A 115343-nucleotide genomic window follows, 5' to 3' on the forward strand; every position below is an offset into this window, starting at 1 on the left:
CGCGATCACCTTCACGCACTTCTTTGTCGTAACTGTCGGTGAGCTGCAAACTGCTGACGCCGTTGGTTTCTGTCGAAGTAACCAAACCCGTCGCAACTTGCGTGACCTCTAAACCGATAACTTCTTGGGTCTTTGGCTCAACATATAGCTCTCCTTCACGGTAGATACCATAACGCTGACCGACGATCAGTGGCACACCTTTGGCATATACTTTATCGCCACTGGCGGTAATTAAATTGCCTTTTTTAGAGGCCAATATATAAGGGGTGGTATTAAAATCTTGTGGATTAACGATGACTGTCTTATCTAACCAGTGTTGAATAGCAGACCACGGAAGTGGTGGAATACTGTTGGCTGTTGAAGTGACTGAGACTGTGCTAGATACCACGTTACCCGTTAACTGCTTTTCAACTCCAGCACAACCTTCGCCAGTATCAACACCAATTAAGGTTTTACCTTGAATCACACATAAGATAAGGATGTCGTTAGGATAAATAAGATTGGGGTTTTTGATTTGCTTATTGGTTGCCCAGATTTCTTTCCAGCGCCACGGACTGTCTAAATAACGTCCTGATATGTCCCACAACGTATCGCCTTTTTTGACGATATAGCGATTGGGCGCATCCGCTTTGATGGCTGGTGGTGGATTGTTAGCGTGGGCAGTACTCATTAGCATTGCACTACTAAATGTCGTGATTAACAGTGCTTTTGCTATCGTTTTTAAGCTCATCTTCATTGTTATATCCACAATATGTACCGCTGTTGTCGCCACAATTAGTACCATTGAGATCTATTACTTAACCTTAATCTTTGACTGTCATTAAAATAGTGACAAGCAATGAGGGTCGTAAAAGGACTTAATCGTACGATTATCATGACGCTTATAGGGCAGCTGTTCAGTGTAATTGGCTGGTATGATTACTAAAAAAGCGTCTAGCAAAATGATGAGTCGCCGACGCTGTTTCTAATATTACAATTATATCTACCATAACACAATCATAAACACTTTATTACAATGGCGTAACTTTTATATGAATATTATTTCTATAGTTCGTCATTGAAATTTGTAGAGTTCCTCATGAAAATAAGCATTAAAATCAACTCTGATTTATGCTGGATTTGGTATCACATGCTGACGAATTTGCTCAGCGACTAATTCGGCATCATTATCAAGCACCACCACATGCTGCGGTAACGCTTCTAAGCCTTCGGTATGGGCTGGGCGTGCGATTTCTATCGGTCCAATAGCTTCGATGATCGTATCGGCAAATTTCACTGGCAGTGCGGTTTCGGCACAAACAATCACCTCACCTTCGCGCTGTAGCTCTTTGGCAACCTTGATACCATCAGCGGTATGCGGATCAACCAACTCTCCATGCTGCTCATACAGCGCTTTAATGGTTTGTAAGCGGTCACTATGGGTCGATTTACCCGCAGCAAAACCGTAGCGAGTGTTGACCGCCTCCATTAGGTCAGACAAATCAAAGCCTTGACCAGATTTCACCCCTTCAAATAACTCATGAACGCGGGCGCTGTCTTTATCTAATAAGAGATAAACAAAACGCTCAAAGTTAGAGGCTTTAGAGATATCCATCGATGGGCTTGAAGTGATATAAGTTTTATCAGTCGGACGCGGCTGATAAGCACCTTGATTAAAGAAGTCGTTAAGCACGTCGTTTTCGTTGGTTGCGACGATTAGACGATCAACTGGCAGCCCCATTTCACGTGCAATGTGACCGGCACAAATATTACCAAAGTTGCCTGATGGCACGCTAAAACTGACTTTTTCATCGTTGCTTGTAGTGACCGCAAAATAGGCTTTAAAGTAATAAACAATCTGCGCTAGGATACGACCCCAGTTAATAGAATTAACCGTACCTAAATTATAAGCCGCTTTAAACTCAGCATTGCTGTAGGGCTTTGACGATGGGCAATCATCAAACATGCCGTCGATGGCAATATTATGGATGTTTTTATCAGTCAAACTATACATTTGCGCACGCTGGAATTCACTCATTTTGCCATGCGGTGACAGCATAAAGACTTCGATATTTTCTTTACCACGCAAAGCATATTCTGCCGCACTACCTGTATCCCCACTGGTGGCACCAATGATGGTAATACGCGCGTCTTTTCTTTTAAGCACATATTCGAAAGCATTACCCAAAAACTGCATGGCAACATCTTTAAACGCTAACGTCGGACCGTTTGATAATCCTAGAATATATAAATTGTCTTCAAGCTTACGGACAGGAACAATCTCATCAGAGCCAAATACCTCAGCGGTATAAGTGCGCTTAATAATGTCTTGCAAATCAGCCACAGGAATATCAGTCGCAAAGCGCTGCATAATCGCCATCGCCAGCTGTGGATAGCTTAGCGTGCGCCACTCAGTAAGCGTCGCACTATCAATATTCGGATAGTGCTCAGGCAACATCAAACCACCGTCTGGGGCAAGACCCATTAATAACACATCACTAAAATCCATCGGCGCTGTCTGACCACGGGTACTGATATATTTCATTAGATTGTCCTGTCTATAATGAGATTATTAGTTAAAACGGTTTATTCAGCAGTTTTTTGCAGCAAGGCATAATAAAAGCCATCGCCGCTCTCGCTATCTATTGGTAAGCACTGACGACCGATTGCTTGTTCGATACCCCAATTGCAATCGTCGCTAAATTCAACGGCTACTACATTATTATAGTGAGTCATGAAATCTTGCATCTGCTCGACGTTCTCTTGCTTTAGGATAGAGCAAGTGACATACAACAGATAACCGCCAACTTTAAGTTGTGGCCATAGATTGTGCAAGATATCCGCTTGTAAGAGTGCCGTTTGCTCAACGTCTTCTTCGGTACGCAAGATACTGATATCAGGATGACGACGAATCACGCCAGTCGCTGTACAAGGTGAATCTAATAATATAGCGTCAAATACGAGTTTGCTCTTTTCTTACCAGCGCCTTGCCATGTCGTTGCGTCAGCACAGACAATATTAAGCTCAATATTTTTCTCAGCTTGCTGCAAGTCGTGCTGACTTAGGTTTAAGCGCTGTAAATTAGTATGAATACGCTCGATACGTGGCGCCTCATTATCTATCGCAGTAATCTTAACTTTCGAAATCACAGGCGACGTTTCAGCATCGTCTTGTTTCACGTGAAACAACGAAGACTTGAGCTGATTAATTCTAACCAATGAGCAAGCTTACCACCCGGCGCTGCACAAGCATCTAAAATGCGGATCTCGTTGTTATTGGTGTCTATATCGCCGTCTGCATCGTCGTTTTTAACACTCAGCTTATTAATTAAAGCGTTATGAATAAGCGGCGCGGCAAGCTGAGCATGCATATCTTGTACACTAGCCGCACCTTCAGCGAATTGCGGTAAGGCATTGACTGCGGTACTTTGATGTAATCTTAACCCTTTGGTTAATATGCCATTAGATGCGGCTGCATCCGAGCTGGCTAAAAAAACCACTTGTTAGCTCAACCAGATCTGCTTCAACTTCAAATTCCACCAATGCTTGCTGATAGTCCTCTATCGAAGTCACCGCTGTATTCACGCGCAAAAACATTGGTGCAGGTTGACGTAAACCCTGCATCAGGTCGTCATACTGCTCACTCCAGTCTTGCTTAAGCTGATAGGCAAGCCAATTCGGTAAGCTGTTTTTTATCACACTTCTTACGGAATTTACTTGGGTTCTTAGCAACTTTACGCAAAATGGCGTTGATTAAACCCGTCGCATGCGCAAACTCAATTTCTTTTGCTGCTTCAACCGTTTCATGAATCGCCGCATGGTCAGCCACTTGCAAATAGAGTAGCTGCGTTAGACCTACTTGGTCGTACGTACTTCTTTTTCATCAATAGAGTTATCAGCCAGACTATCGAGTAGACGCTCAAGGGCGTACCATTGGCGCAACGTCGTCAACAATAGCGCATGAGCAAAACCTTTATCCCCGTCATGCAAACTGTTTAGTAGCGGATCAAGGACGCTTGCAAGCGACTGACCATTTTGAATCGCCAGTAAAGTGCGAATGACGCGGACGCGGACGCTACCATTCATGATAAGGTTGCTTGACGGTTTGTTAGCTTTTTTCTTGGTGCAGTGCTTCTCATTAAATTGAATTTCCTTGACGCCTAATAGTTAGCGTCTGATAAAAGTTGGATTGTTTGGTATTAAATGACGAATATAAAAAATAAGGTTAAGCGGTATTAAACTGATTTAGAAGCAATTATTTTGAGTCTGCTGTGAACTGATCACCATCATTCAATTGGTTACCATGGCAGATTTGCTCGGCTGTCATTGGTTTACCACCAGCAAACTGTAATTGGGTGATAGCTAAAGTGCTGGCTTGCGGTTTTTCGAGACCATTATCAATATTACTGTCATGACCACAAGCTACCAATATCGCTTTGCGTCCAACACTGATGACCGTACCAGCAGGCTGATTGGTTTGCTGCGACGGATTCACAGGTAAGCTGGCTAAAATCTTGACACGTTGCCCTGCCAAAAAAGTATAAGCACCTGGCCATGGCGTCAAACCGCGAATTTGTCGTTCGATAATAGTCGCTGATTGTGTCCAGTCGATTTCACCTTCAGTTTTGACGAGTTTTTCAGCGTAATTGGCTTGACTGTCATCTTGAGCGATTGCTTGTGCTTGATAATGTGGCAAGTCCTTTAGCACGGTAATAATAGCCGTTGCACCAAGCTCAGCCATTTTATCATGGAGGCTGGCAGCCGTATCATCAGCCTTAATAGGTGCGCTGACTTTATAAAGCATGTCGCCAGTATCAAGCCCTTTATCCATCTGCATAATGGTAATGCCCGTCTCGCTATCACCCGCCAATAATGCACGGTGAATAGGTGCTGCACCGCGCCAGCGTGGTAATAAGGACGCATGAATATTGAGGCAACCATAAGTCGGTGTGGTCAATACACCAATCGGCAATATCAAGCCATAAGCCGCGACAATCATCACATCTGGCTGATAACTACGCAGAGTCTCACGTGCGATCAACCCTTCACTACTAGATTTTTTAAAGGTGAGAGGCTGCTCAACTGCAATATCATGCGCCAATGCGACTTGCTTTACTGCAGAGGCTGATAATTTTTGACCCCGTCCTGCCTTGCGATCAGGTTGCGTATACACAGCGACGATGTCTATATTCAACGCTTCTTGCTGGCTGATAAGAGCCTCAAGACTAACGGCGGCAAACTCAGGAGTGCCAGCAAACGCAACTCTTAAGCGCTTACTAGATGAGCAATCTTTCGTCGTAGATGGCATGGATAAATCGAAGGCAGAAGCAATTATAGTCATAAACAGGCATTATATAGGGTTGGTTGACTCATTATAGGTGAGTTTGCGATGTTGTGCCATGGTTGTAATAACGGTAATCGAGCGTTACCAATGATACGGTTTGTCTTTATAATAGAAAGCAAGCAGGGCGCTCTTATTGATGAGTTTATTTACAAAACAATGCGTGATTGAGCGATATTCCACTGCCATTCACCATTTTTTTCTAGATAATAGCTGTAAAACCGTAAAAGTTAAAACGACTTGAATAAACCAACTACTGTGCCAAACTGATTACTTACTCACTATGTTTCTTGTGTCGATATAGGACCACGCTTTCATGCAACAGTTTCAGTCCTTACAGCGCTTACTCATATTTTATGCACTGACCTTGCTGGTCATGTTGTCTATCTATTTTTTGCGCTGTTTCACGAGATGAAAAACAAAGTGAACAGCAAAGTATCGATACTTTTCATACATTGCAGTATGAAGTTACTGAACGTGATGATCTTCTAAACCCTGACATTAAAAGGATTTTAGAAAAACCCGTATTTGGAGACATAAGCTATCAGCTGGTTTTTGATGCCCTCTGGGCAGACTTATATCCATCGCCATACTCAGCCCAATGAGCGTACTTTTGCTAACGTTACGTTTCCTATCATTAGCTCATCCCCTTCTAATAATGGCAGTCATAGTGCTTACACGCTCAATAATCGCAACTTAACCGGCACCATTAAACTCAAAAGTGGTCATCATTTATATTATATTGCGCCATAAACCGCTTATCATTGACTGGATATCATATCGCTACTGGTTGCCATTGATGGCAGCGATCATGCTGTTTATTATCGCTTTGCTGTATATGCTCAATCGTCGCACCAATTGGGAACAGCTACTGATTTATACGGACAATCTAAGTAGCCACGCAAAAGAAGCCTATAGTCCGCCGCCTTTTTTGCAAAAAAAATCTACGCCTGAGTTTCTGCGTTTAGGCCATGCGCTGAGCCGTGTCAGCTACCAGCTGCATAATGACTATCGCCGCATTAAAACTTTAACACACCGTCTTGAAAGTTTGGTTGATCAATCCCCTTTACCGATGCTGATGATCATGCGTCATGGTCAAATCAGCTTTTTCAATAAACGCTTTGAACAAATATTCATGTCTTTACCGCAAAGCGATAGCAACTATGAACTGACGGATTTTATCGCGGGTAAAGATGAATCCACGCAACGATTGCTGCAAACGTTATCCAACCTACGCGTCACTCGTACCTTAACAGTCTATGGGTTAGAAAATGAACAGGCTTACCAATTGCACGTTACGCCATGGTTTGGTGAACATGGTCAGGTTCACGGCTTTACCGTACTGCTGAATAATGTTAATGAATTTGCCAGTCAAATAGGGCAATTACAGCAACAAAATCAACGGCTACAACGCCAAATTGATGAGTTTAATACAATTAAATCGACGATGGGTCATGATTTGCGCCTTCCATTAGAAGCAATGATTGACACGCTAGAACCGATTGATCCTGAGACATTGACTGCTGCGCAGAATGACATTTTAATATCTTTAATTAAAAGCAGTCAGAGTATGCTAACGACACTTAATGATGTGCTAGACATCGAGGAGATAGCGGTAAGAAAAACCCGCCTAAGCATTGAGCCTGTTGATATTTATAGACTGGGGCAACAAGTCAGTCAGTCATTTATAGAAAGGATAAGGCAGCAAGGACTTGAGCTGCTGTATTTTTTTACACCTGACAGTCCGCGTTGTATTGATACAGACCATCAGCGCCTACAGCAAATCTTGTACGACTTATTAGATAATGCAGTGAAATTTACCACTTCTGGCTATGTATCTCTGACCATCGAAACGGTCAGTAATGCAGAGCTATTAGCAACAAAAAACCGAAGCTTAGTAAATCTTAATAAAGACCTTACACTGATTAAAAGTAGTCAAATCAATAAAGACAATCCCAATCATGCCTCACACGACTGGATTCGTTTTAGTATAAAAGACAGCGGTATGGGCATCGATATAGCGAAGCAACATCAACTGTTGGTTCAGCTTAATAAAAGCAACAACCAAAACACCCATCGAAACGTTAATTACATTCAAAAGAATACGACTGGGCAAGGCCTAGGGTTAAATAACGTCAATAGTTTTGCGCGATTATTGGGTGGTTTTATTGAAATAAAAAGCACGATGACTGAAGGCAGCAGTCTGAATCTTTATCTGCCTTGCAGACGTCCAAACTATCAGCCTATTTATCATCATAGTCAGCATTTGACTCATATCCATCTAATAGCAGTGATTAAACAACCACTACGTGCCAAACATCTGCGCGATTTTTGTGCATATTTATCGATGTCAGCTACTATCTATACCTCTATAGATAAATTAGATCTACAACAATTAAACGAAAAACTGGCGCAAGACGAGCAAAGGCTCGCCCCTATCTTGCTATTAGATTACGAATATTATGAAACCCTGTCTATTGCTTCCGCTAATCAGGCGATAGGGAATGATGATAGACAAAAGCATTAAATACCCTACTCGATAATCCGTCGCTACCAAAGATACTACTCAGTATGAAACCTGAGCGCCGTATTCCCTCTATATTATTAGATAAATATGAAGGATTCTTGAGCAAACCATTAGATGCGACTTTATTGCTCTCTGAATTACTGCGCTTAACCTTACCAGCGAGACAGAAGCTGGTTCAAGCCATAGAGATAAAAGAAGAGAATAAGCAGCTAGCAAACGAAGCAGATAAAGCTGCCAACGAGAATGTATTGCCACTTATCTTGGTAGTAGAAGACAGTCCAACCAATCAGAAAATAACGTGCAAGATATTGAGTAAACTTGGTTATCGTAGTGTAGTCGCAGAAGATGGTCAGCAAGCGTTAGATATGCTACAACAACAGCGTCAAGATATCTCACTCATTTTGATGGACTGTCGCATGCCTGTCATGGATGGGCTACAGGCTACCCAAGCGATTCGTGCGCAAGGCGATAAAATTGCGATTGTGGCGCTGACTGCAAACAACACCAAAGAAGATCGCGACGCTTGTATAGAAGTAGGAATGGATGAATTTTTAGCCAAACCGATCAATAAAAAGAGCTAGAGTCGGTTTTACAGAGCTTCATAAAATCATGACAATCTGTAAAACCTACTTTTTAGGTTTAAGTTTTTACTTCATAAATAAGCTACTTCATAAATAAGCTACTTCATAAATAAGCTACTTCATGAACCAATTATTTCATAAAACCATTATCTGCTAAAAATGCTTCTGTAATTTGGCTTTGCGGACTTGGCGTATTCATACCACTGGTTTGCGACTTATTTAACAAACGTTCTAAATAGCGCGCGACGATATCCACTTCGATATTGACTTTATTTCCAACCAGCCAATGCTTAGCGATATTGGTCACTTGTGCGGTATGTGGAATGATATTTAAAGAGACAATATTGTCTCGTACAAGGTTGGTCGTCAGACTAATACCATCAACCGTGATGGAGCCTTTGGTCGCTGTATAGTGCGCCAGCTCTTGTGGTATCTCAATTTCGATATAGATAGAGCGCGCATCTTGTTGCAACTTACTGACCACGCCGACGCCATCGACGTGACCCGCGACGATATGACCACCAAAACGCGTGGTTGGTAGCATCGCTTTCTCTAAATTCACTGTATGACCAGCTTTTAAAGTTTCTAATGCGGTACGAGCGATAGTTTCACGTGAGACATCGACCGAGTAATGATTACTCCCTAGGTCTACGACGGTTAAGCAGATACCATTGGAGGCAATAGAATCTCCTAGCTTCACATCACTAAAATCCAAACCATCAGACTCTATCGTCAAACGTATATCACCGCCCGTAGGCTGCATGACTTAACCTTTCCAACACTCTCTATAATTCCAGTAACATATCGACCTCATTTCATTATGATATTGTCTTTATAGACAACATATCTTGATCTATTAAGATTGTGGCAGCATTGTCTAAGCCAGTTTTTTATGGCAACTTGGGCTTAATTGAGCTATGATGGGAGAGATTGTGGATAAGTACTGATAAATCAATCATAATGTATTAAAAACCCGCATTTCCGTTAAGTATCCACAGAAAACAAGATATGACTAACATCAATAAAGCTTAGTAAATAAAACCTAAGTACTAATTATATTGAATTAATATCAATTTTTTTATAAAAGACCTAGTTTTCTGTTTCATGTGAAACAAAGTTATGCACAGTTTCATGTGGAACCTTGCACAACACTGGCTGTTTATCCAAATTGAGCAATTATTTAGCACAAACTGTGGATAATCTGTTTATAAATAACCAGTTATAGCGGTAATAAAGTTAGTTTAAGGTCAGGACTTAATGTTTCATGGCTATAAATATTAAAACGCAACTGCTGAGCTAGAGACAATGGGTTAAAATCAACCATCGGTCTGGCTTGCGCGCCCAACAAACAAGGCGCCTGATAAACAATCAACTCATCTACCAATTGTTGGCTTAAGAAACTACCAGCAACACTAGCCCCTGCCTCTACCAACACGTCATAACACTGATGATCACGGACTAATTTTTTTAGTAATTCAGTCAAGTTATCTTCGCGCCAATAAATCGTATCCGGTCGACGGCATAATTGATAGTCAGACTGTAAGCTGTGTTCTAAGCGCTGCCGCCTATCGAGTACGACAACCTTAGGAGCAGGAACTTGTTCAGGTGGCACAGCTAATTGGTTGGAACGTACATTAAGCTGTGGATTATCCGCGATAACCGTCTCACTACCGGTAATAATCGCGCCACTTTGTGCACGTAGCTTCTGCACATCTTCGCGGGCAGCCGCTGAGGTAATCCATTTTGACTCGCCAGATGCCATCGCGGTACGACCGTCAAGGCTAGTGGCAATTTTAAGTCGTACATAAGGCATCTGGGTGCGCATTGCCTTTAAAAATCCACGATTTAAAGCTTCTGCTTGCTCGGTTAATATACCGACTGTCACTTGAATCCCAGCCTGCTCTAACAGTTTTACACCGCGTCCTGCCACTTGCGGATTGGGATCGAGCCCTGCGATTACGACACGTTTCACACCAGCACTAATAAGACCCAAAGCACAAGGTGGCGTACGCCCCGTATGACTACAAGGCTCTAAAGTCACATAGGCAGTTGCACCTAAAGCCCTCGCACCCGCTTCTTTTAGCGCAAATACTTCTGCATGAGGCTGACCAGCTTTCGGATGAAACCCTTGACCGACGATCGCTTCTGCTTGCACGATGACACAGCCTACCGCTGGATTAGGTCTGGTGGTATATAAACCCTGTTTGGCTTGTTCGATCGCAAGCATCATAAAGTAGCGGTCTTGCGCATTCTGAGTATGGTTTGAGACTGGCATAAAAGTAGACTTCATTAGATTACAGAAAATTCTATCTAAGAAAAAAATTGAACTAAAGAGTAAATAGGTAAGATTCGATTGTATTCATCAATTTACTTATCATTTGGACGAATATTTGCAATCTCTTGATGAAAAGCATCAATATCTTGAAAGTCGCGGTAAACACTAGCAAAGCGCACATAAGCAACATCATCTAACGTTTTAAGCTCACTCATGATGATCTCACCCAACACCTTGCTACTGATTTCGCGCTCACCCATCTGTCTGACACGCTTCTCAATACGACTGATCATCGCTTCTTGTTCATCAATGGTGATAGGGCGCTTTTGCAATGGTAATAAAATAGAGCGGCGCAGTTTTTCGTTATCATAAGGCTCAATTTTACCGCTTGACTTGATGATTCTTGGCATCACTACTTCTACCATCTCAAAAGTAGTGAAACGCTCTTGGCAGCTATTGCATGAGCGGCGACGACGGACTTGCGCACCTTCTGCTGCCAGACGCGAATCAATAACTTTAGTTTCTGACGCGTTACAATATGGGCAGTGCATAGCGTTTCCTTATTTTAATATTAAGCGCAAGAGTCACAAGTCACAAGTCACAAGTCACAAGTCACAAGTCACAAGTCACAAGTCACAAGTCACAAGTCACAAGTCACAAGTCACAAGTCACAAGTCACTACTTATAAGACCAAATTTTCTGAGAATTGACGAGTTGTATCAAGCAATTCAAAAAAATCGGCTGGTTATTTTCCAATACAGAAACTACCAAAGATTTTGCCCAACAAGTCATCCGCACTAAACGCTCCCGTAATCTCACCCAAACTGTTCTGAGCCTGACGTAAGCTTTCGGCGACTAATTCACCTGCTTGAAACACCGTTAACTGCTCGTGCGCCTCTGCTAAAGAGTCGGCTGTGCGTCTAAGTGCATCTATATGACGTGTGCGAGCAATTAGGCTGTTTTGGTGAAAACCGACCTTAGCACATAAGGCTTCGACCAGATTATCGATACCAGCACCTGTTTCACATGAAACATTAATTTGTTCATAACCACGTTCTTTTATTGCGATTTGCGAGACAGAGGGTATTTGACTGCTACTATCATCTAGTAAGTCACTTAACAAATCACTCTTATTAGCAATAATCAATAAGCGTTTGGCCTCTGGTAACTCACCAAATAATTGTTCTGCAAGCTGTAGCGGCGTACTTTCTTCTTCAAGATCACGAGTCACATCGTAGACCATCAGCAGCATATCAGCTTGGGTAATGGCTGTACGCGCACGTTCAATTCCAATACGCTCTACCGTGTCTTCTGTGTCACGCAGACCCGCCGTATCGGTAAGATGAAGTGTCAAACCGTTGAGCACCACGGTCTCTTGCAGCGTATCACGAGTCGTACCTGCAACGTCAGTAACGATAGCGCGCTCTTGCCCTGCCAGACGATTCAGCAAGCTTGATTTACCCGCATTTGGTCTACCTGCTAAGACCACATGAATACCATCACGTAGGAGCTGACCCTGCTTGGCGGTCGCCAATACTTGCTGTATCTTGTCTTGCGTTTGCTCCAGTTTACTTTGTATGACGCCGTCTGATAAAAAATCCACGTCTTCTTCGTCAGGGAAATCAATCGCCGCTTCAACATGCAAGCGAAGATGAATAAGCTGCTCTAATAGCTGATTAATCTTCTTTGAAAACTCACCACTTAGCGAGCGAATGGCACTACTCGCAGCGGCAGCACTGGTCGCATCAATGGCATCAGCGATAGCCTCTGCTTGTACCAAATCCAATTTATCATTATCAAAAGCACGATAAGAGAATTCCCCAGCACCCGCTTGTTTTGCGCCCAGCTCAAATACCCTTGCTAGCAGTTGGTTTTGTAGAATCATGCCGCCATGCCCTTGCAGCTCAATCACATCTTCCCCTGTGAACGAATGCGGGCCTTTAAAGTACAGCACTAACCCTTCATCAATTACTGTACCATCAGCCTGATAAAAACGACAAAAACTGGCCATACGTGGCGTAAAAGCAGACTTACCCGTTAGTGTACAGGCAATGTCATAAGCACGCGCACCCGACAGACGTATAACACCAACGCCACCTCTTCCAAGCGGTGTGGCAATAGCCGCAATCGTGGCCAAGCCAGATGCTTTAGGTGGTTCAGATGCTTTAGGTACGTTTGACGCCATCTCTAGGGAATCCACAATTACTCTCAATAGCTAAAAACTCCATTATAGACGGCTGGACACAGACTGACAAAGCAAACTTTAAATAGCCATGCTTTGCGCTTATTTTATTTCAGATCAGTGAGCGATAATAGAAATGTCACACATAAAAAAACCACCGCCGTAGCGATGGTCTTTTATCAATTGATGAGCTACTTAGTCCAATACTTTAACAGTACGACGCTTTTGCTCTTCTTCGACTTTTTTATTGACATATATGATTGCTGAGTCATACTAAACAAGTTGTTGACTGTCCAGTATAGTACGAGACCCGCTGGGAAAAACAGCATGAAAGCAGTAAAAATGATTGGTAAGAACTTCATCACTTTCGCTTGCATCGGATCAGCTGGCTGCGGGTTTAGCTGCTGCTGTACAAACATCGAGGCACCCATCAGCAATGGTAAAATAAACCAAGGATCCATCGCCGATAAATCCTGAATCCATAAAATCCAAGGCGCATGACGCAGCTCAACACTTTCAACCAATACCCAATATAGCGCTAAGAAGATAGGCATTTGCATCAAAATAGGCAAACAACCTGCCATTGGATTGACTTTTTCTTCTTTATAAATAGCCATCATTTCTTGCGACATCTTCATTCGATCGTCGCCATGCTCTTCTTTAAGTGCGGCTAATCTTGGTGCAATCGCACGCATCTTCGCCATTGAATAGTAACTCTTATTCGAGAACCACATCAGAGCAATTTTGACTAAAATCGTCAATACAATGATTGACCAACCCCAGTTACCTATGACTTTATGAATACCGTCCAAGATGGCAAATAAAATTTTCGATATTGGCCATAACAACCCATAATCAACCGTTTTATTAAGGCCTACTGCCACATCTTTTAGCTCAGATTGTACTTTAGGACCAGCGTATAACGTGGCATCTAATGTCACTTGTTTATTTGGCGCGACATTGACAGGTTGACTGTTGAAACCGATGAAGTAATCATCGCCTGTTTCACGGCTAAAGAAAGTAGCGGTAAAGTTTTCAGGTATCCATGCTGATACAAAATAATGCTGCACAACACCAACCCAACCTTTATCGCTACTAACAGCTAGCTCACCATCATTAAAGTCTTTAAATTTGAGCTTATTGTATGGATCATCAGGAGTACCCCAAGCACCGCCTAAATAAGTCGCCATACTAAGCGCACCTTTATCAGACATACCTGGATCTTTACTGTCATCACGTTTCAACTGGGCAAATAGCTGACCTTGCCACGGTTGTGTAGAAGCATTTGTATTTGATAGCTAATATCAATCGGATATTTATTTTCAGTAAAGGTAAATGTCTTAGTAACGGTCAAGCCATCTTTTTTATAAGTAAGCGGTACTGACAGCGTCTGTTGCCCTGCTTCCATGACGTAATTATTAGCAGTATGGCTGTATTTGGCACGACCTTCTGCAGTATCAATACCGTTAGGACCAATAAGACCAGACTGAGCCACATACACGCGATTACTATTATTCTCTAGCAATACGAAAGGCTTATCGCTATCGAGCGTTGCGTCATACTGCTTAAGAGCAGCATAAACAATATCGCCGCCTTCTGGATTGATCTTTATATCATAGCGATCGGTAGTGACCGTGATTAATCCCGTGTCTTTAGCAGGCGTTGCCGTCACAGCATCATTAGCGACTGTATTGTTATCAACAGGCAATGTCTGTACCGGAATATCACCTGCGGCACCAGTTGTCGAAGGGATGTCAGCACCTACTGAAGCAGTGGTTTCTGACACCGCATCTACAGCTGGCGCATCGGCATAATCATCTCGCCATGCCAAAATCAGCAGATAAGCGGTGATTAACATCGCAATGATGATCATCACCCGAAATATCTTTTGCATAAACCTTTCCTAGATTAAAAAATTAGGGAATGAAAAATTAGGGCATGTGTCATGACCGTACAATTATCATCGTATGTGACAACAGTATTGCCAGTCATTTACATAAAATGTGCATCATTTTACTAAAAATCTGCCTTAAATGATACCAAGAGTGTGGATAACTTGTGGGTAACTAAATAGATATCCACAACTTCGCAGTCTATGATGAACGTTACGTTATTTTCATCATATGGTTTAAGCGAGACACATAGCTTTTATTATCTCTAAAAACATATAAACCTTGAACTTTGACACTAGTAGCTAGTTCGCTAAAAGGTACATATTGATAATGATAAGAAGATAACGGTAGCGGCACAAAATCAATGCCGTGTCCACCCAAAGGATGACAACTGCCGATACGTTTTAATAATAACCAACTGCCTGCTCGGACACCATGCCATGCCAAAGCTTGTTTACCATAATTCGAGCACGTAGGGTAATAGCGGCAACGAGCAGGTAATAGTGGACTTATTAATTTTGATAAAAAATAATAAAATAATAAATACTCTTATAAAGGAAATTATTTAAATTAACCAATAAAAAATTCATTTTATTTTTTTCTATTTTCTTAATAATATTAATTATTTGATTTTTTAATTCTTTATTATCTATATCTTTTATAGATTTTTTAACAATAAAAACAATATCTTTATTTTCTAAAGAATGAGCCTTTATACGAAAATGCTCACGTATTTGACGCTTGATTAAATTTCGCGCGACAGCTGTAGGAACTTTACGCTTGGTAATAGCCATGCCGACTCGTGGCTTACCATGATCATTGGTACGCACAAATGCCATTAGATGGCTCTGATGAAGCTTACGCTCAGGTGCATCAAAAACCTCACGGAAGGCTGCAGGCGCGAGCAAACGCTGCTCTTTGGTGAAGCGAGCATTAGCTGCCGCTGAAACAGTATTGGACATAGCACAACCTAGTATAAGAGCGAATAACGGTAGCGGAAATAATAGCGCAGAAATAACAACAAAGTACAGAGACAAAAAAAGCGCCGATGTGGGCGCTTTTAATATATGGCTAAGTGTCAGTTGTGGTGATTGACTATCGCAATCTATAAATAATAGAAACACAACAAGCACTATAAGCCATGCTTATCGCAATCTACTGATTATACAGTAAGACGATGACGTCCTTTAGCGCGGCGACGAGCTAAGACCTGACGGCCCTTTTTAGTTGCCATACGAGCACGGAAACCGTGAGTACGTTTACGCTTGATCACGCTTGGTTGGAATGTACGTTTCATAACTCACCTATCAAAATAATGGACTAAATTCGTAATAACGGAGGATTATACCACCGCATAGAATCTGGGTCAATGAACTAATTTAATCTATGTCGATGCAGACAGATATTTTGACAGAGGAAATATCATTTTAAATGATTCATCGTGTGTAAAGTTCATATTCATAACTAAAAAATAACGACTCAGTTAATTAATTCAGTGATGGATTCCTAAAAGTTATCCACAGTTTTGTCGAACTCTATAATAATTAACTATTAATATATATAAGTATTGTTGTTATTGGTAGCTCGATTATCTGTGGCTAAGTAAGTTTTCCTTTTTATTATCAATATATTGTACTATGGGTAAACCTGTGGATAACCTGTGGGCTAAATATGGATAACTCACCTTTCAAAGTTATGCACAAAAGTATCCACAGCCTTATCCCCAAAAAACAAGGTTTTATCCACAGGGTATTTGTGTTAGATTAGCCCCTACTTAATATATGGCTTCGTATAGTTTATCAACGTAACTCCCAATATGGTTTCCAACGGAAATAATTGCGGAGAATATTAAGGGCTACGCAACAGATCACACTGCTAAAACACAAATATTATTTCAAATTATAGGGTTAGTATTTTTCATGATAGACACAGCAAATATTTGGGATAAATGTCTAAATGACCTACGATATAACGTCAAAGACAACGTATTTACTATGTGGTTGAGACCATTGTCAGCTCATCAAGAGGCGCAAACGCTGACTATACTTGCTCCTAATGATTATTTTGTGACTTACATCAAAAAAACCACTTGCAAGAGATACAGCAGCTGGTTGCTAAGCACAGTCAGGGAAGTATCGAAGAGGTGGTTGTGCGTGTTGATAACGCTGGCCGCGATAATGAAGACAATCGTCAATTGCAATCAGGGTCTTTGTTTGAAGAAGATAAACCCTCCCCTACCCCTGCAGATCATAAGTTTGAAACCATTCATCATAAAAATGCAAAAGCAGATATTGATGCTAATATGCGTCATGCAGAATTGGTTGATTCTGCTGATGCTAAGTCGTTGAGTTATCTAAACCCTGACTTTACTTTTGAAACTTTTGTCACTGGCAAGTCTAACAATTTGGCTTATAAAGCCTGTTATGAGCTTGGTAAGCGCCAATCAAAAAATCGACACAATCCTTTATTTATATACGGACCTTCTGGTTTGGGAAAAACGCATTTAATGCATTCTGTAGCACATCGATATTTAAAAATAATCAAAGTTTTTATTATTTCACTTCTGAAAAATTTATTAATCAATTGGTTTATTCATTAAGAAATAATAAAATAGAAGATTTTAAAAAGAAAATTAAAAAAGTGGATTTATTGATTGTAGATGATATTCATGTATTGGCAGGAAAAACCAAAAGTAGTAATGAGTTTTTGACATTATTTGCAGATTTTACCAGTGGTGATAAACAACTGATTTTGGCTTCAGATCGTCATCCTTCGCAAATGACCGAATTCGATGAACGTTTCAGATCGCGATTTTCTTGGGGGCTCACTGTAGCAGTTGATCCGCCTGAGATTGATACTCGTGTGCAAATTTTGCAAAAAAAAGCAGCTTCATATGGTATGACACTGCCTAAAGAATGCGCATTATTCATCGCTCAAAACGTGGTTTCAAATGTTAGGCGTTTAGAAGGTGCTCTAAATCAAGTCTTTGCCAATGCTAACTTGACGGGTGCACAGATTACTCTTGAAATGGTGCAATATGCGCTAAAAGACATCGTCGCGATGCGTGTGCAAGCTGTGAATATGGATAATATTCGCAAAGTGGTTGCTGAGTATTATGATGTGACCATCAAAGAAATGATGGGTCGTAAACGCACGCGCAGTATTGCCAGACCGCGTCAAATAGCGATGGCATTATCGCGTGAGTTGACTGGTGATAGCTTTCCTGAGATTGGTCAATCATTCGGTGGTCGCGATCATACAACGGTGATGCATGCTTGCGATAAAGTTAATGAGCTACGAGCAGCCGATCCTGCTTTTGATAAGGATTACAAAACACTGGCATTGATGCTGCAAGCGGGTTAGCAGGTCGCGGTATCACTATGTTTTAGTGGATTGATATGGTTTATAATATTAAAAATACGAGTAGACAGACAGCGAATGGATTATAGTCAATAGACAGGGTATGATTAAGCCATTATTGTTAAGTTTTATAATAAAAATCATTTAAATAAGAGTAACCAAGCATGCAATTATCGATTAATCGAGAGTCGTTACTAAAAGCCATTAATTTGATCGCCAAGGCTGCTGATAAACGGCACAATATGGTTATTTTGGGCAATATCAAGCTACAGCTATCCGAATCAATGCTTATTTTGACGGCTTCTGATTTAGAAGTAGTAGAGCTGACATCGACGTTGAAATTGCCTGCTGGTGCTTGTATTGAAGCTGGTACCACAACTTTACCTGCAACAAAATTAAAAGACATCTGTAAATCATTGCCTGCACAAGCTCAAATTAATTTGGCTACTCAAGAAAATGAACGCTGCTTATTAACCAGTGGTAAGAGTCGCTTCACCTTAGGGACATTACCTAGCGAAGATTATCCGAGTTTGGGTAATCCCGAAAATATCACGCCATTGACCATCAGTCGCAATCGTCTTATCGATTTGATTCATAAAACGCAGTTTGCAATGGCGATTCAAGATGTTCGCTATTATCTCACTGGTATGTTGTTTGATGTGTCGCAACAGCAACTGACGACGGTTGCAACCGATGGGCACAGATTGGCTTTGGCGCGCAGCGTTATCGATGTCAGTGCTGATTTAAGTATGCAGGCTATTTTGCCCCGTAAAGCTGTCATTGAACTTGAGCGCTTGGCCTCTGAGTTAGGAAAAATGCTTGGTGAGCAAGACAATCAAGTCACCTTGAGCTTCGGTCGTGAGTTTTTGCAAGTGAGCTTACCCTTTGGTGACGTTGATAGTGCAGGACAGGTTAATCAAAACCTGATGGTTACTTTCACTGCGCGTCTGATTGATGGAAAATTCCCTGATTATCGCCGAGTGATGCCAAGTAATACGGATAAACTGGCTTTATTCAATCAAGAAAAAATGACGGACGTACTGCGCCGTGTCGCGATTTTAAGTAATGAAAAATCTCGCGGTGTGGTGTTTAATTTTGCCAGCGATGGGATGGTAGAAGTTCGTGCTAATAATGCAGAGCAAGATGAAGCGGTGGAGATGATACAGGCGAAGTATCAAGGTGAGCCGATGGAGCTGTCTTTTAATGCGGCTTATTTACAAGATGTGCTTGGCGTTATTCAAGGTGACTTGCAAATGCACATGAGCCAATCGAATGCTTCAGTGTTGGTTAACCAGCTGAATGATGAGTTCCATCAGTATGTCATTATGCCAATGCGTATATAGTTTCTGTATGTTTTCAATAGGCTTAATAGCAGGGACTAAAGACACTCAGTTTGCACTAAAAAATTAAGGTAAGCTGAGTGTCTTTGATTAAAATCCAGTATTTTAAATTCAATATTTATTAAACTTTTGCCTATTATTATAGGTAGCGTCAATAGGTGGCTGTCGGCATTATGATTGAACGTCTACAAATATCGAACCTACGCAACCTGACGCACGTCAATCTACATGCAACAGATTGCAACGTCATTATCGGTGCCAATGGCAGTGGAAAAACCTCATTACTTGAAGCCATATTTCTGCTGTCAAGAGGAAAAAGCTTTCGTCATCACCAGCCAAAACGCTATATCCAGCACCATCAAAATACAGCGACTGTATACGCTAGACTCAATGATAGTAGTACCTTAGCTATCCAAAAGCAAGCTGACGCGACCACAATTCTACGTCTGAATCAAACCACTGTCTATAACCAAAGCATCTTAACTGAGCAGCTACCAACGCTACTAATAGATCCATCGACGATGGATATGTTAGAGCAGGGTAGTGCTAGTCGTCGCCAGCTGCTAGATTGGCTAGTGTTCACATGAAACAAGGTTTTCATCCGCAATGGCTCGCCTATCAGCGTCTATTAAAACAGCGCAATAGTTTACTAAAAAAGACAAGTCATTTGACCCAAGTGCAGCTCGCTGAACTAAAATCGTGGGACAAAGGACTTAGTAATCATGCGGAACTGATTCATCATTATCGTGAACGGATATTCGCAGAATGGCAGCCTTATTTTGCTGAAAGTATCGCGCAGTTATTGCCCGCTTATGCGGATCAATTGAGCCTTAGCTATAATGCTGGTTACGATACGAATGTTGCGCTGGATATACAGCTTAACGAGCGCTTAGAACAGGATTTGCAACTGGGATATACTCGTATCGGTAATCACCGTGCTGATGTTCATGTGCATTGGCGTTCTAATGACTCGGCAGCGTCAAATAACAATTTCTCAGATACAATGCATGAAGCGGACACTAACCTCAAAGTAGCTGTGATAAAAGAGCAGGCAGCCAATGTGTTGTCGCGTGGTGAAAAAAAGCTATTAATCACAGCACTGCGTTTATCGCAACTGCCATTACTGCTAAATACTCAAAAGACTAATGATCTATCAAATGATCTATCAAATGATCTATCAAATGATCTATCAAATGATCTATCAAATGATCTATCAAATGATCTATCAAATGATCTATCAAATGATCTATCAAATGATCTATCAAATGATCTATCAAATGATCTATCAAATGATCTATCAAATGATCTATCAAATGATCTATCAAATGATAGCGCTCATGCTCAGGTGACACCAGTGGTATTACTAGATGATATTACTGCAGAGCTTGATGATAGGGCGATAGATATTCTATTGTCGACGTTAGCGCAGCTGCCATGTCAGGTATTTATGACCAGCTTAACCGATGATATTTTGCCTTTAATGCATCAATATTGGTCAAAACCCAGTACGTTTCATGTGAAACAAGGTCAAATCTTTAGTCCTTAATTATCTCCTTTCTCCACGGGCTTTCATATCGATACTTATCTACCTGTCATTTCGCAATGATATAGGCTATCTTTGCGAGCTGGTTTTATAGGCATAAAACGCTCAGTAAACAGTGACTTAGAGGCAAAAAAATGCTAAAATAGGGCTTTATTTTGTCCTGTTCTCAGCAAGTTGTTTGATGACGTTATATAGGTGTTTTCCAATGCCTGTAAATTTCTAAGTATTTGATAAATAGATGTTTTATTTGCTCTCTCGGTTTTTATAATGTTTAAAAAAAGAAGCCGATGTTAGAGAAAAAAAGCGCGGACTTGAAACTCTTTTTAAGTCGCTATCAACACTCAAGAATTTTTAGCTAATCGTGTTTTAGCTGGTAATGCTTATCAAAGGTTTTGACTATAAAAATTAAGTCTAAAATAACGTTATGAGGCGTCATCGTAGTGGTGCGCTAATAACAAACGGCTGATTATGGCTAGATTAAGGAATGCACATGAGTGATTCATTACCTACCGACCACGAGCAACTGACGTCAGACAGCATTGCTGAAACTACGGCACCAGCGGTGGTTCCTGAAAGTTTACCTTCTGATTATAGCTCCAAAGATATTCGTGTATTGCGCGGGTTAGAAGCGGTACGCGTACGCCCTGGTATGTACATCGGTGATACGGATGATGGTACAGGCTTACATCATATGGTCTTTGAGGTGGTGGATAACTCTATCGATGAGGCACTCGCGGGTCATTGTGATCAAATCGATATCATTATCCACGAAGACGAATCTGTGAGCGTCATGGATAATGGTCGCGGCGTGCCTGTCGATATCCATCCAGAAGAGGGTGTATCTGCCGCGCAGGTCATTATGACTGTCTTGCATGCAGGCGGTAAGTTCGATGATAACAGCTATAAAGTATCAGGCGGCTTACAGTGGTGTTGGTGTCTCGGTCGTTAACGCCCTATCGAAAAAGCTTGAAATGAATATTTGGCGTGAAGGCTATCACTATCATCAAACCTATACCGATGGGGTGCCTGATGCGGACATTCAGCAAATGGAGCCAACCGACAAAACTGGTACGCAAATTCGCTTTTATCCAAGTAGCGATGTGTTTACTGGCACCATCTTTGAGTACGATATTTTAGCGAAGCGTTTGCGTGAGCTATCATTTTTGAACTCGGGCGTACGCATTGTTTTAACGGATGAGCGTATTGATAAGCGTCATGAGTTTGAACACAAAGGCGGCTTGTCAGAATTTGTCAGCTATATCAATGCTGGTAAAGATGGCATCAATGAAGTCTTTCATTTTGTGAGTGAGCAAGATGATGGTATCAGTGTCGAAGTGGCGTTACAGTGGACAGATACTTATAACGAAAAAGTATTTTGTTTCACCAACAATATTCCCCAAAGGGATGGTGGTACGCATCTATCTGGCTTTCGTTCAGCGTTGACGCGTTGTTTGAATACCTATATGGATCGCGAGAATCTCTTTAAAAAAGAGAAGGTCGTTGCTACTGGTGATGATGCGCGTGAAGGTCTAACCGCTATCGTATCTGTTAAAGTTCCAGATCCTAAGTTTTCGAGTCAAACCAAAGATAAACTGGTATCAAGTGAAGTGAAATCTGCTGTCGAATCAGCAATGCATGATAAGTTTAATGATTATCTGCAAGAGAATCCAAGCGCTGGTAAGGCTATTGCTGGCAAAATAATTGATGCCGCTCGTGCTCGTGATGCCGCTCGTAAAGCGCGTGAAATGACGCGTCGCAAGACCACGTTAGATATCGCTGGTTTGCCTGGTAAGTTAGCAGATTGCCAAGAAAAAGATCCAGCATTGTCAGAACTGTACATTGTGGAGGGTGACTCTGCAGGTGGTTCAGCAAAACAAGGTCGTAGCCGAAAAACCCAAGCGATTTTGCCATTGAAAGGTAAAATCCTAAACGTAGAGCGCGCACGCTTTGACAAAATGCTGTCTTCTGCTGAGGTTGGTAACTTGATTACTGCGCTTGGTTGCGGCATTGGTCCAGATGAATATAATCCGGATAAAGTACGTTATCATAAAATTATCATCATGACCGATGCGGACGTTGATGGATCGCATATTCGTACCCTGTTGCTGACTTTCTTCTTCCGTCAAACGCCTGAGTTGATTGAGCGTGGTTATATTTATATCGCCCAACCACCGCTTTATAAAGTGAAAAAAGGTCGTCAAGAGTTATACCTAAAAGACGACGAAGCACTCAAAGCGTATTTATTATCATCAACGATTGACAATACTAAGTTGCATATCAGTGCGGATGCTCCTGCTATTACGGGGCAAGCGCTAGAGACGCTACTGAATGATTATAACCAAACGCAGCTTATCAAAGCCCGTTTGCAGATTCGTTTCCCAGCGGTGTTATTGGATGCGCTGACGCATACGAAGCTTAGCACTGATATGACTTATGATTTGCCTGCGATGCAAGCTTGGCAAGAGGCGATGCAAGCTCAGCTTGAGCACTTCGGTAGTGACTTGAGTCCGGAGATTGAACTGGTCAATATCCATGCGCCGCAGCCTAAAAATATGGATGCTGCTGCTGCTGATTTATTGGGTATGAAGCCTGTCATTGAAGTTGAAGGCGCGGAAAATGTTGACGCTGAAGCTCCAGTAGCAAAAGCACAGTGGCTACCGCGTATTACGGTGTATGTGCACCAGTTAGCTCATCATTATCTGCTAGATGCTAGCTTTATCAATTCCGGCGAGTACAGCAAGTTGCTGCGTTTGTCTGCTGAATGGAATACCTTGCTTGCAGAAGATGCCTTTATCCGCCGTGAAGCAACGACTGGTACGACCAAAGATATCCCTGTACGCGACTTTGATTACCTCTGGCAGCAGATGATGCTTGATGCGCGTCGTGGTCTAGCAATTCAGCGCTATAAAGGGCTGGGTGAAATGAACGCAGATCAGCTCTGGGATACCACGATGGATCCTGAAAACCGTCGTATGTTACGTGTGACGATTGAAGACGCGATTGCGGCGGATCATATGTTTACCTGCTTGATGGGTGATCATGTTGAACCGCGTCGTATCTTTATCGAAGAGAATGCGTTAACAGTCTCTAACCTAGATATTTAAATAGCATAATATTGTGACTCACTAAAAAACCACCGCTTTGGCAGTCAAGGCGGTGGTTTTTTAATGTTAGAATTGTTTCACGTGAAACTTGGTTTACGAATTGCTTTAGATAATGGATATAGAAATGATCGAAGTTTTTTTACTTGCGATAGCCTTGGCGATGGATGCATTTGCGGTCGCGATTGGGTTAGGGGCTAAGTCGCAAAAGCACTCATCTGCTTATGTGCTGCGTTTAGCGGTTTATGCAGCACTGTATTTTGGTATTGCGCAGGGTGTGTGATGCCGCTGATAGGTTATCTATTGGGTGCAGTATTGCTAGGCTGGTTGGCGACTGCTGCACCGTGGATTGGTGGTGGGATTCTTATTATGCTTGGCGCTAAGATGTTATATGAAGCGTTTAATGGTGAGGTTGAAGCGGTATTAGCAGACAGTTTTGACGTCAACATACAAGAAAAAATCAATCATCGTATGATGTTTACATTGGCTATCGCTACCAGTATTGATGCGATGGCAGCAGGCTTTACTTTGAATTTACTAGCAGTTAATGCGTGGCTAGCGTGCTTCATTATCGCTATTATCACCGCTGGATTTGGCTTTTGCGGTAGCTATTTAGGTAAGTCTTCTGGAACTTGGCTCGAGGATAAAGCTGAGATACTGGGTGGATTAGTACTGATAGCCATTGGCATAAAGGTGATGTTTATCCGTTAATAAGCATCATTATTTGAATTGATTCTCTACAATAAAAAGCACCCCTTTGATGATCAAAGGGGTGCTTTTTTAATAAAGACTTTGTTTCACGTGAAACAATAACTATTTTATATTAACTACTATTTACTCTTCGTCAGTATCAAAACGCCATGCGAGTATACGCGTGCTTTTTTGACCTTGGCTCATCTCAATGATGCGCATTTGGGCAACACCAAGTTGTTTTAATAGCAATTGCATAGGCTTCACGTTTTCTGATTTTGAGACTAAACTTGTGAACCAGCCAACATGCTCAGCGAAATCTTGACTCTCTTTTGCCATCTTGGTTAAAAAGGCAATCTCGCCACCCTCAGACCATAGCTCTTTATGCTGACCACCAAAGTTTAAATTCTGCGCGGCATTGCCAGACTTGGTTGAGCTGCGGCTGATTTGTGCGTTCTCATTCTTACCGCGATGTCGTTGCAAATTATGCTGCTTACGGCTATTGGCTTCCATCGCTTCTTCTAATGAGGCATGAAACGGCGGGTTGCAAACCACCACATCAAAGTAATCTTGGCGACCGATGATATTTTTAAAAATAAATTTAGGTTCGGTCTGTAGTTTGACTTTAACCGCACTTTTTAGCTTTGGATTGGTTTCACAAATCAGCGCGGCGGTATTGACCGAAATAGGATCAATGTCTGAGGCGGTAAATCGCCAACCGTAGCTTTGACTACCAATAATCGGATAAATCGCGCTGGCACCGGTGCCAATATCAAGGGCGTGGATTTCTTTGCCAGTCGGTGGCGTATTTTCTTTATTAACATGCGTCGTTTGCGCGAGTAAATCGGCAATATAATGAATATAATCGGCACGTCCCGGAATCGGTGGACAGAGATAACCTTCCGGAATATCCCAAAACTTCACACCATAATAATTTGCTAGTAGTGCCTGATTAAGGACGCGCACGGCGGCACTGTCTGAGAAGTTAATCGTCGACTCGCCTTTGGGATTGGTAATGGTGTGCTTAGCAAGCTCAGGCAAAGCGCGAGTCAATACTTCAAAGTCATAACGACCTTGGTGCGGATTGCGCGGATGTAGCTGCCCTAATTTTTTGGCAGTTTCAGGCGATCTGTTTCGTTGATTGTTGGCGGTCGGGCGACGGTTCATAGGCTTACTGGTCATAGTATCGGGCTTTGATGTTTGAATATAATGCACCATTTTAGCAGATTTCACGAGTCACTAGCGTCTTATCGACTACGTAAAATCAGATTTAATCCCAATATTATCATCGCTGTACCCAATACGCGGTCGATCCAATGTTCAAAACGCTGAAAGCGACGATGAATGGCAGGAATAGACAGTAACATCACCACGGTACTAAACCATGCCATCTGCAAGACCATCATCCATACGCCATAAATAGCCAATTGCCACAGCGGTATATCGGGTGATAAAACGAGGGTAAATATCGCGACGAAATAGACGGGCGCTTTGGGATTAAACACATTGCAAAAAAATCCACGGCGTAGAATGGAAGCGGTTGAGTCTGTATCAGTAGGCGGTTTTTTATTAGAAATGGCTTTATCAGAAAGCCCGGTATGATTGGTAGAAGTCGTTTGCTCAATAAGCATATCTTGTGAAACGTGAACACCTGAATCTATTAGCTCTACTGGATTTGCTAATTCTGATGTTTTTTTCGGTTTGGCTTGAATACCTTGCCATCCTAAATAAATAAGGTAACTGCCACCTAACCATTTAATAGCGGTCAGTAATGGCTGCGAATGAGCAATCACCGTCGCCAGTCCTAGGACCGAATAAGTGATGTGTATCGCAAGACCCAAAGTAATACCAAGACTACAAATCAAACCTGTGCGTCGCCCTTTTGCCAAAGTTTGCTGCGAGACCAAAACAAAATCAGGACCCGGAGAGGCGGCAGCGAGTAGATGGACGCTGGTGATAAGCAAAAAACCGTGCCAAAATTCCATAAAATGCTCTGAGTCATGTCTTGAGTTGGATAATAGTTGCACTTATCGTAAATGAGGTCAACTGATATTGACACCAGCTATTGAGGCTCATGCTAAAACGATGCTTGCGTTGCACCGAACGTATGTCTATATTGAAAGTAAGTTACATAATTTTAGCGGTATTAATTCGCCATGTGACAAACCATAAAACGATCGCTCTAATAAGGATAAAAATATGACTACGGAAAGTAATAATAGTAATTCTACTAGCAATGACACTCGCATTACCTATGACTTCCAAGATTACATCTGCCTAATCGGACTCAATCGTGCCGATAAACGCAATGCCTTGATAGCCATATGATTAAGCAATGTCTGACGCACTCACTAATTATGAAAAACGATGCCAATCTTCGCTGTGCGCTGATATTCGCTCACGGTGAGCACTTCACGCAGGTCTTGATTTGATGGAGCTACAAGATAAATGGGATAAAGGCGCATTTGAGTTTGCCGACGAAATCGATCCGTGGGGAATCGGTGGCAAATTACGCAGTAAGCCAGTCGTCGTGGCAGTACAAGGCACCTGCTTTACCGCTGGGATTGAGTTGATGTTAAATAGCGATGTCGTTATCGCAAGTGACAACTGCAACTTTGCGCAAATGGAAGTGCAGCGCGGCATCATGCCCTTTGGTGGCGCGACTGTACGCTTTGTAGCAGCAGCTGGCTGGCAAAAAGCCATGCCGTATCTATTAACAGGTAAAAACTTTGACGCGCAAACGGCTGATAGACTGAATTTGGTCAGCGAAGTGGTGGCAAATGGAGAAGAAGAGCGCGCGCTGACTATCGCTAAAGAGATTTGCAACGCTGCACCGCATGGCGTGCAAGGATTACTATCCTCAGCGCAAGATGCCAGCCTTAATGGCGCAAAAGTGGCATTAGCTAATATTCATGGTTATCTGCCACATTTGTTTCATTCAGAAGATGCAAAAGAGGGTGCGATGGCGATGGTTGAGAGACGTGAGGCTGAGTTTGTGGGGCGTTAGACTTAATCAATATTGGACTATTTTCATTACAAATGTTGATAGTAAATACTTATTCTGACATTATTATTTTGCCCTTTTATTTAAGAGATTAAATGTGAAAGTTATAAAAAAGTTGAAACTAAAGAACTTTAAAAGGTTCGAGGATTTTGAAGTTGATTTTACGCCAAATATAAATCTAATAATTGGGGATAATGAGGCTGGGAAAAGTACGATACTAACGGCATTAGAGCTTGTGATAAGTGGAAGTGCTGCTCGTGTCGAAAGTATAGGGCTAGAAAATATTTTCTCAATGTCAGTAATTAAAAACTTTCTTTCAAGTAGTAAAGAAATTGATAAATTACCTACTATTCATGTAGAAATATATTTAGAAGAGCAAAATGATCCTAACCTTTATGGTAACTATAATCTAGATAAAAAATAGCGATGGGCTTCAATTAATCTGTAAACCAAATGAAAGTCTACTAGGAGATTAGTTCTATACTAAGCCAGTCCGGTGATAATTTTCCATTTGAGCTTTACGATATTAACTTTAGTACTTTCGCAGGAATTGCATTTTCTGGTTATAGTAAATACTTTAGATATATAGCTATTGATAGCACACAGATTAATAATGAGTATGCTATAGTTAGTCTTTTATAAATAAGATACAATACTTTTAAAATAAGCGACACGGCAGAAGAACATGACCTATTCAGCAGACTTTCGAGCGCAAGTGATCAAAAGTGTCCAAAACAAAGACATGAGTATTCGTCAAGCTTGTATTTTCTATAATGTTAGCAAAACAGCACTACAGCGTTGGTTAAAAAACCCAAGTATTAAGAAAACTCGGGATAAGCCACCCAGTAAAAACCGAATGAGGCTCTTCTCAAAGACGTCGCTCAACATCCAGATGATTATATGTACGAGCGAGCACAGCGTCTAGGCTGCAGTAAATCGGGTATTGAGATTGCCTTGAAGCGCCTTGGTATCAGTCAAAAAAAAGACCTTAGAACATCCAAAAGTGTGTCCAATAAAAAGAGCGATATATCAGAGTAAGCTTGATAGCTTTAAGCAGCAAGGCTATCCCATTATGTATATGGACGAAAGTGGCTTTGAGGCCGAAACTATTCGCCCTTATGGCTATGCACCAATTGGCAAACCTTGTATTGATCGCTACAACTGGCAAGCAAAAAAGCGTACTAACGTCATCGGTGCTCTGTATGAAAAAATGCTGTTTGCGCTTGATTACTTTGAGAAAAATATTAATAGCAGCATATTCTACCAATGGTGCAAACAAACACTAATCCCAAGCCTTAAGACTAAATGCGTTATAGTTATGGATAATGCTAGATTTCATAAAAGCAAACGTATTCAAAAGCTACTAAACAGGCACGGGCATCGTATTCTTTGGCTGCCGCCGTACAGCCCTGATCTAAACCCTATCGAGAAAAAGTGGGCACAGGCTAAGTTTCTACGCCAAGGGTGGATGGAGAATAATTTACCAAAACTGTTTCAGGATATGGGCTGTATCTCTTTTATTATAGACTGACTATACTAGAAGGTACATATCAAATCTTACGAATCACTATTAAGCCCAGTTGATCGAAGCATCCTAGCTAACGAGTATAGGCAGCAAAAATTAGTTTTAAGGATAATAGCTTACACAGAGTTAACAATAATTTAAGTGACTATGAGTTTTCAATACGTTCAAACCCACGCTCAAACCTTGATACTGACTTAACTATTGTTGAAGGAGATATACCCATTGAACACAAAGGTAAAGGAAAGCAGTGCTTTGTCAAAACAGAGTTTGCTTTAAGTCAACCTCAAGGAAAATCAGTAAACACAATTTTATTGGAAGAGCCAGAGAACCATTTGAGCCACATTAGTATGAAAAAGCTTATCAATCGGATATCTGCCTCTTCAGTAGACCAGATTTTTATTGCAACTCATAGTAGTCTGGTAAGCACGCGTCTAGATCTAAGGAAGTCTATCTTATTAAATAGTAATAGTAGATATCCTGTAACCTTGAAAGATATACCAGAAGATACTGCTAAGTTCTTTATGAAAGCACCAAACAATAATATTTTGGAATTTATTTTATCTAAAAAAGTAATTCTTGTAGAAGGTGATGCTGAGTTTATATTATTAGAAGCTTTCTATAAGAAGTGTAGCCAATCTACACCAGATGTTGACGATGTACATATCTTATCGGTAGGAGGCACAAGTTTTAAAAGGTACTTAGATTTAGCTGAGAAATTAGGTATTAAAACTGCTGTCATTAGGGATAATGATGGAGACTATAATAAGCACTGTCTACAGAGATACCGTGATTATTTATCTAGTGATATAGAAGTGTTTTATGACTCTGATAATAAAAATGAAACCTTTGAAATATGTCTTTATAACATAAACAAAAAACTTTGCGATCAAATATTTTCTTCTCCTAAAAGAACGCTACCTATTTTGGATTATATGCTCAAAAATAAAGCAGATAGTGCTTTCAAGTTACTTGATGAAAGAGCAGATGAAATCAATATTCCAGTTTATAGTCAGTTCAAAACAAAATTGTTATGGTTAGGACAAACATCATAAAACAACTTGGATAAGTCGTTTTCCAACCAGCCTTGGCGTAGAAACTTTACTTGTGCCCATTTCTTTCAATAGGGTTCAAATCAGGGCTGTACGGTGGCAGCCATAATACGATGACCATGCCTGTTCAGTAGCTTTTGAATACGCTTACTCTTATGAAATCTGCATATCCATCACAATCACGCATTTGGTTTTAAGACTTGGGATTAGGGTTTGTTTGCACCATTCGTAGAATATGCTGCTGTTAATGTTGTGCTTAAAGTAATCTAGTGCAAACAGCATCTTGTTATACAGAGCGCCGATAACGTTGGTTCGCTTTTTACCTTGCCAGTTGTAGCTATCGATACAAGGCTTACCAATCGGTGCATAACCATGAGAGCGAATGGTCTCAGACTCAAAGCCACTTTCATCCATATAAACGATGGGATAGCCTTGCTGCCTAAAGCTATTAAGCTTACTCTGATATATCGCTCTTTTGATCGGACAGGCTTTTGGGTGTTCTAAGGTCTTTTTTTTGACTGATGCCTAGGCGCTTTAGGGCATGATAAATGCCTGTTTTACTACAGTTTAAGCGACGAGCTCGCTCATACTGGTAATCATCGGGATACTCTTTGACATCATTAAGTAGCACGTCATCTGGTATTTTATAGGGCTTGGTTTGCCTGGTTGTTTTACTATGAACACGCCGCTTCCAGTTCTGTATGGTGGTTGGGCTCAGATTATAAAACTCAGCCGCCTCGGCAAAGGTCATACCCTCGTCTAAGCTTTTTAGTACCTGTTTGCGAAAATCTAGTGAGTAAGTCATGGTCTTTATAATAACAATTGGGTTTGATAATTAGTTTATAACACTTTTAGGTGGAATTGACTATATATAGAGAAGGCGATACAATGGATAAGAGGGTAGTTCTTGCAGTCGCAGGTTCTGGTAAAACAACATCGATTATCAACGATCTTCAAACTGATAGTAGAGCCTTAATCATAACTTATACTATCAATAATGTTGAAAATATAAAGAAGAGGATTATAAGGAAGTTTGGGTTAATTCCAAACGGAATAAAGGTATATGGATACTTCTCTTTTCTTTATACATTTTGCTATAAACCTATACTTCATGTTGAATTGAATTCTAAAGGGTTGATATGGCAAAAACCTCCACTTAGAACTAAGATGACTAATAGAAATCATTATTTTACGAGAAACGATTACATCTATGCTAATAGACTTGCGAAATTAATCATTAATCGGTCGTTAGCTGAAACAATAAATAGAGTAGAGAAGTACTTCGACTATTTATATGTTGATGAAATTCAAGATTTTGGAGGTAATGATTTCAACTTTTTAGTTGAGTTAGGGGCAGCTAAGTTGAATCAACTACTTGTTGGTGATTTTTATCAACACACTTTTGACACAAGTAGAGATGGTAATACAAATGCAAAGCTCCACGAAGATTACGTTAAATATATAACAAGATTAAGCAAATCTGGACATACAATCGACAGGTCAACCTTATCTGCTAGCCATCGTTGTAGTCCAACTGTATGCTTATTCATAAGTGATAAACTAAAGATAAGTATAAATTCGCACCGTAGTGATTCAACTATAATAGAGTTTGTTAGCTGTGAAAAAGATGCTTTAAGATTATTCAAGGATGATGAAATAGTGAAATTATTTTATCAATCAAGTAATAAATATAAGTGTTATGGCGATAATTGGGGTGCTGTTAAAGGACTAGATGATTTTTCAGATGTTTGTGTGGTTTTGAATAATATCACTTTAAAGCATTATATTGAAAATACTCTTCATGAGTTACCTTCAAAAACTATTAATAAACTTTATGTAGCTTGTAGTAGAGCAAGAAACAAACTATATTTTGTGCCTGAAAAAAATATTAGAAAATTTAAAGGTTGCTCTCTATCTGTTTACAGGTGTTTTTGATAAGCTCTACTATTAAATCAAATATACTTAATCGATACTCTGAAGGCGCGGTTTAGCCCTGACAGTATCGGCTATCCTGCTTGAATAGGCGTGTTGCGAAGGCTAGGTTTTGGGGTAGTCTCGAGACCAAACCTAGCCACAGAAAATCATAGATTTTCTCTTGCGTCAGGGCGAAGCAGTACTTCGCTTGATCCATCCTCACACCTAGATAAGCAGATAATAGCGGATGGCAGGATGATCGGCTTCAGCTTCATAGTAGCTCTGATAACCACGCAATCTAATACAGCACTTCAAAATACTACCAAGCAAACCAAACATACCAACCAAAAAAACCTCGCAATCGCGAGGTTTTTTGTTTTATTTAGTATGACTGACTACAACAGCATCAGTGTTGACCACGCAACTATAATTATTTAGCTTTTTGGTAGTAGTCAACCATCATAGTGCCTAATGTGCCGTTGTCATCGATAGTGACTATTCTAACCGTACCAGACTGTGATGCGGTACTAGATTGCACTTGTCCAGCCTTACCTAAGACGACTTGGTTGTTTTTGGTCGCTTTTGCCTCGTTACCGATAGCGATGCTATTCATGCCGCCAGCCATAGATTTATTGCCTAGTGCTACCGAGTTTGCACCTTGTGCGGCTGCCGCTTCACCCACTGCCGTAGAGCGTACGCCACTAGCATCGGCTATATGACCAAAGGCTTGCGCGCGTTCGGCAGTGGCTTTTGATTGCCAACCGATAGACGTTGAGCCTAAACCTGCGGCATTGGCTTCCCCGCCAACAGCCGTTGCGGAGTTTAGACCTGCATTGGCTTTATTGCCGACAGCGACCGTATCGTTAGTACCACCAGCGATTGCCGCTTCGCCGACTGCGGTAGAGCGAACACCGCTAGCATTGGCTAGATGACCAAAGGCTTGCGCGCGTTCGGCAGTGGCTTTTGATTGCCAACCGATAGAGGTTGAGCCTAAACCTGCAGCGTTGGCTTGACCGCCGACAGCGGTTGCTGAGTTCAGACCAGCATTGGCCATATTACCGATAGCAACCGTGTCGTTAGTGCCGCTAGACATAGCACTATTGCCTAAAGTAATGGCAGTACTATTCGTAGTGGTTTGGGTATTTGAAACTTGAGAGTCAGCACCTGTTGCCATAGCAGTGCATGCAGAAGTTGCGACAATGGCGAGAGTAAGGGAACTGATTTTGAGTGCTAATTTTGATAGGGAATCCATTTTCATCATGCTAAATCCTTTTAGACAAGCCATCTTGGCTTAGTAGGGGGGTTGGGTAAAAGCTGATAGATCACAATCTTTGCAATATGAACATACTCTGGCATAAATAACTTGATCATATGTAGAGTCCGCAATATTAATGTCACACTAATTTTTAACCATTATTCAAATAATGATAGCATTATATTTTCAAAGGTCATTTAAGCCGACGAATGAACAGTTATAATAAAACTACCGTAAAGGAGAGCATCGGTGCAGTATAACTTTGATGAGATAATAGACAGACGTGATACGGGGTCGTTTAAATGGCATTATAGCGATGACACGATTCCGCTATGGGTCGCAGATATGGACTTTAAGACTGCCCAGCCTATTTTAGCGGCGATTGAGCAAGTAACGCAGCATGGCATATTGGGTTACACCGTGCCGACCGAGCCGTTGTATCAAGCGATTATCGACTGGCATGGCAGTCGTTATGACTTGTGGCTGGAGCAGCAGGATATCCTGTTTTCTCCGGGTGTCGTGCCAAGTTTGGTGCTGATGATGAAGGTGTTTACCGAGGCAGGGGATGCGGTACTCATTAATGATCCGATTTATACGCCTTTTATGACCAAGGTTTTGGACAATAATCGTAAGCTTGTGACTTCTGCATTACAGGAGAATGAGGGGCGATACTATCTGGATTTAGCTGATATAGAAGATAAAATTATCGAGCATAAAGTTAAGCTATATTTGTTGTGTAATCCGCATAATCCGGGCGGACGTGTATGGATAGCGGATGAGCTTGAAGCGCTGCTTTTAATCTGCAAAAAGCACGATGTGGCGATTGTGAGTGATGAGATTCATCAAGATTTAACTTTGAGTGGTCACACCTTTATTCCCTTTTTAACTCTAGCAACAGGCTATGAGCACAAAGTAGTCAGCCTAACCTCGATGACCAAAACCTTTAATATTGCCGGTATCAAAGGCTCTATGATTTTTGCTAAAGACAGTGCATTACTCAGTAAAATGAACCAGCAGCAGCGCTTGAGTGACGAGCATGAGCTAAATTTATTTGCTTATACGGCTATGCGTCGTGCTTATGAAGAAGGTGGTGAGTGGTTGGCGCAGGCGCTGACTTATATTGAAGCCAATATTGAATTAACCATTAGCTTTTTAGAAGAGCATTTACCTAAAATTAAGGTGATGCGTCCAGAAGCTTCGTATTTGATTTGGCTAGATTGCTCGGCATATGCGCAAGACGATCAAATGCTTTATGACACACTAAGAGCCGCTAAGGTTGAGCTGAGTGCAGGTATCAAATATGGTAATGAAGGGCATCTTAAAATGCGCCTTAATGTAGCGTGCCCTAAAGCGCTGCTTATAGAAGGGCTAACTCGTATGCATACTGCATTAAATAGCGATGCTTTTAAACAGTAATATCATTTAGCAGGATAACCAGTAATGTCCTGAATACTTTGATATAAGGGTTTTAGACGCTCATACATTTTGAGATAAACCTCATTATAAAGACGTTTGTAGAGCTGGACGTTGGCGTCAATGGGCATAAATTCATCACCCAAATGGGTCATCGCCTGAGTTGCGGTTAAATGGTCGGAATAAACGCCGAGCCCCACTGCACAGTTGATGGCAGCACCTAAGCCTGAGGCTTCATAAGTGCGGTCGATAAGCGGGCATGTCAAAGATATCTGCCGTCAGCTGCATGGCTGAGTCACTTTGAGAGCCGCCACCAGACACACGCAAGTGTTTGATGGGTTTGCCTGTACGCTTCTCAATGGTATCAAAACCAAGTTTTAGCTCATAGGCAAGCCCTTCTAGGATAGCGCGATAAACATGCGCTCGCGTGTGTACATCACCAAATCCAATGAGCGCGCCTTTGCCCTCAAGTCCCGGATGACGAACACCGGGTGACCAGTATGGCTGCATCATTAATCCCATACAGCCTGCTGGAATGTCTTTCACCGCTTGATCGAGGAGTTTTTCGGTATCAATGCCTTGCGTCTTTGCCAGCTGTTCTTCATAGTGGGCAAACTGCTCCTTAAACCAGCTGACCATCCAAAAGCCGCGATAGATCATATACTCATGATTATAGTAATTCGGCGCAGCGGCAGTGTAGGCGGGCATGTGCTTAAGGATTTCGACGTAATTGCTCGACGTGGTATTAATCGTCGCAGTAGTGCCAAAGCTTAGACAGGCGGTTTCTGCAGCGAGACCTGCAGAGCCTAATGCTTCACAAGCCTTATCACTGGCGGCAGCAATCATCGGCGTGCCCTCTAAAATCCCCGTGGCTTTGGCTGCTTTTGTACTAATAGAACCGAGTGGCTGTCCCGGCGGCACAATCTTGGGCATTTGGTCGGGTCGACAGCTAAACAATCGCCATTTGAGATCTTTAGCTTTTAGCCAAGCTTGGGCTTTGTTCATATGGCAGGTAGCCTAAAGCATGACCGGCGGAGTCGATAAGCTCACCTGTGAGCTGATAGGTGAGATAGGCGGACAAATTGACATAATGAGCGGTTTTTGCCCACATTTCTGGTTCATGATGAGCAAGCCAATTACAGCGGGCTTTTTGCTGTGCCTCTTGTACCAGCTCGCCCATACCGATGACTTTGGTGAGTGGATTGAGCAAGCCTATGTCATTGGTTTCGCCGCGACGCAAATCCATCCACACAATGGCTGGGCGTAGCGGTTGTTTATCCTTGTCCAAACATATCATGGTATAGCGCTGGGTGGCGAGACTGACACCAGCGATTTGCTCAGGAGTAATAGCGCAGGTTTGCCAGAGTTGCTGACAAGCTTCGCTTAATTTTTGCCAATAATAATCGGCATGTTGCTCGGCAAAATTTGGCTGCGTTGAAAAATACGGCTCGATAATGACGCGGGCTTTGGCAATCTCGCTACCGAATTGATCAAAGATCAGCGCCCTGACGCTTTGGGTGCCATTGTCGATAGCTAAGAAATAGATAGGGGCATCAAAGTGATTGGTCATAGTCATCCTTAACTATGTAGTGATAAGCAGTAATAAAAATAAGCTTTAAGCTGCTGGTAGGTGATAATAGCGTTGCCATAATTGGGTATAGCGTTCAACTTCTTGCTGCCATTTTTGCTCATCCCAGCCGAGCTCTTGCTGACATATTTGTTTGAGCCTATCGCTAATTAATGGCGTCATTGCGCCATGTGGCAGTATCAATCCTAGGCGCGTACGGCGTAATAATAAATCGTCTAAATGAATAACTTGCTCACAGCAGGCCGCAAAGCGAATTTCTGCCCAAATGGTATTGCTATCAGTCACATAAGTTAAATCATCGTCATGAGCTAATTCTAATAAGGTATCAAGCTTTAGACCGTAAAACCCTTGTAAACGCTGTTGTAGAGGTTTTGGTAGTGTTTTGAATTTTGGATTAGTCGGAGTTTGATTACTAAAGACTTGGTCGCTATATACGACATTATCTTCGGTAGTAGACTCGTCAAGTTCGAGCACCTTTTGACAAACTTTCAGTACATCAAGGGCGATTAGGCGAAAGGTGGTTAATTTGCCGCCACTGACGGTCACTAAATTATTATCCAACCAAACGCTATGGTCGCGTTTTTCTTTACTCGGGCTGACACGCTTACCATCACCGCCATCAGAAATCAGTGGACGCACGCCTGCCCATGAGCTGATGACATCCTTGCGGCTAATGTCTACATTATCAAAGAGATTATTGGTCGCTGCCAATAGGTAATCCACCTCTTCATTAGTGATACCGACTTCGTTATCGTCTAATGGCGGATGATCCAAATCGGTGGTACCAAGGACGGTACGGTTTTCCCATGGAAAGACAAAGACGGCTCTTTTGTCGATAGGGTGCAAAAAGGTATAGGCTTGCTGCAACGGTAGGCGCTCTTGGCTGACCACCAGATGGCTACCACGCGACGGGCGAATTTGTTTATGAAAGCTTTGTTCTGTTTGTTTGCTTGCCTGCATTCTTAGAGTATCCGCCCAAGCACCCGTAGCACTAACTACCACTTTGGCATGAATATCGTAAGTATGATTGCTATCATTAGAAGCAGTGTCTTTTAAAGTTGCGCCAACTACTAAGCCTTGCTCATTAGTAATCAATGATTCGGCTTTAAGGTAGTTAATCGCCTGCGCACCATCATGGATGGCTTCATCAAGTACGCGCATCACAAGGCGTGAGTCATCGGTCACTGCATCACTAAACTGACTGGCGCCCAAAAATTTTTCTTGCTTGATGTGCGGATTAAGCTGTAAAAAAGCGTCTTTTTTAAAGTATTTAGAGTAGCGCTTGCCCGCGAGCCCATCGTAGACACGTAGCAAGGTATTGAATATCCATGGCGGTGGAAACTTGCCTTTATAATGTGGCATGACGTAATGCATCTCGTTGACCAGACCTTTTGCTTCACTGAGCATGCGCTCACGTTCACGCACGCTAAGCAAAGTGGTTTTATAGTCACCTGAGGCAATATAGCGCAGCCCGCCATGTACCATTTTACTAGAGCGGCTGGACGTGCCCCACGCAAAGTCTTTTTGCTCGATTAATAAAACTGCTAAGCCGCGCCGTGCTGCTTCGCGAGCAATACCTGCACCAGTAATGCCGCCACCGATGATGAGTATATCCCACGGTACTACTTGAGACGAGCGACGAGATAAAGGCGCTAATGCTTGCTGGCGTTGCTGATATTGATCATGCTGATTGGCTTGGTTCATAAATGATCCGTCGTAATTTGGACTCAGGTTAATCAGTGACTCAATGTTCCTAAGTCTTCTGATCGGGCTGTAACTGGCTTCTAATCTTCGATTAAAACGCCTGGATTCATACGCTGCTCAGGATCTAAGCTTTTGAGCATATCAGCAGTTACTTGGATACCTAGCTCACCCTTTTCAGCTGATAAGTAAGGTGCGTGATCACGGCCGACGCCATGCTGATGCGATATCGTCGCTGTGCCATTGGCCAAACTTGAACTGGCGGCATGTTTGATTTTTTGCCAGCGGCTTAAGGTACTAGCGTGGTCTTGTGCTGCTCTAAAGAAGTAGGTGGTATAAAGACTGGCACCTTGTTTATAGACATGAGAGATATGAGTAAAGACCATCACTTTTTCGCCTTCATCGCTCAAAGCGTTTTTCACCGCTTCTTGCATCTGCTGCATCTGCTCGTCGATATGATTCCAGTTGGTTGCGGTCTCAAAGGTATCGACCATGATGCCTTTTTCCCATAAGGTGCCACGCAAATAAGGAAATTTAAAGCGTCCATGCGCCCAGACACTGCCCATGATATCGGTTATTTTGCCCGTGACACTGCCTTGCTGTTTTAATAGCTTATTAAACTGCGTCAGTGCCAATTTATTTTGTGCTTTATCCCCTGAGACGCCATAAGTGAGCATGACTTTTTTTGAGCTGAGTCCGCGCGCTTAGATAAGTGCTAATGGCTAAAAATTGACTAGGGGTTGTACCCAGATGCAAGTGCGCGTCAGTCTCGACAGCATTACTTAGACGCAACATCGATAGGCGAACATTTTTTTGCACGGCTTGTCTAAGCACTTCTTTACCCGCTTCCCAGTTAGGCAGAAATGCCACTTTAAATAGCTCTTCTTCTGGTTGCGACTGCACCCGCATTTTGACTTCAGTAAAAATACCAGTGCGACCTTCAGTGCCCATCATCATCTCGCGCAGATCAGGCCCTGCTGCTGACGCTGGAATATCCGCAATATTGAGCACGCCTTGTGGCGTCACCAACGTACCACCAGCAAACAACTGCTCGATACGCCCGTAGCCTAAAGACTGCTGACCACTAGAGCGTGCAGCAATCCAGCCGCCAAGGGTCGATAGCTCCCAAGACTGAGGATAATGTCCCAAACGATAGCCGTGTGCGTCTAATTGCGCTTCGACCGCTGGACCTTGTGTGCCTGCGCCAAAGGTAGCAATTTGGCTCTCACTGTCTAAGTTAATCAGCTGATCCATTTTGCTCATGGCGATGGTCAATATGGGGCGCGAACCCTTTTGCGGATTGATATGACCCGCTACTGAAGTGCCGCCGCCAAAAGGAATGACGATAAGGTCGTGCTCGCTCGCTAGCTTTAATAAGGTTTCGACATCAGCGGTCGATTCAGGAAAAGCGACCCCATCAGGAAAGGCTTCAAAGTCGCCACCATGCATGGCTATCCAGTCTGGAAAGCTTTGACCACGGGCGTGTCTAAGTCTCACTTCGTTATCGACAGATACGGTATCAAACTCAGTCATAGCAACAGGCAAGCGCGATTTGGGCACGGTTTTAAGTACTTGCTGTAAGCTCACTGATGATAGTTTTCTGGTTTTACCAATGTACGATTTGATCAGTTTCGCCCCATGTGCTGAGACTTTTTTATTAATATTGATATTGCCCCAGCCATTCCAGCGCGTTTGCTCGATTGGGGTATTTGCCGTATGACCTTTTAAGGCGGCGTCTATACTGGTGTTATTGGTATTTTGGTTATCAGAATTGACTGAAGTAGCTTTAGACTGGGCAGATTTAGGGCGTTTTCGGATAAGGGCTTTGATTTTGCTCATAGGGACATACCTGTCAATTTATTATGATTATCTGTGACTATAATAAGTAACTGTTTTCTGTACATTAGTCAACAACGATTGGTGTGCTGTTCCGACTTGCTAATTCTTTATTCCCCACCAAAACCATCAGTCTATGCGCTAAGTAGTGCCAAATAACACCAATAAACCCTAATATATAAAAGTACCAATGCGGTGAGACTAAGCTTGAGAAGATTTCAGATGAAGTCCATGTGTTGCCGAATAGTACAGGTTAATCATAGTCGACACTGATACAAGCTTCTCTGTAGAATGCTATATAAAAAAGCATAATAGCTGCTTTACGAGACCAATAAACCGCTTTTTGATTTTGCTCATTTCTATAACGCCTTGTTATGATTTCTTATGGATGGAGGAAATAAATGAAATCCTTATAAAAATGAAATAAAGTTCGAGAATATACTGGTCTAATGAGATAGTATATGTCAGTTGGTAGATTAGCGTATTTTTATAACCAATAGACTGCTCAAACTTGTTAAAATAGCGCACCAATTTATTTATTGATGGACACTACGTTATGACAACTGCTGCCAACGTTCCTACTATTAAAGAAGATCGCATCTTAATTCTCGATTTTGGCTCACAGTACAGCCAGCTTATCGCCCGCCGTGTCCGTGATTCAGGCGTATTCTGTGAGATGTTCCCTTATGATATCGACACTCAGCGCATTACCGATTTTGGCGCAAAAGGCGTTATCTTATCTGGCGGTCCTGAGAGCGTGCACGCAGATGACAGCCCACGCATCAATGATGCCGTATTTGATCTAGGCGTACCCGTATTGGGTATCTGCTACGGTATGCAAGCGATGGCAGAGCGCTTCGGTGGTAAAGTTCATGCCAGTGATATCCATGAATTTGGCGCAGCAACCATCAATATCGATGGCAAATCAACGCTGACTGATGGTATCGAAGACGCAGCAGCGAAGCTAAATGTGTGGATGAGTCATGGCGATAAAGTGGTCGATGCCCCACAAGGCTTCGATATCGTCGCTAGTACGCCAAGCTGCCCGATTGCGATTATGGCTGATGATTCGCGCTATTATTATGGTTTGCAGTTCCATCCTGAAGTCACGCATACCGCACAAGGTTCTGCATTACTAGGACGTTTTGTCCATGAAATCTGTGGCTGCGCTGGTAGCTGGACGCCTGACAACATCATCGATATGCGTATCGAACAACTCAAAAAGCAAATCGGTGATAAGCAAGTATTGCTCGGTCTTTCAGGTGGTGTAGATAGCTCAGTCGTCGCAGCATTATTGCATAAAGCGATTGGCGATCAGCTAACGTGTGTTTGTTGATACTGGTCTTTTGCGTCTGCACGAAGGCGACCAAGTGATGCAAATCTTTGCTGAAAACATGGGTGTAAAAGTGATTCGTGTTGATGCTGAAGAGTTATTTTTAACCGCATTGGCTGGCGAGTCTGATCCAGAAGCCAAGCGCAAAATCATCGGTAAAACCTTTATCGATGTATTCGCTAATAGTGCCCGTGAAGTCAGTGAGCAAAGCGATGGTAAAGTCATCGAATTCTTAGCGCAAGGCACGATTTACCCAGACGTTATCGAATCAGCGAAGTCGCATCAAGGTAAAGCGCACGTGATTAAGAGCCATCATAACGTTGGCGGTTTGCCAGATGATTTGGCATTTGAATTGGTTGAGCCGTTACGTGATTTGTTTAAAGATGAAGTCCGTAAATTGGGCATTACCCTTGGTTTACCAGCGAAGATGATTAACCGTCATCCGTTCCCAGGACCGGGCCTGGGCGTGCGTATCCTTGGTGAAGTTACCAAAGAATTCGCTGATATTCTGCGTGCTGCTGATGCTATATTTATGGAAGAGTTAGAAAAATCAGGCTGGTATGAAAAGACCGCGCAAGCGTTTGCGGTATTCCAACCGATTAAATCGGTCGCGTGGTCGGTGATGGTCGCCGCTATGCGTGGGTGATTGCGTTACGTGCGGTTGAGACCGTAGACTTTATGACGGCCCGCTTTGCGCATCTGCCATATGATTTGATTGAGACGGTATCGAATCGTATAATGAATGAAATCGCTGAAGTCTCGCGTGTGACTTATGATGTGTCGAGCAAGCCGCCTGCGACGATTGAGTGGGAATAAACCGTTTAAGTATTCTAAACGGTAACGGTGTTAACCTAGCTAGATGTACAAACCGTACTATCTGCGCTCGGTTGCCTTGTTACCATTTTAGACTACGTAAACTTATCTAAATAGCTTTTCAACTCATCTTTTATGAATTGATATACGACTGATCAAGAATTAGATTAGTTCAATATAGCGATAAAAAAGCACTCAACTTGGTTGGGTGTTTTTTTGGTTAAAAAAAACAGGCAACTAAGAATCCTCTAATTTTTCATTGAACATTTGTCTTTATTATCTATAATATAGCCAACTTTAATTGGCTATTATTTATTAAAGTCGAGATAAGCCTATCAATCGTTCAGTATTTAGTAAAATTAAGGGATAAGATGTTTTGTAATAACTGTAATCAAGAAAATTCAAGCGAGGCAGGATTTTGTTCAAAATGTGGGCATCAGTTCTCTGACGTTCAAGCACAAACACCGCCACCATTAACGCCAGTTAATATTTCTAAAGATGCGCAAATCCCGCAAAACCATTCAGCTTCCAGTTCTGAAAATGCCGATGCTTTATTGGCAGCTTTCGTTGGTAAAAATTATGATGATTTCTACCGTAATAAATGGTTTAAAGATAGTGAGCCACGCCTAGAAGTTAATAACGATGGTTCGAGCATTCACAGTTTTAATATTGCTGGACTGCTCTTGGGAACATCTTGGTTATGCTATCGTAAAATGTACTAGTCGCTTTTTTATTGTACTTGGCATTAATGCAGTTGATTTAGTCTTAATGCATCTGCTCGGTATGGAGGCGTATAGCTCTATAGGTCAAACCAGCTTTTTTTCGCATGGGCAGTACTGACAGGACTTTTAGGTAATTATTTTTACTTTAGTCACAGCGTCAAAAATATAAAAAAAGTCATGAGTAATACAGCTGACCCAGCGACGGTCGAACAGGAGTTAGCGGCAAAGGGTGGTACGTCATGGGTTGGCGCCATCGTGGGTAGCATATTATCAGTATTGCTATCTATGGGTATGTCCTATTTGTTTGCGCCTGAGTGGTATTGGTTGGTGTAGTACGTCTAATAAAATAAGGTTAATCTAAGGAGGCGAGACAAAAGTGATGGAACCATTAAAACAACATATGATTTGGAACTAACGGATAAGGATTATGGGCAAGGTTGGGCTTTTGGTCGCCCAGTCGGCATCACCACGGCTCAATGGCCGCGAAGCAGGATTAACGGTCTACCGATGGCGCACTTATGGACGATATTAGTGCCTGAAGCGTATCGCATAAAAGGGAAAGATCTCGTGGCAATATCGCTTTTTCAAGCGGATGATCATGTTGAAGATAGGGTAGACGGTGTTGAAGATATGATTGCTAATCTCACTGAGGTAAATGATACAGACGCTGAGAATTTTTGGGCGTCACTGAGTCGCTATGCTAACCATCGTCACCCTCAAGAAATCTATCTTGAAGATATGATTGGTGGTGGCTGGACATTGATTTGGCTAACCAAGGAGGAGTTTGAAGAGGAAGCGACAGCATTGCCTAGTAAAGAAGATGGTATATATCCAGACTATGAAATTGAAGCGTGGAGTAGCACTTGCTTTGTCAAAGATGAACCCGCTCAGTTTATTAAGCACGTTGTCCGAATAGATGATCCTAACATTGGCAAGATGCTCGATGAGTGGGCAGATGAAGATGATGTGAACGCTTATATTCCGATGTTCTCTGAAAAAGGTGAGATGTTAAAGCTTGATAGGTTTCATGCAAAAAGTCATTTTGGTGGTACGGCCAATCCCATTCAAGCGATACCAGAATTTAGCCCTTTTTATATTGAGTTTGAAGAAACGCTTGGCGATGCCAATATGGGCGGTGGCAATGGACAAATTGATTTGCTGAATAATGAGTTTGATTGGGCGTGTGGTTAACTGTTGATAACGTAAAAGTGACTTATGATGTGTCCAGCAAGCCGCCTGCGACGATTGAGTGGGAATAAACCTCTACTTAGTCTTTAGCTGAAAACAAAAAAACACTCAACTGAGTTGGGTGTCTTTTTGTCAATAAAATTATATTAAGGTAATGGTATTTCTAATTGGCTTTTAGAGTCCAAGTATATCCTTGTAGCTTCAAGTAGGTCGCTCTGATACTTAGCACGTTTTAAAACATCTCTAGAAGGGTAAGTTATACTATTGATTATATTAAAACTCTCTTGAAAGTATCGTTCGTATTCTTTATTAGAACAAGTTAAGACTTTTAGTATCTTTTCACAATACTTACTCATACCTTTAGAGTTTGGCTGAATATTTTTTACTTCTCCATGAACTAGGTGTTTGAAGATAAAGAGTACATGCCAACGCAACGCTGAATGTGTGTTTGCATCTAGCTTTTTGCTATTGATTAAAGAGTTTAATTTATAATGAGTTAAAGCGGCAACATAATAAGAGATCTCTTGATCTGTCTCTTTAAATAAGTTTTCTCCTTGAATCTCAAATATTTTGGCAACGTAGCGTGCTGAGTTATGAGGTTGATCAAGGAACATTGCGTTGTAAGCTCGACATAAAAGCTTTATGTCGAATATTCTAGATTGTTGATGATTATATTGTTTATATTCATTTTCTCTTCGCTCAAAATATATCCTGTTATCGCTACTTTGTGCATCATTTTGAATGATAAAAAAACTTTGTATTTGTTTGGTTTTTTCTTTAAGTGAAAAGAAGGATTCTTTAGGTATCTCGGTTTGACTGTTTGTAGCAGAAATGATTTCAGTAATATATTCTTCATCTGTAGATTCTATACATTTGACAACTATATTAGTATCTTCATTCAAATGTTCATAGTTGTAAAATAGAGTGTTACTAGTCTGACATCCATTTATAATTTGATAGTTTTTTAAATGTATCTCTTTTGAGTTAGGTGTTAAGGTTAATTCAGGAGTAACGATAGTAATTCCATTATTTAGAACAGAAAATATTTTCTTCTTGTTGGAATCTTCTAAAGTGGTTCTTATTTTATTATTGACAGGAGTTTCACCTATAGTGCATTAAGTATAAAAATGTTATAAGATAAACATCTCAACAGATATACTCAATTATCATGACTTACTCACTAGATTATCGCAAACAAGTTCTTAAAAGCTTAGCAGATGGCATGACCTTTGCCGAGGCAGCCTCTTTTTATGACATTAGTCCAACCACTATTCAAAAGTGGAAGAAACGGCTGCATAGTAAGAGCACTCGCAATGTTACGCCATCAAAAATACCGGATGATGCACTACGCAAAGACGTTGAGCGTTACCCTGATGACTATCACTATGAGAGAGCAAGACGGTTCAACTGTACTGCCCCAGCCATTTGTGAGGCTTTAAAACGCCTAGGCATCAGTCAAAAAAAAACCTTAGAGCATCCAAAAGCATGTCCAATAAAAAGAGCGGCGTATCAGAGTAAGCTTGATAACTTTAAACAGCAAGGTTATCCCATTGTGTATATGGACGAAAGCGGTTTTGAAAGCCAGACCATTCGTCCTCATGGTTATGCACCGATAGGCAAACCCTGTATCGACAGCTACAACTGGCAAGGTAAAAAGCGAACCAACGTCATTGGGGCTCTATATGAAAAGATGCTATTTGCACTGGATTACTTTGAACACAACATTAACAGCGGCATATTCTACGATTGGTGCAAACACACCCTAATCCCAAGCCTTAAAACCAAATGCGTGATTGTCATGGATAACGCTCGGTTTCATAAAAGTAGACGTATCCAAAAATTACTGAACAGGCATGGTCATCGTATCCTATGGCTGCCGCCGTACAGCCCAGACTTGAACCCTATTGAGAAAAAATGGGCTCAAGTGAAGTTTCTACGCCAAGGGTGGATGGAAAATGACTTATCCAAATTATTTTATGATGTTTGTCCTAGACATAACACTTTTGTTTTGAACTGACTATAGAAAAGCTCGTATATTCTCTTCAAAAACTTCGTTTTTGATGTTTCCATTTTCATCTCTTAAAAGTTTATCTACAAATTCTCTAGCATTAATAAGTGCAATATATGACTGAGGTATATTAGGCATTTCGGGAATACCAAAGTACTCTTGAAGATGTAGTTTAGCTTCATTGGTAGAATTAATACTATTCCAAATCTTAATTAATTCATTTCTACCTAAAGGTTCAATCAGTATATTTCTGAATATACCTAGATTATTAACGTCTCTATCAATTATCTGAAAAGAAGCAACTATTTCTCTTTCTCTACTATATACACCACTTGTACAGTAATACATCTCTATATCAGGGAGTTTATTTGCAACCTTATTAAGGTTGTCTAGTATTACATTTAATATTTTTAAAGCTTCTAGGTTAACTTCTCCATTAGGTAGCTTTGGATCTAGCGAAAGGAAGTCTTTAATACCTGATCCAAAGTTTGCTATTTCATCTTTTACAAATCTCTCGCCACTTTTTGATTGAGTAATAATAAGCTTCGTATTTAATCCAGTTTTATGTGTATCGAAAGCCTGAAGAGCATCGTCCTCTGATAATATAAGTTCACCGTCTATTATGAAAGCTAAGCCATCAATGGAGGCATCGTCTTCTTTTGTTGTAACATTGAAAGGATTAAATCTTCCAAGAAAAGACTTCGATACAACACAGTAATTACAGTAAATCTCAAATAAGGTACTTTCATTTTCATCTATCTCGAATTGTTTAGCTATTTCCTCTGTGTTTTTTTAAAATAACGTGCATAGACTTAACCTTAAATTGAAAGGGTTTTATTATCACTAATTATATACATTGATGATATTTAATTATACTGTCATATAGTGCATTAAGTATAAAAATGTTATAAGATAAAACATCTCAACAGATATACTCAATTATCATGACTTACTCACTAGATTATCGCAAACAAGTTCTTAAAAGCTTAGCAGATGGCATGACCTTTGCCGAGGCAGCCTCTTTTTATGACATTAGTCCAACCACTATTCAAAAGTGGAAGAAACGGCTGCATAGTAAGAGCACTCGCAATGTTACGCCATCAAAAATACCGGATGATGCACTACGCAAAGACGTTGAGCGTTACCCTGATGACTATCACTATGAGCAGACAAGACGGTTCAACTGTACTGCCCCAGCCATTTGTGAGGCTTTAAAACGCCTAGGCATCAGTCAAAAAAAGACCTTAGAGCATCCAAAAGCATGTCCAATAAAAAGAGCGGCGTATCAGAGTAAGCTTGATAACTTTAAACAGCAAGGTTATCCCATTGTGTATATGGACGAAAGCGGTTTTGAAAGCCAGACCATTCGTCCTCATGGTTATGCACCGATAGGCAAACCCTGTATCGACAGCTACAACTGGCAAGGTAAAAAGCGAACCAACGTCATTGGGGCTCTATATGAAAAGATGCTATTTGCACTGGATTACTTTGAACACAACATTAACAGCGGCATATTCTACGATTGGTGCAAACACACCCTAATCCCAAGCCTTAAAACCAAATGCGTGATTGTCATGGATAACGCTCGGTTTCATAAAAGTAGACGTATCCAAAAATTACTGAACAGGCATGGTCATCGTATCCTATGGCTGCCGCCGTACAGCCCAGACTTGAACCCTATTGAGAAAAAATGGGCTCAAGTGAAGTTTCTACGCCAAGGGTGGATGGAAAATGACTTATCCAAATTATTTTATGATGTTTGTCCTAGACATAACACTTTTGTTTTGAACTGACTATAGCAAACAAATATCGTATTTTTTTACGAAGGCTTACTATATCATTTATTTAAAAAAAAGCAGCACCCCAAAAGAGTGCTGCCATTATCTAAAAACCTATCTTCTAACCAAAACCCTATCCCTTCACATTCACCACATAACGCCCAACCACCTTGCTCGACATAAAGCGATCTAAGTATTCTGGCGTTTGCTCAAGCGTAATCTCTTCGCCATAGCTCTCTAGATTAGGCAGTTTCATATCAGTGGCGACACGCTGCCAAATGGCTTCTTTATCAGCCAGTGGAATATACACCGAGTCGATACCCAATAAAGACACCGCGCGGGTGATAAAAGGTATCACTGACATCGAAAACTCAGCGCCGCTTGCTAAACCACAACTGGTCACCGCACCGCCAGATTTGGTTTGCTTTAGCAGGTTGGGTAAGTAGTCGCCGCCAATAGTATCAATGGCATTTGCCCACAGCTCACGACCGATAGGCTTATTACCGATTTCATTGATGGTATTGCGATGACGCACTTCGCTCGCGCCCAATGCTTTCAAATGCTCGCTTTGCTCTGGCTTACCTGAGAAAGCAATCACCTCATAACCCAGCTGACTCAAAATAGCGATACTGATCGTACCGACGCCGCCTGTTGCACCAGTTACCGCGACTGGACCATCACTGGGTTTTGCACCCATTTTTTCTAGTTTTTGGATACTGAGTGCTGCGGTTAAGCCGCCCGTACCGTAAGTCATTGCTTCTTTTAACGTCAGCGTTTTTGGGCAGGGCAATGCCCAATCGGCAGGGATAGAGATCATTTGACCCAGACCGCCATCCGTATCCATGCCCAAATCATAGCCAAATACCAATACTTCTTGCCCCGCGGTAAACGTACCTGATTTGTCACTGACCACGACGCCTGCCGCATCAATACCAGGGGTATGCGGATATTGTTTGGTAATTCTTTTATTGCCCGATGCCGACATGGCATCTTTGAAATTTAACGAGGAATAATGCACTTCTATCAATAAGTCGTTTTCTGGCAAGTCGCTGATGTTGCGTTCTTGAATACTTTTGCTAAAGCTGCCGTCGGTATTTTCTTCGACGACTAAGGCTCTAAAGGTTTTATTATTAGACATCATATTATTCCTAATGAGGTTATTTGGTGTGTGTTTTTACTTGCACGTACATCATTTGCAACTACATCGATGTATGTAAGACAGTCATTTATGCTTTTAACAACACCTTACCATTCTTACTTGCCTGCAATTTACCATCGACGGCCTTGACGATATCTGCCAAATCAAACGTCGCTTCAACGGGCAGTTTTAAATTGCCATTGTTAGCACGTTCGATCAGCTCATCAATCAAGCGCTGTTTGTTTTCAACGCTCATTTCTTGACTGATTTTACTGCCCCAAAAGCCTTTAATCGTTGCTTGTTTAAAAATAATATGGGTTGGATCTAGTACCATTGGTTTGCCTGACATGATGCCAAACGATGCCAATGTGCCACCATGACCCAGTAACGCCAGCAGATCATTACTCGACTCACCACCGATAGAATCAACCGCGGCACTGATTTTCTCATCACCAAGGATGGCTTTTACTTGATTTTTCCAATCGTCATCTGAGGTGTTGATATTATGCTTGATACCCAGTGCTTCTAATTCCTTGATAGCATCGTCACTTCTCACGACATTAATGGTGTTAATACCACGCGCGGCGGCTAGCATGGCGAGCGATTTTCCGACCGCGCCATTGGCAGCATTATGGATCACCCACTGACCGCTTTTTAGTGCTAAAAACTCAATCAGCATCAGCGCGCTGAGTGGCATCGCAATGAGCTGCGCCGCCATTTCGTCCTCTAAGCTATCAGGCATGACAAATACCATGTCTTTTGAGGCGACAAAATACTCTGCCCATGTCGCTTGTACGCTCGCCGCTGCCACGCGCTGACCCACTTTTAAGTCTTTGACATCCTGACCGACGGCATCGATAATGCCGACCGCTTCGCTACCACCAACCGCTGGCAGCTCAGGTTTAAAGCCATATTGACCGCGAATGGTTAATAAATCATGGTTGTGGATAGAGGCGAGTACCATTTTGACTCGGACTTCATTGGCTTTTGGTTCAGGAATAGGTGTGTCACCTAAACTGAGAACGTCAGATGGTTTACCGAAGGTACTATAAGTTGCGCTACGCATAATCATTGCCTTTATTTATTTTTAGGTTGTGAGCAACAGTAACAAGTTTGTCTCAGTACCCTCAATGTTACTTTAGTTAAGGAATGTTATGTATTGCTCGTATCGCGTGTAGTAAAGCATGAGAAGTAATGCATGATAAGTAACGAATAAGTAGTCGCACCATTAACGTCTACTAAGAGGCTTTATCCTCTTGGCTTAAGTCGCCGACGATGACTGTGAAATCACCGTCTACCATCTCTGTGAGTAATGGCTCGCCTTTGTCATTGACGCGAAACAGACCATATTCAGCCGCTTCAAACGCCTCAGCATGACCTTCTTGAAAGAAAAACGCATTGGTCGCCAATTGCACACTGCCGTTACGGATGCGGTAATAAATGGGCAGCTCACTTTTAGTTAACTCTTCACGACTATTACTATCAGCTAAGCGGACAAAATGTCCTACATTATTACCATCGATTTTCACAATGACATAACCGTCGCTTGGCTCATAAATACGAAAATCTGTATCAAACTCGTCTAATTCTACATCTAGTTCTGAGCCTAATTCGTCTTGTGTTGAATGAGGGTGCTTTGAGCGCATGGCATCAAAAATATCGCGCTCCAGTGCATAGCTTAACGCCATATAATCGCCTTGCATAAAACCGCGTGGATCGACAGGTGCCAGCGCTAATAATACTGTTTTGCCAGTGGTGAGATGGGTTTCGTATTTGATGATATTCATCGTCATTACGACCAATATCAGTGCTAACCCAAGTAAGGCAACAGTGATGGTAACGGCTCGTTTTTTTAGCCAATGCGTGGATGGTGACGTGTCATCAATCAAGCGCTTAGTCAAAATTTTATTTTTCATGAGTGGCGCTCCTGATGTTCGTTGGCGCTCATTGTCAAATCAGTATCGTCGATAAGGGAGTGAGCGAAATAGCGTTTAATCAATAGCCAACGCCCCATCAGCATGGTCAGTCCGACGATTAGCATTGAGAGAGATTTGATTAGCAACGAAGTATCGAGCTGATAGTAATACCAAAATACATAGCTGACCAAGGCGGTGACGCCCAAACCTAATAGCACTCGTTGGCTATTGGCGATCGCAATGACGATGATAAGGCTGGTCGCGAGCAGTCCTGAGACGTAAATCGATATTATCCCAAGCAATACAATCGCACCACCAATGAAGAGTCCCGCTGCCGATAGTAATTTAACGTCGTAACGTTTTAGAATCAGATAAGCGGCATAAAGGCTGGCAAGTGTAAGCAGTACTTGCGCCAAATAGTAATTGTAGCGAAAAGTGTCGCCATAATAAGTAGCAAGGCTATGACTATGTTCAGCGGCGATAAAGTACACAGAAACGCACAACAGCATCAGCGCGCTGGCGTAACCAAGGGCTTTAATAATATCAAAAGCATCCGCGCGCCATTTACTAGGTATACGCTGCAATAGAGAATAGCGTGATAAGTTGCTGCCAGTCGTAATCAGCGCCAGTAATCCCAAGCTAACCTCAGGCAGATGATAATAGTTAAGCAGATAAACCGTCAAACCTAGCGTCATTATGCTGCCCAATAGGCGATAGATACGGTTGGGCATAATGACCGTCATAACGGCTTGCACGATTAAAAAAAGCCAAACATCTATAGGATGTGACAAATTATTATCAAATAAAGCAAAGGCAATGTAGGCTTGCCCAGCCGAGCTAATAGCCAAGGCAAGGCTACTGGTAAAGGTGTTATCACGGCTTTGCTTGTTTCTAAATAGGGCAAAACCCGCCGCGCTGAGCACTATACCCGTGATTAACAAGGCAATGACACTGTCAAAGCCATTGGTACTAAACAATAATAAAGACAGAAAGGCGATTAGAAACAGACTCGCTACAATACCGCTAAGACCAAAAAGTATTTGTATAAACCAAGGAGTATCGTTTTGAGAGTGATTATTCGCTATCGTTGCCTTAACACTTGTCTCACCAGTACGGGCATCAATCACATTGCCATCAATCAATCCAAGCTGTTGCAGCTGTAAAAGGACCTTGTCCGAGTGTTGATTATTCATATCATTACTCATAATTACCTCCTTTGACGACAGCACTTGGGAGGTTGTTTTTGCTGTTTAAACGTGCCGCATGACGCAGCCAAACAACCGCCGCTGAACTCATGCCAATCAATAATAGGGCTAAGATGAGAAAACCACCCATATCAAAATTGTCTAAAAACAACTTACCCGCCCAAAACATCACCACGATAATGACAGACCACATAAATAGGTCAGCATTAATAGATTGATGCGATACCAATAAAATCGCCAAACTATAAATCCGCACCAGCTCATCCATAGCAGCAAAGTGATTAGCATCATTACAATATTGGCGTCATCAAAGACACAAAGAATGGCAAGGTAGGTAATAAAATAGCTGCTGAGTAAACCGACGACATAAGCGCTCCAATCCAGCTCGGACTTAAATCGGCTGCGTGTGACTGATGGTGGTTGACGGTCGATAAACACGAGCCACAAGTTTAGCGCCACAAAATTAACCGCAGCACACACCTACTTGCAAGACACCTTCATAGAAGTAATTGATAAAGGCAAAGTCCATAACGCCGAAATATAAGATGAGACCAGTATTGATTAGCTCCAACCACAGCAGCCATAGCGCAGGGAAGCGGGCGATAATTACCCACGGAACAATTAATACGGCCCAACCGAAAAATAGCTGCCACGTATCAGCACCCGTTTGATAAACCTGCCCGAACAGCGCCAACAAGCTACCCGTAATCACGCTGGCAATGAGCAATAATAATTGGCGGATAAGCTGAAACCGTCGCCTAAAAGACAGTGCAACGTACAAGGCAATAGTGACAAATAACGCCCCTTCGACCAAAGCGAACTTGCCCATTTTGTCCATATTTATCCAGTTATAGGCAAAAAAAACACCAGCGATAATACCAGCGCTATCGCCCCGATAATCAGCATGGCTTTATCAAAAAAGACCAGCCATGAGCGTTTGTTAGGATAGACTTGCAAATGAATCGCTGCATCGTTGGCATGCGTCAATGGCAGTATGCCTTGCTTGAGTAAATGCTCGATAGTACGCCGTGGTTGGCTCATAGCGTCCTCTAAATAAAAAGATAATGTTGCTTATCTTAGCTTTTTTGTGAGAGGCAGGTGTACTAAAGTTTATAGTTTTTTACTCAATAAAACTCAATAAAACTCAATACGACTGAGCAAATGCTCTTGGATGAGATATGCGCAAATATAAGCGCTCGGCCACGCGACTATACAATCAAAGTTTCATCAAAAGATCAGCGTTATTAGCTTTATAAAAAGGAATTAATAGTGATATTGATAGGTATTTATTCTAAATTTAGTGATTTTTATCATGATCTTACTCAGCTATTACAAAAATAAGTAATTGCAAAAATGAAAAAGTTGCACGATTCTGAATAGCGAATAGGTCTAGTTTTGAGTGTCGAAAATACCACACTATTATTCATCAGCATAGGCTTAAAAATTCTATCAAATGATTAGTTATTAACAATAGTCTTATAAATAAAATTCATCATATCTACTAGGGTTTTATTGCTTGATAGCATTGATTTCATTCACTTGACAGTGATAATTAGTGATTTAGAAACTGAAATTTGTAGTAATAAGACAGGCTTCGAATGAGCGGTAGCATATTGCTGATGAAAGGTAATAAGTAGCTATAAAAATTACTAAAGTAATAGTAATCTCATCTGGTTTTTGGTCGTCGAAACTGCTTTGACGGCAACCTTATTTTGCTTGTTAGTATCGGCGAGGAATTAAAACTTATTGACATTTATATCGTTTTTAATTACTAATAGTTGTCTACAATATGACCAATAGTTAGTTAAAGTATTGTTAATAAACATAGTCAATATACGGATATATTAACTCGAATCACTACTATTTAGTTGATCCGCCCAGCCACTGACCAGCAAGGATAGCTATTATATGATGCGCACTCCTAATCACTTTTTGTCCTCTATATTTTTGCCTACCTCTCTTGCGCTCGCCATGTCTATAACTGGCTGTAGTAGCGATAAGTCTGGCACTGACAGCCAAGCAGCTGCCGTTGATCCTAATGTACTGGCTGATACTCAAGCGCTCGTCGTCAATAATGGTACTGAACCTGAATCACTTGATCCACACAAAGTATCGGGTGTACCAGAATCTACCCTTGGCCGCCAGATGTTAGAAGGTTTAACCAATACGGATACCGAAGGTAAGACCATTCCAGCAATGGCAACCAGTTGGGAAAGCGAAGACAATAAAGTATGGACCTTTAAGCTGCGCGATGCTAAATGGTCAAATGATGATCCAGTAACGGCAGAAGATTTTGTCTACAGTATGCGCGCGCTTGGTCGATCCAAATACTGCGTCGCCGTATTCAAGCTATTTGGTCGATGCCAAAGTAGTCAGCGCTGATCAAATCGTTGATGGTAAGGCAAGCATTGAAACCCTTGGCGTAAAGGCTATCGATGATAAAACTTTGCAAATTACGTTATCAGAGCCAGTCCCTTATTTTCCAGATATGTTGATTCATAATTCAGTCAAGCCCGTTCATAAAAAGACAGTTGAAGCCTTTGGTGATAAGTGGACAGCTCCTGAGAACATCGTGGTTAACGGTCCTTACAAGCCTACCCAGTGGCAAATTAACGACAAAATCGTTTTAACGCGCAACGCTTCTTATTATGACGATGCCAATACGACTATCGATACCGTCACTTTCCTGCCGATTCCTTCTAGTACGACTGACGTCGCACGTTATCAGGCGGGTGAAATCGATGTGACCTACAATGAGATTCCAACCGAGCAGTTCGCTTCGCTTAAAGAGCAAGTAGGCGATCAGCTAACCGTATCTCCTTATCTTTGTACTTATTATTACGAGTTTAATACGGTCAAGCCACCGTTCAACGATCCCAAAGTACGCCGCGCTTTAGCCTTAGCTTTGGACCGCGACACCATTGCAGATAAAGTTATCGGTCAAGGACAGACGGCCGCTTATCAGTTGACACCACCTGCCACCAATGGCGATATTGCAAATAGTCCAGAATGGTCGACTTGGGATCAAGAAAAGCGGGTTACTGAGGCCAAAAAACTGCTCACTGAAGCAGGCTATAGCGATAGCAATCCGCTGACTTTTGAGCTGCTATACAACACCAATGACAATCATAAAAAGACTGCGGTCGCGGCTACTTCACTATGGAAGCAAGCGCTCGGCTTCGTCGATGTGACTTTGACCAATAAAGAATGGAAAACCTATTTGGATACCCGCCGTAATGGTAATTATCAAATCGCGCGTGCTGGCTGGTGTGGTGATTATAACGAAGCGTCAGCTTTCTTAAATATTGCCAAATCTGATAATAGTGGCAACTACGGTAAATACAATAATGCTAACTTTGACAGTTTAATGGCGCAAACGCTGAAAGCTGGCGTTAACCCTGAGCAGCGTGCCAACCTATACAAGCAAGCTGAAGCTCAGCTCGATCAAGATATGGGTTTACTTAACATTTATCATTACGTCAGCCCGCGTCTAGTAAAACCTTATGTCATTGGGTTTCCAACTAAGGATATATTAGACAATTGGCAGGTAAAAAATCTCTCAATTGCTAAGCACTAATCGTTTGACTGATCGCTGAATAACTATCGATTGAATGTCTGAGGGCGGTAAAAGCAGCTGGTTTCATTTATCGCTCTTATTAAATAACGCTGATAGCGTCATTAGTTTCATTTTTCACAGCCACTCTTATTAGGCGTGTTAGATGAAACTTTTGTTATTTATAAACGACGATTATCGATCGTTTATTTAAAACCAAGTCATTGAAGATTGCTAGTTGAACGATAACTGGGCGTTAGGTTTGTGCTAGTTATCTCATTTTAATTTAGCTGAAAAATAAGCATCATTATAAAAGGCATTATGCTAAAACTGATTTTTCGGCGTATCTTAGAAGCCATTCCGACCTTATTCGTATTGATCACGGTCTCCTTTTGATGCGTTTGGCGCCAGGCAGTCCGTTTACGGGTGAGCGTAGCTTGCCACCTGCGGTACTGGCAAATATCGAGGCCAAATACAATCTCAACGATCCTATGTGGCTACAGTATGTTAATTATCTAAAGCAGCTAGCGGTAGGCGACTTTGGACCGTCTTTTAAGTATAAAGATTATACGGTTAACGAGCTGTTGTCGCAGTCGTTTCCTGTCTCTATGGAGTTGGGTCTATACGCTTTTATATTGGCATTGGTCTTAGGACTTATCTTCGGTGTTATCGCAGCCCTTAAGCAAAACTCATGGACTACGTACTGATGGCCTTTGCTATGACAGGCGTTGTGATTCCAAGCTTCGTTAAAGCGCCATTATTAGTGCTGATCTTTGCCATTATTTTGCAATGGCTACCAGCTGGTGGCGGAATGACGGGGCACTCAAAAACCTTGTATTACCAGTCGCCGCTTTAGCGCTCGCTTATGTTGCGAGTATTGCTCGTATCATGCGCGGCTCGATGATCGAGGTGATGAATAGCCAGTATATCCGAACGGCTAAGGCGAAAGGTTTGCCGATGCGCCAAATAATGATGAGGCATGCGCTGAGACCCGCACTACTACCCGTTATCTCTTATTTGGGCCCAGCCTTTGTCGGTATTATTACAGGCTCTATTGTGATTGAGACTATCTTTGGTTTACCTGGTATTGGACAGTTATTCATTAACGGCGCACTCAATCGTGATTATGGGGTAGTGCTTAGTTTGACCATTTTAGTCGGGGTATTGACCATTGCCTTTAATGCTATCGTCGATATTTTATACGCGGTAATTGATCCAAAAATTCAGTATTAAGACGACCATTTAAGCGCATTATCATTCCAATACGGTTTGATGGGTATCATTCATTATTATTATGCTAAATAGATTATTAAAAGGACGACTATGAGCCTTACCGCAGACCAGACAACTGACCTAGCAGAAATAGGGGCTCAGGAAATCAAAGGCCGCAGCCTTTTGCAAGATGCTAAGCGCCGTTTTTATCGCAACAAGGCCGCCGTAGCCAGTCTTTTTATCTTGCTACTCGTGGCAGCTTTCGTCATCTTTGTACCGATGTTAGCACCTTTTGGTTATGCCGAAACCGACTGGAACTTTATGCAGTCCGCGCCAGCCATCGATAATAAGCACTACTTCGGTACTGATTCACTCGGTCGTGATTTGTTAGTGCGAACCGCAGTAGGTGGTCGTATCTCCTTGATGGTAGGCGTCGCCGGCGCTACGGTTGCAGTGATTTTCGGTACGATATACGGTGCAACGTCAGGCTATCTTGGTGGCAAAGTCGATACTGTTATGATGCGTGTATTAGAGATTTTAAGCGCCTTCCCCTTTATGTTTTTTGTGATTTTATTAGTCACTATCTTTGGTCGTAACCTTATCTTAATCTTTGTGGCGATTGGACTGGTATCGTGGCTGGATGTTGCGCGTATCGTTCGCGGGCAAACGCTAAGCCTGAAGAGTAAAGAGTTTATCGAAGCTGCGCACGTAGGCGGCGTATCAGGCTTTAATATTATCTTACGCCACATCGTGCCCAATGTACTCGGGGTGGTGGTGGTTTACGCCTCTTTATTAGTGCCAACGATGATTTTGTTTGAGTCATTTTTAAGCTTTTTGGGACTTGGTGTTCAAGAGCCGATGACCAGTTGGGGGGCGCTGTTGCAAGAAGGCTCAAAAACCATGCAGGTAGCACCTTGGCAGATTTTGATTCCCTCAGCTTTTTTGGTCATTACTTTATTTTGCTTTAACTTTATTGGCGACGGTCTGCGTGATGCGTTTGACCCTAAAGATCGCTAAGAGGGTGACATCATGAAAAACCAAAGTATGAAGGATAAAAGCATGGAAGGTAAAAGTATGGAAGATAAAAACATAACAACTCAAAAGATTCATAACGCCGCCAACGCGCCTAGTGCTACTGAGAAAATAGAGTCTACTACCTTTAAGATGGGTACTGGTTCAGCGCTCGATAAGCCAGCTAATGCAGAAAATACCTTGTTAGCAGTCAAAGATTTATCGGTACAGTTCACGACCGAAGAGGGTCTAGTAACGGCGGTTAATGGCTTAAATTTTAACCTACATGAAGGCGAAACCTTAGGTATCGTTGGTGAGTCCGGTTCAGGTAAGTCGCAGACAGCGTTTGCTATTATGGGGTTATTGGCAAATAACGGTTATGCCAAAGGTTCGGTACGCTTTGAGGGTAATGAGCTACTAGGATTGTCACAAAAAGCACTAAATAAAATTCGTGCCGAGCAGATCGCGATGATCTTCCAAGATCCGATGACCTCATTAAATCCTTATATGAAGATAGGCGACCAGCTCGCTGAAGTATTGATTTTACATAAAGGCATGAGTAAAAAAGACGCTTGGGCCGAATCCATACGAATGCTAGACGCGGTTAAGATTCCAGAAGCCAAGAACCGTATTGGCATGTATCCGCATGAGTTCTCAGGTGGTATGCGTCAGGGTCATGATAGCGATGGCATTATTATGTCGCCCTAAGTTGTTGATTGCTGATGAGCCAACCACCGCGCTCGACGTGACTGTTCAGGCACAGATTATGGTTCTATTAAACGAGCTAAAACGCGACTTTGGCACCACCATTATTATGATTACCCATGATTTGGGGGTTGTGGCGGGTATCTGTGATCGAGTACTGGTGATGTATGCTGGGCGTACCATGGCGTATGGAGAGACTGAAGAGATTTTTTATGCCCCAAGTCATCCATATACTATCGGGCTACTAAAAGCGATTCCGCGTTTAGATAACGATATGGGCAAGCTTGAAACCATTCCAGGTAGTCCACCAAATTTATTAGATTTGCCTGCAGGCTGTTTTTATGAGCGCTGTTCTCATGCTATGGAGATCTGCCGTGATACACCGCCACCGCTGGAATTTCTACCGAACGAGCGTCAACGCGCTTGTCACTGGCACTCTGAAACACCCGTTGATCACTCACTAGATAGCTCAGCAGATATCGATGCCAATAATCAATCAGGGATGGAGGGCTAGCTCATGATGATAAAGAATTTAGATAGCGCCAAAAGCAATAATCCAGCACCGTTATTGCAAGTAAAGGACATTCATACCACTTTTAATATCAAACAAAAAGGCACTTACTTTTGGCAGAAGCCTGTCACTCTAAAAGCAGTTAATGGGGTATCGTTTGAGCTATTTGCTGGTGAGACTTTAGGGGTGGTAGGCGAATCAGGCTGCGGTAAATCAACACTGCTCGTACTATTATCGGGTTGATACAAGCTGACTCTGGCAGTATCAGTTTTGTGATGAAGAGATGGTGGGTGCGTCCAAAAGATCATGAGATTAAAGCGAAAAGACATTCAAATGATCTTCCAAGATCCGCTGGCGTCACTTAACCCGCGCATGACGGTAGGGGATATTATCGCCGAGCCTCTTCGCACTTATTATCCTGAAATGAAGAAGCCTAAGGTGCAAAACGAGGTACGCGCCATCATGAAAAAGGTGGGGCTACTGTCCAATCAAATTAACCGATATCCGCATGAGTTTTCAGGAGGTCAGTGCCAGCGAATAGGCATTGCTCGAGCACTGATATTAAAGCCCAAAATTATTATCTGTGATGAGCCAGTCTCCGCCCTTGATGTCTCGATTCAGGCGCAGGTCATTAATTTATTGCAAGATGTGCAAGAAGAGATGGGGTTAGCGCTTATTTTCATTGCCCATGATCTTTCTGTGATTAAGCACATTGCTGATCGAGTCTTGGTCATGTATTTAGGCAACGCCGCCGAACTGGGTTTGAACAAAGCCGTATACGGCAATCCGACTCATCCCTATACCAAAGCACTGATGTCTGCTGTACCGCTACCTGACCCTATTGCTGAACGTAACAAGGTCATTCAGTTATTAGAGGGTGATTTACCCAGTCCAATCAATCCGCCGTCAGGTTGCGTTTTTCGCACCCGTTGCCCACTAGCTGATGAGGAATGCGCACAGATTAAGCCCGTGTTAGAAGGCACTATAAATCACCGAGTGGCTTGTTTAAAGAATAAGGTCGAGGTGGCTTAAAAGTGGTTTTTGGTTTATGGATATTGACTGTATTAAAAGCAGGCGTACTTATTCAAATGCTCTTAATACAATCTAATACTTTTACTCATTGGTTTTAAACGTCAGCAGTTAGCATCAATCAATCAGTTTCACCGATATCAATAGCCATTTCATTAAGTAATATTAATTAATGTTGTTAGCTGACCACAATGATGGCTTGGGGATGGCTTTATTACGGGAGTAATTAGGAAGGTCATTAAAGTCTCTTATCCAGATCCAGTTACTTATTATAAGATGACTCAACGTCCCTAATATTCAATCAAAAAATACCCTTTTATCTTCACATAAATGCCTTCAGCAAGGCTGTGCATACGACCACAGATTTCTTAATTCATAGCGGCATGATGATTTACCATCAGTACACAGCAATGCTTCATCATGGCATTCTCATACTTTAACTTCTAGCTGGTTCAATAAAACTCAATACGACTGAGCAAATGCTCTTGGATGAGATAGGCGCAAATATAAGCGCTCGGCCACGCGACTATAAAGGCATATTTCCATGAGTGAAACAGCGTGATAAAGAACCCATCGACGAATCCTACATTGATCAGCAGCAATGCAGTTGAGATAATCGTGGACATTAGCGTGCCATTAAAAAGGTGAAATAAGCCGGTAGTACTTGCGCCGTGTGCGTATTCTAATGGTAGGGAATTTTGCCATAGTGTGGGGTGTCCTACATGGTGATGGTGGCGTTTGATGAACGATGAACGATGGGCGTAGCGTCATGTGTCGTCATTACTAACCATGATATCGTATGTTGTTGAGTGGATAAAATCGTTATATCAATGGGTGGATTCGTTATATTTTAATGACTGTTGTCTCATGCATCAAAATAAAAATCCTGAAAAATAAAAAACTAAAGATGATTAATTTTGCTACGATAAAATCGATTACAACCCACGAATAAGGCAATAAAATGACCGTGCACAAGCAGCGAACATTGGGCATCATCGGTGGTATGAGTTGGGAGAGTAGCGAAAGCTATTATCGGCTGATAAATGAGGGTGTCAAGGATAAGCTGGGTGGCTTACATTCAGCAGATTTATTCATACATAGCGTGGACTTTGCGTTGATTAATAAGCACCAAGAGCAAGATGAATGGGCAGCGCTGGGTGTAATCATGGCCAGCAGTGCTCAGCGTTTGCAAGCCGCTGGCGTACAAGGGCTCATGATTGCCTCTAATACGATGCATAAATTACTCGATGATGTGCAAGCCGCGACGCATTTACCCGTTATTCATATCGCTGATGCCACTATTGCCGCCATCAAAAAACAGAATCTGTCTAAAATTGCCTTACTAGGCACTCAGTTTACGATGACGGAAGATTTTTATAGGCAGCGTTTGGTGGATGCAGGGCTTCAAGTGTTGATACCAGAGAGTGATGCACGAGCAGAGGTACATCGAATTATCAAAAAAGAGCTGTGCGTCGGTCAATTTAAAGACAGCTCGCGCCAGTATTATCAGCAGGTGATCAAAGATTTAGCAGATCAAGGCGCAGAGGGCGTCATCTTAGGCTGTACAGAAATTGGACTGCTTATTAAACAAGCAGACAGCCCAATTCCCGTATTTGATACCACTTTGATTCATGCAGCGGCAGCGGTGGATTTTTTTAGAGTAGCGCGGACTGATAAAAGTATTTAAGCCTATAACGTTTTGACCAAGCGTTCTAGTAACTCAATCGTACGCTCTTGTCTAACCAAAGCGACGCCTTGTCCTGCCCATAAAGACTGATACTCCGGGTCAAGATTATTGGTCGCATGACCACGCAAAAATTTGGTCATCGCATTTAATTGTGGATAGGGCGGTAGCTCATGCGCACTTTCAAATTGAGCAAAATCACGCAAATAATCATTTAATAAACCACGAGCTTGTTTACCTGAAAACAGTCTCGTTAAGCGTGTCTCAGTACTGCGCTTATCTTCACTGGCATTGAGTAGCGCTTGCTTATAAATATCATTAATGCCGCATTTATCTGTGGTCAAAAAAGCCGTTCCGATTTGCGCCAGCTCAGCGCCAGCCGTTTGTACTGCTTTGATGTCTTGACCAGTCATAATACCGCCGGCTGCGATTAACGGAATATCGGTAAACGCGCGCGTTTGACTAATCAGCGTCAATAATCCCAATGGATCGTTTTCACTTTGCGTGAGCCAGCCACCGCGATGTCCACCTGCTTCCGCCCCTTGTACACAGACCGCATCTGCCCCAATATCGCTCCATGCTTTGGCTTCTAATGGATGATTTGCCGTCCCGATGACTCGCGTGCCGACACTTTGCAAACGCTGAACTTGCTCGGCGCTGATAATACCAAAGGTAAAACTGGCGACAGGCACAGGATTGTCATAGAGCACTTGCAACTGCTCAGCAAAGCTTTGTGCAGGACGATCGGGGAGCGTAAATTCTATATTCTGCTCTTGGTAATAATTACTCAACCAAGTAGGTACGGTATCAAAGGCGCTCGACTCCTGCTCAGACAATACCATTAGATTAATCATAAAAGGGCGATCGGTGAGCGATTTAATGGCGTCAATATGGCTATGCAAAACCTCTGGCGGCGTCATGCCCGATCCCAATGAACCCAGTCCACCAAAGTTACTCACTATCGCCGCCAGCTCAGGTGTGGTTGCGCCTGCCATGGGTGCTTGAACGATGGGGTGGGTCAGATTAAGGATATTTAGTAAGGTCATGACGGGCGTCCTTTTTATGTTATTAGGTGTTTTATCTCACTTACTTTAACAGAACAGGATAAAGAGCGTGTTGGATAGTGTTTATTTAGTTGCTGAATATGGGGATGGATTTTGACTACAATTTCGTAGTTAAAATATTTGACTATGATTCTGTAGCTAAGTATTATAACTACAAATTCGTAGTCAAAATAGGATTAGAGATGAGCACAGGAAACATAGTGACAGGCGATAATTATTTTCCAAGACCTGCTGATGAAAAAAAACTATGGAGACATTTGTCAGATGGTGCTCATGTTTTATTGCTTGCACCTAGACGAGTAGGAAAATCTTCATTGATTACTCATATTAAAGACCAACCTAAATCAGGTTATGCAGTTATATATGTTTTGTGCAAGCTTGTGATAATGAGCAGAGCTTTTATCAAAAAATGCTACGTGAAATCTATCGTTCCGACCATATTAAAAAATCCGAAAAGATAAAGAGTAAGCTCTCAGAGTGGGCAAAAGGTATTAATTTTAGCTTGTCAGTTAGTCCAACGAACATCGAAGCTGGGTTAGGTAAAGAAAAGGGTGAGACCAAAATTTACTCATGAAATGATTCGAGATGTACTGTATGAGAGCCTGAAATTGAGTGAAGAGACCATCATTATTGCAATTGATGAATTCCCTGATGTACTGGAGAAAATATCTGATGAACATGGTAAAAGAGGTGTAGAGCAGTTTTTATCGGGTATTCGCGCACTGTGTCAAGACCCTGAATTCAACGAAAAAGTTCAGTTTATCTTAACAGGCTCGATAGGGTTAGATACATTAGCAGAAAAATTGGCAGTTACCGACTTAATTAATATGTTGGTGAATATGAGTGTTCGCCCTTTTAAACGATCGAGCAGTAGAATTTATAGACTTTTACATTAATAAGCACTGTTCAGAAGTTATTCTAGATATAGAGACTAAGCAAGCAATCATCGATGAAGTAGGTTGGAATATGCCCTACTATTTAGGGCTAGTATGTGAGCAGCTTATTGAAATATTTGATGAAGAAGAACGTCAAATCGAGCATAGCGATGTAAAGGTAGCTATCAACAGTTTGTTTAGTCCAGCAATGAAAACCGTCTTTTCTCATTGGCGTGATAGATTAAACCGTCTAGAAAAAATTGAGCGTTCTTATGCCCAACAAGTTCTAGACTTGGTAAGCCAAGTAAATAACAGTGTGGTTTATGGCGAGTTATTTAACCTATCACAGCAGGCTGACTTTAAAGACCAAGTGGATAGTAGGTATGTCATTAACTGCCTGCTACACGATGGTTACCTCTATCAACCTGATGATAGTACCTATCAATTTACCTCTCCTCTCCTAAAACGCTGGTGGATTCGTTATGGAAATAATCAAAGTCATTCAGTCTTGCTTTATAACACGCAAAATATAGATGCCCAGCTGTTAAAAGCAGGTTTTAGCATACGTAAAAAAGAGTATCAGCGAATTTGGAAAGATATTCAAAAGGGTCAATGGCGAAGCCTGAGACACATTATCTTATCCAAGGTGTGCGCGGTGCTGGCAAGACCACTTTTATCACGCCTAGCAAATGAAGTGGGTGAAGATGAAGAGTTAAATAGCTGGTTAATTCCTATTCTACTCAATGAAGAAGAGTATGGCATCTTGTCACTATTCACTTTTTGGTTACGTATTACTGAAAAGCTTGCAGAGCAAAGTGCTGATATATACACGGAACTATTTGAGCAAGTCTCAAGTTTAGATGACAGTGCCGAAATTGCTTGGGAATTGATACAAAGCCATTTGGTTAAAAATAAGCAAAAATAATCGTCTTCGTTGATAATTTAGGAGAGTTATTTAAAGATTTTGATGATATTGAACATGCACAGCTTCGTGAAGTACTGAGTTTACATCCACACATTCGTCTAATTGGTGGTTCCAGTCAGTTGCTTGAAGCACATTTTGACGGTGCAGCGCCCTTTTATCAATTCTTTAAATTGGTTAATTTAAAACCAATCAGTGAAGACGAAATGCACGAGTTGTTACGCTCTCTGGCGAAACAAACTGGTGAAGAAGCAGTGAAAACGATTGAAGAAATCATTACTGAGCATCCTGAACGTATAGAAGCAGTCAGGCGCTTAACGGATGGTGTACCGCGTACCATTGTTTTGCTATTTCAAATTATTATGGAGGGAGCGAAAGAGAGTAGCTATGCTTATTTAGAGGAAACTATAGATAAGACTACACCTTTATATAAGCATCGAATGGATGATTTGTCGCGTCAGCAAAAGGCGATTGTCCATACCATAGCGATGAACTGGGATGCGATGAGTACCAAAGAGATCGCGGAGCAAACACGTCTTCCAAGCAAAACCGTATCTGCGCAATTAGTGAAGCTACAACAGCAATGGATAGTGGATAAAATTGAGACAAGTACCAAAAATCACCTTTATATTATTAAAGAGCGATTCTTTAATATTTGGTATTTGATGCGTTATGGTAATCAGACGGATAAGCGTCGGGTATTATGGCTTACAAGGTTTCTGGAGAGCTGGTGTGATGAAAGAGAGTTATCGGAAAGGTTTGTAAACGCGGCTTTTAATATTGAAAATAATCAAATTAATGTATCTGATGTATATTTCAATGCACTTCTGGCTTCAAAAAAATTGATAGTGAAATTAAAAAATCGATTGTAGATAGTATGAAATTTGAAGCTAAAGCAGGAATAATAGATTATCAAGATAGTGAGTATAAGAATATAGAATTACCATTGAGAGAGTTTATTAATAAATATGAAATAGAAAGTGCTTATCAGTTACTCGAAGATAGTTTTAACAAGCTAACCATAAGAGATTACCTATTTAATCTACATACATTATTTTTAGCAAATCCAGAAAAATTCATCCCAGAATTTTATGGCTTAAAGCTTTTCAAAAAAACTAACTTTGCTCCACTTGAAGCTTCATATCTATTATCTATTGTGTTCAATAACAATTTCTATGAATATAAGAAAGTCTTTTATACAATATTATCAGAAGTTATAAAGAACGTAGATATTGAATTGGGTCGAATAGCAATTGTGCATTCTTATTGCATATATTCTTTATGGAATAATGATTTCGAAAGTTTTAAATCATTTTATGAGGAAATGAAGAAAGTTGACTTTTTAGAAGAGCTTTCAAAAATAGACAATGAAGACATGTTCTATATGTTTTTTGAAAATATAATTATTATGTTGCTCTCACAAGGACAAATTGAAATATGTTTTAACATGGTTACAGAATCTGAGTTTAAAGAAGAATTAAAACCCTTTTATTACGCCACAGTTTCATTTTTCAAAGACGAACGCCAACAAGAATATTTACGTATGGGTTCAGAACTAAAGGGAACAGTAGATGAAATACTACAAAAGGTCGAAGAGTATCGAGTTAAGTACGCTTAGATAAAATAAAGGTTATAACTTAGTTTAGGGCGTGTCTTCAATTCACTCGATAGTCCTCTAAATGGGCTAAAAATGGCTAAATCTTGCCAAACATCGTCAAATAGCTGATTAATCCCGATATTATCTGCGCTATTTTCCTTGTTTGACGGCAATTTATCTCATTTTTATCACCATTTTTGGAATGAAGACACGCCCTAGTATACTAAGTTATGACCTCTTAGGTTCAATTACTCAACTGCAATTTAATTCAACTGCAACGACCCTTTTGCATTCATCAACAGCTCAACCACATCATCACCGCTAATCACTTCAAAGCGCTTGTCGATAGCGGATTCTTCGACGCCATTGTGTTTCATACACGCGCCGCAGACCAATACTTGACCGCCTTTTTCGATAAAGGCTTCTAGCAATTCGCCCGCAGGTTCAAATGGCGCGCCAATATTGACGTTATCTAAAGCGTTGGGCAATGCCAAATGTACCGCATCCACCATTAATATTACTGAGGCAGAATGACCTTTTTTGAGTGCCACGCCAGCCATAGTAAATGCTAAGGTGATTTTGCTTGGATTTGATTCACTATTATCAAATAACGTACCGACATAATCCGTGGTGTTAGCCATATTATTCTCCTTATAAGACTGTTTTAATTAGATAGTATTTAGTTGAGCTGAGTATGATGCTCACTACTATCCTAACATTTAATATATATATTTATATAATGTATTGTTAGGAAATAGTAGTTATAAGGTTAACTGATTGTGAATAGGTGTTTGTGACTTATGAATAAAGCTGAATAATAAATGCTAACTTTGCGGTGGCCACGGACGATCAGCATCACTGACGATCCATTCTGCCACATAGCCACTCGGTGATAACTGCCAATCTGCTTGCCCCAATGAGGCTAGTACACGTGCTGTTTCTATCACTTTACCTTTTTCAGTTACGCCCGTCCGCAGTAGAGCAGAGGAGCAAGGTTTGCCCTTTACCCACATCGACTGCTCGATATATATCCAACGCTCATCGAAGCCGACGATATGCGTTTTCATGGTGACTTTATCAAAGGCGCGAATACGTTTGCGATATTGGATGGTACTGCCAGCGACGACCAAACCCCAACGCTGCTTGAGCAGTTGACGTCCAAGTCCGCTACGCACCGCGAAGTCAGTACGACCCATATCAAAAAGGGTAAGTACGCGACCATTATTCATCTCTAAGAAATTATCAATATCTGTCAGACGACAGCGAAAGCTAATCTCACTCGTATCTTTAAACGTTAAGGTATTGCCTTTTTTGACTTGTAGCGCGGCGTGGGCGATGGTGCTGGCATAACGGATAAATGGATACATAGTGCAATCTCAAAAGAGTAAAAGGTAAAGTGAGTATTCTTATTTTAGGGCTTATTAGATGCTACACCGATATGATTAAAATAAGCACTGACAGTTTCAGGTATCCAGTTGATATCAAATCTTGATTTTTTATAAAGATGAGGTGACTTGTCTTTATCAGAGCGATAACGAATAAAACCCACATGCCGCCATGCTCAGTGTCTAAGATAGTGACACTGTTAGACACATCGTTTGGCGTGGCGGTAAAACCAAGGAAAGGGTCGTCTTTGGCACTAATAAGTAACAATGGCTTCGTTACTTTTATCAAATAAGGCAGGGCTGATGAGGCTTGATAGTAGTGGTTATTAGAGCGGTAGCCATGACGCGGCGCGGTAAAGATATCGTCAAAGTCACTGATGCGATTGACCGCTTTGATCGAGTCAATCTCCTCTTTGCTGATGTCATTGGCTAAGGCTTTTTTGATAATGGGGTTGAGCAAATAAGGGGTGTAAATTCGATGGCTCAAAAAGCTGTGCATACTAAGCGCCGCCGATGACATATCGACGGGAGCGGAGATGACCACAGCGCCTTGGCAGATTGCTTTATCACCATATTCGCCCATGTATTTCGCCAACGCGTTACCACCCAGTGACACCCCAACTGCATAAATATTGGCGTACTGTTGACTTAAATTTTGCAGTGCATGATGCACCTCATCGGTATCACCCGCATTATAAAAAACTCGGCCATTAGCAGGAATGCCGCCACAACTGCGGAAGTGCGCCACCACAAAGTGCCAGCCCTGAGCGTGCATCTGATGCGCCAAAGCACGTGCATAATGGCTGTCGCTGCTGCCTTCCATACCGTGGAATAGCACGATTAATGGCGTTTGTTCACGCTCGCTATTTTCTAAGGTTTCGATAGAATGCGCATCATAAAAGTCATAAGCAATATCACTTTCATCCAACGAGTCTTTTTCGACCACACGGCGATAAGTGGGAGCTTTAGGGGCAAAAAACTTAGGCAAGATGCTTTGTAGATGTGGATTGGTCAGCCAAAAGGGCGGTTTAAAAGGCTCTGGAGAGAAGGGTTGGCTCGGTTTTGAAGTTGGCGAATTTGAGGTTGGCATAAAGTTGTCTTATTTAATGGGCGTTAAAATCATCTTTAACAATCAGTGCCTTATCATACCCATGCCAGTTATCAAAACCAATAAGATTTAGTGAATGCTCAGTGAACGCATGGTTACTCATTTGTTTTTTCGATTCATCTAATACTCGTCCATCCATCGCTAGACGTTCTTTTAAATGGTCGATATCTGCCTCAGCAATCGTCACGGTCAATGTCACTTGTTTACTATAAGCGACATCATCGATACTGCCATTTAAACTGTCGACCACATAGCGGCATTGTGCTTCGGTCGCAAACTCTGCCAATATCTGCACTTGTACCATTGGCACATAAGGGCTTAAATCCATCTCATCGACGACCGCTTGCGCTGCGCCTGCATAAGCACGGGTTAGACCGCCTGCGCCCAGTTTAATACCACCAAAATAACGCACCACGATAATAATGACGTTACCGATCGCTTTATGCTGCAACACATTTAATATAGGTCGCCCTGCCGTACCATTCGGTTCACCATCATCATCAAAGCCTGCACTGGTGGTGTTATTGGGATCACCAATGATATACGCCCAGCAGTGGTGGCGAGCATCAGCATACTGTTGACGCAGTTGTTCCACGTGAAACAATGCCTGCTCACGTGAAGTCACAGGATAAGCGTAAGCAATAAACTCGGATTTTTTAATTTCTAAGCGCGCAGTGACAGCACGTTTTAGCGTTTGATAGCTCATATTTCAGGTCTAGGTTGGATATGGTAAACTTGTCTGACTTTCACTGTCGTCCACATTGGGTGCAGTGTTCATTTAATTTTTTATTATAGTACCACTTCTGACCCATGAAGATAGCGAACAAGCTCAGTGCGAGTGCTGGTGTCGTTAGCTGCTACGGTAAAGTAGGTATCATCAAACGAATGGTAGGCAATATATGCGTCTAGATAAATTTTTGAGTAAAGCCACTGAGCTATCGCGTAAAGAATCCAAAAAAATTCTGCACGCTGGTGAAGTGACGGTAAACGATCAGGTCATCAAAGACCCAGGCGTCCACGTCGATGTGGTCAATGACGATGTGATTTGGGCAGGCGAGCCATTATCGGTCGCTGCGGGCAGTCGTTATATTCTATTACATAAGCCTGAAGGCTTTGAATGTACGCTGAAAGTAAAAGAGCATCCAATTGTCACTGAACTGATTGCAGTGCCAGAGCTTGGTAGCTTGCGCATTGCAGGGCGTCTCGATGTTGATACGACCGGCGCATTATTGATGAGTGATGATGGTAAATGGTTGCACCGTGTCACCAGCCCTAAGCATGAACATGCCAAAATTTATGAGCTGACTTTAGCAGATGCGATGGATGAAGCGGCGCAAGCCAATGCCGTCAAAGAAGTCGCTGAAGGCATCCTTTTAGAAGGCGACCACGAAGAAACAAAACCTGCGGTTCTAGAATTCATTGACGAGACCCATGCACGTTTGACCCTTGAGCAAGGTAAATATCATCAGGTAAAACGGATGATGGGTTACTTTGGTAATAGAGTGGTTGAGCTGCATCGCGCTAGTGTCGGTCATATTACTTTGGAAGGGTTAGAGAAAGGCGACAGTCGCTTTTTAACACCTGAAGAAGTCGCTAAGTTCTAAGTTTTTCATCTTGAAATGAACTCGCAAGCACTTCTTTACAATCAGCAGCCACTTCACGTGTGCTGCTTTTTTTGACCGTAGTGTTTGACCATGGTTTTTAACTATCGGTTTTACCCTGTTATGTCTCGCGTGCACACTGTGTTGCCTATCTCTTAAAGCTCAGTAGCAGTTTTGCAAAATTGAGCCGTTAAACCTTTGCAAAAGTATTCCTTGTGCTAAAGTCTGCCTATCTTTTTTTAATCTATTTTTTTACATAATATCGTTATCTTTATTAAAAGTAGCTATTGTTAGAAACGAGCATTATTAGAAGCGGCTATTCTTAAGATTGAGTGTTGTTAAAATTAAAGGTTGTTAAAAATCGTTGTTACTGAAACGCGCTGTTATTAAAAGCTGTTTTTGTTAAAACCAGATAGGACTGTCTCTGTGAAATCATCTCTATTAAAATCTGCCAGTTTAATTGGCGCCATGTTATTGGCAACCACCGCTTGTGCCCAGTCTAGTGATACTATGGCTACTAATCAAAAAACGAGCCAGAGTACTCAAAATACAAAAGCCGCTGGCACCGTTAGTAAGTCTGTTGACAGTCGCTTGCGCCAATTGCTCACTCAGGCAGGGATCAAAACACAAATCAGCTCTATTGTGCCGTCCAACTTGCCCAATATGTATCAAGTCAATTTGGCGGGGCAGTTGCCTTTGCATATCACTGAAGATGGCAAATATGTCATTCAAGGCGAGCTACAAAAGAATCCAAGCAAGCGTGTGGTCACCAAGACGCCAGCGCGTAGCACCAGTGCGCAGGCAGGCAAACCTGTCAGTGCGAGTGTCAAAGCTGATATATTGGCAAATATGGATGCGCTGAAAAATATGAGTGCCAAAACGCCGTTCTTTTATACCGCAGTGCCAGGTGTGATTTGGGGTGCGACATTGGAAGGCGTGCCTTTTTTACTATCGGATGATGCACAATATATTACTGATGGCGAGATATCTGTCATCGAAAACGGTCAATTCATCGGACTCGATGAGCAGTTTGAAAAGCGTAAAAATCAGTCTGTGTTTGCGACTTTAGATGAAAGCCAGCTGATTAATTATCCAGCGACAGGCCCTGAGAGAGCGGTTATTTATGTGGCAAATGATGTCAATTGTCCTTATTGCCGCCGCTTGCATCAACAGCTACCGATGCTTAATGCCAAAGGTGTGACGGTCAAAACCATTGGTTATCCGATATACGAGCAGTCCCCTGAGCAAATGCGTGGCATTTGGTGTCAAAGTGATGAGGACAGCCGCCGTAAAGCTTTTGATAAAGCAATGTTGCAGGGTGAGATGACACCAGCACCAGCAAGTTGTACAGCCGATCATGTGACGCCCAATCGTGAAAAAGCAGCAGGGCTTGCGGTGATGGCAACGCCTGCTATCTACCGTGAAGATGGCGTGCTGTTTCAAGCGAGCTTTGAGAGTCCTGAGTTTTTAGAATTTTTGGGTGTGCAGTAGCTCACACAGATGTTTAATCTCGCATAGATGTTTAATAAAGTTATGAATAAAAAATGTATTAAGAGATGACATTCCTTAATATTAATAAAAAACCGCCACATAAGTAATCTATGTGGCGGTTTTTTTTACCTATAACCGTTAAGGATATCAAGTCTATTGTGGCAACACGATATCAACGATTTTCCAATCAATTAAGCCGTTACGCTGCATCTCGATGGTGAGCGGATAACCTTTTACCTGACCGCTAATAGTGAAGCAATTAATACCGCAATAGCTTAATTTGGGCTTGTCACTGTCAGACCCTTGCGCTACCTGTTGCTCCAGTTCAGCGGCTTGTTTCTCCATGATTTGCTGCATTTGGCTTTTGACCACTGCATCCACATCACCGCGCTGGATGATAAGATTTTGAATCAAATTTTTGAGATCGACTTGATTACTAGCGATTGCCCATGCGGCGGCCAGCTCTTTGGTTGCGGTATTGGCCTGACCTTGGGTATTGATGACTTTTTCGATATTTTGCGGTGTTATAGCACCATCTACCGCCTGCGTGATAAAGCTATTGGCGGCTTGGGTTAATGCTTCGCCGCCCAGCTCAGCGACCAATGGATAATTGCTCATAGTCGCCGTAAACTGACTGGTGAGTTGGTTTTGGATACTAGGTCGCACTTGCTCATAGTCGATCGCTGCGGCGATGGTCGCGCCGTCTTTGGCATCGTAGGCATTTTTAAGCTGATAAGCGCTGTAATAGGGCGATCCTGCATAGACAGCGACGGCAATGACGATTAATAAAATAATCAGCTTCTTCATAAAAATCAAACCCTTATCGCAAAAAAAAACGTAATGATAGGCAGATTTAATACTGGTGAGTATAAATCTAAAACCCCAAAAATATAGTGATAAATATTAGCATGGCTGAGCCTTTTTAAGGTATGAAAACCTTTGTTCATTCCTTAATAAAACCTTTTTGTATGGCCAAGCGCACTATAGTGGATACTTTCCCTGTCTAAGCGCTTGATAAATCACCATAGCATCTCCATAAATAGCGCAAACTTTTAATAATTGATTTGGCTAAGCAGCATCCCGCCGTATTCGCTTGTAAGATTCATAGCAGTATCACCTCTTTTCTCTCACTATTTATGATGTTTCATGTGAAACCTTTGAGTGCCATAGTGAGTCGTATTAAGGTGGTGGTTGGCTAGAACTACTGAATCGACTGTCCGGTGGACTGTAAAGACGATAGGAGAGCCCATGAGTAAGCGTGATTTTTATGAAGTATTAGGTGTGAGCAAGACCGCTGAAAGCAAAGAAATTAAGCGAGCTTACCGCAAGCTGGCTATGAAATATCACCCTGACCGTAACTCTGATGATCCAGATGCTGAGGATAAATTCAAAGAAGCATCGATGGCTTACGAAGTACTAAGCAGCGAAGAGAAGCGCTCTGCTTACGATCGCATGGGTCATTCAGCCTTCGAAACATGGCGGGCGGCGGTGGCTTTGGCGGTGCAGGTGGTGGCAACTTCCAAGATATCTTCGGTGATATCTTCGGCAACTTCGGCGATATCTTCGGTCAGCAGCGTGGCGGCGGCGGTGGACGTTCGCGCCGTGGTTCTGATTTGCGTTACGTCATTGAGCTGACGCTAGAAGAAGCGGTACGTGGCTGTAAAAAAGAAATCAGTTTCACTGCGCCTGCGCCTTGCGACACGTGCGATGGTAAAGGGGCAAAAAATGCCTCTGATATCGTAACTTGTCAGACCTGTCATGGACAAGGTCAAGTACGTATGCAGCAAGGATTTTTTGCCGTGCAGCAGGCCTGCCCACATTGTGGCGGCACTGGTAAGCAAATCAAAAACCCATGCTCTGACTGTCATGGTAATGGCGTTAAAGACAAATCACGTACGCTAGAAGTGTCTATCCCAGCTGGTGTTGATGATGGTGATCGCGTCCGTCTAGCAGGCGAAGGCGAAGCGGGCGGCGCGGGCGTCCAAAACGGCGACTTATACGTTGAAGTACGCGTAAAACCGCACAATGTCTTTACGCGTCAAGGGGCTGATCTCTATATGGACGTACCTGTGAGCATTACCGATGCAGCACTGGGTAAAGAGGTCGAAATTCCAACCTTAGATGGTAAAGTAAAAATCAAGGTTGCAGAAGGCACGCAAAGTGGTAAGTTGCTACGTGTACGCGGCAAAGGCGTGACGCCAGTACGCACCACCATGAAAGGTGATTTGATTTGCCGTGTGGTTATCGAAACCCCAGTGAACTTAACTCGCGAGCAAAAAGACCTGTTGCGCCAGTTCCAAGATACGCTCGACGGTGATAGCAAGCATCAGCAGTCGCCACATAAGAAGTCATTCTTTAAAAAGATTGGCGACTTATTTGATTAACTGAGTTGTTTTAATCACCCGTTTGATTAAATGACTAGATACAAAACCCCCAGTGTTTCACATGAAACACTGGGGGTTTTTATTGATGCTATAAAAAACCATTCAGGTGGTGATATTTGCTAAACTTAGCATCATAACATTTAAAACCTTTCTTATTAATATAGAGCTTTTAGGGTAAACATATGAGCCAACAGATAACAGCGCAAGAAAATAAAAAAACAAGCCATCAAAGTCGGGGTGATTGGTGCTGGTGGTCGTATGGGGCGTATGCTAATAGAGGCAGTACAAGACAACTCGCAAACGATATTAAATGCCGCGATAGAACGTCAAGGTTCAAGCCTTGTCGGCGCGGATGCTGGCGAAGTCGCCGCTATCGGTCGCTTAGAAGTGCAAATTGTCGGTGATTTAAAAGTTGTCATTAATGACATCGATGTACTAATTGATTTTAGCTTGCCTGATGCCACTGAACAAAATATGCAGATTTGCGCGGCAAACAATGTCGCGATGGTTATTGGGACGACAGGATTCAATGAGCAGCAAGAGCAAGTATTGGCAAAGGCTAGCGAGAAAATTGCGATTGTCTATGCTGGTAACTATTCAACAGGCGTTAATCTGTCATTAAAGTTGCTCAGCATGGCAGCGAAGACATTTGGCGAGGATGCCGATGTAGAAGTCATTGAAGCACATCATAAGCATAAAATCGATGCGCCATCAGGCACAGCATATATGATGGCAGAAGCCGTTGCAGAAGCTCGTGGACAGAACCTAAAAGATGTCGCTGTTTATGGCCGCGAAGGACAAACGGGCGAACGCAAAGCAGGTACTATTGGTATTCATGCTATTCGCGGTGGTGAAATCATTGGCGATCATACCGTGATGTTTATTGCCGATGGTGAGGTGGTTGAAATTACCCATCGTGCCCGCGCGCGTATGACTTTTGCCGCGGGTGCTGTACGTGCCGCGACTTGGGTTATCAAACAAGAGGTCGGGCAATATAATATGCAGGACGTGTTGGGTTTGAATGACTAGTTTTTGAGCAAGTAAGGTTTGAGTGATTAATGTTTCTTGCTTGCTGTTTGGTGGCTGCTGAGGACGGCTTATTGATAAAGCGAAATGATTATTAGGAGTTAGACATGAATAAGTTTAGCAAGAATCTAATAGTGGGTTTTAGTCGCACTGTGGCTGTTGTCAGGGGTGCCAGAAGCATCAAAGCTGCCAACATCGTCACGACACTCAAATCTAGAAAAAGTACGCTTTACGCTAGCCAAATAGCATTTGCCCTCAATTTGACGGTAGTGCCAATAGTCGCACAAGCAGCTACTTTTCAAACCTACGTCATTCATACCTATGGTGGTGATGCATTATTACCTGCTGTTCGTCAGCAACTGAATAATAGTCGTGACGGCGGTACGGTTACTACCTATCAAGACAAGTTAGTGTTGCATACGACAGCCGCTAACTATCAGGCGGTACAGCAGTTATTGACTCAGATTGACGGTCAGCCACAGGCATTGACGGTCGCTGTGCGTGTTGGCAACAATAGCAGCGTCCAAGGTAATATTCAGCAAGGGCAGGTCATTATTAGCAATCATGGTATTCAAGGGTCAGGGATTATTCATCAGAGCAATAGCCAACAGCAAACAAATAATTTATACCAAGTACAAACCTTGTCAGGTAGTGCCGCCAGCATCAGTACAGGGACGCTTTATGCGCTGAATCAAACCTACGATGTAAATAGTTATACAAATTATAAAAGTCCCTCAGTACAGATTGTCATTCAGCAGCAAGTATTGCTACCAACGACGCAAGGCATCACGGTTAAGCCAAGATTATTACCGACTGGTCAAGTCGAAGTAACCTTGTCACAAGTTGAAGAAAAACTCGCACGCTCCTATTCAACTTCTCAGAAAAATAGTAATCATGCCATTCAAGGTCAACGGCTAGACACGACCATTATTATCCCACGTGGTCAATGGGTAACTATCGGACAAATCTCTCAAAGTAGCCAAAATCAACGCGCAAGTTATGGTAGCAATCGTGCCATTGATAGCACTAAAAACACACCAATTTGGATAATGGTGCAGTAGCCTTGCATCGATTACTATTATCTTTGATAAAAAAAGCGCGATACTGTAATGAGCAGTATCGCGCTTTTTATCGACAATAATTATTGCAGATTAGTCAACGTAGATCACTTCTAATGGTGGAAAACCATTGAACTCAATAGATGAATACGAGTTAGTATACGCACCCGTGGTCAACCAAAGATTTTATCACCAATCTCCAGCTTATGGCAATTGATGCCCGCTTCTTCATACATGATATCGGTCGAATCACAAGTAGGACCTGCCAGTACCACAGTGCCTTTGCTGGTTGACGTTTCCATCTTAGGCGTATAGACCGGATACTTGATGGCTTCACCCAAAGTCTCGATTAAGCCTTGGAATAAGCCCACATCGGTATACACCCAACGCGTTAAATCCGTGTGCGACTTACGCGAGATAAGCACCACATCACTGACCAATACACCTGAGCCGCCAACCAATGAACGACCTGGCTCAAGGATAATCTCAGGCATGTCCTCTTCACTATAGTCGTCTGTCAAATAACGAGTAATCTCTTCAGCGTAGACTTTTATAGGGTTCACTTCACTGATATAGTTGGCTGGAAAACCGCCACCCAAATTGATCATTTGTAGCTTAATATCTTCTTCGTTTTTCATCCAGTCAAACATGTATTTGACCTTGGCTAGTGCATCATCCCAAGCGGCAACGTCTTTTTGCTGACTACCGACGTGGAATGAGATGCCATAAGGTACTAGGCCCAAGTCACGAGCTTGAATCAACAGCTCAATCGCCATATTGGGATGACAACCAAACTTACGAGACAATGGCCATTCAGCGGTCTCTGACCCTTGTACTAAGATACGCACAAAGATTTTTGAACCAGGGGCGTGCTTGGCAATATTTTTTAGATCCGCTTCTGAGTCGGTCGCATACAAGTCAATACCTTTTTCAAAGGCATATTTGACGTGCTCCGCTTTTTTAATGGTATTGCCATAAGAGATACGCGATGGCTCAACGCCGCAGTCTAGTACGCGATCAAGCTCATAGATGGAGGCACAATCAAAGTTCGAACCAAGATCAGCAAGCAGGTTAATCACTTCAACAGCAGGACTGGCTTTCATTGCATAATGGATTTTTGCATTGGGAAAAACCCAACCATTTCATGATATTTGGTTTTGATACGGCTAAGGTCCACGACCAAAAATGGCGTCTCGCGACCTTCAGCAGCTTGAGTGAATTTCTGCCAGCCGGCAGGGTCAAAATATTGGTCAATTTTGATCATGGTCATGGTAGGGAACCTTTAATAAAGACAGTAGGTGTTAAAGAGTAAATGCTCGCATCACGTCATTGTCATCTCACATTAGTGTCATCACGCATCTAACAGGTAATGAAACCTTGCGTCCATGCTGATTAAATGACGTAAAAATAGCTTAGATAATGAATGGACTAAGAATGGCTGGGCTGCGGCTGTTTATCCGCCATTTGTTCGCCTTGTTTTTCGCGTATTTTAACGATTTTACGCACTTTATCGCGAGCACGAGTTTGCTTGAGACGTGATAAATAATCGACGAATATGACCCCATTTAAATGATCCATTTCATGTTGGATGCATACCGCGAGTAAGCCTTCGACTTCTTCATCGATTTTTTGACCATTCTCATCTAAGGCTTCAATACGCACTTTATTCGGGCGCTCAACACTGTCATAGACTTCAGGTACGGACAAACAACCTTCTTCATAGGGCTGTTTCTCTTCTACCAATGGTGTCACCTTTGGGTTGATAAAAACTCTAGGGCTATTTTTATCTTCGGACAGATCCATGACGATGAGCTGAATATGGCGATCCACTTGGCTTGCCGCCAAACCGATACCTTGTGCCTCATACATCGTCTCAATCATATCAGCGATTAAGGTTTTGATTTCAGCAGTCACTTCCTTAACAGGCGTAGCAATAGTACGCAGGCGCGGGTCTGGGTAATTTAAAATAGGGAGTAAAGCCATAACGCTCACCTCAATGATAGGGATAAAATAGGGTTGATATTATAGGATAAATGGGGACAAAAGTAATGCTTATCAATACTTTCGCACAATTATTGCTTTTTATCATCGTAAAAAATCAAGGAGGTCGCTTTTTTATAGGCATAAAAAAGCCCTGCAATTCGCAAGGCTTTTTGATTTATATAAGCTAGATTAGATGTAATCTGACTTGCATAAGTAGAGCTGCTTTTTAGTAAATTGAGTTTAGTAAATCAAATCACTTCTGAGTCATTAAAGTCACTTGGGGCAGCTAAAACATCTGAGCAAAAGTGCAAAGTTATACGCCACGTTTGCTCATAATCATCTCGTAGATAAAACAGGATGATCGCACCTATTACTGAGAATATCAAACCAGTAAATCCGCCATCAGCATTGATACCGATAAGACTAGCTAAGAAGCCACCTAATAAAGCACCGACGATACCCAATACAATGGTCATTATCCAGCCCATCGGGTCGCTACCTGGCTTGATAGCTCGTGCCAATAAACCTGCAACCAGACCTACAATAATCATCCAAATAAAGCTCATATTATTCTCCTAATTTTATCATTTATAATAGTTAATCAATTTTGATAAGCTCATTGTAAGCACTGTATAGACGTAAAGGTAAGCGCGAAATGTTACCAGTGTATGAGCTATGTGAGGAAAATCGTAGATTTGCTAATATGCAGGTAGAATAGGTAAATGAAAGGTTACAAAGGTAGTGAAGTCGAAAACGCCATTTATATATTAAGGCATTTTTGGATATCGACGCTCCCTAATACTGATACGTTCTATAGTAAACGCAAGTAATCAGAAAAAGTTGATCATAAAAAAACGTTGCTCATTTATAATAAGCAACGCTCTTATTTGACACCAGAACTAGACCAGCTAGATTATTTGTTGCGTAGCTTTATTAAGTGGCTTTACTACGTAGCGCAGTTAATAAGCGTTGATGAATACCTTCAAAACCGCCATTCGACATAATCACAATGGCGTCACCCGCTTTTGCGTGCGTGTCGATATGCTCGATGATAGCATCGATACTAGAGAGCACCTGTTGGTTGCCCATGTTAGGATTTGCGCTATTGGCATTTTCAATGACTTCTTTTAGACCCCACTCCAGTCCTGTCGGCTCATACCATAAGGTATGATCGGCGAGAGCAGCAGACTCAGCCAAGCTGTCTTGATGAATGCCCATTTTCATGGTGTTACTACGTGGTTCAATAATCGCCCAAATGCGTCTGTCCGCCAGTTTCTTCTTGGCACCATCTAAGGTCGTAGTAATGGCCGTAGGGTGATGAGCAAAATCATCAAAGACTAAGATATCATTGACATCGCCAATCAGCTCCATCCGACGTTTAATGCCCGCGAATGCTGATAACGCCGCGCACGCAGTTTTGACACTGACGCCGATGTTATAAGCCGCTGCGGCAGCAACCAAGGCATTATTCACATTATGCATGCCGCTCATCGACCAATCGATGACTCCCGTGGCTTCTTCATCAGCAATATCAGCCGCAAAACTAACCGCAAATTGACCACCATCTTCGCTGATAAGTTCAGCTTGCCAATCACTACTATCTTTTACATGCTTATCTTTTGCATGGGTATTATCTGTTGCATAGGTATTATGTGCCGCTGAATTCAATACTGCTGTCCGCCAAACGGGTGTCCAAACCCCTTTCGCTAACGTCTCCTCTAAGCTGGCAGTCGCTGTGGGCATAATGATTTTGCCCGTGCTTGGAATCATGCGCACCATATGATGGAATTGGGTCTGAATAGCTTCAAGATCCGCAAAAATATCCGCATGATCAAATTCTAGATTGTTTAAAATAGCCGTACGCGGACGGTAATGAACGAACTTTGAACGCTTATCAAAAAATGCAGAATCGTATTCATCCGCTTCGATAACGAAATAGCCAGTATTTACCGAATCGTCATTATCAATTTTGTCAGCACCCAAATAACTGCTGTGAGCGAAGACGTGCTGTAAATGCTCATCAGTGGTATCAACCAGTGGCACACCGCCGATTAAAAACCCAGTATCGATACCCGCATAGTGCAATATCCAAGCGAGCATAGTCGTCGTCGTGGTTTTACCGTGAGTACCGGCAACGGCTATCACATGACGCGATTGTAATACCTGCTCAGATAAAAACTGTGGTCCTGAGGTATAGCGTAGACCTGTGTCCAGCATATATTCGATGACATCCATACCGCGCTTCATGGCATTACCAACGACGACTAAATCTGGTGCTGGTTGTAAATGCTCTACCAGATAGCCTTGCTCAATGGTCACGCCCGCGTTTTCCAGTTGGGTGGACATCGGCGGATAAACGTTGGCATCTGAGCCCGTGACCGTATGTCCAAGCTCGCGTGCCAGCAATGCCAGTGAGCCCATAAAAGTACCACAAATACCAAGAATATGAATATGCATAGACGTTCCGTACGAGCTTAAATTAAAAGAATAAAAATGGAGCATTATCCCAAAAGTTACCGATATTAACTATGGTGTATTCTAGGATACGCTCAACCTAATGATCATCAGTCTTGGCTATAATTAAAATATTATAAATGGTGACGGCGTTAACCGTGCTTCATGTACCAAACGTACTATTGACGCCCGCTTGCCTTATCTCTACTTTATATTGCTTCGACCCTATATTCTGTCACAAAAACAGCATAGGATCGCCAAATAGCAGCGTCGAAAACAAGCACTTATTGTAAAGTAAACACCGCATGATGACCAATAAAAAACGCCTAACAAGTAGGCGTTATTAAAAGGATAGTTTTGCTCATTGAGCATCACTATATTCAGAGCACTTAAAATTTAGAGCCTCTAAATGTTTATGCCGCTATTTTATTATTTGCGCGACAGGGTATAGTCATTATTAGGTTTTTTATGTTCATCCATTAAAACAAGATGATTGTCTTGAATATGATACGCTTCAATGTTTTTGTCTTCATAGACAATCGTAATCATATCGTTGTCTTGACGATAAACACCAGGTTCAAACAGGGGTGCATTCGGCATTTCCGGATTGTTATCTATACTGGTTTTTAGCACTGAACCATCAGCGAACAAATTCAATGTAATATCAGTGCTATCACAAGATTTACAGGGTACCATGCCACCATAATCGCCCATTAACGTGGCTTGTAACGTGCCATTACGCGGCTCTGAGCGTGTCAGCGATTGATGGGGATGTGCACCGTTACTCGATTGGGCAGCCGCAATCAGCGATTGTCCTTCTGACACTTTATCTAGCTCACTACCCGCATTTAATAGATTGGTCTCTGACAAGTTCTCTGCGCTAGCTTGTGCGCTGTTCTCTTCTACATGATCGATAGGGGCGACCTTAGTCGTCATACCTTTATCGCCGCTAGACGAGGTACTATCACAGCCGATGAGCAGCACACAGAGGGGCAGCGCTAGCAAACAACGACCACCGCGTTTGAGGATAGTTAGCGTGTTAGAACAAATAGGCAAAAATATATCATGGTCACACCAAAAAACAGTTTTTTAATAGTCATTCCAAATGATTATCGACACTATCGACAACTCAATACGTTGTCAAAAAGGAAAGATAATAGGAAGTATAAATGTTTAAATTAGAGTAGAAGACTACGAGACTACAAGTGCCATCTGAGGCTAGGCGGCGAGAAGAAGCTATCGGTAGCCTATCGCCAATCAGTCAACAGTGATGGATATTTAAAACGCTATTTTACCCATCAAAAAGTAAATAAACTGTGTCAAGATATCAAAGGTTAAAGATATCTCTGTGGCCTTTTTGTTATGATAGGTTTAGCCATGAGCTAAGAATAATGGTTTAACGTTGATAGATATGACGAACGAAAATTATCGGAGATATTTAATAGTGGCTCGTAAACGAACAGATGTTTAGTAATAAATATATCTGTTCGTTTGGAAGAATGGATCTAGCAAAAACGAAGGATATAGCAAAAAGCAACGTAGGGGCTAATTCGCCATCAAGCAAGGCGGCTAGGGGCAACAGGTCGTAAAATACGCCATAATATCAACCCGTGTACCACCAATAGCAGACTAAACAGAATCAAAGATTGTTCAGGAATGCTCAGTCCCATAAATGTCCACTCAACAGAAGCACATTCGCCAGAGCCCGCAAAAACTTCTTTAAATACTTGCAAAATCGGTAGCGTATCTAACCAATAATCCAGCCCCGGACCACAAGAAGGTACTTGATCGGCAGGCAGATGCTGTAGCCAAACATGTCGTCCAGCCACGGCGGTCGCCCAACCGATACCTGCTAAGCTACCAAGCCACAATACCAGTCTAACTGCCTTAGATTTAGGGTTGAATAATGCCGCTATCAAAGCAAAACTGCCCATGATTATGAGGCCAATACGCTGAAAAATACACAGTGGGCAAGGCGAAAACCCCATATAGCGCTGTAAAAAAAACAGCGCAAAACTCATACCTATTACGGCTATTATCACCAAAAATATTTGCAAATTGCGGTAAGTGGTCAGCTTTAGCATCGGGCAGTTACTCTTATAAAGTAGTCATCTATACACGTTAAGTGGCGGTCAGAATTTAGTACTCAAAGCTTAGCAATCAAAGCTCAGCAATCAAAACTTAGCGATATTGCTGTAAAAATTCCATAAAATCTTCAGTTTCGGCTTTTTCAATCTCAGCCTGCTGTAATATCGATTTTCTGCTAACACTTCATATTTGGCTTGGGTGTTTGGACTAAGCGTTTGCTGTAATAAAGACTCACGATGCTGCTGCGCCAAGGTAAAGCCAAGCTGCCATAAGCTGCCTAAACGCTGACTATCAGAGTTTACTTGTGCTGAAATGGTTGATTCAGAGTGCCCTGCTTTGCCTTGCATTAACGCGACTGCTGCACGGTAATCGTTGCCGCCATAATGCGCATCAAGTAGCGCGGCAAGTGGTTGCATACGTTCTAAATGCACCAGCATCCAGCTCTCAAGCAGTTGCTCTTCGCCGTTGTTTATAATGTGTAAGCCTTCGCGGCGACCTTCGTTTACCACGCGCTCAAGATTGATGGCTAAGGTCTCTTCTTCCTCAGGTAATAGATCAGGTGAGTCGCTCAGCAGACAGTACAGCGCCATGACCTCTAAGAAACAAGCGCTAGACAGACGAATACCGACATCGCTATAAGGATCTAGATCGATTGCACGGAACTCAACATAGGCGATACCGCGGCGCTCTAATGCTTCGGTCGGTGTCTCGCCGCTCATCGCGATTTGTTTAGGACGAATAGGGCTATAGTATTCATTTTCTATTTGTAAAATATGATTGTTGATTTGGATAGGGTTGCCATCGGCATCATCTAAGCCAAGCTTGGCAAAGCTTTCGTGCGGAGTCTGAATCGCACGGCGCAGTCCATCGACATACTCTGGCAGATAGTTATAACGAATATCGAGCTGTTCTTGCACACTATTGGTATAACCGAGCTTGCCCATACGTAGGCTGGTGGCAGCAGGCTTATAATAAGTTGAGTCGTTTAGCAGTTCTAAATCATGCTCACGACCAGCTAAGAAACAAGGACAAACGCTAGGGCTAGCACCCAGTAAATACAATACCAAACTGGTCAGACGCTTAAAGTTACGGATGAGCCCTAAGTACTTTTCGTTTTTAAATTCTGTCAGGGTTTGCGCTTGTGCAGCAGGTATTTCAGCTTGCCAAACTTCAAATAACCCGTCGCCAAAAGACAAGTTATAATGCAAACCTGCAATCGTTTGCATGCGGCGACCATAGCGAATACCAAGCCCGCTACGGTATAGCGTCTTGAGCTTACCCGTATTAGAGCTGCCATAATCAGCCAGTGGGATGTCTTCATCATTCGATGACAGCATACAAGGCATAGACAGCGGCCACATCAGCTCACCTTCAGGCATGGCTTGATAGACCAATACATGCAACTGACGCAGCATGTTTAGCGTCTCTTTTGGTGAGGTTTTGGGGTCAGTAATTAGCTCAAGTAGGCTTTCTGAATAATCAGTTGTGATAAACGGATGGGTGAGCTTTGAGCCAAGTTTGGCTGGATGCGGCGTCTGAGCCAAGTAGCCATCGGGTCTTACGCGCAGCCCTTCTTTTTCGATACCGCGGAGCATGCCCGTTAAATGCTTGCTATCAAACCAATTAGGAATGTCAAAATTCACAAAGCTACTCGCAAAATTACTCATAATAGTCATCTATTGTTATTTATTATGGCGGCTCAAAACACGACTGGCGTTTGACCATAATGAAGGTAAATATTGGATTAAGAATGCCGTCAGTTTAGCTCAAAGCTGCCCTGAAAACCACGGACAATTACAAATACGATAAGCTTTACAGGCGCTCATTCCTCTTGATTTTAATAGGTATTTCAATAAAAAATTTTATGCACAGCGCGTTACTGTTTTCTAAAAAACGCATAAAACAAGAAGCATCTACCTACGAGATAGATGCTTCAAAAGTACGACGTTAAGCGGTTTATGATAGCGTTGACTAACGAGGAAGGTATCTTGATCAAAAGTCATGCGTCTCGCCAACTTAAATAGAGAAGGATGAGCCACAGCCACACGTGGTGGTAGCATTTGGATTGGTGACGATAAAGCGTGCGCCCTCTAACCCTTCAGTATAGTCAACGGTAGAGCCTTGTAAATACTGATAGCTTAGTGAATCGACGACCAAGGTTACATCGTCATTGTCAAAATTGGCATCGTCTTCATTCAGCTCATTGGCGAAGTTAAAGCCGTAAGAAAAACCTGAGCAGCCGCCGCCCGTCACATAGACACGCAACATCAGATCGCTGTCGCCTTCTTCTTCACGCAGACGTCGCACCTTTTGTGCAGCGCTATCGGTTAAGCTTAAAACAGTTGGGTCTACTGGCTGGCTGGCGCTTGGATTAAATTGGTTGGCTGATTCGTTCATATCTACCTCAGTTGCTAGGATCAAATGCGGTCGTCCAGTTAGGGTTTGCAATGAAATAGTTGCAAATAAAGATACGCACGGCGTTTGATTCAATTGGGTGCTGTTATTATGGCGCTGCTATTGGTATGACTAATGGCGCATTATAAATATGATATCTGTGTCATTACAACGATTTGGTTGATAACGGGCACTTATCTCATCGCAGTATATCATAATGGGGGTATTGATTCGTTTGTCAAGAGTGACGCTACTGGCTGAAGGTGGCTGATTGATACTAGCGGTTATTATCCCCATAAACTCATGCTAAGAGAAAGACTTTTTGTGCGAATAAACACTTGGTTTTGAAATAGTTATTTAATCGTTTGCCTATGGGGCAAGCGTTTGAAATAATAGCCGCCAGTTAACATGCCAGATGTGTTTTTTTATTGCCTTATATTTTATATTACTGTTGAGTTGAAGAGATTATATGATCGAATTTAAAGACGTTGGTGTTCGCCGTGATGGTCGTGAGTTGTTTGCAGGGGCAAGCTTCCAGCTACATCCGGGCCACAAAGTTGGCTTGACGGGCAACAACGGCACCGGCAAATCTACCTTATTTGCCTTATTGTTGACGCGAATGGGCAGAGGAGATACCGAGGTCACGCTTGATAGAGGTGAAGTCAGTATTCCTGATAGCTGGCATGTGGCACACATGGCTCAGGAAGTCGGCGCTACAACGCAGTCTGCGATTGATTATGTATTGAGCGGTGATGAGCAGTGGTATGAGATTAATGCTTCTTTGAATGATTTGAGTAGCGTCAGTGATGAGCAGATCGGGGTATTGCATCAGCAGTTTGATGAAATTGATGGCTATCGTACGCCGACTAAAGCGGCCCAAATTATGGCAGGTCTTGGTTTTAATACCAGCCAGCATGAATTACCCGTAGAAGGGTTTTCGGGTGGTTGGCGCATGCGTCTAAACCTTGCCAAAACTTTGATGAGCCGTGCGGACTTAATGTTACTCGATGAGCCGACCAACCATTTGGACTTGGATGCGATCCTTTGGCTTGAGACATGGATCAATGCTTTTATGGGTCTCGTGATCGTCATCTCGCATGACCAAGCATTCTTGGATGCGACTGTTGGTCATATTCTTCATGTAGAACAACAAAAAATCACGCTTTATACGGGTAACTATCAGCAATTTATTCGCACCCGTCATGAGCGTATGGCGCAGCAGCAGCAAGCCTTTGAGAAGCAAGAAGCGACCAAAGCACATTTGGATGACTTTATTCGTCGTTTCCGTGCTAAAGCCAGTAAAGCTAAGCAAGCACAAAGCCGTATCAAGCAGCTTGAGCGCATGGCTGAGCTGTCACCGATGATGGCGGACAACCCGTTCTCTTTCCGCTTTTATGAGCCAGCAAATATGAGCTCACCACTGATTGAGCTGACCAAAGCGGATATTGGCTATAGCGATACGCCACTTCTATATAATGCCAATGTACAAGTAACGCCGGATACGCGTCTTGGCTTGCTAGGTATGAATGGCGCTGGTAAGTCGACCTTAATTAAAGCCTTAGTCGGCGAGCTTGGCGTATTAACAGGGACGTATCGTGTTTCGGATACCTTAAAATTAGGCTATTTTAACCAGCATCAAATGGATATCTTGGATGCCAAGGCCACGCCTATAGAGATGTTGCGTCGTCTAGCCGGTAAAACCTCTGATGCGATGTTACGCTCGTTTTTAGGTAGCTTTGACTTCCGCGGTGAGCGTATCGATACTCCGAGTGAGCTATTCTCTGGGGGCGAGCGTGCGCGTTTGACGCTGGCATTGATTGTTTGGCAACGTCCGAACGTTCTGGTACTCGATGAGCCGACCAACCATTTAGATTTACAAATGCGCCAAGCGCTGACCATCGCCTTGCAAGGATTTGAGGGGGCAGTGGTACTGGTTTCGCATGATCGTGAGTTGATTGCCAACGTCTGTGATGAGCTGTTTTTGGTACATGATGGTCAAATCGAGGAGTTCGATGGTGACATCAGCGACTACGGTAAGTGGCTGGCAGAAAAGCGTAAGCAAGAGAACTCATCAGATAAAAGTACCAGTAAGAAGAAAGTAAAAAAGAGAGTAAGAAATTTGTTTCACGTGAAACAGATAATGGTCAAGTGAGTAATAAAGCACCTGATCATTCATCAGAAAGTAAAGCGACGACGCCTACGCTTAGTAAAGATGCTCAGCGCAAATTGGCGGCTGAACAACGCAAACTCACCGCGCCTATTCGCCGTGAGATAGAAGAGATAGAAAAGGCATTGGCTAAAATTGATGGACAGCTCGTGACACTTGAAGAAAAACTGGCTGATACGGATTTGTACGAAGAAGGTCGCAAGTCTGATTTGCTGTTATTACTTAATGAGCAAACGGCATTGCAGCAGCAGCACAGTGACAATGAAGAAAAACTATTGCTTTTGATGACGACATTAGAAGAAATGGAAGCGGGTTTTGAGTAGAGAGCTGTTCGTTATAGCAAATAGTAGGTTTTGATTGTTTTTTAAGCTATTTTCACTTGATAAAGACAGTCACAAAAAAGGGAGAGCGCTGGCTCTCCCTTTTTTATTACGTTATTCCTTACGGTATTTACCATCACCATAAGACAGTATTTCCATTGTGGTCGTACATAACTGACAGTTTATTTGACCAGCAGCGGCTTTCGATAAATCCAAAATACGACCCCGAATGAAAGGGCCTCTATCGGTAATTTTTACGATTACACTCTGCTTTGTCTTCTTGTTGGTCACTTGTACCTTCGTACCAAACGGCAACGTGCGATGCGCAGCGGTCAAAGAGTTCATGTTGAAGATACTACCACTAGCAGTGCGTTTACCGTGGAACTGACTACCGTAATAACTGGTGTTTCCAGCAAAAACGGTGGTACTCAGCAATAGTGATAATGTGATAACCAAAGACTTGATTAAATAAGACATTTAATACCTTTAAGCAATTTATAAAATAGACAGATACACTTGCCTATGTTATTCATACTCCCTATGAGTACAAACAGTATATTCATTTTACAACACATACTTTGTCATATTCTTACGGTTCTGTAAAAGAACTACCAAGGTCAAAACGCTCATTTAGGCACGCTAGCTAGTGAATATCAGTGATCTGTATGTAATTGTTTTAAATAATGATTTACATTGTTAATGGTGTTTTTGGCTTGACTCTCTATTTTTTCATTAGGGCGAGTGTTAAATTGATATGACGTCTGTGGCTATCAAAGAATAGTAATGCCAGAATCATAGAGAAACACATGACTACCGTGGCACAAGTGAATAACAATGTATTAGGGCGTGTTGAACATTCACAAATGGGCACTGCTGATAGCTAAAATTGTTCCAGCCAAGGCGCAAGTCGAAGATAATGTTAATACCTTAGCTAGAATTGCAACGTAGTATGGGGCAATTTTAGTATCAGCCCCGATATTAACAGAAGGGGACAGGACTCTTTTTTGCCGCTTCATTGTTAAAAATATACGCTTAGAATGACTAAACTTACTATTTTTAACGTCGAATCGCCTGAAAAATAGTCCCTGTCAGTGCCATGATCGAATGTTCAACACGCCCCAAGTGCTTCAAACAACTTAAACACTGCTGTTGTTCGGCACTATTACTGGTAATATTTGTATAACGGTATTGAATTTTTATATTACTATCATTATTAGATAGACTATCGTTAACACCTGTTATGTCGCAGTTGAATAAATTTCCGTACCATATCGTTTAAAATGGGCATACCAGTATCATTAACATGCTTTTATGTTGAGGACAAAAACATGGCAGAGAAAAATTACTATGACATTTTAGGGGTCAAAAAAGACGCGTCAGCTGCAGATATTAAAAAAGATATCGTAAGCTTGTCCGTCAATATCACCCTGATGTGAGCGATGATCCAGATGCAGACAATAAGATTGCTGAGATTAATAATGCTTACGAAACCATTAGAGATAAAGAAAAGCGTGCCGAATATGACGCCATGCTAGACAATCCCTTTGCTGGTCAAAGTGGTGGTTTTGGTGGTCAATCTGCAAGTGGCGGGCAAGGCGGCTATCGCTGGGAAGATATCAAAGATCAGTTTGGTGAAGGCGAAGCTTATGGCGATGGTGGCTTCCGCTTCGATGACATCTTTTCGGCATTTGGTCGTGGTGCACGTGGTTCAGCTGGTGGACAATCACAGCGTGGTGGTTTTGGCTCGCAAGATAGCAAAGGTCAAGATCAACATGCAGAGATTACGGTTGATTTGGCGTCCGTTTATAATGGCGACGACTACAGCATTAAGTTGAATGTCCCTATTCGTCAACCGAATGGCAGTGTCGAGTATGACAACAAAACGCTGAAAATTAAAATCCCTAAAGGCATCACTGATGGCAAGCAAATTCGCTTAGCAGGGCAAGGTGCCGCTGGTATTGGTGGCGGAAAAAATGGCGATTTTTTTAAAAGTAAAAATCCGTCATGCAGACAATATCCGTATCGAAGGCGCTGATGTTTATCAAACCGTCAATATAACGCCATGGGAAGCGGCGTTGGGTGAAAAAATCAACGTCAGTACGCCAGCTGGTACGCTTGCTGTGACTGTGCCTAAGAACAGCAAGTCTGGTAGCAATTTACGCCTAAAAGGTAAAGGTATCCCTGCTAAGCAAGCGGGTGATTTGTATCTAACCTTAAACATCGTGAACCCTGATATCAGCACTGAGGCTGCGACCCAAGCTTATGAGCAATTAAAACAAGCCTTTGCCGACATCAATATTAGTCGTTAATGGCCGCCAAAAATTACTCACATTGAAACACTGTAATAGAGATGAAGACCATACGATAACGATGAAATAAAGAGCAAACGAGGATAATAGCTATGAAACACTCGCCTGAATTTACCGACATTATCATGAGCTTGGATGAGCTGGTATCTGCCTGTGGCCAAGAGCGCCAATGGGTCATCGAATTGATTGAAGAGGACATCATCGAATATGATGTGCCGGAACGTGAGCAGTTCACTGGTTATCAGCTGACGACAGTGCGCCGTGCCTCGCGCCTTAGCCGCGACTTTGAAGCCAGTGTTCCTGCGATTGGCTTGATACTTGAGTTATTGGATGAGCTCGAACAATTACGCCAATTTAAACGCCAATTAGACATGCAGACACCAGTGATTGAAATTGAAATCGATCCTTTAAAATAACTTATTTCCCCTTTATTCAGTACATAAAAAATCAGTACAAAAAAAGGGTCTCTAAAATGAGACCCTTTTTTTGCAAATAATATATTTAGCGTTTAACGCGCATATTTTGGATCAGCTGCTGCGTGTGTAAACAGTACATCCGTTGAAGAGTTCAACGCCGTTTCGGCAGAATCCTGTATCACACCAATGATAAAGCCAATCGCAACCACTTGCATGGCGATATCGTTTGGAATATTAAATAAGCTTGCTGCTAATGGTATAAGCAATAATGAACCACCAGCGACACCAGAGGCACCGCAGGCACTAATGGTTGCAACCAAACTGAGTAGCAGTGCTGAGGCAAAGGTCACTTCAATACCGAGTGTATGCGCGGCTGCAAGCGTTAAGACATTAATCGTAATCGCCGCGCCGGCCATATTAATGGTCGCACCCAGTGGAATCGTCACCGAATAAGTATCTTCGTGTAAACCCAGTTTGCGGGCAAGGTTCATATTGACCGGAATGTTGGCAGCCGAGCTACGCGTAAAGAATGCGGTAATCCCTGACTCACGCAAGCATTTGAATACTAGCGGATAAGGGTTTTTGCCCGTTTTGATCAGTACAATAATAGGATTAGCAATCAAAGCGATAAATAACATACAACCGACCAGTACCATCAAGATACGCGCATAACCTGCCAAAGCCGCAAAGCCTGTCTCAGCGACGGTGTTGGCGACCAAACCCAAGATACCAAAAGGTGCTAGGGCAATGACCCACTTCACCACTTGGGAGATGGCGTCAGAAAAATCACCGACCACAGTGCGTGTGGTATCACTGGCTTGGCGCAGTGCGAAACCGATGATAATTGCCCACGCTAAAATACCAATATAGTTGGCTTCAGCGATGGCATTAACAGGATTGGCAACCAGATTTAGCAGTAGATTGGTCAGTACTTCTTTGAGGTTGGCTGGTGGGACTTGCTCAATTGTGGCGTTGACCAATACCAGTTCTGTCGGAAATAAAAAGCTCGCGCCAACAGCAGTCAGTGCGGCTAAAAAAGTGCCAAACATACATGATAAGCACAGGCTTGACGTAAACTTCATTACCGCTGCGATGTTGGCTAATGGCCGCCATGACCAACACAAATACCAGTATCGGTGCAACGGCTTTTAATGCGCCCACGAATAAGGTACCCAATAATCCTAAGGCAATACCGATATCTGGTGCCAACCAACCTATCAATACTCCCGCTATCAAACCGATAATAATAAGTGGTACTAGACCAATGCGCTTATACATCGCAAAAAATGAATACATCCTTACCCCGACAATCTAATGAATAATAAAAGAGATCAAGCCATTTTATATTTTTTGCTTTACTAGTCTCATACTCGTATAAAGGTAAGATTCGTAAAACAGAATAAATTGGGTAAATTATAACCAAAAAAAGGGCCGTTATGAACTGACCCCCAAATGTTGGACGGTTTAGTTTATAACAAGGACTGAGTTCTGTATTGCACAGGACTCAGTCCTTTTAATTTAAGTTGAATACGCTCATGATTATAATAATGTATATACTCATGAATCTGTTGTTCTAACTGCTCAATAGTCTTCGGTTTCTCAATATAAATCGTCTCGCACTTCAGCGTACCGAAGAACCCCTCTATCAGTGCATTATCTAAGCAGTTGCCTTTTCTGCTCATACTTTGCTTAATTCCATGCTGTTTAAGCGTCGTGCTAAACGGTTTCATTTGATAATGCCACCCTTGATCTGAATGCAGCATTAATCTCTTACCACGGCACGCCTTTGTCTTATCTAAAGCACTAGCTAGCATCTTACCAACTAAGTCATAAGTGGGTCTCTTTGAGAGCGTATAGCTGATGATCTCATTGTTATAACAATCGAGTATGGGTGATAAATACAGCTTATGATCACCCACCTTAAACTCAGTAATATCGGTGAGCCAGCGTGTGTTCGGTTTATCTGCAGTAAACTGGCGCTTTAAATAGTTCTTTGCAATCTTACCTTGTTGTCCTTTATAAGAGCGGTACTTCTGACGTCTTATCTTGGCGCTAAGCTTCATGTTACGCATCAGCTTAGCGATGAGCTTGTGGTTGTAATGACTACCTAACTGCTTTAGAGCCTCAGTGATTCTGCGATAGCCATACCTGCCTTTGTGCTGATGATACAGCTTAGCAATACGCTGTTTTAATTCAGTGTATTTGTCATCACGCTCAAGTCTTGCTCTATGATAGTAAAAGACACTTTTGGGCATACCAGCGGCTTTAAGTAAGTCAGATAAACAGCAGCGCTCTCTTAGTCCTTCGATGAGCCTTGCTTTTTCAAAGCTTGTTTCTTCTTCTGTTTGAGCAAGGCATCTAGCTTTTTTAGGTAGGCGTTCTCCGCACGTAGATACTCATTCTCACGCTTAAGCTCTGCTAAGCTCTTTTCATCATCTGGCTTGTCTGTGATAAATGGTTTGCTCATGGCGGTTCTACCTTTAGGTTTAGATACGAGTCCAGACATACCCTGTAATCGATAAGCTTTGTGCCAATGACTAATGAGCGCCGGTGAGCTGATGTTAAACTTCAGTGCCACCTCAGATTGACTTAAATCTTCTTTAAGCATGGTCGTAATCACGTGATGTTTAAACTCACTGCTGTATTTGGCCTTACTTGTCTTTGGCTTAATGGCATTTATGCCACCGCTTTGGTATTGCTTAACCCATTTGAGTACAAACTCTGGATTGACGTTAAACTTCTTAGCGGTGGCGTGACTACTATGGCCTTGCCGATAGTATGCGATGACTTGCATCTTAAAGTCTAGATCGTAACGCATAAAAATACCCCATAAGTTGTGTCCAACTTATGGGGTTCAGTTCATTAAGCCCTTTTTTTTTTTATACCTATTAATTTAAGATGATTGGTTTGTTATGGTCATCTCAAGTGATATTAGCGCGCATATTTTGGATCAGCTGCAGCAGTAAATAATACGTCAGTTGACGAGTTCAAGGCGGTCTCTGCGGAGTCTTGCAGCACACTAATAATAAAGCCAATAGCCACCACTTGAAGCGCAATATCATCAGGAATGTTGAATAAACTGGCCGCCAAAGGAATGAGTAGTAATGAGCCACCAGCGACGCCAGAGGTGCCACCAGCACTAATCGTAGCGACTAGACTTAGCAGTAATGCTGAGCCAAAGGTAACTTCAATACCCAAAGTATGCGCCGCTGCAAGGGTTAACACATTAATAGTAATCGCTGCACCTGCCATATTAATAGTAGCGCCTAATGGCAGGGTGACTGAATAAGTATTTTCATGTAACCCTAATTTGCTGGCAAGGTTCATATTGATAGGAATGTTGGCAGCAGAGCTACGGGTAAAAAACGCAGTAATACCAGATTCACGTAAGCAGGTGAATACCAGTGGATAAGGGTTTTTACCCGTTTTGAAATATACGAGGAGAGGGTTAGTCACTAAAGCAATAAACAACATACAGCCTATCAGTACTAGCAAAATTCGTGCATAGCCCAATAGCGCAGCAAAGCCAGTATCAGCGACGGTATTGGCGACTAATCCCAAGATACCAAAAGGTGCTAGCGCGATGACCCATTTGACTACTTTTGAGATGGCATCTGCAATGTCATTGACAGTGCTGCGAGTCGTCTCGCCAGCTTGTCGTAGCGCAATACCCATAATAACGCCCAAGCTAATATACCGATATAGTTAGCATTGGCTAGGGCAGCAACTGGATTGGCGACTAGACTGAGTAATAAATTGTTAAATACTTCCTTTAAGTTTGCTGGCGGTACTTGCTCGATGGTCGCATTCACTAACGTCAATTCGGTTGGGAATAAAAAGCTGGCACCAACAGCGACCAAAGCGGCTATAAAAGTGCCTATCAGATATAAAAACAGCACCGGTTTTACATAGACCTTATTACCGCTACGATGTTGACAGATAGCTGCCATCACTAAGAAAAATACCAGTATAGGGGCAACGGCTTTTAGGGCACCTACGAACAGAGTCCCCAAATACCTAAGGCAATACCTACACTTGGCGCTAGCCATCCTATCAAAGTACCTAGTACTAAACCGATAACAATCAGCGTTACCAATCCGATTCGTTGGTACATCGCTATTAATGAATGCATTTTTACCCCTTTAGTCTATTTGGAAATAAATATTAGCTTAACAATCGTTAGCTTAACGACCGAAGGATGTTAGCATTTTTTGTGATAAGCGCCTACTGACTGATTTTATAAGGCAGTAGGCAATAACGTACTTATAAGCCTCTAAGAATTTTAAAAGTCGACATTTAAGCACAAAAAACGCCATGACTGGCGTTTGATTTTGTAATAGAAGATTAAACTTTGAAATGGGTAAGCTCATAGCCGAGTTGCTGGTAATGCTTATATTTAGCGCGTCCTGCCTCAGTGCTGACATTATCAGGTTTGATAAGCTCTAAAATACGAGTTGGCAATGTATTGCTGGTAGCATTTATATAGTCATTAACGGGACGTATCGTAGTATTGAGTACGATCCCTTTAAAGTCGGCTGGCATATAGCTGGCAAGCAACACTGGTGCTAATAATTGATTATTAATATCAGTATGAACACCGTCAATATCGGCGCCTTCAGGATTAGAATCTAAAAGGCGTTGATGCGGTATAAAGCTCGTATCGTCTTGTGCCCAAAGGGCTTCATCAAGCGTCGACAGCAATGCATCGTTTTTTTCGATAAGAATCAATAACGACTGGCTGCTTTTATTGAGCGCCGTCTGGGTCAGCTGACAAATAAAGCCCAAGAAATCTTGGGCTTTATTCTCAGTTAATACATAAAGCTAACTTTCATAGAGTGGTTTTCATTGAGTGATGATTCATCAATAGATTATGCCATATTTGCGCTATTTTTTAGGTATTGCATAAATAATGGCACAGGACGACCAGTCGCGGCTTTGTCTTGACCTGAAATCCATGCCGTACCAGCGATGTCTAAATGCGCCCATGCTTGACCTTCTTCTATAAAGCGCGATAAGAAACAGGCAGCAGTCACAGCGCCCGCACCTTTACCACCGATATTTTGAATATCAGCGATAGGCGAGTCAATCTGCGTTTGATACTCGTCATCCATCGGCATGTGCCAGATAAGGTCGCCTGATAGGTTACTGGCGTTTTCTAAGTCAAACAAAACATCTTCGTCATTACTAAAGACTGCCGAGCGTACATGACCCAACGCAACCACACAAGCACCAGTCAAGGTTGCGACATCGATGATGGCTTTTGGCTGATAATACTTTTGTACGTAGCATAAGGTATCGCACAATACTAAACGACCTTCAGCATCGGTATTTAAGATTTCAACAGACTTACCGTTCATTGCTTTGATGATATCGCCTGGGCGCGTCGCCTCGCCTGATGGCATATTTTCAGCACAAGCTAGCGCCCCGACGACATTGATAGGTAGACGCGCTTCACATAATGCTTTTAGAGTACCGAGTACCGCCGCAGAGCCACCCATATCAAATTTCATCTCATCCATCGCCGCACCGGGCTTGATTGAGATACCACCTGAATCAAAGGTAACACCCTTACCAACAAGCACGATAGGGGCATCATCGTGTGCACTTTGGACATTGTCTTCGCTATTCTGTTCAGCATTTTTAGCGGCTTTTTTGCTAGCAGCTTTGGTTGGTAATTTATCAGCCAAGGCTTTGAGACCGCCAGCTACTTTTGCGCTGTTGGTAATGGTTTTGTTAGTATCACCATCAGTATTGACGCTAAAATTAGACTTGCCACGATACTCCATCAGTACCAGTTTGCCTTCTTGGTAGAGCCTGCGCGACCCAAGAAGCAGTTCATACCCAGTGCTGACATCTCGTCTTCACCAAGTACCGTTACTTTTATAGGTCAGGGATAAGTGGGCTGCCAATTCCTGTGCTGCTCAGCCATATACGCTGGGAAACAGATATTACCCGGCTCATTGGCGACATCACGGGTCAAGCTTTGACCAGTAAAGACCGCTTGTGCAAAGTCTAATGACGCTTCTAAAGATGGCTCTGCCAATAAGTAGATGTCTGTTAAAACAGGTGTTTGCTGCTCAGATTTGTACTTGTCAAAACGATAGCTTGCTGCCAGTAAGCTCAGCGCGAATTGACTAAACTGGTTTCTTCTAACGCATCACCTAGTGCCACAGTGATAGAGTCAACACGCTTTTGGGTGCTCTTATAAATGGTATTGGCAATTTTTTCTAGAACGCTATGACGCAATTTATCAACATTACCTACACCGACCAATAAGAGCTGTACTGGGTTTTCTTTGGTGGTTTTCTTATCACCCGCTAGCGCATAGTCAGCAACCGTTTCACAAGCTTTGCCGTTAAAGTGTGAAGTGTGATACTTCAATTGCTCAATGCGGGTTTGATAATCGCTCAAAACTGACTCAGCTAAGATGTTTTTTGATCATCGATTAAAACGACAAGGCAGGCCGCGTCTTTACTTTTGGCTTCTTTTTTGAGAATTTTTTGCGTATGGGTTTTTGGCAGTGTTTGGGTTAATTTATCATATATTTATCCTTATTGGGGTTATGACATTATAGTTATGACGTTAGCGCTATGAAAATGGCAGATTTTTTTAATTGCTGATACCTGTTAAATTATCAGATTGTTTGGCCAATCAAGCAATCGCAATAGTGTAGCATATTGCGAGGTGAGTGCGCAGTGAGCAAGGTTTAGGTTATGGGTTCGAACCGCTTATTAGCTATTAACTAACTCATCGGTTGCTACTAAAGCGGCAAATCTATCTTGCAGTGCTGCCATCGCGGTAGCATGCATGATATCAGCGCTGATTTTATCTTTTTTATAGTCAGGCAGATCGCGAGTAGCACAAGCATCATGGCAAACAAAACTGTCAAAGCCTAAATCAAAGGCGGCTCTCACGCTTGAGCTAACACCATATGACTCATAAACCCAGCAAAAATAATTTGCTGTTTTTGTGCAGCTGAAATAAGTGCTTGCAGCTGGGTATCATGGAACGCATTGGGATTTTTTTTGACGATGACGGTTTCGCCATCCTTTGGTTGTAATTCAGCGATAATCTCGACATTAGATGACAAAGGATCAAAAACGTTGCCATTATCTGCGCCGTGATGGGCGATATGAAAGATAGGGACGTTCTGTGTACGAGCTTTATCTAGCAATAGGCGCGCATTTGCAATGGCGTTCGTACCAGCTTTCCCCAATGGCATCGCCCCATCGACATATTCGTTTTGATAGTCAATAAAAACCACGGCGCAATTTGACCAATCGAGCGTATCAAATTGACCGCCAGCAAGTTCAAGTAAAGTAGAAGGGGTAGAACCGAGTTTATTTGTCATTAATATTCTCCATTGGGCGAGATAATTAGGAATTTTTAGTTTTCTCAGTTTAACAAGTAATCCTAATGGTGCGAGGGCAGTGATACGAATGACACACAAAGGTTTCCAAATGACATCAAGTAAAAAGGTCGTGCAAAGACTTAATAAAAAGGCTTTTTAGATAAGACAAACTAATGAGTTAAATTCTCATTATTCTTTTCATATCTTATCTATTATTAGTGAGCCATACAGCGTTATAGCAAGAGGGGTGCAATGTTTGCAAACACATTTCACAGCCATTTTTGAGCAAAATATGCTAGGATTAGCGGTTATCTTTACCGCTAATTTTTACAGCATGTCGCTAACCCGTCTCGCAGATATTTTCATATCTTTTGCCGTTGCTTTTAGGGCTGTTTAAGTATCTGATTGAGCAGCACGGTCTTGTATTTCTATGGTTCAGTTATCGGTATCAGCTATTGTATTTAGAGCGGTCCATAATTGTCAGTGTTTGCCAATAAAGCTGCGATAAATCGTGCGACTATCAACCTTTTTAAAAGAGTGCCCATTGTGATATTACGCCGCTATATGACTCAACAAGTTGCCTCAACGACCGCATTGGTTTTGGGGTTTTTAGTGGTGATGATGCTGGGCGGTCGTTTGATCCGTTACTTTGGTATTGCCGCAGAAGGCAATTTAGATATCAGCTTGTTATTTACCATCATTGGTTATAATTTGCCCTACTTTTTAGAGCTTATCCTGCCATTGGCATTTTTTATCGCTCTAATGCTGGTATTCGGGCGGCTGTATGTCGATCAAGAAATGGCAGTGATTAATGCTAGTGGGGTGTCGCGTGGTAAACTTGCCCGTTTGATGACGCCGTTAATCTTGGCGTTGTTCGTTGGGGAAGCGGCTTTATCCATCGTTGGTAAACCGTGGGGCGTACGCTCATCGGAAAGTGTCTGGCAACAGCAGGCATTGACCAGCGCTTTTGATTTAATTCGTCCCAATGAATTTATTAGTAGTGGCAATTATCATTTGTATGTGGGCAGCTTGAGTGATGATAAAAAGCAATTGCAAGATGTGATTTGATTCAATCTGAGCCTGAAAAAAAGGGCAGTGCCGCTAAAAATAACACTGCTAAAGAGGCTGCCGTCGATGTTAAAAACACCATCGATCCCGAAACAGCTGAGCAATTAAATATTTCAGACATACCAAATATGCCAACGGCGATTACTAATAATACCAACATCAGCAAAGATACTATTACGTTGGCTAAGCGTGCTGAGCAAGTAGACAAAGGTAATAGCGGTGTGACCCAATTGGACTTGTTCCAAGGGCGGCGTTATGAAGTCGGTGCTGGCAGTCTGAAATACAATCAAGTGGGCTTTGATCGTTACCGCATTACTTTGACAGAATCCTCAAAAGAAGTCATCACCGAAGATAATATCGAAACGCAAGCGATTGGACCATTATGGCAAGCCGCGACGGGTGGTACGGCAAATAGTGGCAACTCGCTGCGTGTGGCACAAAGTGAGCTTGGCTATCGTCTAGCATTGCCGTGGTTGATGATCATTGCACCAATGCTCGCTGTACCACTGGCACAAGTACGCCCGCGTCAAGGTCGCTGGTTGCGCCTATTTCCTTCTATTTTATTGTTTGTCAGCTGTGCGCTGGGTATTATTTCACTTAAAAATGCTGTTAGCAAAGGCAGCGTGAGCGTCTGGGCATATGCGTGGCTCATTTTAGGATTTATGGCATTGGCACTTTATATGAATTGGGGTAGCCGTGTGCAGCATCGATTACGCTTTCGCAAACCGAAGAACACACCTTTAACGGTTGCCGATCATCAGAGCAGTGGCTCACAAGGAGGGCAGTCCTAATGAGTGTCTTATCTTCTAAACCATCTAATCCTGACTCGAAAAATGCTCATGCTAAGTACGCTCGCAAACCTGCCAAACTAAAAGTGCTGAGCCGTTACGTCAAGCTGAACGCTTTGCTCGCAATCGTCGGAGCTGTCATAGGCTTGTGGGCATTACAGCTGGTATTCTCTTATTTGTCTGAGCTGGATTCGTTAGATGATAGCTATACCATGGGCGAGGCGATTAAGTATATTTTTTCGCTCGCCTTATTTTTTAGAGCAATTTATTCCCACTGGCGCATTGCTAGGTGCAGTGGTTGGCTTGGGCTTGCTTGCCAATAAAAGTGAGCTGGTCGTGATGCGTGCCGCTGGCGTCAGCGTTTATCGTATCGTCGGTTGGGTATTGCAGCCTGCTTTGATTTTTGTGTTGCTCGCATTGATTATCAATCAGTTCGTGCTGCCACACTCTAATCAATTGGCAAAAGAAATCAACGATGAAGACAGCAGTTCATTGGTCACCTCGGTACGCGGTTATTGGACGTTGCAGCCACGCTTTGAGAGTACAAAAGATGGCAGCGCCAAGCCAGATGGTAGCGATATTTTGTATATCGATTATGCTGATGTACAAGGTAATATCGGCGAAGTTAAAAAACAAAACCTGCAAAAAACGCTTCACGCAAACGGCCATTCACGCTGAGGGTGGTCAATATATTGGTCGTGAACCTGTTAATCCTGCTAGCAGCAAACCGAGCGAGCAATATCGCTATGAGTGGCAGCTGAACAACATGACCAAGCTGATGATTAATCAGGGCTTTGAGAGTAGCCAAGCCATCTCACCGTCAGATACTTTAAGCCTGCCCTTTGCCCCTGAATCGGTGTATCTGCTTACCCGTAAGGCCGAAGATTTGTCATTGACTCAGCTGTATGAGCATCGTCAATTTATGCGCCAACAAGGCACGCGCTCGCTAAGTCATGAGCTGGCTTTTTGGCAAAAACTGCTCTCACCGCTATCAATTTTATCGCTAGTGATAGTTGCCTGCTCATTCGTTTTTGGCTCACTGCGGACGCATAGCTTGGGCTTGCGTATCGTCGTGGCATTGCTATTTGGCTTGCTATTTAGTTACGTGCAAGACTTGGTTGGCTTTGTCTCATTGGCGACTGGATTTTCGCCATTATTAATGGTGATATTACCGATTATCGCCAGTGCGATATTGGGTGGCTATTTGCTCAAACGGCAGATGTAATTTTAGAAATTTAGCCATAAAAAAGCCCGCTAGATCATGACGATTTAGCGGGCTTTTTGTTTGCGCAGCTTTTAATACATAAGCTTTTAAAGCTTAGTCTTTGGTCGCCATGGTAATGGTATAGGTCTTACCTTGTTTGATCTTTTCACTATTACCAAACACTTCGGTAAACGAGCGCTTCACAAACTGACGTAGGCCATTGATTGTCACCACATAAAAACGCCCACCTTTACGCATACGCGCATAGGCATCGAGGAAATATAAATAATGCTGCTCTTTACCTACTTTGGCTGGTAAGTTCGACATCACAAGGCTAAAGTCTTTGTCTTTTGCTACGTGATTGAAGCCATTTGATAAATGCACATCGACGTTTTTTAGACCGTTTTTCTCACAATTTAGGCAGGCATATTCGACTGCCATAAAATCTTTATCAATCAAAGTATGCAGGCCGTTTGGACATTCACGCGCTGCCGTCATACCGAGTACGCCGTAACCACAGCCCAAATCGATCGAGTCATCGTCCGCTTCAAAATCAATATAATCAAGCAGCATCAAGCTACCATCATCAAGCTTTTGCGGTGAAAAAATACCCCACGTGGTCGCAAAATCAAATGGCTTACCCAGTACGTCTTGGCGAAAATTAATGTCTTCGCGCCAATGTTGGGCGTTTTTTAATAGGTCAGCAGGTGGTCTATGGCTCATGAGATTCTCGGATAATGGATAAGTAAAAGGCGGTGCATTGCTCAGTTATGCAGCGTGCACATCATACGCGTATTGTAACGAGAAAAGAGGGAGTTTGCAGTATGTTGTAAGAATTATAGCGATGTTTGAATAAGAGCAGAGTATACCTTGCATCTCTCAATCAAGATAATATTTATCATTAGTACACTTATACTAAGCGTGTCTTACGATTGGATAAACGATTAATTTTAAAACCCAAAATTGGACAGTTCTTTCTTATGTTCTTTTAGCACTTGCGCAACGAAGTCAGGGTCAACTTTTAAGAACAGTTCAATAACATCATGAATTCTCCAATAATTATCTTCTGGATTCTTAATTATGATTTGAAGATGTTCTTTTAGTAATGGAATATATTCAACAAAGTCTTTTTGCTTACCAGTCTGAACAATCCTGCGATTTGGAAAGATTGCATATTAGATGCTTTAATAATAATAGATATAGGATTACAGATCGCTTTTCTTGCTTGTTCTCCTTTACCTATATCTGATCGATTTGCCCAATAGCATAAATGCATATAGAACGTGTTTATAAGTCTCATCATATCCATGTAGACGATGTTGTATCATACCTCGTAGCTTATTCTCTACCAGCAATTTTTCTAAAATATGGAAGCCTTTTTCAACACCCCAAGAAGTTAATAATCGTGCTGCCTGAAAAACGATATAATCATCCTCATGTACTAAAAGAGTTTTAACCTTTTCGATACGCTCAAGGTAAGTCCTCAGGTCTATATCTTCAGGCAACTCTGTATAATCAACATTGGACGGAATATCACGTAGTAATGAGTTAATGTAAGCTTCAGTCATTGTATTATCCTGACATAAAAAAAGATTTTTCAGGTAACTTACCATTTTTCTTATAACTTTTCATGACGGCTACCATTGCTCTTTGATAGTGTGCCTCAGGAGCATAACCATCAATAGGCTTAATCAACCGACACGACATATCAAAGGTAAATGGCTCCATTCTATCCTTGTATAGTACAAAAATTCCATTAGAGACACATGACCCATTAAAAAACTCATATGTTATCTCATTACCATCTTCTTTAATGTTTTTGACTTCAACGTACATAGCATAACTCTTTGTTTATCAATATTACTATGATAAAACCCTAACCTCGCGGATGATGCTCCGCATGCAATTTCTGCAATCTCGCCGTCGCCACATGGGTATAGATTTGCGTGGTTGATAAATCACTGTGCCCAAGTAATAACTGCACGCTACGCAAATCTGCGCCATGATTCAGCAAATGCGTGGCAAAAGCGTGACGCAGTGTATGCGGTGATAGCTCTTTATCGATACTGGCGACTTTGGCGTGTTTCTTTAACAAATACCAAAAGTTTGCCGTGTCATATAGCCACCTTGCGCCGTCAAAAACACTGCTTGACAATTCCCTGACTTCAAATGTGCAATCAAATCACCACGAGCATGCGTTAGATAATCCTCTAGCGCATCGTTTGCATATTCGCCGAGTGGCACCAGTCGGGTTTTATTACCTTTCCCCGTGATTTGTAGCCAGCCAGCGTTTAGATTCACTTGCTCTAATGACAGATTAATCAACTCGCTCACACGCAGCCCGCACGCATATAGCACCTCTAACATGGCTTTATCACGCAGTCCGAGCGCGGTGCTAGTATCAGGCGCAGCAAGTAGATTATCGACATCTGCTTCTGCTAAGTCTTTGGGCAGTGGACGTCCGAGCTTGGGGCTTTTAATACGCTCGCAAGGATTGTCTTCGCGCAGATTACTGGCAATCATCCATAAGTAGAACTGACGCAAGCTTGAGAGCATGCGTGCTTGGGTACGTGGAGTTTTGCCTTCTTGAGTCAGGGTTGATAAGCAGTGCAGCACGTCATCAGGCTGCCAGCGTGTCAGGGCAATAGGATTGGTCAGCTCGCAAGAGCGCAGATCGCGGACATAAGCGTTACGAGTACGCGTCGCTAGACCACGTGCCAGCATGGCTTGACGAAACTCAGTCACATAACTGGGTTCGTCATCTACTGCCAGCGCCTTAGGTTGGCGCTGTTGCACGGCACGATCACGGCTCATAACTCAGTACTCGGTGGGTGAATGTTAGATAAGCGTTAAACACCATAATGAAGTGACTTCAGCACTGCGCGCGACATGTAGAGGGTCGGTATCATCTTGGCTGCGACCATGCTTAGGTTGGGTATCCAGACGATATTTTACGGCCAATCCAGCATTGGTAAACAAGCTTAGTAACTCATCACGAGTGCGCAGTTGCAGGTGCTCTGCCAAGTCTGACATTATCAACCAAAGCTCACCGTGTTCAGCTAAGTGTTGCTTGGCACCTTGCAACACTCCACGCAGCATCGCGCTCTTGGCATCATAGACGGCGTACTCAAGAGACGAGCTTGGCTTAGCAGGTAACCAAGGCGGATTACAGACAATCAGATTGGCGAGTGGCGCATCAGTCGGGTACAAATCCGCTTGTTGCAGTTGTACGGCAGGTAATTCTAACCGTGTAAAGTTCTCGTTGGCACAGGCCAAAGCACGTGGATTCAAATCCGTTGCTATCACCTGCGGAACGCCGCGCTGCGCTAAGATAATAGCCAGCAATCTCCGTTCCAGTACCGATATCATAGGCGACATCATGGATCGCTGGTAGCGGTGCATCGAGCAACAGCTGCACATACTCATGACGGGTTGGCGCAAACACACCATAATGCGGGAAAATTGATAACCCTAAGCTGTCTATTGGGACGCCTTTTTCGCGCCATCCTGCTGCGCCAAGTGCGCCTTGTAAGTCACGAAACGACAGCACGCAAGACTCATCCATCGCCTTATCTAACGGGCCAAAAGCGGCCGTACAGGCTGCACTGACATCAGGGGCGCGCGCGTAGTTGGCTGACATAACTGGCATCAAGCTCTAGTAGCAAACGGCTTAATATGCGCGAACGCTGCGCTTGCAGTTGGCGCTGCTGATGAAATAGATTAGGTATTTCTTTAGAGCTGACTGAATCAGATTCTATTGTAGATTTAGCCGCTTTTTTTGCTTTACGCAGCTCAGAGCGCTCATTGGTACGATCTATGCGACGACCAAGCGCTTGTAGCAACTGGCGTGCATTATGAAAATCACCGCGCCACAGCAGTGAGCTGCCTTCGCAAGCTAAGCGGTAAGCGTCATCTGCGGTCGTTGTATCATCGACCAACACAATGCGCGCAGGTGGCATATGATTGCTTTCAGACAACCAAAGAGCATTACGTAGAGTCTCGTTTTCTTGCCATTGTACATACTGCTTTTCTGTTTGTAACACGTAATAGCCTACCTTTTGTGAAAGATACTTCGCTTAAAATACAAAGATACCTTTATATTGTTTATTGCGCTGTCATTGTTTTACTGTGATTAATGCCTTGCTGTGATCAATGCTTTGCTGCGGTAACTTGAGTGCATTTAAGCGCTTTTTTTCTTAACCAGATAACGATAAAGCGTGGCGCTGATTGGTGCATCCTCATCGCCAGCGACCATTATTTCATCGGGATCGACGTTTAGATTTATATTTTCAGCAAGCGTTTCTTGCTGCACAAGCTCATGTCCCAAATGACGACAAAAATTAGGAATGTCACGAGTGGTGGCTGGGTCGGTGGCGAGTATTTCAATCACCTCGCCAGCATCAGCGTTACGGATGGTTCGATGCAGCATCATGACAGGCTCAGGGCAAATCAGCCCTTGCGTATCTAAATGATGATTGATCGTCGTCTGCGTGGTAAAAGTGCTCATAGTAGTCATTTAAATCGATAGTATAAGGTAAAAGTTTTTTGCGTCATTTATAAGTATGCTTTACGTTTCTTCAGCGGTTTCAGTGTCTTTTTCTGCTTCTAGAAAATTAAAAAAGCGCTTAAAGCTCACTTTAAATAAAAACGCCACACCTAGCCAACAAGATAAGCCTAACCAGGCGGTATCAGCGAATAATAAGCCACCAACCAATATGATGGTCGATACGCCAATGCTCATGGCAATCATCGACGCTTGGTTTAATCGATAACGATAAATCACCAGCGCATCATAAATAGTAATAGGAATCGTAAGCGCAACCAAGGCATAAGGCAAGTTATAGAAAAGTTGATAAAGCAGTTGATTGTCATGAAAGGCTTTGATACTGGCAATGGTGCCAAAGACCATAAAGGCGAGAATAGCGGCATAAATGAGATAAATCGCTATTTGATTCGCTCGCTGTGCGCCTTTTATACGGGCGATGGCAAGCGGCGCAAAACCATGTTGCGATTTGTTTTGCAGGGAATGGTCTGAGACAGTGGTCATAATAATCAGGTATTTATCCGTGTAGAGTGACGATATGTCAGAATTGGCAGTGTTTTAATTGAGAGTGCTTTAACAGCAGGTTTATCGCTGATTTAATCGGCTTTGATAGCGTCGATGGCGATACTGCTACTAGGGTCAGCGAAATAAGTCGACATCAGAATGCAGGCAGAGATGTCATCAATTGGGTCGCGTTCGTGCTTAATCCAACCATCCCATGCAATCTCACGCGCTGCATGAGGTTAGACGCTCATCACAAAGGCTCACGATCACTGGTAGATGCTGTTCCATGACCCTATGTGCTAGACGACGAGCGAATTTGTGCGCACGCTTAGACAGCATTGAGCTGCTGCCATCCATATTAAGTGGCAACCCAACCACCACTTTTGACACGCCCCAGACTTTAATAATACCGAGCAGATTGTCCCAATCAGGCTGACCATTATTCATCGCTAAAATATCAAAGGCACGCGCAGTCTCGGTAATGGTGTTACCCAGCGCCATGCCCATCTTTTTTACCCCGTAATCGAGCGCCAAAATAAGATGAGGCTTAATAGCGGGTTCCGCCACAGTAGTGTCAGCAGTTTCGATTTTAATGCTCGTATCAGACTCTACCATCATTATGCATACTTCCTATTTCTGTTGGGCGTGATTCATTTAGCTTAACGGCTTTAATTTAAATGCGGTTTTATTTAAATGAATAATTTAACAATCATAACCAATCGTTAAGCATGACCGATATCGCTACTAAGGTAATCAAAGTTCACCCCAATCTTATCCGCGGCAATTTGCCAGCGTTCTTCGAATGGCGTATCAAACAATAAATTCAGATCAGCAGGGCAGACAAGCCAATCGCCATTATTTAGCTCTTGATCGAGCTGTTTTTTACCCCAGCTGGCATGACCCAAGCACAGCTGATAATGCCCAACGCCTTGACCTGCAGCGATACGCTTAAGGATATCTTGACTGGTGGTAATACAGACGTTTTCTGAGATTGCAAAAGACGATGCCCACTCAGGCTGCCCCGTATGCAGCACAAAGCCAACCTCCGGATACATCGGGCCACCCTCTAATGCCACATCTTCCATCACTTGCGCATCCGTCACTTCAATGTCTAAATCTTCTAGCAGTTTGCCCACGCGTGCCTGCTCTAATGGACGATTGACCATCAGACCAAGTGCGCCATGTTTATCATGACGGCAAATATAAATCAGCGCCTGCTCAAACCGTGGGTCTGACAGTTCTGGTGCCGCGATTAAAAAATGATGGGTCAAATTGGCTTTAGACATAGAGACAAACGCACCCTAATATTGAAGGTAAAATAACAGAAATGACACACCACTATATGGCGATACTGAGGTGAAAATCAACCAAAGCAAATATTTAGCAGTGATGAGACACAGCGCTGCACAACTGGTTGATGAATGACCAAGCCTTTATTTCACATCGGTCAATAAACTACGCGCATGGTCGCGAGTGACGTCAGTGATGATCACACCGCCAGACATACGTGCCAACTCGTCGACTTGCGCGCTATCAGTCAGTATTAATAGCTCGCTTTCGGTCTGCTCGTCATGATGTTTTTGTACCAAGATATGCTGATGTGCTTGCGCCGCGACTTGTGCTTGGTGAGTAATGGCCAGTAGCTGCTGCGTCTGCCCAAGCGCGCGCAGTAGCTCACCGACCACTTGCGCCGTACCGCCACTGATACCGACATCGACTTCATCAAATACTAGCATCGGCTTGGCGGCATTATTATCAGCATTGGTCGCTTGCAGTACTTGCATCACCAGTGCCATTCGTGACAGCTCACCGCCTGAGGCAATCTTATGTAATGGCTGCATCGGCATACCGACATTGGCGCTAAATAATAAATCGATATCATAGCAACCTTGCGCACTATATTGGCTGGCATCGGCTTTTTTGGTAAAGACAAACTCGCAGCGGGCATTGGGTAGCGCGAGCGGTTGTAGTTGCTGCATTAATTGTTTGCTGACGATCGGCGCGGCTTTCGAGCGCACTTTATTTAGCTGAGCGGCGAATGCAAGATAGTCTTGCCAAGCTTGTTCAATTTGTGCCGCCATCGCATCGCTACTTGGCTCGTTTTCTAACTGCTCTAATTGCGCTTCCCAGCCCTTTGCTTCATCGATTAAGTCGCTAGTTGGCAAGCTATGCTTACGTGATAAGCGATGACCTAAGCTGATAAGACTGTCTAGTGTCTGCAAACGCTCAGGATCAGGCAACTGTTGCTCAGCATAATCTGACAGTAATCCTGTCACTTCAGTGATTTGCTGCTGAGCTAAATGCAGCTGCTCGGAGGCTTGCTCAAAGGTTTGACTGACATTCATTTGATTATCACAAAGCTTAATCGCTTGCCCAAGCAAGGTCATAACATCTGGCTCATCCGTGTCATTGTCGAGCAGATGCAAGCCATGACTGGCCTCTATCATGAGGGCTTCGATATTAGACAGCTCTTCGTGCTCTGCTTCAACTTCTGCATAATCAACCGCCAATAACGGCGCAATATCAGCAAGTTGGCTTTGCAATAGTTGAATACGGTCTTGTCGTTGAGCTTCACGGCTCGCAATGTCGTCAGCACGACGTTTGAGCTGCTGATAGGTTTGATAGCTACTGGCAGTTTGTATGGCTAATGGCGTGATTTGTGCCATCTCATCAAGCCATTGCACCACAAACTGCGGCTTAAGGAGCGCTTGCTGAGCATGTTGGCTATGAATATTAACCAGTAACGTACCGAGGTTTTTCAGTTCAGCCAAGCTGACAGGCGTGCCATTTAACCACGCTTTTGAGCGTCCAGTATTGCTGAGCTGACGACGAATGAGGACTTCAGGTTCTTCTAATGGTCTATCATTTTTGGCAAACCAATCAGCAATGACGGTATTATTTTCTACGTCAAACTGCGCATAAATATCGGCTTGCGCCGCCCCGTGTCTGACCATCGCACTGTCTGCGCGCTCACCAACACATAAAGACAGCGCATCCAATAATAATGACTTGCCAGCACCGGTCTCACCCGTGATGACATTGAAGCCTTCAGCCACACTCAGCTCATGCTGAGCGATCAACGCAAACTGATGTAAAGTTAATGATACTAGCATCAATGCCTCTCATGACAGACAATAGACTTCATATACATCTCAAGAAGCCATATATAAAATAGGGTAGATAAAGGAATGAAATTATTCATTTAACCGTGTTAATGAGATAAATATTATAGGCAAATATATGGTGTTAAACGCGCTTAAATACAAACTTTCAAGCGATGTATAATAGATTTTATTATTGGAAGATTACCATAAAACTGTCAAAAACTGGCTATGAGTCATCATCATAATATTCACAATATCAATCATTAAGATGATTAAGCCTGTCAAAATGATGGCTGTATACTAAGCATGGTTGCGGATTAAACTTATAAAAATAGCCCAATTGTAGCGATCAGGTGCTGACTCAAAAAAGGTGAGTAAATAAGTTTAAGATTCGCATCAAACAGCATTTTCCTAGTCGCTTTAACAAACTTTATAGATATAATGTGGTAGCATAATCTCACATAATGATAAACTCTTCTGATTAGATTAGTGCAGTGTAATATACGATAACGAGTCATAATTTTGTAAAATGATAGGCGTATAGTTGGAAGAGTATGCCACTCGGTCATTATTCTAAAGTATTTTCATAGAACCTGTGGCTAGCTTTAGCACACAGATATCTAGTATAGAAGGATACAGTACGTAGTACAGAGGTGTCGGTTAACGATGCAACTCTGGCGGTACTCTAACCAATTACTTATTTTTTAGTTTCGTAATGATTATTTGATAAGGAAGCCACTATGACAGCGGCGCAATTTACTAATGTAACAGTTAATGCTCAAGCGACGGTATCTTATGATGGTCGTTGTTCAAGCCACACTATTATGTTCGAAGATGGTCGACATAAAACATTGGGCGTTATCTTGCCTTGTGATAATTTGGTTGAGCATTATCATTTTAGCACCAATACCTCCGAGCGTATCGAGATCACGGGCGGTGAGTGTGAGGTCAAAATTAATGGTGACGAAGAATTCAGCTATTACCGCGCTGGTCAATCATTCGTGGTTGAAGGCAATAGTGGTTTTAATCTGCGGACAGAAGAAATTGTTCAATATATCTGCCACTTAGAAGGGTAAGTTTGCTAAAGCTGTTATTAAGTGATTGATGACAGCAAAAAGCCTTTTACTCAAAAAAAGAAAAACCTTATCGGATTGGTAAGGTTTTTCTTTTTCTGCTGATATTATTTATATGCAGATATCCATTTATTGATACAATTACTGTCATCTCTTTTTATCGCCTAGTTTTTATCATATAGCGCGATACCCACTTTATAATCAATAGGCCTATTATGGCAAAACCTACCTATTTTTATGGCATTCATGCGATTGATGCCTTACTCGAATATCGTCCTTTAGATGGGCTAAGCTTGTTTGTGCAGCAAGGTCGTGAGACTGATAGCCATGTACAAGCGATTATGGCGCAAGCACGTGACAATGGTATCAGTATCCAACCCACGCAAAAAGACAAACTCACGCAATTGTGTGGCAGCCCGCAGCACCAAGGTGTGGTGCTAAATGCGCGTCCTCTAGGCTTTGCTGATGAAGGCTTGCTTGCTACCCTTGCTGGGCGTGACCAATGCTTATTACTGGTCTTGGATCAAATTACGGATGCACATAACTTTGGTGCTTGCTTGCGTACCGCAGTGGCGATGGGTGTGGATGCCGTGGTTTGTCCGAAACATCATGCGGCAAGTCTGACACCAACAGTGTCTAAAGTATCGGTCGGTGCAGCAGAGATGATGCCGATTATTAGTGTTACCAATCTGGCACGTACGCTCACGCAAATCAAAAATGCCGGGGTATTTGTGTTTGGTACAGCGCTTAATGCGGATGCCAAACCAATTCATGCTGCTGATCTGACTGGCAAAACAGCCATTATCATGGGTTCAGAAGGTGAGGGGATGCGTCGCCTGACTATGGAGAGCTGTGATGAGCTGGTATATATTCCGATGTCAGGAAATGAGCATGGCAACCTTCAAAGTCTAAATGTGAGTGTTGCCACTGGTATGGCGCTGTATGAGGTCAATCGACAGCGTACTTTAGCTGCTGGGCAAGCTTAAGATATTCTTGGTGTAATGGCGCTAGTTGCACATACAGAGCCGCAAGATCACTTTCGTTGAGCACCACATCATCCGCATGACGATTACGCTCTTCGCGGCTCAGCTGATTCACCATGATGGCTTTGATTTTTTGTATACTTTGTTCGTCGCGCTGACTGGCACGCGCAATCTGCGTATCCTCGGTGGCATCCATGACTAAGATACGTTGGCATAAATTGGCAAGCCCTGCTTCTGCTGCTTCAATAAGTAGAGGCGCTGACAATATCACGTAAGGCGAAGTACTGGTTGCCAACTGTGCTTTTGCTGCTTCGCGTATCGCTGGGTGAGTGATGGCTTCTAACTCAATCAATGCCTCAGGATGTGAAAAGACGTGCGTTCTTACTGCCACTCGATCCATTGATCCATCGCCATTCAATACCCAATCACCAAATTTTTTCTGGATTTTGTGCAGAGTGGTGCTACCTTTAGCGACGATTTCATGGGCAATCACATCCGCATCGATAATATCAATGCCTTGCTCAGCGAACCAAGCACTCGCAGCGGACTTACCACTACCGATACCACCCGTTAAGCCAACTACTAAGGTTTTGCTTTTCTTTTGCGGGGTCTGGGGCTTATGAGAATAAGGTGAAGATGCTTGTTTTGACATAATAATGACTTATCTGCTCGATATAATGACAGTGATGGTTATAAGCTAAGAAAGTATTTTGGTGCCTATTTTAAGATTTGGTGTCTACTTGAAAAGGAGCGACCGAAATACTTTCTAGGACAATTTAGTAAGTATACATGCCGAGATACCAGTTGACGATATCTGAGCCATATAATAAAGCAACAATACCAGCGATAGCGATATAAGGACCAAAGGCAAACGGCTTGCTTTCACCCTGTTTCTTCATCAAAATAATCCCAACGATTGAGCCTAATAGAGAAGACAATAAAATAATCAATGGCAACATCATGGGTCCAAGCCAAGCACCTAATACTGCCAATAATTTGAAATCTCCTTGCCCCATACCATGCTTTTTAGTGAGTAGATAAAATATCTTAACCACTATCCACAATGACAAAAATCCTAGCAATAAGCCCCAAATTGACTGGGTAGGTGAGACAAACCAACCTTGTGAATTCACTGCTAATCCTAAACCCGCTAATGGAAAGGTCAAGCGATCGGGCAGTAATTGGGTATCAAAATCAATACCGGTTAAGGCGACCAGCGTCCATACCAAAATCAGGGCTGACAAGCCAGCTGCAGTTACGCCAAACTGATAAATCACTAACATTGATAGTAGGGCTGTTGCTAGCTCAACCAGTGGATAACGCAGTCCAATCGCAGCTTTACATTCTGAGCAACGGCCACGTAGTATTAACCAGCTAATTAACGGTATGTTTTCGTACCACTTTATTTTGTGGGCGCAATGAGGGCAGCGTGAGGCTGGTCGACTCAAAGTAATCGGCTGGTCAGCCGCTACGATATTTGTTAGGGGCAGAGTGTGTTCTCGAGGCATGTCTGCTTGTTCTGACATAAACTGGCTGCACTCTTGTCGCCAGCTATAAACCATCATCAGCGGAATACGGTGAATCACCACATTTAAAAAACTGCCAACACAAAGACCTAATAGGCCAAATATGCCTAAAGCGATAGGCATATTATCTTGTAATAACTCTATAAATTGCATGAACAAGCTGTCCTTTAGTTAGCTTTTAGCCTACTACTGCGCCCATCTGGAAAATCGGTAAATACATGGCAATCACCAAGCCACCGATCAATACGCCTAAGACTGCCATAATCAAAGGTTCCATCAAGCTGGTCAATCCATCAACAGCGTTATCTACTTCATTTTCATAGTAGACGGCAACTTTGTCTAACATCTCTTCCAAACTACCGGATTCTTCACCAATGCCAACCATTTGAATGGCTAAGCTTGGGAAAAGGTTGGTCGAGCGTATTGAAAACTGTAATTGTTGACCAGTAGAAACATCATTTTTGATTTGCTGAGTGGCATTATAAAATACAACATTATTAGTGGCACCAGCTGTAGAGTCGAGGGCATCAATAAGTGGCACGCCCGCAGCAAAGGTCGTCGATAGTGTACGAGCAAAACGCGCGATAATCGCTTGATAGGCAATATTGCCAAATATTGGTGCTTTTAAAACCGCACGGTCTAAGAAGTCACGGAATTTCTTAGAGCGTTTTTTCGTCTCTGAAAAGCCAATGATAGTACCGCCGATAATGATAATTAAAATAAACCACCACGCCTGCATCCACTCAGACATATTGACAACCATTTGGGTAAAAGCAGGCAGCTCTGCACCAAAAGATTCAAATAGACCAGAAAATACAGGTACTACTTTAATTAGCAGGATGATAGTCACAATAATAGCAACAACGATAACCGCGATAGGGTACTTCATTGCTTTCTTAATTTTGGCTTTAAGCAACTCACTTTTTTCTTTATAGGTAGCAACGCGTTCAAGCATGGTTTCCAGTGCACCTGACTGCTCACCAGAATCGATGAGTGAACAAAACAGATCGTCAAAATAACGTGGGTGCTTGCGTAATGCTGAAGCAAAAGTCCCACCCGCTTCAATGTCCGATTTTATTTGTAATACCAGATCTTTCATACTGGGATTATCAAGTGAGTCAGCAACAATCTCAAAGGATTGGGTCAATGGCACGCCCGCTTTCATCATGGTCGCCATTTGCCGAGAAAAAATAGCAATATCAATAGGTTTGATGGATTTCTTGAAAGTATAAAGCGGCTTCGGTTTTTTCTTAATACCTTTGACACTGATACCTTGTTTGCGTAAAGTCGCTTTTGCCAACTCTAAACTACGGCTGGTAGTCTCCCCTTTTACTTTTTGTCCGCGTCGATTCACCCCATCATAGACAAAGTCTAACAGCATGTCGGTCTTCGCTTTTGCCATGTTACTACCCTCAAAATATTGTCTAATATAGATATTGCAAAGATGTACAACGATGCCTGACTCATTACATAAAAAAGGCATACTTTATTTTAACGTAAAAAACCAGTATAACTCTGTTTTATATTTAAGTATATCTGGTAGGGATTATTGCTAATTTATAAAAGTCTGTACGATTAACGCCCATCATATAAGTCCTCATATAAATAATGGCATTATTCATATAAGAGTGATTCTGAACTTTCGACTATACTTTTCACCATCGCACTGACAAAGACTGCTTTTTAGATAGCTAAAGATTAAAAAGTAGTTGGTTAGTCGCTTTGAACGTTCCCTTTCAGCAATCAGCAGTGCTTTTTTCTGTGCGTATTTGACCTGTAAAAAAGCAAACATACTTACTCGGAAGTAACGCGCATCATTTCTTGAATACTGGTTACGCCTTGTAAGACTTTTAAAATGCCAGAGCGACGCAGGTCTCGGAAGCCATTTTTGAGTGCAGCGTCTTTGATATCTATCGCGTTACCATCTTCCATAATGATACGTGAGATATCAGGGCTGACTTTCATGACTTCGTAGATACCGACTCGTCCTTTATAACCTTCACGGCATTCATTACAGCCTACTGGCTCGTGAATGATATTGTCTGGATTGTCCAAATCAGCGTCTGTAAAGCCGAGCTCAAGCAGACTTTGCTTAGGGATATTAATAGGTTTTTTGCAGTTTTTACACAAACGTCGTGCTAAGCGCTGGGCGATAACCAAGTTCACTGAAGTCGCGATATTAAAGGAGGCCACACCCATGTTCCGCAGCCGCGTCAGTGTTTCAGGTGCTGAGTTGGTATGTAGGGTTGAGAGCACCATGTGCCCTGTTTGCGCTGCTTTAATTGCAATTTCAGCAGTCTCAAGGTCACGAATCTCACCAACCATGACGATATCAGGATCTTGGCGTAAAAAAGATTTGAGGGCATTTGCGAAAGTTAGACCCACTTTTGGATTGACGTTGACTTGATTGATCCCCTCCAGGTTAATCTCCACCGGATCTTCAGCAGTGGATATGTTGGTCGCGCCAGTATTTAAAATATTAATACCAGTATAAAGCGACACGGTCTTACCAGAACCAGTTGGTCCCGTGATAAGCAACATACCTTGTGGTTTATGCAGTGCCTCTAAAAACATATCTTTCTGATCAGGTTCATAGCCGAGCGCTTCAATACCCAACATCGCTGAAGAAGGATCCAAAATACGAAGTACAAGTTTT

At 42.4% G+C, this 115343-nt stretch carries 105 protein-coding genes and 24 pseudogenes (2 of these 129 only partly in view); 51 read left to right on the forward strand and 78 right to left on the reverse strand.

Features of this window, described 5'->3' with window-relative positions:
• From G7Y90_RS03425 to fmt, 9 genes are all read right to left on the reverse strand, one after another.
• Positions 1 to 670 carry the 5' portion of a LysM peptidoglycan-binding domain-containing protein gene (locus G7Y90_RS03425; protein WP_250163390.1) on the reverse strand. Its footprint begins 323 nt before the window's first position, so the window shows 670 of its 993 coding nt (coding positions 1-670); it begins with the start codon at positions 668 to 670; its stop codon lies beyond the left edge, outside the window.
• Positions 671 to 1108: 438 nt separating this feature from the next.
• Positions 1109 to 2524, reverse strand: coding sequence for a threonine synthase (gene thrC, locus G7Y90_RS03430; protein WP_250163391.1), 1416 nt, complete (start codon positions 2522 to 2524; stop codon positions 1109 to 1111).
• 41 nt (positions 2525 to 2565) lie between these two features.
• Entirely contained in the window at positions 2566 to 2895 is a 330-nt protein-coding gene (locus G7Y90_RS03435) for a 16S rRNA (cytosine(967)-C(5))-methyltransferase (protein ID WP_250163392.1), read from the reverse strand.
• A 23-nt stretch (positions 2896 to 2918) separates the two neighbouring features.
• A complete protein-coding gene (locus G7Y90_RS03440; protein WP_250163393.1) occupies positions 2919 to 3158 on the reverse strand; it encodes a hypothetical protein in 240 nt (79 codons plus the stop codon).
• On the reverse strand, positions 3155 to 3478 hold the full coding sequence (locus tag G7Y90_RS03445) for a hypothetical protein (RefSeq protein WP_250163394.1): 324 nt from the start codon (positions 3476 to 3478) through the stop codon (positions 3155 to 3157). The genes G7Y90_RS03440 and G7Y90_RS03445 overlap by 4 nt, the downstream gene beginning before the upstream one ends.
• Positions 3441 to 3677 carry a hypothetical protein gene (locus G7Y90_RS03450; RefSeq protein WP_250163395.1) on the reverse strand — a complete coding sequence of 79 codons (237 nt, stop codon included), beginning with the start codon at positions 3675 to 3677 and terminating at the stop codon, positions 3441 to 3443. The genes G7Y90_RS03445 and G7Y90_RS03450 overlap by 38 nt, the downstream gene beginning before the upstream one ends.
• Positions 3634 to 3807: a transcription antitermination factor NusB gene (locus G7Y90_RS03455; protein WP_250163918.1), complete on the reverse strand. Its 174-nt coding sequence runs from the start codon at positions 3805 to 3807 to the stop codon at positions 3634 to 3636. The genes G7Y90_RS03450 and G7Y90_RS03455 overlap by 44 nt, the downstream gene beginning before the upstream one ends.
• Before the next feature lie 26 nt (positions 3808 to 3833).
• Positions 3834 to 4064 carry a hypothetical protein gene (locus tag G7Y90_RS03460; protein WP_250163396.1) on the reverse strand — a complete coding sequence of 77 codons (231 nt, stop codon included), beginning with the start codon at positions 4062 to 4064 and terminating at the stop codon, positions 3834 to 3836.
• 169 nt (positions 4065 to 4233) lie between these two features.
• The gene (fmt, locus tag G7Y90_RS03465; RefSeq protein WP_443548847.1) at positions 4234 to 5286 is read right to left on the reverse strand and encodes a methionyl-tRNA formyltransferase; all 1053 of its coding nucleotides are present in this window, start codon (positions 5284 to 5286) and stop codon (positions 4234 to 4236) included.
• 591 nt (positions 5287 to 5877) lie between these two features.
• On the opposite strand from fmt, the gene G7Y90_RS03470 reads away from it, so the two are divergent.
• From G7Y90_RS03470 to G7Y90_RS03480, 3 genes are read left to right on the forward strand one after another with little or no spacing between them, the layout of a single operon-like run.
• Entirely contained in the window at positions 5878 to 6072 is a 195-nt protein-coding gene (locus G7Y90_RS03470) for a hypothetical protein (protein ID WP_250163398.1), read from the forward strand.
• 58 nt (positions 6073 to 6130) lie between these two features.
• The gene (locus G7Y90_RS03475; protein ID WP_250163399.1) at positions 6131 to 7846 is read left to right on the forward strand and encodes a PAS domain-containing sensor histidine kinase; all 1716 of its coding nucleotides are present in this window, start codon (positions 6131 to 6133) and stop codon (positions 7844 to 7846) included.
• Positions 7847 to 7890: 44 nt separating this feature from the next.
• Positions 7891 to 8427, forward strand: a complete 537-nt coding sequence (locus G7Y90_RS03480) for a response regulator (protein WP_250163400.1) — start codon at positions 7891 to 7893, stop codon at positions 8425 to 8427.
• A 130-nt stretch (positions 8428 to 8557) separates the two neighbouring features.
• Here the strand turns inward: G7Y90_RS03480 and G7Y90_RS03485 are convergent.
• From G7Y90_RS03485 to rpmH, 8 genes and pseudogenes are all read right to left on the reverse strand, one after another.
• Positions 8558 to 9219 (reverse strand): annotated as a pseudogene (locus G7Y90_RS03485) (riboflavin synthase).
• A 427-nt stretch (positions 9220 to 9646) separates the two neighbouring features.
• Positions 9647 to 10702 (reverse strand): bifunctional diaminohydroxyphosphoribosylaminopyrimidine deaminase/5-amino-6-(5-phosphoribosylamino)uracil reductase RibD, encoded by a 1056-nt coding sequence (gene ribD / locus G7Y90_RS03490; RefSeq protein ID WP_250163401.1) that lies wholly within the window; start codon positions 10700 to 10702, stop codon positions 9647 to 9649.
• Between the two features lie 92 nt (positions 10703 to 10794).
• Positions 10795 to 11253, reverse strand: coding sequence for a transcriptional regulator NrdR (gene nrdR, locus G7Y90_RS03495; RefSeq protein ID WP_045453932.1), 459 nt, complete (start codon positions 11251 to 11253; stop codon positions 10795 to 10797).
• A 194-nt stretch (positions 11254 to 11447) separates the two neighbouring features.
• The gene (mnmE, locus tag G7Y90_RS03500; protein ID WP_250163919.1) at positions 11448 to 12887 is read right to left on the reverse strand and encodes a tRNA uridine-5-carboxymethylaminomethyl(34) synthesis GTPase MnmE; all 1440 of its coding nucleotides are present in this window, start codon (positions 12885 to 12887) and stop codon (positions 11448 to 11450) included.
• Between the two features lie 192 nt (positions 12888 to 13079).
• Positions 13080 to 14778, reverse strand: a pseudogene (gene yidC, locus G7Y90_RS03505) (membrane protein insertase YidC).
• 211 nt (positions 14779 to 14989) lie between these two features.
• Positions 14990 to 15289, reverse strand: coding sequence for a membrane protein insertion efficiency factor YidD (gene yidD / locus G7Y90_RS03510; protein ID WP_502937415.1), 300 nt, complete (start codon positions 15287 to 15289; stop codon positions 14990 to 14992).
• On the reverse strand, positions 15289 to 15738 hold the full coding sequence (gene rnpA, locus G7Y90_RS03515) for a ribonuclease P protein component (RefSeq protein ID WP_250163402.1): 450 nt from the start codon (positions 15736 to 15738) through the stop codon (positions 15289 to 15291). The genes yidD and rnpA overlap by 1 nt, the downstream gene beginning before the upstream one ends.
• Positions 15739 to 15938: 200 nt before the next feature.
• A complete protein-coding gene (gene rpmH / locus G7Y90_RS03520; RefSeq protein WP_007394757.1) occupies positions 15939 to 16073 on the reverse strand; it encodes a 50S ribosomal protein L34 in 135 nt (44 codons plus the stop codon).
• A 622-nt stretch (positions 16074 to 16695) separates the two neighbouring features.
• Between rpmH and dnaA the strand changes: the two are divergent.
• The 6 genes and pseudogenes from dnaA to G7Y90_RS03550 all read left to right on the forward strand — a co-directional run bounded on the left by dnaA (position 16696) and on the right by G7Y90_RS03550 (position 24831).
• Positions 16696 to 18139 (forward strand): annotated as a pseudogene (dnaA, locus tag G7Y90_RS03525) (chromosomal replication initiator protein DnaA).
• A gap of 161 nt (positions 18140 to 18300) precedes the next feature.
• Positions 18301 to 19479: a DNA polymerase III subunit beta gene (dnaN, locus tag G7Y90_RS03530; RefSeq protein ID WP_250163403.1), complete on the forward strand. Its 1179-nt coding sequence runs from the start codon at positions 18301 to 18303 to the stop codon at positions 19477 to 19479.
• Positions 19480 to 19649: 170 nt separating this feature from the next.
• On the forward strand, positions 19650 to 20063 hold the full coding sequence (locus tag G7Y90_RS03535; RefSeq protein WP_250163404.1) for an AAA family ATPase: 414 nt from the start codon (positions 19650 to 19652) through the stop codon (positions 20061 to 20063).
• The gene (locus G7Y90_RS18830) at positions 20060 to 21022 is read left to right on the forward strand and encodes a DNA replication/repair protein RecF (protein ID WP_502937393.1); all 963 of its coding nucleotides are present in this window, start codon (positions 20060 to 20062) and stop codon (positions 21020 to 21022) included. The genes G7Y90_RS03535 and G7Y90_RS18830 overlap by 4 nt, the downstream gene beginning before the upstream one ends.
• Before the next feature lie 487 nt (positions 21023 to 21509).
• Positions 21510 to 24123: pseudogene (gyrB, locus tag G7Y90_RS03545) on the forward strand (DNA topoisomerase (ATP-hydrolyzing) subunit B).
• Between the two features lie 124 nt (positions 24124 to 24247).
• Positions 24248 to 24831, forward strand: a pseudogene (locus G7Y90_RS03550) (manganese efflux pump MntP).
• Positions 24832 to 24954: 123 nt separating this feature from the next.
• Here the strand turns inward: G7Y90_RS03550 and rlmF are convergent.
• Positions 24955 to 25992, reverse strand: a complete 1038-nt coding sequence (gene rlmF, locus G7Y90_RS03555; RefSeq protein WP_250163405.1) for a 23S rRNA (adenine(1618)-N(6))-methyltransferase RlmF — start codon at positions 25990 to 25992, stop codon at positions 24955 to 24957.
• A 65-nt stretch (positions 25993 to 26057) separates the two neighbouring features.
• A complete protein-coding gene (locus tag G7Y90_RS03560) occupies positions 26058 to 26795 on the reverse strand; it encodes a LysE family translocator (protein ID WP_250163406.1) in 738 nt (245 codons plus the stop codon).
• A gap of 214 nt (positions 26796 to 27009) precedes the next feature.
• On the opposite strand from G7Y90_RS03560, the pseudogene G7Y90_RS03565 reads away from it, so the two are divergent.
• The 5 genes and pseudogenes from G7Y90_RS03565 (at position 27010) to G7Y90_RS03590 (ending at position 30391) form a co-directional block, all read left to right on the forward strand.
• Positions 27010 to 27817 (forward strand): annotated as a pseudogene (locus tag G7Y90_RS03565) (crotonase/enoyl-CoA hydratase family protein).
• A gap of 94 nt (positions 27818 to 27911) precedes the next feature.
• Positions 27912 to 28238 (forward strand): AAA family ATPase, encoded by a 327-nt coding sequence (locus tag G7Y90_RS03570; RefSeq protein ID WP_250163407.1) that lies wholly within the window; start codon positions 27912 to 27914, stop codon positions 28236 to 28238.
• Between the two features lie 476 nt (positions 28239 to 28714).
• Positions 28715 to 28771 (forward strand): annotated as a pseudogene (locus tag G7Y90_RS18835) (IS630 transposase-related protein); the annotation flags it as partial.
• A gap of 7 nt (positions 28772 to 28778) precedes the next feature.
• Complete coding sequence (locus G7Y90_RS03585; RefSeq protein ID WP_502937394.1) at positions 28779 to 29345, forward strand: IS630 family transposase; 567 nt, start codon at positions 28779 to 28781, stop codon at positions 29343 to 29345.
• A gap of 341 nt (positions 29346 to 29686) precedes the next feature.
• Positions 29687 to 30391 carry an ATP-dependent nuclease gene (locus G7Y90_RS03590; RefSeq protein WP_250163409.1) on the forward strand — a complete coding sequence of 235 codons (705 nt, stop codon included), beginning with the start codon at positions 29687 to 29689 and terminating at the stop codon, positions 30389 to 30391.
• Between the two features lie 150 nt (positions 30392 to 30541).
• Here G7Y90_RS03590 and G7Y90_RS03595 read toward each other — a convergent pair whose 3' ends face one another.
• Together G7Y90_RS03595 and G7Y90_RS03600 are read right to left on the reverse strand one after the other, a co-directional pair.
• Positions 30542 to 30802 carry a transposase gene (locus G7Y90_RS03595; RefSeq protein WP_250163410.1) on the reverse strand — a complete coding sequence of 87 codons (261 nt, stop codon included), beginning with the start codon at positions 30800 to 30802 and terminating at the stop codon, positions 30542 to 30544.
• 40 nt (positions 30803 to 30842) lie between these two features.
• Positions 30843 to 31193: an IS630 transposase-related protein gene (locus G7Y90_RS03600; protein ID WP_250163411.1), complete on the reverse strand. Its 351-nt coding sequence runs from the start codon at positions 31191 to 31193 to the stop codon at positions 30843 to 30845.
• An 83-nt stretch (positions 31194 to 31276) separates the two neighbouring features.
• Here G7Y90_RS03600 and G7Y90_RS03605 point away from each other — a divergent pair, with 83 nt between their 5' ends.
• Entirely contained in the window at positions 31277 to 32323 is a 1047-nt protein-coding gene (locus tag G7Y90_RS03605) for a hypothetical protein (protein WP_250163412.1), read from the forward strand.
• Positions 32324 to 32527: 204 nt separating this feature from the next.
• On the opposite strand, the gene G7Y90_RS17675 is transcribed toward G7Y90_RS03605, so the two are convergent.
• Together G7Y90_RS17675 and G7Y90_RS03610 are read right to left on the reverse strand one after the other, a co-directional pair.
• Positions 32528 to 32650, reverse strand: coding sequence for a hypothetical protein (locus G7Y90_RS17675; protein WP_284143818.1), 123 nt, complete (start codon positions 32648 to 32650; stop codon positions 32528 to 32530).
• Positions 32651 to 32732: 82 nt separating this feature from the next.
• Positions 32733 to 33563 (reverse strand): hypothetical protein, encoded by an 831-nt coding sequence (locus G7Y90_RS03610; RefSeq protein WP_250163413.1) that lies wholly within the window; start codon positions 33561 to 33563, stop codon positions 32733 to 32735.
• A 243-nt stretch (positions 33564 to 33806) separates the two neighbouring features.
• Here G7Y90_RS03610 and G7Y90_RS03615 point away from each other — a divergent pair, with 243 nt between their 5' ends.
• Positions 33807 to 34973: a MalY/PatB family protein gene (locus G7Y90_RS03615; RefSeq protein WP_250163414.1), complete on the forward strand. Its 1167-nt coding sequence runs from the start codon at positions 33807 to 33809 to the stop codon at positions 34971 to 34973.
• Positions 34974 to 34975: 2 nt separating this feature from the next.
• Here the strand turns inward: G7Y90_RS03615 and G7Y90_RS03620 are convergent, their stop codons facing one another.
• From G7Y90_RS03620 to G7Y90_RS03645, 6 genes are all read right to left on the reverse strand, one after another.
• Positions 34976 to 35236: a hypothetical protein gene (locus G7Y90_RS03620; protein ID WP_250163415.1), complete on the reverse strand. Its 261-nt coding sequence runs from the start codon at positions 35234 to 35236 to the stop codon at positions 34976 to 34978.
• Entirely contained in the window at positions 35205 to 35975 is a 771-nt protein-coding gene (locus tag G7Y90_RS03625; protein WP_250163416.1) for an FGGY-family carbohydrate kinase, read from the reverse strand. The genes G7Y90_RS03620 and G7Y90_RS03625 overlap by 32 nt, the downstream gene beginning before the upstream one ends.
• A complete protein-coding gene (locus G7Y90_RS03630; RefSeq protein WP_250163417.1) occupies positions 35944 to 36540 on the reverse strand; it encodes a xylulokinase in 597 nt (198 codons plus the stop codon). Before G7Y90_RS03630 ends, G7Y90_RS03625 begins: the two co-directional genes overlap by 32 nt.
• Positions 36541 to 36585: 45 nt before the next feature.
• Positions 36586 to 38262 (reverse strand): glycerol-3-phosphate dehydrogenase/oxidase, encoded by a 1677-nt coding sequence (locus G7Y90_RS03635; RefSeq protein WP_250163418.1) that lies wholly within the window; start codon positions 38260 to 38262, stop codon positions 36586 to 36588.
• Positions 38263 to 38342: 80 nt separating this feature from the next.
• Positions 38343 to 38936, reverse strand: a complete 594-nt coding sequence (locus tag G7Y90_RS03640) for an FAD-linked oxidase C-terminal domain-containing protein (RefSeq protein ID WP_250163419.1) — start codon at positions 38934 to 38936, stop codon at positions 38343 to 38345.
• Entirely contained in the window at positions 38908 to 40098 is a 1191-nt protein-coding gene (locus tag G7Y90_RS03645) for an FAD-binding oxidoreductase (protein WP_250163420.1), read from the reverse strand. The genes G7Y90_RS03640 and G7Y90_RS03645 overlap by 29 nt, the downstream gene beginning before the upstream one ends.
• 553 nt (positions 40099 to 40651) lie before the next feature.
• Between G7Y90_RS03645 and guaA the strand changes: the two are divergent.
• The 4 genes and pseudogenes from guaA to G7Y90_RS03665 all read left to right on the forward strand — a co-directional run bounded on the left by guaA (position 40652) and on the right by G7Y90_RS03665 (position 44154).
• Positions 40652 to 42244, forward strand: a pseudogene (gene guaA / locus G7Y90_RS03650) (glutamine-hydrolyzing GMP synthase).
• 368 nt (positions 42245 to 42612) lie between these two features.
• Positions 42613 to 42963: a zinc-ribbon domain-containing protein gene (locus G7Y90_RS03655; RefSeq protein ID WP_250163421.1), complete on the forward strand. Its 351-nt coding sequence runs from the start codon at positions 42613 to 42615 to the stop codon at positions 42961 to 42963.
• Between the two features lie 177 nt (positions 42964 to 43140).
• Complete coding sequence (locus G7Y90_RS03660) at positions 43141 to 43296, forward strand: hypothetical protein (RefSeq protein ID WP_250163422.1); 156 nt, start codon at positions 43141 to 43143, stop codon at positions 43294 to 43296.
• Positions 43297 to 43368: 72 nt separating this feature from the next.
• Positions 43369 to 44154, forward strand: coding sequence for a hypothetical protein (locus tag G7Y90_RS03665; protein ID WP_250163423.1), 786 nt, complete (start codon positions 43369 to 43371; stop codon positions 44152 to 44154).
• A 143-nt stretch (positions 44155 to 44297) separates the two neighbouring features.
• On the opposite strand, the gene G7Y90_RS03670 is transcribed toward G7Y90_RS03665, so the two are convergent.
• A complete protein-coding gene (locus G7Y90_RS03670) occupies positions 44298 to 45260 on the reverse strand; it encodes an AIPR family protein (protein ID WP_349773411.1) in 963 nt (320 codons plus the stop codon).
• Between the two features lie 59 nt (positions 45261 to 45319).
• Here G7Y90_RS03670 and G7Y90_RS03675 point away from each other — a divergent pair, with 59 nt between their 5' ends.
• A complete protein-coding gene (locus tag G7Y90_RS03675; RefSeq protein ID WP_250163424.1) occupies positions 45320 to 46168 on the forward strand; it encodes an IS630 family transposase in 849 nt (282 codons plus the stop codon).
• On the opposite strand, the gene G7Y90_RS03680 is transcribed toward G7Y90_RS03675, so the two are convergent.
• Positions 46169 to 46507, reverse strand: a complete 339-nt coding sequence (locus tag G7Y90_RS03680; protein WP_250163425.1) for a hypothetical protein — start codon at positions 46505 to 46507, stop codon at positions 46169 to 46171.
• A 596-nt stretch (positions 46508 to 47103) separates the two neighbouring features.
• Here G7Y90_RS03680 and G7Y90_RS03685 point away from each other — a divergent pair.
• A complete protein-coding gene (locus G7Y90_RS03685) occupies positions 47104 to 47952 on the forward strand; it encodes an IS630 family transposase (protein ID WP_250163426.1) in 849 nt (282 codons plus the stop codon).
• A 118-nt stretch (positions 47953 to 48070) separates the two neighbouring features.
• On the opposite strand, the gene G7Y90_RS03690 is transcribed toward G7Y90_RS03685, so the two are convergent.
• The 7 genes from G7Y90_RS03690 to G7Y90_RS03720 form a co-directional block, all read right to left on the reverse strand.
• A complete protein-coding gene (locus tag G7Y90_RS03690; RefSeq protein WP_250163427.1) occupies positions 48071 to 49078 on the reverse strand; it encodes a YhdH/YhfP family quinone oxidoreductase in 1008 nt (335 codons plus the stop codon).
• 85 nt (positions 49079 to 49163) lie between these two features.
• Positions 49164 to 50141 carry a zinc-binding dehydrogenase gene (locus tag G7Y90_RS03695; RefSeq protein ID WP_250163428.1) on the reverse strand — a complete coding sequence of 326 codons (978 nt, stop codon included), beginning with the start codon at positions 50139 to 50141 and terminating at the stop codon, positions 49164 to 49166.
• A 172-nt stretch (positions 50142 to 50313) separates the two neighbouring features.
• Positions 50314 to 50991, reverse strand: a complete 678-nt coding sequence (locus tag G7Y90_RS03700; RefSeq protein ID WP_250163429.1) for a GDYXXLXY domain-containing protein — start codon at positions 50989 to 50991, stop codon at positions 50314 to 50316.
• A complete protein-coding gene (locus G7Y90_RS03705; protein WP_250163430.1) occupies positions 50988 to 52196 on the reverse strand; it encodes a DUF4401 domain-containing protein in 1209 nt (402 codons plus the stop codon). Before G7Y90_RS03705 ends, G7Y90_RS03700 begins: the two co-directional genes overlap by 4 nt.
• Entirely contained in the window at positions 52189 to 52452 is a 264-nt protein-coding gene (locus G7Y90_RS03710) for a hypothetical protein (protein WP_250163431.1), read from the reverse strand. Before G7Y90_RS03710 ends, G7Y90_RS03705 begins: the two co-directional genes overlap by 8 nt.
• Positions 52453 to 52659: 207 nt before the next feature.
• On the reverse strand, positions 52660 to 53025 hold the full coding sequence (locus G7Y90_RS03715; RefSeq protein WP_250163432.1) for a DUF2157 domain-containing protein: 366 nt from the start codon (positions 53023 to 53025) through the stop codon (positions 52660 to 52662).
• Positions 53026 to 53036: 11 nt separating this feature from the next.
• Entirely contained in the window at positions 53037 to 53237 is a 201-nt protein-coding gene (locus G7Y90_RS03720; protein ID WP_250163433.1) for a hypothetical protein, read from the reverse strand.
• Between the two features lie 867 nt (positions 53238 to 54104).
• Here G7Y90_RS03720 and G7Y90_RS18390 point away from each other — a divergent pair.
• The 10 genes and pseudogenes from G7Y90_RS18390 to G7Y90_RS03760 all read left to right on the forward strand — a co-directional run bounded on the left by G7Y90_RS18390 (position 54105) and on the right by G7Y90_RS03760 (position 60220).
• Positions 54105 to 54578: an ABC transporter substrate-binding protein gene (locus tag G7Y90_RS18390; protein WP_349773396.1), complete on the forward strand. Its 474-nt coding sequence runs from the start codon at positions 54105 to 54107 to the stop codon at positions 54576 to 54578.
• The gene (locus G7Y90_RS03725; RefSeq protein WP_349773397.1) at positions 54490 to 55773 is read left to right on the forward strand and encodes an ABC transporter substrate-binding protein; all 1284 of its coding nucleotides are present in this window, start codon (positions 54490 to 54492) and stop codon (positions 55771 to 55773) included. Before G7Y90_RS18390 ends, G7Y90_RS03725 begins: the two co-directional genes overlap by 89 nt.
• A 371-nt stretch (positions 55774 to 56144) precedes the next feature.
• Positions 56145 to 56456: an ABC transporter permease family protein gene (locus G7Y90_RS03730; protein ID WP_250163434.1), complete on the forward strand. Its 312-nt coding sequence runs from the start codon at positions 56145 to 56147 to the stop codon at positions 56454 to 56456.
• Positions 56441 to 56605, forward strand: a complete 165-nt coding sequence (locus tag G7Y90_RS03735; protein ID WP_250163435.1) for a hypothetical protein — start codon at positions 56441 to 56443, stop codon at positions 56603 to 56605. The genes G7Y90_RS03730 and G7Y90_RS03735 overlap by 16 nt, the downstream gene beginning before the upstream one ends.
• Complete coding sequence (locus G7Y90_RS03740; RefSeq protein WP_250163436.1) at positions 56539 to 56982, forward strand: ABC transporter permease subunit; 444 nt, start codon at positions 56539 to 56541, stop codon at positions 56980 to 56982. The genes G7Y90_RS03735 and G7Y90_RS03740 overlap by 67 nt, the downstream gene beginning before the upstream one ends.
• Positions 56983 to 57072: 90 nt before the next feature.
• The gene (gene oppC / locus G7Y90_RS03745) at positions 57073 to 57978 is read left to right on the forward strand and encodes an oligopeptide ABC transporter permease OppC (RefSeq protein ID WP_060490135.1); all 906 of its coding nucleotides are present in this window, start codon (positions 57073 to 57075) and stop codon (positions 57976 to 57978) included.
• 12 nt (positions 57979 to 57990) lie between these two features.
• The gene (locus G7Y90_RS17680; RefSeq protein WP_284143819.1) at positions 57991 to 58680 is read left to right on the forward strand and encodes an ATP-binding cassette domain-containing protein; all 690 of its coding nucleotides are present in this window, start codon (positions 57991 to 57993) and stop codon (positions 58678 to 58680) included.
• Positions 58658 to 59191, forward strand: coding sequence for an oligopeptide/dipeptide ABC transporter ATP-binding protein (locus G7Y90_RS17685; protein ID WP_284143820.1), 534 nt, complete (start codon positions 58658 to 58660; stop codon positions 59189 to 59191). Before G7Y90_RS17680 ends, G7Y90_RS17685 begins: the two co-directional genes overlap by 23 nt.
• A gap of 6 nt (positions 59192 to 59197) precedes the next feature.
• A pseudogene (locus G7Y90_RS03755) lies at positions 59198 to 59725 on the forward strand (ATP-binding cassette domain-containing protein); the annotation flags it as partial.
• Between the two features lie 195 nt (positions 59726 to 59920).
• A complete protein-coding gene (locus tag G7Y90_RS03760) occupies positions 59921 to 60220 on the forward strand; it encodes an oligopeptide/dipeptide ABC transporter ATP-binding protein (RefSeq protein WP_250163922.1) in 300 nt (99 codons plus the stop codon).
• A gap of 449 nt (positions 60221 to 60669) precedes the next feature.
• Here G7Y90_RS03760 and G7Y90_RS03765 read toward each other — a convergent pair whose 3' ends face one another.
• Positions 60670 to 60843 carry a DUF2798 domain-containing protein gene (locus tag G7Y90_RS03765; protein WP_250163437.1) on the reverse strand — a complete coding sequence of 58 codons (174 nt, stop codon included), beginning with the start codon at positions 60841 to 60843 and terminating at the stop codon, positions 60670 to 60672.
• Between the two features lie 335 nt (positions 60844 to 61178).
• Here G7Y90_RS03765 and G7Y90_RS03770 point away from each other — a divergent pair, with 335 nt between their 5' ends.
• Positions 61179 to 61904 (forward strand): aspartate/glutamate racemase family protein, encoded by a 726-nt coding sequence (locus tag G7Y90_RS03770; protein ID WP_250163438.1) that lies wholly within the window; start codon positions 61179 to 61181, stop codon positions 61902 to 61904.
• A 2-nt stretch (positions 61905 to 61906) separates the two neighbouring features.
• Here the strand turns inward: G7Y90_RS03770 and G7Y90_RS03775 are convergent, their stop codons facing one another.
• Positions 61907 to 62947 (reverse strand): NAD(P)H-dependent flavin oxidoreductase, encoded by a 1041-nt coding sequence (locus G7Y90_RS03775; protein ID WP_250163439.1) that lies wholly within the window; start codon positions 62945 to 62947, stop codon positions 61907 to 61909.
• A gap of 200 nt (positions 62948 to 63147) precedes the next feature.
• On the opposite strand from G7Y90_RS03775, the gene G7Y90_RS03780 reads away from it, so the two are divergent.
• The 5 genes from G7Y90_RS03780 (at position 63148) to G7Y90_RS03800 (ending at position 66380) form a co-directional block, all read left to right on the forward strand.
• Entirely contained in the window at positions 63148 to 63426 is a 279-nt protein-coding gene (locus tag G7Y90_RS03780) for an ATP-binding protein (protein WP_250163440.1), read from the forward strand.
• A gap of 147 nt (positions 63427 to 63573) precedes the next feature.
• Entirely contained in the window at positions 63574 to 63861 is a 288-nt protein-coding gene (locus tag G7Y90_RS03785) for a hypothetical protein (RefSeq protein ID WP_250163441.1), read from the forward strand.
• Positions 63862 to 63931: 70 nt separating this feature from the next.
• The gene (locus tag G7Y90_RS03790) at positions 63932 to 64765 is read left to right on the forward strand and encodes a hypothetical protein (RefSeq protein ID WP_250163442.1); all 834 of its coding nucleotides are present in this window, start codon (positions 63932 to 63934) and stop codon (positions 64763 to 64765) included.
• 119 nt (positions 64766 to 64884) lie between these two features.
• A complete protein-coding gene (locus G7Y90_RS03795) occupies positions 64885 to 65634 on the forward strand; it encodes a MarR family transcriptional regulator (RefSeq protein WP_250163443.1) in 750 nt (249 codons plus the stop codon).
• Between the two features lie 5 nt (positions 65635 to 65639).
• Positions 65640 to 66380 (forward strand): hypothetical protein, encoded by a 741-nt coding sequence (locus G7Y90_RS03800; protein ID WP_250163444.1) that lies wholly within the window; start codon positions 65640 to 65642, stop codon positions 66378 to 66380.
• 242 nt (positions 66381 to 66622) lie between these two features.
• On the opposite strand, the gene G7Y90_RS03805 is transcribed toward G7Y90_RS03800, so the two are convergent.
• The 4 genes and pseudogenes from G7Y90_RS03805 to G7Y90_RS03820 all read right to left on the reverse strand — a co-directional run.
• Positions 66623 to 67000, reverse strand: a complete 378-nt coding sequence (locus G7Y90_RS03805; protein WP_045442939.1) for a DsrE family protein — start codon at positions 66998 to 67000, stop codon at positions 66623 to 66625.
• A gap of 183 nt (positions 67001 to 67183) precedes the next feature.
• Entirely contained in the window at positions 67184 to 67726 is a 543-nt protein-coding gene (locus tag G7Y90_RS03810; RefSeq protein ID WP_250163445.1) for an acyl-CoA thioesterase, read from the reverse strand.
• A 44-nt stretch (positions 67727 to 67770) separates the two neighbouring features.
• A pseudogene (locus G7Y90_RS03815) lies at positions 67771 to 68834 on the reverse strand (YheT family hydrolase).
• 136 nt (positions 68835 to 68970) lie between these two features.
• Positions 68971 to 69558 (reverse strand): annotated as a pseudogene (locus tag G7Y90_RS03820) (YigZ family protein); the annotation flags it as partial.
• A 193-nt stretch (positions 69559 to 69751) separates the two neighbouring features.
• On the opposite strand from G7Y90_RS03820, the gene G7Y90_RS03825 reads away from it, so the two are divergent.
• A complete protein-coding gene (locus G7Y90_RS03825; RefSeq protein ID WP_045442943.1) occupies positions 69752 to 70456 on the forward strand; it encodes a pseudouridine synthase in 705 nt (234 codons plus the stop codon).
• Positions 70457 to 70879: 423 nt separating this feature from the next.
• Complete coding sequence (locus G7Y90_RS03830; RefSeq protein ID WP_250163446.1) at positions 70880 to 71944, forward strand: disulfide isomerase DsbC N-terminal domain-containing protein; 1065 nt, start codon at positions 70880 to 70882, stop codon at positions 71942 to 71944.
• 153 nt (positions 71945 to 72097) lie between these two features.
• Here the strand turns inward: G7Y90_RS03830 and G7Y90_RS03835 are convergent, their stop codons facing one another.
• The gene (locus G7Y90_RS03835; RefSeq protein WP_045454908.1) at positions 72098 to 72751 is read right to left on the reverse strand and encodes a DUF2939 domain-containing protein; all 654 of its coding nucleotides are present in this window, start codon (positions 72749 to 72751) and stop codon (positions 72098 to 72100) included.
• A gap of 441 nt (positions 72752 to 73192) precedes the next feature.
• On the opposite strand from G7Y90_RS03835, the pseudogene dnaJ reads away from it, so the two are divergent.
• From dnaJ to G7Y90_RS03850, 3 genes and pseudogenes are all read left to right on the forward strand, one after another.
• Positions 73193 to 74328 (forward strand): annotated as a pseudogene (gene dnaJ / locus G7Y90_RS03840) (molecular chaperone DnaJ).
• A 258-nt stretch (positions 74329 to 74586) separates the two neighbouring features.
• On the forward strand, positions 74587 to 75357 hold the full coding sequence (dapB, locus tag G7Y90_RS03845; protein WP_250163923.1) for a 4-hydroxy-tetrahydrodipicolinate reductase: 771 nt from the start codon (positions 74587 to 74589) through the stop codon (positions 75355 to 75357).
• A 104-nt stretch (positions 75358 to 75461) separates the two neighbouring features.
• On the forward strand, positions 75462 to 76415 hold the full coding sequence (locus tag G7Y90_RS03850) for a secretin GspD/PilQ domain-containing protein (RefSeq protein ID WP_250163447.1): 954 nt from the start codon (positions 75462 to 75464) through the stop codon (positions 76413 to 76415).
• 90 nt (positions 76416 to 76505) lie between these two features.
• Here G7Y90_RS03850 and G7Y90_RS03855 read toward each other — a convergent pair.
• From G7Y90_RS03855 to erpA, 8 genes and pseudogenes are all read right to left on the reverse strand, one after another.
• Positions 76506 to 77676: pseudogene (locus tag G7Y90_RS03855) on the reverse strand (type III PLP-dependent enzyme).
• 164 nt (positions 77677 to 77840) lie between these two features.
• Positions 77841 to 78395, reverse strand: a complete 555-nt coding sequence (gene def / locus G7Y90_RS03865) for a peptide deformylase (protein ID WP_045442956.1) — start codon at positions 78393 to 78395, stop codon at positions 77841 to 77843.
• Positions 78396 to 78708: 313 nt separating this feature from the next.
• Positions 78709 to 78961 (reverse strand): annotated as a pseudogene (locus tag G7Y90_RS03870) (GlsB/YeaQ/YmgE family stress response membrane protein).
• Between the two features lie 367 nt (positions 78962 to 79328).
• Positions 79329 to 80852 carry a Mur ligase family protein gene (locus G7Y90_RS03875; RefSeq protein WP_250163450.1) on the reverse strand — a complete coding sequence of 508 codons (1524 nt, stop codon included), beginning with the start codon at positions 80850 to 80852 and terminating at the stop codon, positions 79329 to 79331.
• Positions 80853 to 81278: 426 nt separating this feature from the next.
• Entirely contained in the window at positions 81279 to 81905 is a 627-nt protein-coding gene (locus G7Y90_RS03880; RefSeq protein WP_250163451.1) for a copper resistance protein NlpE N-terminal domain-containing protein, read from the reverse strand.
• Between the two features lie 500 nt (positions 81906 to 82405).
• Positions 82406 to 82933 carry a disulfide bond formation protein B gene (locus G7Y90_RS03885; protein ID WP_045454815.1) on the reverse strand — a complete coding sequence of 176 codons (528 nt, stop codon included), beginning with the start codon at positions 82931 to 82933 and terminating at the stop codon, positions 82406 to 82408.
• A gap of 97 nt (positions 82934 to 83030) precedes the next feature.
• Positions 83031 to 84604 (reverse strand): annotated as a pseudogene (gene gshA / locus G7Y90_RS03890) (glutamate--cysteine ligase).
• A gap of 349 nt (positions 84605 to 84953) precedes the next feature.
• Positions 84954 to 85334, reverse strand: coding sequence for an iron-sulfur cluster insertion protein ErpA (gene erpA / locus G7Y90_RS03895; protein ID WP_045443732.1), 381 nt, complete (start codon positions 85332 to 85334; stop codon positions 84954 to 84956).
• A gap of 466 nt (positions 85335 to 85800) precedes the next feature.
• Between erpA and G7Y90_RS03900 the strand changes: the two are divergent.
• Positions 85801 to 87821, forward strand: a pseudogene (locus tag G7Y90_RS03900) (ABC-F family ATP-binding cassette domain-containing protein).
• Between the two features lie 111 nt (positions 87822 to 87932).
• Here G7Y90_RS03900 and G7Y90_RS03905 read toward each other — a convergent pair.
• Entirely contained in the window at positions 87933 to 88295 is a 363-nt protein-coding gene (locus G7Y90_RS03905) for a septal ring lytic transglycosylase RlpA family protein (RefSeq protein ID WP_045442968.1), read from the reverse strand.
• 851 nt (positions 88296 to 89146) lie between these two features.
• Between G7Y90_RS03905 and G7Y90_RS03910 the strand changes: the two are divergent.
• Together G7Y90_RS03910 and G7Y90_RS03915 are read left to right on the forward strand one after the other, a co-directional pair.
• A pseudogene (locus tag G7Y90_RS03910) lies at positions 89147 to 90127 on the forward strand (DnaJ C-terminal domain-containing protein).
• Positions 90128 to 90219: 92 nt separating this feature from the next.
• Entirely contained in the window at positions 90220 to 90543 is a 324-nt protein-coding gene (locus tag G7Y90_RS03915; RefSeq protein ID WP_060490155.1) for a chaperone modulator CbpM, read from the forward strand.
• Between the two features lie 92 nt (positions 90544 to 90635).
• On the opposite strand, the pseudogene sstT (G7Y90_RS03920) reads toward G7Y90_RS03915, so the two are convergent.
• From sstT (G7Y90_RS03920) to G7Y90_RS03965, 8 genes and pseudogenes are all read right to left on the reverse strand, one after another.
• Positions 90636 to 91839: pseudogene (gene sstT / locus G7Y90_RS03920) on the reverse strand (serine/threonine transporter SstT).
• A 173-nt stretch (positions 91840 to 92012) separates the two neighbouring features.
• A complete protein-coding gene (locus G7Y90_RS03925; protein WP_250163924.1) occupies positions 92013 to 92852 on the reverse strand; it encodes an IS3 family transposase in 840 nt (279 codons plus the stop codon).
• Positions 92840 to 93361, reverse strand: a complete 522-nt coding sequence (locus tag G7Y90_RS03930; RefSeq protein ID WP_250163452.1) for a helix-turn-helix domain-containing protein — start codon at positions 93359 to 93361, stop codon at positions 92840 to 92842. Before G7Y90_RS03930 ends, G7Y90_RS03925 begins: the two co-directional genes overlap by 13 nt.
• A 113-nt stretch (positions 93362 to 93474) precedes the next feature.
• Positions 93475 to 94675 (reverse strand): annotated as a pseudogene (gene sstT, locus G7Y90_RS03935) (serine/threonine transporter SstT).
• Between the two features lie 212 nt (positions 94676 to 94887).
• Positions 94888 to 95328: a DNA polymerase III subunit chi gene (locus tag G7Y90_RS03940; protein WP_250163453.1), complete on the reverse strand. Its 441-nt coding sequence runs from the start codon at positions 95326 to 95328 to the stop codon at positions 94888 to 94890.
• 83 nt (positions 95329 to 95411) lie between these two features.
• Positions 95412 to 97088, reverse strand: a pseudogene (locus G7Y90_RS18840) (leucyl aminopeptidase).
• A gap of 186 nt (positions 97089 to 97274) precedes the next feature.
• Complete coding sequence (locus tag G7Y90_RS03960; protein ID WP_250163456.1) at positions 97275 to 97457, reverse strand: cysteine hydrolase family protein; 183 nt, start codon at positions 97455 to 97457, stop codon at positions 97275 to 97277.
• Positions 97454 to 97894, reverse strand: coding sequence for an isochorismatase family protein (locus G7Y90_RS03965; protein ID WP_250163457.1), 441 nt, complete (start codon positions 97892 to 97894; stop codon positions 97454 to 97456). Before G7Y90_RS03965 ends, G7Y90_RS03960 begins: the two co-directional genes overlap by 4 nt.
• Before the next feature lie 564 nt (positions 97895 to 98458).
• On the opposite strand from G7Y90_RS03965, the gene G7Y90_RS03970 reads away from it, so the two are divergent.
• The 3 genes and pseudogenes from G7Y90_RS03970 to lptG all read left to right on the forward strand — a co-directional run bounded on the left by G7Y90_RS03970 (position 98459) and on the right by lptG (position 100975).
• The gene (locus G7Y90_RS03970) at positions 98459 to 98962 is read left to right on the forward strand and encodes an LptF/LptG family permease (protein ID WP_250163458.1); all 504 of its coding nucleotides are present in this window, start codon (positions 98459 to 98461) and stop codon (positions 98960 to 98962) included.
• Positions 98959 to 99753 carry an LptF/LptG family permease gene (locus tag G7Y90_RS03975; protein ID WP_250163459.1) on the forward strand — a complete coding sequence of 265 codons (795 nt, stop codon included), beginning with the start codon at positions 98959 to 98961 and terminating at the stop codon, positions 99751 to 99753. Before G7Y90_RS03970 ends, G7Y90_RS03975 begins: the two co-directional genes overlap by 4 nt.
• Positions 99753 to 100975 (forward strand): annotated as a pseudogene (lptG, locus tag G7Y90_RS03980) (LPS export ABC transporter permease LptG). The gene G7Y90_RS03975 and the pseudogene lptG overlap by 1 nt, the downstream one beginning before the upstream one ends.
• 93 nt (positions 100976 to 101068) lie before the next feature.
• On the opposite strand, the gene G7Y90_RS03985 reads toward lptG, so the two are convergent.
• The 12 genes and pseudogenes from G7Y90_RS03985 to recN all read right to left on the reverse strand — a co-directional run bounded on the left by G7Y90_RS03985 (position 101069) and on the right by recN (position 109114).
• Positions 101069 to 101677, reverse strand: a complete 609-nt coding sequence (locus G7Y90_RS03985; RefSeq protein WP_250163460.1) for a class I SAM-dependent methyltransferase — start codon at positions 101675 to 101677, stop codon at positions 101069 to 101071.
• Positions 101678 to 102189: 512 nt separating this feature from the next.
• Positions 102190 to 102522, reverse strand: coding sequence for a hypothetical protein (locus G7Y90_RS03990; RefSeq protein ID WP_250163461.1), 333 nt, complete (start codon positions 102520 to 102522; stop codon positions 102190 to 102192).
• A 4-nt stretch (positions 102523 to 102526) separates the two neighbouring features.
• A complete protein-coding gene (locus G7Y90_RS03995; protein WP_250163462.1) occupies positions 102527 to 102790 on the reverse strand; it encodes a hypothetical protein in 264 nt (87 codons plus the stop codon).
• A gap of 40 nt (positions 102791 to 102830) precedes the next feature.
• A pseudogene (xerD, locus tag G7Y90_RS04000) lies at positions 102831 to 103768 on the reverse strand (site-specific tyrosine recombinase XerD).
• Between the two features lie 24 nt (positions 103769 to 103792).
• Entirely contained in the window at positions 103793 to 104260 is a 468-nt protein-coding gene (locus G7Y90_RS04005; protein WP_250163463.1) for a methyltransferase, read from the reverse strand.
• Positions 104151 to 104594, reverse strand: coding sequence for a hypothetical protein (locus tag G7Y90_RS04010; protein ID WP_250163464.1), 444 nt, complete (start codon positions 104592 to 104594; stop codon positions 104151 to 104153). Before G7Y90_RS04010 ends, G7Y90_RS04005 begins: the two co-directional genes overlap by 110 nt.
• Entirely contained in the window at positions 104566 to 104997 is a 432-nt protein-coding gene (locus G7Y90_RS04015) for a hypothetical protein (RefSeq protein ID WP_250163465.1), read from the reverse strand. The genes G7Y90_RS04010 and G7Y90_RS04015 overlap by 29 nt, the downstream gene beginning before the upstream one ends.
• Before the next feature lie 137 nt (positions 104998 to 105134).
• Positions 105135 to 105461, reverse strand: a complete 327-nt coding sequence (gene tusA / locus G7Y90_RS04020; protein WP_250163466.1) for a sulfurtransferase TusA — start codon at positions 105459 to 105461, stop codon at positions 105135 to 105137.
• Between the two features lie 60 nt (positions 105462 to 105521).
• Entirely contained in the window at positions 105522 to 106001 is a 480-nt protein-coding gene (locus G7Y90_RS04025) for a hypothetical protein (RefSeq protein ID WP_193216895.1), read from the reverse strand.
• A 92-nt stretch (positions 106002 to 106093) separates the two neighbouring features.
• Positions 106094 to 106616, reverse strand: a pseudogene (gene ruvX / locus G7Y90_RS04030) (Holliday junction resolvase RuvX).
• Between the two features lie 107 nt (positions 106617 to 106723).
• Positions 106724 to 107287, reverse strand: coding sequence for a YqgE/AlgH family protein (locus tag G7Y90_RS04035; protein ID WP_045443003.1), 564 nt, complete (start codon positions 107285 to 107287; stop codon positions 106724 to 106726).
• Between the two features lie 147 nt (positions 107288 to 107434).
• Positions 107435 to 109114, reverse strand: coding sequence for a DNA repair protein RecN (recN, locus tag G7Y90_RS04040; protein ID WP_250163467.1), 1680 nt, complete (start codon positions 109112 to 109114; stop codon positions 107435 to 107437).
• Between the two features lie 731 nt (positions 109115 to 109845).
• On the opposite strand from recN, the gene ppnP reads away from it, so the two are divergent.
• Both ppnP and rlmB read left to right on the forward strand, forming a co-directional pair.
• Entirely contained in the window at positions 109846 to 110181 is a 336-nt protein-coding gene (gene ppnP, locus G7Y90_RS04045; protein ID WP_045443006.1) for a pyrimidine/purine nucleoside phosphorylase, read from the forward strand.
• A 212-nt stretch (positions 110182 to 110393) separates the two neighbouring features.
• Positions 110394 to 111164, forward strand: a complete 771-nt coding sequence (rlmB, locus tag G7Y90_RS04050) for a 23S rRNA (guanosine(2251)-2'-O)-methyltransferase RlmB (protein ID WP_238034343.1) — start codon at positions 110394 to 110396, stop codon at positions 111162 to 111164.
• Here the strand turns inward: rlmB and coaE are convergent.
• The 4 genes and pseudogenes from coaE to pilB all read right to left on the reverse strand — a co-directional run.
• Complete coding sequence (coaE, locus tag G7Y90_RS04055; protein WP_055123701.1) at positions 111127 to 111813, reverse strand: dephospho-CoA kinase; 687 nt, start codon at positions 111811 to 111813, stop codon at positions 111127 to 111129. The genes rlmB and coaE overlap by 38 nt on opposite strands.
• Before the next feature lie 124 nt (positions 111814 to 111937).
• Positions 111938 to 112840 carry a prepilin peptidase gene (locus G7Y90_RS04060; RefSeq protein ID WP_250163468.1) on the reverse strand — a complete coding sequence of 301 codons (903 nt, stop codon included), beginning with the start codon at positions 112838 to 112840 and terminating at the stop codon, positions 111938 to 111940.
• A 25-nt stretch (positions 112841 to 112865) separates the two neighbouring features.
• Positions 112866 to 114089: a type II secretion system F family protein gene (locus tag G7Y90_RS04065; RefSeq protein WP_045443014.1), complete on the reverse strand. Its 1224-nt coding sequence runs from the start codon at positions 114087 to 114089 to the stop codon at positions 112866 to 112868.
• A gap of 392 nt (positions 114090 to 114481) precedes the next feature.
• Positions 114482 to 115343 (reverse strand): annotated as a pseudogene (gene pilB, locus G7Y90_RS04070) (type IV-A pilus assembly ATPase PilB) (it continues 846 nt past the right edge of the window).

It is taken from the genome of Psychrobacter sp. WY6 (assembly GCF_018448495.1).
Taxonomy (GTDB): domain Bacteria; phylum Pseudomonadota; class Gammaproteobacteria; order Pseudomonadales; family Moraxellaceae; genus Psychrobacter.

Excerpts from the sequence above, each read along its gene's own strand:
- thrC (WP_250163391.1), bottom strand. The coding sequence starts at position 2,524 with ATGAAATATATCAGTACCCGTGGTCAGACAGCGCCGATGGATTTTAGT.
- G7Y90_RS03460 (WP_250163396.1), bottom strand. The coding sequence starts at position 4,064 with ATGAATGGTAGCGTCCGCGTCCGCGTCATTCGCACTTTACTGGCGATT.
- fmt (WP_443548847.1), bottom strand. The coding sequence starts at position 5,286 with ATGCCATCTACGACGAAAGATTGCTCATCTAGTAAGCGCTTAAGAGTT.
- G7Y90_RS03470 (WP_250163398.1), top strand. The coding sequence starts at position 5,878 with ATGCCCTCTGGGCAGACTTATATCCATCGCCATACTCAGCCCAATGAG.
- G7Y90_RS03475 (WP_250163399.1), top strand. The coding sequence starts at position 6,131 with ATGCTGTTTATTATCGCTTTGCTGTATATGCTCAATCGTCGCACCAAT.
- G7Y90_RS03480 (WP_250163400.1), top strand. The coding sequence starts at position 7,891 with ATGAAACCTGAGCGCCGTATTCCCTCTATATTATTAGATAAATATGAA.
- ribD (WP_250163401.1), bottom strand. The coding sequence starts at position 10,702 with ATGCCAGTCTCAAACCATACTCAGAATGCGCAAGACCGCTACTTTATG.
- nrdR (WP_045453932.1), bottom strand. The coding sequence starts at position 11,253 with ATGCACTGCCCATATTGTAACGCGTCAGAAACTAAAGTTATTGATTCG.
- mnmE (WP_250163919.1), bottom strand. The coding sequence starts at position 12,887 with ATGGCGTCAAACGTACCTAAAGCATCTGAACCACCTAAAGCATCTGGC.
- rnpA (WP_250163402.1), bottom strand. The coding sequence starts at position 15,738 with ATGTCCAATACTGTTTCAGCGGCAGCTAATGCTCGCTTCACCAAAGAG.
- rpmH (WP_007394757.1), bottom strand. The coding sequence starts at position 16,073 with ATGAAACGTACATTCCAACCAAGCGTGATCAAGCGTAAACGTACTCAC.
- dnaN (WP_250163403.1), top strand. The coding sequence starts at position 18,301 with ATGCAATTATCGATTAATCGAGAGTCGTTACTAAAAGCCATTAATTTG.
- G7Y90_RS03535 (WP_250163404.1), top strand. The coding sequence starts at position 19,650 with ATGATTGAACGTCTACAAATATCGAACCTACGCAACCTGACGCACGTC.
- G7Y90_RS18830 (WP_502937393.1), top strand. The coding sequence starts at position 20,060 with ATGAAACAAGGTTTTCATCCGCAATGGCTCGCCTATCAGCGTCTATTA.
- rlmF (WP_250163405.1), bottom strand. The coding sequence starts at position 25,992 with ATGACCAGTAAGCCTATGAACCGTCGCCCGACCGCCAACAATCAACGA.
- G7Y90_RS03560 (WP_250163406.1), bottom strand. The coding sequence starts at position 26,795 with ATGGAATTTTGGCACGGTTTTTTGCTTATCACCAGCGTCCATCTACTC.
- G7Y90_RS03590 (WP_250163409.1), top strand. The coding sequence starts at position 29,687 with ATGAAAAAGCTTATCAATCGGATATCTGCCTCTTCAGTAGACCAGATT.
- G7Y90_RS03595 (WP_250163410.1), bottom strand. The coding sequence starts at position 30,802 with ATGGATGAAAGTGGCTTTGAGTCTGAGACCATTCGCTCTCATGGTTAT.
- G7Y90_RS03600 (WP_250163411.1), bottom strand. The coding sequence starts at position 31,193 with ATGACTTACTCACTAGATTTTCGCAAACAGGTACTAAAAAGCTTAGAC.
- G7Y90_RS03605 (WP_250163412.1), top strand. The coding sequence starts at position 31,277 with ATGGATAAGAGGGTAGTTCTTGCAGTCGCAGGTTCTGGTAAAACAACA.
- G7Y90_RS03610 (WP_250163413.1), bottom strand. The coding sequence starts at position 33,563 with ATGATGAAAATGGATTCCCTATCAAAATTAGCACTCAAAATCAGTTCC.
- G7Y90_RS03625 (WP_250163416.1), bottom strand. The coding sequence starts at position 35,975 with ATGAACAAAGCCCAAGCTTGGCTAAAAGCTAAAGATCTCAAATGGCGA.
- G7Y90_RS03630 (WP_250163417.1), bottom strand. The coding sequence starts at position 36,540 with ATGACCAATCACTTTGATGCCCCTATCTATTTCTTAGCTATCGACAAT.
- G7Y90_RS03635 (WP_250163418.1), bottom strand. The coding sequence starts at position 38,262 with ATGAACCAAGCCAATCAGCATGATCAATATCAGCAACGCCAGCAAGCA.
- G7Y90_RS03640 (WP_250163419.1), bottom strand. The coding sequence starts at position 38,936 with ATGCTCACTTATGGCGTCTCAGGGGATAAAGCACAAAATAAATTGGCA.
- G7Y90_RS03645 (WP_250163420.1), bottom strand. The coding sequence starts at position 40,098 with ATGAGCAAAATCAAAGCCCTTATCCGAAAACGCCCTAAATCTGCCCAG.
- G7Y90_RS03655 (WP_250163421.1), top strand. The coding sequence starts at position 42,613 with ATGTTTTGTAATAACTGTAATCAAGAAAATTCAAGCGAGGCAGGATTT.
- G7Y90_RS03660 (WP_250163422.1), top strand. The coding sequence starts at position 43,141 with ATGAGTAATACAGCTGACCCAGCGACGGTCGAACAGGAGTTAGCGGCA.
- G7Y90_RS03675 (WP_250163424.1), top strand. The coding sequence starts at position 45,320 with ATGACTTACTCACTAGATTATCGCAAACAAGTTCTTAAAAGCTTAGCA.
- G7Y90_RS03680 (WP_250163425.1), bottom strand. The coding sequence starts at position 46,507 with ATGTATTACTGTACAAGTGGTGTATATAGTAGAGAAAGAGAAATAGTT.
- G7Y90_RS03685 (WP_250163426.1), top strand. The coding sequence starts at position 47,104 with ATGACTTACTCACTAGATTATCGCAAACAAGTTCTTAAAAGCTTAGCA.
- G7Y90_RS03690 (WP_250163427.1), bottom strand. The coding sequence starts at position 49,078 with ATGATGTCTAATAATAAAACCTTTAGAGCCTTAGTCGTCGAAGAAAAT.
- G7Y90_RS03695 (WP_250163428.1), bottom strand. The coding sequence starts at position 50,141 with ATGCGTAGCGCAACTTATAGTACCTTCGGTAAACCATCTGACGTTCTC.
- G7Y90_RS03700 (WP_250163429.1), bottom strand. The coding sequence starts at position 50,991 with ATGAAAAATAAAATTTTGACTAAGCGCTTGATTGATGACACGTCACCA.
- G7Y90_RS03705 (WP_250163430.1), bottom strand. The coding sequence starts at position 52,196 with ATGAGTAATGATATGAATAATCAACACTCGGACAAGGTCCTTTTACAG.
- G7Y90_RS03715 (WP_250163432.1), bottom strand. The coding sequence starts at position 53,025 with ATGGGCAAGTTCGCTTTGGTCGAAGGGGCGTTATTTGTCACTATTGCC.
- G7Y90_RS03720 (WP_250163433.1), bottom strand. The coding sequence starts at position 53,237 with ATGAGCCAACCACGGCGTACTATCGAGCATTTACTCAAGCAAGGCATA.
- G7Y90_RS18390 (WP_349773396.1), top strand. The coding sequence starts at position 54,105 with ATGATGCGCACTCCTAATCACTTTTTGTCCTCTATATTTTTGCCTACC.
- G7Y90_RS03730 (WP_250163434.1), top strand. The coding sequence starts at position 56,145 with ATGCGTTTGGCGCCAGGCAGTCCGTTTACGGGTGAGCGTAGCTTGCCA.
- G7Y90_RS03735 (WP_250163435.1), top strand. The coding sequence starts at position 56,441 with ATGGACTACGTACTGATGGCCTTTGCTATGACAGGCGTTGTGATTCCA.
- G7Y90_RS03740 (WP_250163436.1), top strand. The coding sequence starts at position 56,539 with ATGGCTACCAGCTGGTGGCGGAATGACGGGGCACTCAAAAACCTTGTA.
- oppC (WP_060490135.1), top strand. The coding sequence starts at position 57,073 with ATGAGCCTTACCGCAGACCAGACAACTGACCTAGCAGAAATAGGGGCT.
- G7Y90_RS17680 (WP_284143819.1), top strand. The coding sequence starts at position 57,991 with ATGAAAAACCAAAGTATGAAGGATAAAAGCATGGAAGGTAAAAGTATG.
- G7Y90_RS17685 (WP_284143820.1), top strand. The coding sequence starts at position 58,658 with ATGGCATTATTATGTCGCCCTAAGTTGTTGATTGCTGATGAGCCAACC.
- G7Y90_RS03760 (WP_250163922.1), top strand. The coding sequence starts at position 59,921 with ATGTATTTAGGCAACGCCGCCGAACTGGGTTTGAACAAAGCCGTATAC.
- G7Y90_RS03765 (WP_250163437.1), bottom strand. The coding sequence starts at position 60,843 with ATGTCCACGATTATCTCAACTGCATTGCTGCTGATCAATGTAGGATTC.
- G7Y90_RS03770 (WP_250163438.1), top strand. The coding sequence starts at position 61,179 with ATGACCGTGCACAAGCAGCGAACATTGGGCATCATCGGTGGTATGAGT.
- G7Y90_RS03775 (WP_250163439.1), bottom strand. The coding sequence starts at position 62,947 with ATGACCTTACTAAATATCCTTAATCTGACCCACCCCATCGTTCAAGCA.
- G7Y90_RS03780 (WP_250163440.1), top strand. The coding sequence starts at position 63,148 with ATGAGCACAGGAAACATAGTGACAGGCGATAATTATTTTCCAAGACCT.
- G7Y90_RS03790 (WP_250163442.1), top strand. The coding sequence starts at position 63,932 with ATGCCCTACTATTTAGGGCTAGTATGTGAGCAGCTTATTGAAATATTT.
- G7Y90_RS03800 (WP_250163444.1), top strand. The coding sequence starts at position 65,640 with ATGAAATTTGAAGCTAAAGCAGGAATAATAGATTATCAAGATAGTGAG.
- G7Y90_RS03805 (WP_045442939.1), bottom strand. The coding sequence starts at position 67,000 with ATGGCTAACACCACGGATTATGTCGGTACGTTATTTGATAATAGTGAA.
- G7Y90_RS03810 (WP_250163445.1), bottom strand. The coding sequence starts at position 67,726 with ATGTATCCATTTATCCGTTATGCCAGCACCATCGCCCACGCCGCGCTA.
- G7Y90_RS03825 (WP_045442943.1), top strand. The coding sequence starts at position 69,752 with ATGCGTCTAGATAAATTTTTGAGTAAAGCCACTGAGCTATCGCGTAAA.
- G7Y90_RS03835 (WP_045454908.1), bottom strand. The coding sequence starts at position 72,751 with ATGAAGAAGCTGATTATTTTATTAATCGTCATTGCCGTCGCTGTCTAT.
- dapB (WP_250163923.1), top strand. The coding sequence starts at position 74,587 with ATGGGGCGTATGCTAATAGAGGCAGTACAAGACAACTCGCAAACGATA.
- G7Y90_RS03850 (WP_250163447.1), top strand. The coding sequence starts at position 75,462 with ATGAATAAGTTTAGCAAGAATCTAATAGTGGGTTTTAGTCGCACTGTG.
- def (WP_045442956.1), bottom strand. The coding sequence starts at position 78,395 with ATGGCTTTACTCCCTATTTTAAATTACCCAGACCCGCGCCTGCGTACT.
- G7Y90_RS03875 (WP_250163450.1), bottom strand. The coding sequence starts at position 80,852 with ATGCATATTCATATTCTTGGTATTTGTGGTACTTTTATGGGCTCACTG.
- G7Y90_RS03885 (WP_045454815.1), bottom strand. The coding sequence starts at position 82,933 with ATGCTAAAGCTGACCACTTACCGCAATTTGCAAATATTTTTGGTGATA.
- erpA (WP_045443732.1), bottom strand. The coding sequence starts at position 85,334 with ATGAACGAATCAGCCAACCAATTTAATCCAAGCGCCAGCCAGCCAGTA.
- G7Y90_RS03905 (WP_045442968.1), bottom strand. The coding sequence starts at position 88,295 with ATGTCTTATTTAATCAAGTCTTTGGTTATCACATTATCACTATTGCTG.
- G7Y90_RS03915 (WP_060490155.1), top strand. The coding sequence starts at position 90,220 with ATGAAACACTCGCCTGAATTTACCGACATTATCATGAGCTTGGATGAG.
- G7Y90_RS03930 (WP_250163452.1), bottom strand. The coding sequence starts at position 93,361 with ATGCGTTACGATCTAGACTTTAAGATGCAAGTCATCGCATACTATCGG.
- G7Y90_RS03965 (WP_250163457.1), bottom strand. The coding sequence starts at position 97,894 with ATGACAAATAAACTCGGTTCTACCCCTTCTACTTTACTTGAACTTGCT.
- G7Y90_RS03970 (WP_250163458.1), top strand. The coding sequence starts at position 98,459 with ATGACTCAACAAGTTGCCTCAACGACCGCATTGGTTTTGGGGTTTTTA.
- G7Y90_RS03985 (WP_250163460.1), bottom strand. The coding sequence starts at position 101,677 with ATGAGCCATAGACCACCTGCTGACCTATTAAAAAACGCCCAACATTGG.
- G7Y90_RS03990 (WP_250163461.1), bottom strand. The coding sequence starts at position 102,522 with ATGACTGAAGCTTACATTAACTCATTACTACGTGATATTCCGTCCAAT.
- G7Y90_RS03995 (WP_250163462.1), bottom strand. The coding sequence starts at position 102,790 with ATGTACGTTGAAGTCAAAAACATTAAAGAAGATGGTAATGAGATAACA.
- G7Y90_RS04010 (WP_250163464.1), bottom strand. The coding sequence starts at position 104,594 with ATGTCAGCCAACTACGCGCGCGCCCCTGATGTCAGTGCAGCCTGTACG.
- tusA (WP_250163466.1), bottom strand. The coding sequence starts at position 105,461 with ATGAGCACTTTTACCACGCAGACGACGATCAATCATCATTTAGATACG.
- G7Y90_RS04025 (WP_193216895.1), bottom strand. The coding sequence starts at position 106,001 with ATGACCACTGTCTCAGACCATTCCCTGCAAAACAAATCGCAACATGGT.
- G7Y90_RS04035 (WP_045443003.1), bottom strand. The coding sequence starts at position 107,287 with ATGTCTAAAGCCAATTTGACCCATCATTTTTTAATCGCGGCACCAGAA.
- recN (WP_250163467.1), bottom strand. The coding sequence starts at position 109,114 with ATGCTAGTATCATTAACTTTACATCAGTTTGCGTTGATCGCTCAGCAT.
- ppnP (WP_045443006.1), top strand. The coding sequence starts at position 109,846 with ATGACAGCGGCGCAATTTACTAATGTAACAGTTAATGCTCAAGCGACG.
- rlmB (WP_238034343.1), top strand. The coding sequence starts at position 110,394 with ATGGCAAAACCTACCTATTTTTATGGCATTCATGCGATTGATGCCTTA.
- coaE (WP_055123701.1), bottom strand. The coding sequence starts at position 111,813 with ATGTCAAAACAAGCATCTTCACCTTATTCTCATAAGCCCCAGACCCCG.
- G7Y90_RS04060 (WP_250163468.1), bottom strand. The coding sequence starts at position 112,840 with ATGCAATTTATAGAGTTATTACAAGATAATATGCCTATCGCTTTAGGC.
- G7Y90_RS04065 (WP_045443014.1), bottom strand. The coding sequence starts at position 114,089 with ATGGCAAAAGCGAAGACCGACATGCTGTTAGACTTTGTCTATGATGGG.